Genomic DNA, 115,343 nt, shown 5'->3' with positions numbered 1-115,343 from the left:
TTCGGAAGAATATCTGTTGAAGCTTGAAAGAGAGGCTTTCCTCAAGCTTTGCAGCAACAAGAAGACATCCGAGCGTATTCAGCATATGCTGAAGACAGGGAAGCCGTTGCGCAACTAATTACTAAATTCACTACCCATGTGGGAGGACTAGATATGAAACAAGCCTATATACTGGCAAGCTACCGCACACCAGGTTGCCGAGCCAATAAAGGAAAATTGAAAGACGTACGTCCCGATGACCTTGCCGCCATGGCAATCAAGGGACTTATGGAGCGTACCGACGTGGATCCGCAGAGGATCGAAGATGTCTATCTCGGCTGCGCTTTCCCGGAAGCTGAGCAGGGTATGAATATGGGCCGCGTCGCTGCAATGAAAGCGGGGCTTCCCAAGGAAGTACCAGGCCAGACTATTAACCGCTTCTGCTGCTCCGGTATCCAGACCATTTCCATGGCGGCGGAAAGAGTCATGCTGGGTTTTGCCGACTGCATCATCGCCGGCGGTGCCGAGTCCATGTCGTCCGTTCCCATGGGCGGCAATAAATACAGCGCCAATCCGGGATTGGTTGAGAACTGGCCCGAATCCTTTTCATCCATGGGCATCACCGCTGAACTGGTTGCGGAACAATATAATATCAGCCGTGAGGCAATGGATGAATTTGCCGCAGCCAGCCATGCCAAAGCAGCTGCCGCTATAAATGCAGGCCGTTTCGAGGATGAGATCATTCCTGTTGAGGTCGAAAGAGACACACTGGTTAACGGCAAGATCAAGCGAGATAAGGAGCTGGTCAAGATAGACGATGGTGTCCGTGAAGGAACCACCCCTGATGTTTTGGCCAAACTTCGCTCCGTTTTCAAGCTAGGTGGTCCTGTCACCGCCGGCAACTCCTCCCAGACCACGGATGGCGCTGCCGTTTCAATGGTGGTATCGGAAGATTTTCTCAAAGAGATCGGCAAGGATCCTTTTGCCAGATTCGTCGCTTACGCCGTCAAGGGTGTTGCTCCGGAGGTTATGGGAATAGGCCCGATAGCAGCTATCCCGGCTGTCCTGAAAATGGCCGGTATGCAGCTTGGCGACATTGATCTGATCGAGCTGAATGAAGCCTTTGCCGCTCAGGCCCTGGCGATCATTCAAGAGCTTGGCTTAAATCAGGAAATCATCAATGTCAACGGCGGTGCCATCGCCCTGGGTCATCCTCTGGGATGCACCGGAGCAAAACTGACGGCAACACTGCTGCACGAGATGGGCCGGCGTCAGTCGAAATACGGTCTGGTTTCCATGTGTATCGGCGGCGGCATGGGTGCAGCCGGAATTTACGAGAAACTATGAGTCCATCCCGGCACCTTCAATGACTTTTTACGATATAATTCTAAGAGTACTCAAAGAAAAAAAGATTGTTCGTGGAAACCCTCAGGTCATTCCGGATGTACTTCCTGAATGACCATTCCAGGATTATCATGAGTTGTCTCTACATATAAGGAAGATAAAAATGGCTGAAAAAATTTTGAAAGGCGGCGAATACCTGATAGCCGAAGTTCCCTGCGAGGATGTCTTTACTCCGGAAGAATTCAGTGATGAGCAGAAGCAGATTGGTGAAACCACTGAGCAATTCATCATCAATGAGATTTTCCCCCATATAGACGAGATTGAAAAACAGAACTTCGATCTGGTCATCGAGGGTATGAAAAAGTGCGGCGAACTGGGACTGCTGATGATGGATGCACCGGAGGAGTACGGCGGGTTGGAACTCGACAAGGCCACCTCCATGCTGGTTGGAGAGAAAATTTCCATGGGCGGTTCATTTTCGGTTGCCTTTTCGGCACACTCCGGAATCGGTACCCTGCCTCTGATTTATTATGGAACGCATGAACAGAAGGAAAAGTATCTGGAGAAAATCACTTCCGGTGAATGGTGTGCCGCCTATTGTCTTACCGAACCGGGATCGGGCAGCGACGCTCTGGGGGCGCAGGCCTCGGCGGTTCTTTCCGAGGACGGCAAGCATTATATCCTCAACGGTACCAAACAGTTTATCACCAACGGCGGTTTTGCCGAGCTGTTCACTGTTTTTGCCAAAATCGATAAGGAGCATTTTACCGCCTTTCTGGTGGAGAAAAGTTTCGAGGGTCTGGTGGTGGGAGCTGAAGAAAAGAAACTGGGTATTAAAGGATCCTCGACCACGCAGATCATCCTTGATAACTGCAAGGTCCCCGTGGAGAACCTTCTCGGCGAAGCCGGTAAAGGGCACAAAATTGCTTTCAACGTCCTCAATATAGGACGCTTTAAGCTTGGGGCAGGGGTAACAGGCGCGGCCAAAATGGCGATGGTGGAAGGCATCAAATATGCCAACGAGCGCAAGCAGTTTAATACTCCGATCAGCCAGTTCGGCGCAATTAAAGAGAAAATTGCCAATCTTACTGCTGGCATATATGCATCGGAATCACTGGTTTACCGGCTGGCCGGTCTGCTTGATAACAAAATCGCCACCATTGATAAATCCATCGACAACTATTACGAAGAATACCTTAAAGCCATAGAAGAATATGCTCCGGAATGCGGAATTTCCAAGGTCTTCTGTTCGGAAGTGCTGGCCAAAACAGTCGATGAGGTTGTCCAGATTCACGGTGGTTATGGATATGTCAGCGAGTATCCCGCCGAAAGGTACTATCGCGACGAGCGTATCAACAGGATCTTCGAAGGCACCAATGAGATCAACCGCCTTCTTATCCCGGGAATGATTCTTAGAAAAGCCATGAAGGGCGAGCTGCCTCTGCAGGCTGAAGCGATGAAGGCCTTCGAATCCCTGATGACCCCGAGCTTTGAAGAGATCGAGGACAAGCCTTTCGCCGCGGAAAAAGAACTCCTCAAAAATCTGAAGACTCTTTTCCTCATCCTGGCGGGAGCGGGGGTACAGAAATATATGGACAAGTTGGCCAATGAGCAGGAAATTCTGATGACCGCGGCCGATCTGGCCATTCAGATTTTTGCTCTGGAAAGTGCGGTTCTCCGTGCCGAGAAAAATTATGAGGCAGCCTCCGAGCGCAAAAAAGAGCTCTATCTTGCAGCCGTCAAGGTGTTTGCCTTTGAAGCAGCGGAAATAGCGGGAACGGCCGCACGTAAAGGTGCCTTCTATGTTGAAGAAGGCGATACCCTGACCATGATTCTCTCCGGTGTACGGCGCTTCACCAAATATGATGCCGGCGGTCTCCTTCAGGCCAAGCGGTTGCTTGCCGAGGCTGCATGTGAAGAGGAAAAATATCTCTTTTAGTACCTTACTCCTGAAAAACCGTTATAAAAAAACAAGAAAACGGAAAGTACTTTAACAGACAACCCGTTAAGCATACTGCCAAGGTACTTATCCAGCTCAGCTGGGTTAGTACCTTACTCCGAAAAAACCGGGAGATCTCCCTTGCAGACACAGACACGACCAGTGTCTGTGTCTGCAGTTTCGGGTGTTCGTGCTCCAGAGGAATCAAAGAGCCGAAGAGGCTCTTTTTGTTTCGTATCTAGTTGAGGAAAGCATGGTAATTCAACAGCATACCATCAATACTCCCTATATGGTAGGCCCTGTTCACTGTTATACGGCGGAAAGAGGCAGTGAACTGATCCTCTTCGATACCGGCCCGCCTACCGCGGCAAGCAGGAGATATCTTGCCGAGAATATAGATTTGAGCAGGCTCAAGTATATCTTCATGACCCATTGTCATATCGATCATTACGGTTTGGCGAGTTGGCTTGAAAAGGAAACCGGGGCCCGGATTTTCATTCCCTATCGAGATGGCCTGAAGATGGTTGCCCATGAAGAGAGGCTGCACGATATGTATGTCGTCCTCCAAAATCTCGGCTTCAGCGGCGATTATCTTGATGAATTGCACCGTAGCCTCGCCGACGGCAGGATCTTTCCGGACTTTCCTAAGAAATTCAGCATCGTCGAAGATGAAATGCCGCGGCATCTGGATATCTTTTTTCAGGGATGTCCGGGCCACTCCCAGAGCGATATTGTCTACTATACCGAAGACGGCACCGAAGACAGCGCCGAAGACAACGCCGACCATGCCGAAAATTGGGCGGTAACCGGGGATGTGCTGCTCAGGGGAGTTTTTCAGTCACCGCTTCTCGATGCCGACCTGGAGACCGGGGAGCGCTTCAAAAATTATGAAGCCTACTGCGCAACCCTTCTTAAACTGGCAAAGCTCAGGGGGAAACAAATCTGTCCCGGGCATCGCAATAATATCGATAGTGTCGATGATTCCCTTCTCTTTTATGTTTCCAAGATGCTGGGCCGGGTACGGCAGCTGGGAGAGTATGGCCGCCATGCCAATGTGGCTGAAGTCATCGAACGGCTCTTTGCCGACTCCGTCAAGGAGCCGTTTCATGTCTACCTCAAGGCCTCGGAAATCATCTTTATGCAGGATTTCCTGCACCATCCGGAACTGCTGAAAAAATCACTTGTGGAGATCAACCTTTTTCATCAGGTCGAACCATTGTATACCACCGCTGTATCAGGTCAGGGAGTATAAAACATGATTGATCCTTTATTCCAGCCAATTACCATCGGTTCTCTGCTCGTAAAAAACCGTATATTCATGCCTGCCATGCATATGAACATGTGCCACAATTCCATGGTGACCGAGCAGCTGCTCGAGTTCTACCGGAAAAGGGCCGAGGGCGGAGCAGGGTTGATAAGCGTGGGATATGCCACTGTCGATCGACTCTCCGGGAACAGGGGCAATATCGGCGCCCATGACGACAGCTTTCTTCCTGGCCTTCAAGAACTTGCGGCGGTAATTCATTCGGGCGGAGCCGCAGCTGCCGTGCAACTCAATCATGCCGGGCGCTACAACCACTCGTTTTTTCTAGGCGGCCAAAAGCCGGTGGCTCCCAGTGCCATAGCCTCACGATTGACCCGGGAAACCCCGCGGGAGATGGAAGCGGAAGATATTGCCGCCGTGCAGCAGAGTTTTGCCGACGCTGCTCAGCGAGTAGTCAATGCGGGCTTTGATATGGTGGAGATCCTGGCGGGCACTGGCTACCTAATTAGTGAGTTTCTCTCTCCCCTTACCAATAAGCGGCATGATCAGTATGGTGGCTCTCTCGAGAACCGTTTGCGCTTCGGGCTTGAAATAATCCGTTCAGTGCGCTCACAGATTGGTGATTTTCCGCTGCTGGTCCGCATTAACGGCAATGATTTTATGGAAGGCGGTTCGAGCAGGGATGAGTTGCAGTACTTTGGTGTGAAGCTTGCCGAGGCAGGCGTGGATGCTCTCTGCATCAACGTGGGCTGGCATGAGGCACAAATTCCCCAGATCGTCACCAAGGTTCCCCGGGGCGTCTTTGCCTATATGGCGCGGGAGATGAAAAAACAGGTGGCTGTCCCGGTGATTGCCAGCCATCGAATCAACGATCCGCAGACCGGGCGCAGACTAATCGCCGAAGGGTACTGTGATCTGGTGGCCATGGGCAGAGCCCTGATTGCCGATGCCGAACTGCCCAATAAGGCACGGAAGGGAGAGGAGCGGAAAATTCTCCACTGCGTTGCCTGCGGCCAGGGATGCTTCGACAATCTCATCAAGATGAAGGCGGTCGAGTGCCTCTGTAATCCCCTGGCGGGACATGAGCAGGACTTGAATTTTACCACAACAGCGCTGCCGCGAAAGGTGATGGTGGTCGGCGGCGGTCCCGGAGGTATTAATGCAGCTCTGGCTGCTGCAGCCAAGGGTCACGAGGTGACGCTGTATGAAAAAGACATGCAGCTGGGCGGTCAACTTCGTCTTGCCGGTGCCTCTCCGGGAAGGCGGGAATTTCTGGTGCTCGCTGATGATTTGACGGCAAAACTTGCCGATTCCACGGTCAGGGTCATCCTCAATACCGAAGTTGACGGGGCCCTACTGCTGGAGGAAAAGCCTCATACCGTCATTGTGGCCAGTGGCGGCACCCCAATTTTCCCGGTAATTGAAGGCGCCGACATGGATCACGTGGTCCAGGCGTGGGACGTTCTCAAAAAGAAGTGGGTACCGGGTGAAAATATCGTCATTATTGGCGGGGGTGCGGTAGGTGTCGAGACCGCGCTCATGGTGGCGGAACAGGGCACTCTCTCCGGGGAGGAATTGAAATTTCTGCTCGTCAACGGTGCCGAGTCCCTCAATGCCATGATGGAACTCGCCCTGCAGGGCAGCAAAAAGGTGACGCTCATCGAGCTTCAGGACAAGCTCGGCAATAATTTCGGCAGATCCACCAGGTGGTCAATGCTCCAGGACGTGCAGCGCTTCGGGGTCAACACCAGAGTGGAGTCCCGGGTCATCCGCATCGAAAAGGATGGAGTCCTCATTGAAAAGGGCGGCAAGGAGGAAATGATCCCGGCCGATACCGTCATTCTGGCGGTTGGCACCCTCCCCGACAATTCCTTGCAGAAGGCCGCCAAAGAGTTGAACATCTTCTGCACAGTGATAGGCGATGCCTCAAAACCGGCAACCGTACTCGAGGCAACGCATCATGGATTCAGGGCAGGTCTGGAAATCGTATAATGGGGGCAACACTTCTTTCTTTTCTCATGGCAAGGGCCGGGAAATCGGCTTTCTGGCTCTATGTCCTGAATATACTGCTGTCCCGAACCATTCCTTTTAACAGTCCGCATAAATTCCGTGTTATCGAAATTGATGCGGAAAAAATCAGCACGTTTGCCCCTTATCGCCGAAGCAATTTTAATCATATAAAGGGAATTCATGCCTGTGCGATTGCCACTGCAGCGGAATTTTCAGCAGGATTCCTGCTGCTCACCAACCTGGACCCGGTACAGTATCGCCTCATCATGTCGAAACTGGATGCAGAGTATTTCTACCAGGCTAAAAAGGATATTATTGCCTCGGCGCAGTTGAGTGAAGAGCGGTTGCACAAGGAAGTATTACTGCCCCTGGCAGACCGTGAGGCGACAACCATTGAGATGAAAACGGTGGTGCGGGATGTCATGGAGAATACAGTGGCCGAGGTGAGAACGACATGGCAGGTAAAGCGCTGGAACAGGGTGCGTACCAAGATATGACAGGGCCGACTGAGAGGTTTCGCTGATGGCGGGATTCAGAAGGCGTAACCAATTTGAATTTAAAACCTTATTACCTCTAAGCCTCAGCTCAAGGTAGGGACTGCTCTTTTCATGGGTCTCTGCAGCCCGGACGGCTGCAGCGAAGCCCCCATGGACGGGTTTAAGGCGTCCCGATGAAAAGAGCAGTCCCGGCCTGGGCCAGGAGATGCTGAGTTTCAAGGGTAATCATATTTAAAAATATACAGGGGAGATTAATCAAAGTGATACTCTTTAACCCGTCGAAATACCAGCGAGACCATGCTGATGCACTCTCGCGTGAATTGGTGGAGAAAACCATCCAATTCTTTGAGAACAAAGGGTTGCAGAAAATAAAGGAAGATGATCAGTCCATGATCTGGTATGAGGATTTTCTGCAGTTTATTAAGAAAGAAAAGATATTTGCCACCCTGCTTACTCCACAGGAATATGGGGATGGTACCACCCGATGGGATATGTGGCGCCTCAGTGAATATAACGAAGTGCTGGCCTTTTACGGCCTCTGTTACTGGTATGCCTGGCAGGTGACTATTCTGGGCCTGGGCCCTATCTGGATGGGGGACAACGAGGAAATCAAGAAGAAGACCGCGCAAATGCTGCGGGACGGCGGAGTTTTTGCCTTCGGCCTTTCCGAAAAGGAGCATGGCGCCGACCTCTACTCCAGCGAAATGAAGCTCTATCCCCAGGAAGACGGCAGCTATCTGGCCCGAGGCTCTAAATATTACATCGGCAACGGTAACTGCGCCGCCCTGGTATCGACCTTTGCTAAAATAGACGGCAGCGATGAGTATGTCTTCTTTGCGGTTCGTTCCGATCACCCGCAGTATGAATGCGTGAAAAAGATTGATACATCCGGGGTGCGCCAGGCCTATGTCTCCGAATATGCCCTGCATGACTATCCTATCACCGAGGCGGATATTCTCTCCCGGGGAAAACTCGCCTGGAACTCGTCTTTGAATACCGTCAATATCGGCAAATATGAACTGGGCTGTGCCTCCATCGGCATCGCTACGCACGCCTTTTATGAGGCACTCAATCATGCGGCATCAAGAGAGCTTTATCATCGCAAAGTTACGGATTTTCCTCATGTCAAAAAGCTTTTCACCGAATCCTATGCCCGCCTGGCGGCAATGAAGCTGTTTGCCCATCGTGCCGCTGATTATCTGCGCGCTGCTTCCGATCAGGATCGGAGATATCTGCTTTTTAACCCGATTGTCAAAATGAAGGTTACCGGCCAGGGCGAAAAGGTTGTCGGTCTTCTCCATGAGGTTATAGCCGCCAAGGGCTACGAGCAGGACACCTATTTCGAAATGGCCATTCGTGATATCGGCATGCTGCCCAAGCTCGAAGGTACCGAGCACGTTAATATGGCGCTGATCATCAAATTTGTGCGCAACTACTTTTTTGAGCCGCTCGACTATCCTGAGATTCCCGTGAAAAAAGAAGAGGGTGATGATTCCTATCTCTTTCATCAGTATACCGGCGGGTTGGCCGATGTCCGCTTTCCCGATTACCGGCTTGCCTATCGTGGCGTGAGCTCGGCCAATATAGATATCTTCAAAGAGCAGGTTGAACTCTTCCGTTCCTTGCTGATCAGCGCGCCGCCCTCAAAGGAGCAGAGCGCCAATATCGATTATATGCTGGCCGCAGGCGAACTTTTTACCCTGATAGTCTACGCGCAGCTTATCCTTGAGCATAAAGATGAGTATGGAGTGGATGATGACCTGCTGGAGCAGATATTCAGCTTCCTGATCCGTGACTTTTCCAACTCTGCTTTGCAGATGGTGCTGGGATATGATAACAGTGATGAGCAGGAAGAAATTTTCAAAAAAATGATCATCAAGCCGAAGAGGGATCAGGACGCTTTCAACCGGGTTTTTCAGGAACAGGTACTTTCCCTGAAGGATGCCTATCGCATGAATATGTAGAGAAGGAGGTAACTATTCAGCAGCACACCATCTGTCCACGAATCAAGGCGTCCAGCATACCTAATGTATAGCTAACCACCCTGCTTATGGACATATGGCTCACCCGGAGTCGGAGTTAGTTTATGCCCGTCAGGGTGCTTACCTCTAACCCAGCTGAGCTGGATAAGTACCTTGGCAGTAGACTCAACCTGCTGGTTTTTAAGGCACAGTTTCCGTTTTCTTGTTTTCTTTGGCAGTTTTTCAGGATTAGGGTACTAAACAGTTACAGACACGTAGTTGGCCAAATAAAGCGGATCAACCTGAATAGTTACAGAAGGAGAAGCAATGGGACATCATGGCGCCAAAAAAAATCTGGTTCCGCTCATCGACAGATTAAACCGCTACCCTATCGGCCTTTTCGATAACGAAAAACTGCGGCAGATCCTCACCCATCTTTTTTCGGAAGACGAAGCCTATGTCGCCTCGCGCTTTCCCCTGCAGGAATCGACCATCAACGAGCTGAAGCGGGCCACGGCAATGGATGAGGACAAACTCCTGAGTATTCTGGACGGTATGGCCGACAAGGGACTGGTGATGGATCTGCAGTACGGCAAGACCACTTATTATCTGCTTATGCCGGGCTTGATCGGGTTTTTCGAATTTACCTTCATGAAGCAGCGCGCCGATCTTCCGGTGGTTGAACTTGCCAGGCTGATGACCGAATATCTCTATGACGATAAGGGCCAGGCCCAGGAGTTTTTCGGCAGCACGACCCAGCTGACCAGATCTCTGCCCTATGAAGAGCATATTCCGGTTTCATCGGTAGTCACCACCTATGAGAGTGCCAGAGAAATAATCAAACAGTCGAGTTTCGGCGCCGTCGGACAATGCTACTGCAGACATAAAAAAGAGCATCTGGGCGAGAGCTGTGACAGGAATGCACCGACTCAAGGGATCTGCATCTCCCTGGGCACAGCCGCCAAATTCATGACCCGGAGGGGCTTTGCAGAAAAAAGAAGCAAGGAGCAGCTGCTCAAGGTTCTGGATACCGCACGAGAGTACAACCTCACCCATATAACCGACAACATCCGCCATAAGCCTTCCTTCATCTGCAACTGCTGTTCCTGCTGCTGCGAGCTGTTGGGAGGTGTGCTGCAGGGCTACACCAACGGTATAGCCAAGGCAAATTATACCCTTGCCGTCAATCCTGAAACCTGTCTCGGCTGTGGTCTCTGCGTATCGACCTGCAACGTCAAGGCCCTGGGGCTGACTCCGCTGGTCAAGGAGGAAAAACGCCGGCTCATTATAGATGAGGACATCTGTCTCGGGTGCGGGGCCTGCATTTCCGCCTGTAAAACCGGATCCATCTCCCTTACTCCTTGCACGCGCCCGCCGATTCCGGAAAAGAAAAAGGATCTTTTCGTCAAGATCCTTAAAGAGAAGAAGCGCTTCACCCCTTTTCTGCTCAGTGGTATAAAAACCAAGGTGTTGCGCGGCCTGGGCATCAAATAATTTAACCGGCTCCCCTGAGATATGGTAGAAGAGAAAAAAGTTCCAATGGACATGCCCCACACCTCGGTCAGGATTCCCTGCGATCAGCTCGAACCCGATATTCTGCTGGCTCTGGTGGAAGAATTTATCACCCGGGAGGGCACCGATTATGGCGAATGGGAGGTGCCGCTGGAGAAAATGATCGGGGAGGTAGTAGATCAACTGAAGACTGGCAAGGCTGTCATCATCTATGATCAAATCAGCCAGACCTGTAATATCCTCTCTAAAAATGTCTTAAAGAAATGAGCTGATTTTATTCGCTCCCCCTCCCTGCATCTGGTGCTTATTTCATTACAAAGAACCCAGGAGCCTTCATACCAGGAATGGGCGACGCTCTCCGCCACATTATCGCGAAAATAAGGGGAGTTATGGTTGTCGATGGGTTTGGTGGTGTCGAGGTCACCATCCATAATGGTACCTCCGGGAAAATCGAAGGCGGTGGCTTCCCGATTCAATATCATTTCCGGGACGGCCAGGTAGTTGGTGATGCCCTTACCATATGGCAGCCAATCCTTATATAAGGCTGCGATGGCTATGACATCGGGTACATATACCTGGTGGACGAAGGCCCGCACTTCCTCCACCAGTTGTCTGACCCAGTAGAGTCGTTCGACATTGAGAGCCGCTTCGCTGTCAGGGTTGATGGCAGCGGCGATCCCGCCCACCAGCAAATTCTGTATATGCGGATTCTTGCCGGAAATAATGCCTAAGCCTCTGTGGCCTTGCGCTGGTAATCCAGGGCTTCCAGGTAGTGGGACACCGCCATCAGGTTGGCCTCCGGTGGCAGCTTCATGGCCGCGTGGCCCCAGTAGGCGTTGGCAAAAGGCCCAAGTTGTCCGCTGTCGACCACAGCCCGGATCTTCGCCTGAACGGTTCTGAATCTGCCGGCGCTGTTGCCGGGCCAGTCGGAAATGCTCTGTGCCAGCTGCACGGTCCTGTTGATGTCAGCGGAGAGGGCCGAGACTACATCCACCCAGTCGAGTGCCGAGAGCACATAAAAATGCACAATATGATCATGCAGGGCATGAATCGATATAACCAGGTTGCGGATGTACTGGGCGTTCATGGGAACCTCGAGGCCCAGGGCATTTTCCACGCATCTGACGGAGGCAATGGAGTGGACGGTGGTGCATACCCCGCAGATGCGCTGAGTGAACAGCCAGGCATCGCGCGGATCACGGCCCTGGAGAATGGTTTCGATGCCCCTGAACATCTGGCCGGAGGACCAGGCTTTGGTGATTTCTCCGTTTTCCACTTCTGCATCTATTCGTAAATGACCTTCGATCCTGGTGAGAGGATCAACCACTATTCGCTGTGCCATGCCTCCTCCCTTGCCTTTATTCCTCGTCAGAATCTTTTTTGCTGCTGATAAGCTTTTTGCCTATACCCACCGCGGCATGGATACCAATTGCCGCAGCTGTGATGCCGAGAACCTTGAAGCCGGCTTCGGTTGCTCCGGTGACGGTGCCTTTTCCGGCCAAAGGCAGCTGTATTCCCGGCAGACGCTCATAGAAGGGTGACATGTTATCCCAGAAATCCGGTTCGGAGCAGCCCACACACCCATGACCTATGCCCACAGGCCAGGTGCCCACATTGTTCCAGCGTACAGCCGGGCAGTTGTTGTAGGTAGCCGGACCCTTGCAACCTACTTTATAGAGGCAGTAGCCCAGCTTATGTCCATTATCGCCGTACTGCTCCACGAACCGTCCCTCATCAAAGTGGGCCCGACGCTCGCAGAAGTCATGGATTTTGCGGTGGCATGCCGAAATGACAATGTTTCCAATGGAAGTTGTTCCTTGCACTTGAGTTTCTATTCATTGATGCTCAATGTCCTATTATGAGAAAGCGGAGAAGTAAAGGAGTAAAGGTGGTGGCCGATTCATCATAAGTTTAACCCAGCGGAGCTGGACTCTTTACAGTACCCCTTGAGGAGTATAAGCACCTTTAGATAGATTCTTTTCTCGCAAAAAACTAGATAGAAATCTGTAACATACTAATCACAGGAGGAATTATGAGAATGACATCCCCCCTTTTCTGCATACTCTTTTTCCTAATGACCGGCTGCTCGGCTGTGCAGGTGAGTCAGGATTATGATGCAGGAGTCGATTTCATGGATTTCCGGACCTATGACTGGAGATCGGAGGTGGCACCGGAAGGAGAGAAACTCATGGAGAGAAATCCTTTGCTGCATAAACGATTTTATCGGGCCATCGATCGTGTGCTGCAGCAGAAGGGTTACGTGCAAAGCGATAGGCCGGATTTTCTTGTAGGTTATGATTTTTCAGTTACAACCAGGCTGGAGTCCGATCCCTTCAGAACCCGTTTTGGTTTCGGGGTGGGTTCATATTATCGCTATGGCGGAATCGGCATTAATGCCGCTCCCGATATTCATCAGTACGACCTGGGGATGCTGGTGATAAACTTCTATTCCACCAATCCTGTGACCTTGGTATGGCGCGGCAAGGGTTCTGAAAGGATCCCCAGTCATTCAACGCCGGAAAATCTCACCGACATGGTGAACAGCATGGTGGAGGCGATTCTGAACCAGTTTCCACCCGGTATCGGCGAAGGCGGCTGGGGCTCCTTTTAGGAAGAGCCGGGGCACTGAGCTCGGGTTCGCATTCCTATGTCCCGATCGAGGCGCTTTGTTCATATCTGTCTTCGATGACAAGAGCTGCACGGATCAGGAAAGTGACGACAGACAGGCCGAGACAGAATATACCGACTGTAACCGCCAGTTCAATCCAGGACGGCAGGTAATCGACGACCTCACCAAGGGGCGAGGGGATGAGACCCGGGACTATCAGACCGATTCCCTTCTCCATCCAGATGGCGATGAAAAGAAGAGCGGCGGCGGGCAGAAGGACCTTGGGATTATTTTTACCGGGGTTGAAGGCAAGTACCAGGGTGGCGATGATATTCATACCGATGGAGGTCCATATCCAGGGGACAAGTGCACTGTGGCCGTCAAGTCCGAAAAAAAGATAGACTGCCGAAATTGAATGATGGGTCTGGAAGTAGAACTCTTTAAAAACCTCGGAGAAGAGCATGATCAGGTTGATTATCGCCGAGACCACAATGATCAAACGCAGCTTGTTGAACACCTTTTTGTCGATCTTGTATTCGGTGAGGTTATGGATGACGGCAAGGGTCAAAGTAATCAGTGCAGGTCCGGCTGCGAACGCTGAAGCCAGGAATCTGGGGCCCAGCAGCGGATTGTTCCAGAAGGGACGGGCCGGCAGTCCCTGGTAAAGGAATGCCGTTACCATATGAATTGAGAAGGCCCAGAAGATGGCCAGGAAGACAAAGGGACGGTATTTTCTCTCATCGGCCTTCCTGCCGTGATAATGGTTGTAGAGAATATACAGGGGTACCAGAGCATTGAGCAGCAGGTAGCCGTTGAGCACCAGGACATCCCAGGCCAGGATCGATGAGGGAAAATTGAAGATGCCGATGACCGGGATAAGATGCCAGGCCTGCAGCGGCCCTCCAAGATCCACAAGAATGAAGGTGAGGCACATCACCAGTGCGCCGACGGCAACACCTTCACCGATAATCACCACTCGGTGGAAATCGGGGTCATGAAACACGTACGCGGGTAGTATCAGCATGACCGCCGCGGCCGCCACTCCTACCAGGAAGGTGAAGTTGGAGATATAAAACCCCCAGCTGACGATGTCATTCATGCCGGTAACCGTAAGCCCTTCACGGGCCTGGATTGAATAGGCATATATTCCCAGAGCCATTCCGGCAACCAGGATGAGGCGGTATATCTGCATTCCGGCGCCGCCTTGGACGTTCCATTTGATGACGTCGAAAAGAAAGGCGCGAAAACCTGTGCGGGGGCTTGATTCCATGGGGGATCCTCAAATAGTTAATCGATGATAATCTCGTAAAAAGTTGCCACGAAGCTCTTAAATTGCTAGATAAAAAGTTCGATATACCAGGCGCAGTGTTTTTAGCAGGTCTTCGACAATACAGGTAGTATGTCGAAGGCCTGCTAAAAACCTGCAACGCGGGAGATCGGGCTTTTTACGACGTCAATCGATGAAATACCAGAACTTGGGGTCTGTCCCCAACTCCTCGCGCATTCTGAAAACCTTTTTGTTCTTGAGCACGAAACGAATTTCGCTGTCGGGATCCAGCAAATTGCCGAATACCCTGGCCCCGGTGGGACAGGCCTCGACGCAGGCGGGAAGTCTCCCCTCCCTGCTGCGCTGGATACAGAAGGTGCATTTTTCCATCTTGCCCTTAGGCCGAACCCTGTTGCCCAGGTAATGCTGCCTGGGATTGATCTCATCTTCCGGGATATCGGGTTTGCCCCAGTTGAATCTTCGGCCGTAGTAAGGACAGGCGGCCTGGCAGTAGCGGCAGCCGATACACCAGTCATAATCGACTACTACAATGCCGTCAGGCTCGCGCCAGGTGGCCTTGGTAGGGCATGCCTTGGTACATGGGGCATTCTCGCAGTGGAAACACTGGGTGGCCATGTAAAATTTGTTTTCCACTGGAACTTCGTGATAATATTTGCCGTCTCCGGTACTGGGATCGAGCTGACCAGGTTCCATTTCAAAAACACGGATATATTGGGTGTTGGCCTTGCGGTCGAGATTGTTTTCCTTGATACAGGCGGTAACACATTCCATGAAGCCCTCACAGCGGGTGACATTGAAGGCATAACCGAAGAGTACCTTCTCCCGGGGAGGGGTGGTGTCTATCCTGACTTCACGATCATTCTGCAGTTTGGCCAGCCGTTCCAGTCTGGCCACAGTCTCTTCTTTTTCAGCAGCGGTCATCAGGCGGTAATTTTTTTTGAAGAATTCCTGCCATTTCAGCTTCAACGTTTCACTGGAGGCTTCACTGACATCGGGAAGGCAGCCGGTAACGAGCGAGGCGCTGCCTGCTGCCGCGGCGATAGAGAGTCCTTTGAGGAAATTTCTCCGGCTGCCCTTGGTTTTATCGTTGTTGTCCTGTGTCATTTATTTCACCTGGGATTAGAGACCATGTTTGCCTGATTCTCGGACAACCTCTAGGGCTGTGATGGGGAATATGTTGCCGGGAATCGTTTTTCAAAACGCGGAGAGTGCGGATCATGACAGGTGGTGCAGTTGAAAATCACCCGCTCGCCGTTCCAGTTGCTTACCCTCTTGCCGTGAGCTCCCCCTAGCCAGTCGCTTTTCTGCCGGAAATGACACTGCCCGCAAAGCTGATAACTATGGTCAAGATCGATGGCGTTGCCTTCCCTGTCTTCCAGCAGATTTTTTTGTTCCCGGGAATGGCAGTCGAGACAGCTGAGAGCACCGGACTGGCCATGGTTCAGGACTATGTCTCCATGGGTTAGCCGGGCGCTGTCCTGAGCCTTGACCTCGGTGTCGGTATGGCAAGCGCTGCAGGGGGAGCGATCTAATTTCCCTTTTCTCGCCAGGACGCGGAAAGTGCCGCCCTGATAACGCTCCCGTGACAGGACCGTCTCCTCAAAAATGGGGAAAGCGGATTCTACCGAACTGTCTTTATAAGGGGATTGGGCCTGTTCAATCACCCTCATTACCGAGTTTTGAGAAGATGCCAGGGAAATCCGCGGCTCACAAATGATGCCGGTGCAGACTGACAGTGCGGGGAACAAAAGCAATACCTTGAAAAAGAAGTGATGAAGGAAGTTGTCACTTTTCATAATATATCCTGTAAGTGTAATTCCAGTCCGGATATTTCAAGATTCTCCTGATCTGAGAAATTTCATGAAATGTAGGGGCTAGGGCTGCTCATTCCTGGTAAACACCTTCACCGGTTCGCTTTGCACGAGCGGTACGTGACACTGCCTGCAGTTTCCTCTGGCGGCATGATCCACCCTGATTTCAACAACCGCTGCTGGTCCGGTATGGCAGCTGATGCAGTTCTCACGAAGTTGCAGGGTGTGCGGGATCAGCGGCGGAGATCCACCCATGGCGGAGACCCCGAGCCGCGGTGTTGGTATGGATTCCCAGTCATGTTCGACAAAGACTGTCTGCTCTTCGGGCAGCACAACATGGCATTGCCGGCATGATTCTTCCTGAGGATGGGGAGTGACCGGAATAAAGGCATTGTGCTCGGGACTGAAGCCCCCCTTTTCGTGGCAGGAAAGACAATCGGGGGCGGATTCGCTGAAAGATGCTTCAACGGGGTGGGGAATTCGCGGCGGCGCCCCGGGATATTGCCGCAGACTGTAATATTTCCTAAGGTTACGATTTCCCGAGTCGGCAGACATATAGCTCTCGGGCGTACTGTCGTATTTTTGAAAGACCTGCTGTCCCCGGGAATCGAAATTCATGTCTTTTGTAAACCCCGCAGCGGAAGAGAGCAGGACAATCCCAGCTCCCAGAAAAACAGTTGCAGAACAGCACAGCCATTGTTTGTTGATTCTCGGTTGCGTTTTCATCATGCTTTCTCCACTTTGACGGCGCACTTTTTATAATCAGGTTGTTTGGAAATGGGGCAGAATGCGTCAAGCGTCACTTCGTTGATCAGGTATTTTTCATCGAAAAAGGGCACGAAGACCTGACCGCGCGGCGGCATCCCCCGCCCCCGGATCGATGCAGGCATGACAATGGACCCGCGCCGTGAAGAAATTTTGACCTTCTCACCATCTACCAGGCCGAGCTGGGCGGCATCTTCAGGGTTGATTTCCACATAGGAAGAAGGAACGGCGTTGTGCAGAACCGGTACCCGCCTGGTCATCGAGCCGGTGTGCCAGTGTTCGAGAACACGTCCGGTGTTGAGCCAGAAGGAATATTCACTATCCGGTGATTCCGCAGCCGGTTCATAGGGACGGGCCCATATCCAGGCACGGTTATCCTTCTTGCCGTAAAAGTGAAAATCATCGCCCGAGGTACAGGCCGGGTCGTATTGCGGATTGTAGCGCCAGCGGGTTTCCCTGCCGTCGACGAAAGGCCATTGCACACCGGAGCGTTGCCGCAGTACGGAATAAGGCGCCATTTCGTGTTTGGGACCGGCATGAAACAATCGATATTCTTCCCATATTTTTTCGATATAATTATCCCGGGACCAGGGAAACTGCTTTTCATAGCCCAGCCTTCTCGCCACCTCGATGATCTGCCAGGTGTCTGACATCGCTTCGCCGGGCGGGTCGACGATCTGTTCGAAGTGCTGGGTACGGCGTTCGGAATTGCCGAACATGCCTTCCTGTTCAATCCACATGGCGGCCGGCAGGATGACATCGGCGATATCCGTTGTCGGAGTAGGATAAACATCGGAGACGACAATAAAGCGGCCATCCTTTTGAGCCCCCTCTCGATACCGCTTTAAATTGGGCATGGTCACCATCGGATTGGTCACCTGGATCCAGATAAAGCGGATATCGCCGCGGTCCAGAGCACGAAACATTTCGACGGTATGATAGGTAGGTTTGGGATCAATAGAGCCGGGGGCAAGTTCCCAGATCTCTTCCGCCATTGCCCGGTCCTGTTCATTGGCGACCACTCCATGGGGGAGTTTGTGGGTCAGGGTGCCGACCTCGCGCACTGTGCCGCAGGCGCTGGGCTGGCCGGTCAGGGAAAAGGGGCTGTTGCCGGGAGTGGAAATTTTGCCAACCAGCAGATGAATATTGTAGACCAGATTATTGATCCAGGTGCCCCGTGTATGCTGATTCATGCCCATACACCAGAAAGAGGTGACTTTTTTGGCGGGATCGCCGTAGAGAGCGGCGAGGTATTTTATATCTCTTGCCGGCACGCCTGAGATCCGCTCCACTTTTTCCGGAGTATAGTCTTCCAGGAAAAGGGTATACTCTTCGAAAGATATGGATTCGGCTTTATCCGTGAACTGGAAATGGTCTTCGGTGCCATAGCCGATAGAGGTTTTCCCTTTGTGGAAGGATACGTGTTTGTCGATGAAGTCCCGGTTGACCCAGTTATTTTTGATTATCTCATGGCAGATGGCGTTGGCCACAGCCAGGTCGGTCTGCGGTTTGAAGAGTATCGAACGATCAGAGGCCTGGCTGCTGCGCGTTGTCCGGGTGGCAAAATCTATGATTGTCACATTTTTCCTGCGCTTGCGGTTGGCAAGCATTCTGGAAAAAAGCACCGGATGCATTTCCGCCATGTTATTGCCCCAGGTGACAAAGACATCGGCGTGATCTATGTCTTCGTAACATCCCATGGGTTCATCCAGACCAAAGCTGGTCATAAACCCGGTTACAGCGCTGGACATGCACAATCTGGCGTTTGCCTCGACATTGTTGGTACCGATGCAGCCCTTGAACAATTTGGAGGCCACATAGCCATCCGGTATGGTCCACTGGCCCGAACCGTAGATGGCCACCGCATCTTTGCCATGGTCGCGTATGGTTTCTTTCGCCTTTTCGGCGATAAGATCGAGGGCTTCTTCTATGGGTACCTCGATCATTTCGTTGTTGCGGCGCACTTTGGCCATGGTGATCCTGTCGTTGCCGTAGAGGGCCTGGATGGAATGGTAGCCTTTTACACAGCACAACCCCTTGTTGACACTACAGTTGGGATCGCCTTTTACGGCAACCGCCCGGCCCTCGGAGACACCGACGAGTACACCGCAGCCGGTACCGCAAAAACGGCAAGGAGATTTTTTCCATGAAAGAATGCCGGGTGCTCCCTGCTGACGAGTCCAGTCGGCAAAGGAAATACCGGGGAAAAGTGATCCTGCCGTGGTAATGGCACTGGCGGCTGCGGCATATTTAATAAATGATCTTCTATCGAGTTTCATGGTCATCTCCAGGTTTATCGTTATAAGGAACATCGCCGTGGCCAAAGGTCATACTGAGGGATTGCAGGGAGTCAAGATTTTGCAGGCTCCTTTGCAGTGCCTTTTCCTCCTCATCATTTCGGGTATCAGTGACCAGAACGACCACCTCCCTGTTCTGAGCGGGAATAACTTCACAGCGGCAAAGTGCCTGCAGGTCCTTGCGAAGCTGCTGCAGTGCGCCTTTTCTGGGTATCGCCAGATATCCGAAAATCGGCATTGGGTCTCCTTTTCTGTAATGAATCTGAGTTCTTGTGGAAAAGAGGTGGGATTATCACCCTCAATCCGCCGCAGAAAGAAAAAAAATTGCACAGGTTAACAGCGGCAGTTTTCAGGAAGCATTGAGCTTTGCCGCTTCTATATGACTAGTCTACAACAAATACAAAAAATTATCTGATAGTTCACATTGTGGCATAGCTGTTCCCGGCCTTCATTGACTTAGGTCAAAAAGACGAAGTTTAATCCAATCCTGGCTTTACTGAGCGGCGGTTTTTCAGGAGTAAAGCCTGATAACTTCCACTGAAATCGCAACTCGACCCGACATCGGGAAGACATGCCTCTGAATTTACAAGATGTAACCAGCTGTCTACTGACAATAAAAATTTCCATTGATAGAGTAGGAAGCATAAACGGCAGGTAAAAAAGTCATTCAGCAGAAGAGGTAAAATGTGAAGGTTAATGCGGAGAGAAAATTTAAGGAGCGGTGTTTTCGAAGCAATGAGGGAGGATATAATGTATGTTACATGATCTCAATGGTGATTGTACTGTTTCTCTTTTTTTTACTGCCTTTGCCGGCAATGGCTGAGAGACAGAGGATTGTGCTTGATTTTACCGACAGTCATATGCAGAGCCGCAGGGGAGAGCAGGCAGCCATTTTCCTAAAAAAAGAGTTGATCCGGCAATATCCGGGGATCAATGTGAGTGACCTGCTTTTGCATAAGGTTATTCTGACTGGCACATCTGAAAAGGGTAAAGGGCTGGCGCAGCTTCGTGTGGGACCGAACAGCAGTGGAGTATATCAGGTTGGCCGCCAAATGGAATTGGCCAATCCCTTCAGGCAGAGCTGGGGCCCATGGCAGCTTTTGCTCAATGGTGATGTTAAGATTCGTAAGGTCGTTTTAGAAGTGGAAAACCGCAGCAGGTCGGGAAAATTATTTTGACATACCGTAAGGGAAAGAAAAAAGAAAACTGAAGAAAGTTTTGCGGAATACCGGAAAACCGTTTCTTGACAGTTAAACCGAAGAGGTTAGAATTAGACTGATATTCAATTGGTACGATTTTTTTTGGAATGCATAAAGGCATTCATACGAAGGTTATTAACAAACGATGGAGGAATACATGAGGATAATTGCACTTACACTGGCTGGTCTTATGGCCTTGATTATGACATCCTGCGCCAATCTGGATATGAACAAGGGACAGCAGGGGGCCGTGGGAGGCTCTGCCGGTGGAGCCTTGCTCGGCCAGGCCATCGGCAGAAGTACCGAAGCAACACTGATAGGCGCTGCAGTCGGTGGTTTGGTTGGATATATTGTCGGTAATGAAATGGACAAATTCGACAGAAAAGAACTCAACCATGCTTACGAGTTTGCTCCTTCGGGACAAACCACTTCCTGGCAGAATCCGGACAGCGGCAATGTTTATCAGGTTACTCCTCAGCCGGCATATACAACCCAGAGCGCTCCGCAAAGGCCTTGCAGACAGGCGGAAATATTAGCCACAATTGATGGCAAAACTGAAAAGACCTACACCACCGCGTGCAGGAATGCCCAGGGGCAGTGGGAACTGCAGAATAGGTAAAATTCGTTCTAGTTCTAATCCCGCTCAGCCGGATAGATGGGCAAGGCATTGCGCAGGATACTGTGATGCCTTGCCTTCTCACATTCAGTCATTGGCATCCGTTTTATGACTGTCCTCCAACTCCTTGTAAAGGGCGAGTATTCCTGATCGAGTAACCTTCTTGATCCCGAGAGGACGAAGGAGTTCTATCAGCGAGCTTACTTTGTCTTCCGTACCGGTTACTTCAACGATATAGGAATCGGCCCCCGCATTGACAATTTTTGCATTGAAAATGTCAACCAGCTGGATCAGTTCCGTTCTGTTCTTGGGTGTTATTCCGACACTTATAAGCGCCATTTCCCTCTTTACGGCCTTTTCGTCCTCGGTCATGTCGCGGAGTTTGATGACATCGATCAGGCGGTTCAGTTGACCCTTGATTTCTATGAATTGATCAGGTGATGATTTGGTTTTTATGGTAATTCTTGAAATTTTAGGATCATGAGTAGGAGCACCGCAGATGCTCTCCATATTGTACCCCCTGCCTGAGAACAATCCGGTTATTCTGGAGGTTACACTCGGTTTATTTTCTACAAGCATCGTTAGTATGTAGGACTGTTCTTCCGTCATAATTTTTACCTCAATCACGATTGACACAAAAAGATTTTGTCGGTTATTTCAGTAAAACAGTTGCGCTATGAATCAGATAGGACACTGTTCTCTGCTATGGGAAGATCATCCGGAACGAAATTATCATAAGATATGAACTTCCTGGAAGGCAATTCTAAAACAAAAATTGTGCTGTCGCAAGTTTTTGAATAAATTGGAAGAAAAGATTGAGGCGCCTGTCACCTTTACTTTACCGAACGCAAGCGGTGTGTGTCTTTTATTTTTTTCCATAGCTCTTTGATGATAACCATGGCGGGATCCTCATATTTGTCGTAACGGTTGCCTAAAAATGACGAACATGAAGAAAGCAGTTCATGATTTCCACTGTAGAGTCCGAATTCTTCTCGAATAGTTTTCGCCAGAGCCAGATAGACGGAAGCTTCCAACTCCTTCTCGGAAAGAGAGGCGAGGATGACTTTATCTCTGAACAGTAAATCACGATAAAGAATTTCTACGACCTCTTCTACACTGCGGGGGATGTTGACGGTCTGTATATCGTTTAGCGGTTGGAACATCATAATATATCGCAAACTCCATTATTGCCAAAAATAAAATAAATGATGGTGGTACGGCGAATCGCCGTTTCTACGACTCAAATACATTGCACATCTTTTCCTCCGGTATGTGTAAAACCGGCAAGACACCACCTCTGTTATTATTTTTTACTATAATACATCTACATGCCCTGTCATCAAGGGACTGGCGATGGTTTAGGGGCATACTTCTTTCATCTTCATGATAGTACTTTGCATTGGAGTAAATGGAAAAAATCATCCTTGCGTCTCCTGGAAAAAGGATGTAATCACCTGTGTGAGCAATTTCCACAGAGATACTGTTAAGAGACATCAATTTCAAATGAAAAAATATCGTTATTTGCCAGAATATAAGATCGTCGTTTTTCTGGGATGGTTCATTCGTCTGCTGCCGCGTAAGATGGTGCTTCTCCTCGGAGAAAGGATCGGAGATCTAATCTTCTATTGCATTCCCGTCCGTAAAAAAATCACCTTGAATCAAGTTAAGCGCGCCTTTCCGGATAAAAGCAACCGGGAGGTTGCCGCCATTGCCAGAGATACCTATAGAAATCTGGGGATGAACAGCCTTGAATATCTCTGCTTACCAGGTCTGTCGAAAAAATCCTTACTGGAAATAGTGAAGTTTAAGAACGAGGGAGTAATGCAGCGGGCCTTTTCCAAAGGGAAGGGTGTTATTCTGGTCGGCGGTCATTTTGGAAACTGGGAGTATATGGGCGCAGCAATCAGCGCCAGTGGCTATCCGCTCACCTATGTGGTTGCCGGCATAGCCAATCCCCATATAGACAGAATGGTGAACAAATACAGGATGGGGGTTGGAATCAGCATTTTGCCGAAGGGTATGTCGGTACGCCTGATGTTGAAGACGTTGCGAAAAAATGAAGCGATGGCCATGCTGATGGACCAGGATGCCGGCAGAAACGGAACCTTTGTCAGTTTTTTCAATCAACCCTGTTCTACTCCTAAAGGTCCCGCCCTCTTCGCTCTGAAGACAGGCGCCGCCATGATTCTCGTCTCATCGATTCGTCAGCGCGATGGCTCTCTGCAGGTAATTTTCGAAGAAGTCGAGCTTGACTACGGCCAGGGTGCCACGCCTGAGAACATTCATGAGATCATGCAGCGCTGCACCGCCGGATTGGAATCCTATGTGAGAGATTACCCGGGACACTGGCTCTGGATGCACCGTCGCTGGAAAACTCACCCTTCGATTGTCGAAAAAAAAGTAGTCGAAAAAAACTGAAGCCGTTGGTAATCCGGAGAGGTTCAGTTATGTCGGAGCCTCAGGAGAGAAAAGAGCAAGGCAAGCTGATTGCTTTTTTTCTACTGACGGCTGAGAAGATCCATAATACGAACTCTGTAATCAACGATATCGCTTCTCAGTGATGAGAGGTTTGCTATCTTCGCATCAACCTTTGATATATGCAAATCAAGAATTTCGATCAATTTGGGAGTTATGGTGTGAAAATTCTGTTGGTTGATATCGTAGTTTTCCGCTAATTCCTGCATTTCCTTCAGAGAAATACCCAACTCCTTCAGTTTGAGGATGAATTTGAGTCGCAGGATATCGTCCTGGGTATATGTCCTGGTTCCACCGCCGAGACGTTCTGATTCACCCATCAGCCCGATCTCTTCATAATAGCGTATTGTTCTGGTGGTAATACCTAATTCTTTCGCCAATTTTCCGATCTGGACGGACTTTTCTTGTTTGTTGTCGTTCATTATCTGTACCGATGTGTGCGGCTGTGTTATAAATATCAATGCTGATATTGGAAAGGGATGTGTTGAGTCCCCTTGATACTTGACCTTTACGTAACCTTTAAGATAAACTAGCACTAGTCTTTGGCAACTGTCAACAAAAATCAAAAAAATCGGTAACTCTGCAGCAATAACCACTTGTTGATAATGAGGCCGTCGTGGCTGAAGTTCCCGTTGCGCTCGTCTTCCAGTGAAAATTTCAGAAGAGCGCATTAACCGGTGCAGACAGAGGGGTTGTTTTAAAATTAGTATTTGTCTGGAGACTTACACCTTTAAATTTGTCAGTGGGGCAGGGCAGGATACAGGTTATTTTGTTGGTGTTTACTCTTGACCTTTACGTAAAGAAACTGTATAAGGTTTTTCAAAGGGCTTCAGGGATTTTGGTGAAATAAAGTTTAAGAAAAGAGGGCGCATGAAATTCGAGCTGACCGAGGAACAAAACCTGATTCGTGAGATGGTGCGGAGCTTTGCCGAGGATGAGATAGCTCCTTCGGCTGCTTTGCGTGATGAAGAAGAACGTTTTGACAGGGCTCTGATGTTTGGCAGGCTTGCCGAGCTCGGACTTACCGGCATTGTTTTTCCTGAGGAATACGGCGGTGCCGCTTCGGATTACATCAGCTATGCCATAGCCGTTGAAGAACTCTCGCGGGTATGCGCTTCAACCGGAGTGACGCTTTCGGCGCATCTGTCGCTCTGTGCCAATCCCATTTATCTCTTTGGCAGCGAAGAGCAAAAGCAAAAATTTCTCATACCTTTGGCAGAGGGCAGAGCCATGGGTGCTTTCGGTCTGACCGAACCGGCAGCCGGATCCGATGCCGGCGGCACCAAGACAACTGCGGTCAGAGACGGCAATGACTGGATACTGAACGGCACCAAGATATTCATCACCAATGGCGGTGAGGCGGACACCTATGTGGTCCTTGCCCGAACAGACCGAGAAGCCAAAAAACATCGCGGCATCAGCGCATTCATCATTGAAAAGGGTGCAGAAGGATTTTCTTTCGGTAAAAAAGAGAAAAAGATGGGCATTCGTTCATCTCCCACCCTCGAACTCATTTTCGAAAATTGCCGGGTGACTCAGGCCGATATGCTGGGCGAAGAGGGTCAGGGTTTTACTGTTGCCATGAAAACTCTGGATGGCGGACGGGTTGGAATTGCCGCCCAGGCCCTCGGCATCGCTCAGGGGGCCATGGACGCGGCGGTCGTCTACTGCCGGGAACGCAAACAGTTCGATAAGCCGATTACCGCTTTTCAGGGAGTGCTGTTCCAGCTCGCCGATATGGCGACTCAAATTCAGGCTGCCAGGTATATGGTATATAATGCGGCATATCGGGCCAGTAATGGACTGCCCTATTCACAGGATTCGGCCATGGCCAAGCTTTTTGCCGCCGAGACGGCGATGAAGGTCACCACGCAGAGCGTGCAGCTGCTTGGCGGTTATGGCTACACCCGTGATTTTCCCGTGGAGAGAATGATGCGGGATGCTAAAATCACGGAAATATATGAAGGCACAAGCGAGATACAGCGTCTGGTAATCGGCAGCGCACTGACCCGCTAGTGTCTGTCCATAAATGGCACTTTTGCCCTAACTCGTCGTTGCTCGCAGAATTTAATCCATGGAATATCAAACATATGCCTGTGGTTAAATTCATCGAGCGCCTAGATTTAGAACAAAATTGCTCATTCCTGGACAGACACCCGCTAATAGTATGAGATAATCAATGGAGCACGAGATGGAGTTTACCCGAGAGATATATTGGAATGTTGGGCATGGATTTTTGACACTTGGGCCGATGTATTTGCTTGCCCTTGCCGCAATTGGCATGCTTGTTTACGGATTCCTCCAGCGCATCAAAGTGTATCGGCAGGGCCATACACTGCAGCGCACCGATCATCCTGCCGACAGAGTGATCGATGCAGTGAAAACAGCACTTCTGCAGACCAAGGTTACCCGGGTCAAGCTGCCCGGATTATTCCATGGTTTGTTCTTTTGGGGTTTTTTCCTGCTCTTCATCGGCACTACGCTTATCGTTATCCAGGCTGACTTTACAGATTTATTCTTTGGGGTGAAATTTCTCAAGGGCAACTTTTATAAGCTCTTTTCCATTACCCTCGATATCGCCGGCCTGGTTGCCATTGTAATGCTTGCTGCTCTGGCCGTTCGCCGGTACATCTTTCCGCCGAAGGATCTGGTAATCAAAAAGGATGATGCGCTGATGCATGGCCTGATGCTGGTCATTCTCATAACGGGCTTTGTCATCGAGGGAGCCAGGATCGCCGTAACCGAACTCGGTACTCCCCTGGCCCCATGGTCTCCGGTAGGACTCATGGTGGCAAGGGCTCTTGCACCGCTGGGTGAAGAGGGATTACGCTCTCTGCACCGCTATCTCTGGTGGTTCCATCTGCTGCTGGTCATGGGTTTTATCGTGTCCATACCATTCACCAAATTCCGCCATATTTTCACGACAAGCATCAATCGGTTTTTTGCCGTCAGGGGCCCTGGAAAACTTTCCACTCTGGATCTCGAAGATGAAGAAGCCGAGAGCTTTGGCGTCGTCAATCTCGAGGATTATACCTGGAAGGATATCTTCGATGCCGATGCCTGCACAATCTGTATGCGGTGTCAGGACCGCTGCCCTGCTTGGAACACGGATAAGCCGCTATCGCCCATGAAGATTGTGAACCAGATAGGGGAAATGGCCTTCAATGAAGATCAAAGCAAGGAAGCGGTGGTGGAGACCTTCAGCAGAGATGCCATCTGGGCCTGCACAACCTGCAGGGCCTGCCAGGATATCTGCCCTGCCTCCATTGAACATATCCGTAAGATCATCGACGTGCGCCGCAGCCTGGTCCTGATGGAAGGCGAGTTTCCCGGCGAGGAGGTCATGGCCGCCATGGAGCATACCGAAGTGAATGGTAATCCTCTCGGTCTCGGCTATGCATCCCGGGGGGATTGGGCCGAAGATCTTGATGTGAGGGTAATGGCAGAAAACAGCGATGTCGATATCCTCTATTTTGTCGGCTGCTACGGCTCCTTCGATAAACGCAATATCAAAATCGCCAAAAGTTTCATCACACTCTGTAACAAAGCCGGAGTGAAGGTTGGAATCCTGGGCAAGGAAGAAAAATGCTGCGGCGAGCCGATGCGTAAAATGGGCAATGAATATCTCTATCAGACCATGGCCCAGGAAAACATCGAGACCATCAAGGGCTATGGCGTCAAGAAAATCGTCACAACCTGTCCCCACTGTTTCGATACTCTCGCTAAAGATTATATCGATCTGGGATTCGCTGATTTCGAGGTGGTCTCTTACACCGTTTTCCTGGAGGAGCTGATAAAGGAAGGCAAGCTCAGGATTAACAGTGCCGATCTCTCCTGCACCTATCATGATTCCTGCTATCTGGGCAGACATAATAATATTTATGATGCACCGCGAAACCTCATTGCCGCGGCCGGCGGGAAAATTTCTGAAATGGATAAAAGTCGCGATCAGTCCTTCTGCTGCAGTGCGGGAGGTGGACGGATCCTGGCGGAGGAGAACATCGGAGAGCGCATTAACATTAAACGGGTCCGCATGGCGGCGGAAACCGGTGCCGATGTGCTTATCTCCAACTGTCCCTTTTGCCTGACCATGTTTGAGGACGGCATCAAGGGAGCAGAGCTTGAGGGAAGTATGCAGCCCAAAGATATAGCCGAAATTCTGGTAGAAAGGGTCGAGAATTAGAGACACTGAAGATACAAGACACTGAACAGACATTATAAGAAAGATACCGTGGAATACCTGGTGAAAACGTGAACAGGAGGAAAATATGAAAATCCTAGTATGCATCAAGCAGGTGCCGGACATGGAGTCCAAATTCAAAGTGAATAGCGAGGCAAACTGGTACGACAGCAGTGATCTGGCCTGGCGCATGAATGAATATGATGAATATGCGGTCGAACAGGCGGTCCAGCTCAAGGAACAGGTGGGAGATGCCGATGTGACCGTTCTCTGTATCGGGCCGGCACGAGTGAAAGAGACGATGAAAAAGGCGCTTGCCATGGGTTGTGATCGCGGAGCGCATATAGAAGATGATGCCTCTTACGCTAAAGATCCCATGGAAATAGCAGCTGTTATAGCGGAATTTGCCCGGGAGAAGGGTTTCGACATTATCTTTACAGGTATGCAGTCACAGGACAGGGCCAGTGGTCAGGTAGGTGTGCTGGTGGGGGAAATGCTTGATTTACCCTGCATTACCACGATAATTGATTTTGCCTATGATGGTGGAGAAATACAGGTCAAACGCGAACTTGAAGGCGGGATGAAAGCCAATATTAAGACGACAACTCCCGCGCTTGTCACCTGCCAGCTGGGTCTGAACACTCCGCGTTATCCGACATTGCCGAATATAATGAAGGCCAAGAAAAAGGAACTGCTCTCAACGCCCATAGGGGAACTCCTCAAAGTGGAGGGTGTACAGGAAACAGATTCGGTGTATTTTCCCGAGAAGAAAGGCGGAGGCCTGGTGCTGGAGGGAGACGTTGCTGATCTCGTCGATCAGTTGATCAAGATTCTCAAAGAGAAAACCGGTGTATTGTCATAGGGGGAGAGCATGAAAGTATTATTAGTTGGAGAATGTAGAGAAGGGAAAGTACTTGGCAGTACCAATGAACTGATTGCTTTCGCCGACAAGACCGGCGGAGACAGTGTGATGTTTCTGGTCGGTAATGAATCCGAGCTTCCCGGTTTCGGCGGGAAGCTGTATCTGGCCGATGCCGCTGTTCACGGCGAATATAATCCCACTATTCATAAGGAACTGCTCCTCCAGGTGGTGGAGAAAGAGCAGCCCGATATTGTTGCTTTCAGCCATTCTTCCTATGGATGGGATCTGGCGCCCAGACTTGCCTATGCGATGAAAGCAGCCCAGGTTTCCGAAGTTGTCGATATCGTCGATTCGCTGCCGGTGGTTCCCGTCTGTAATGCCAAATTGAGAAGAAAGGTAAAGGTAAACACCGCCAGGGCGGTTTATACCCTCCAGGCCGGTGCTTTTTCGGTGTCCGAGGAACCAACAGGTTCGCCAGAGCTTGAAAAGATCAGCGTTGATGCCACCGGGAAAATCGTTTTTGAAGGATATGAAGCAGCCGAAAAGGGCGGTGTCGATTTAACCAAGGCCGAGATTATCGTCAGCGCCGGACGCGGTATCGGAAAGCCTGAAAATGTGTCAATGGTAGCCGCTCTTGCCGAGGCTCTGAAAGGTGAATATGGTGCCAGCCGGCCCGTTGTCGATTCGGAGTGGGTGGAGCATAATCGTCAGGTGGGCACAACCGGTCAGACGGTATCGCCCAAGCTCTACGTTGCCTGCGGTATTTCCGGTGCGATTCAGCATCTTGCCGGCATGAAAAAATCCGAATTCGTGGTGGCGATCAATACCGACAAGGACGCCCCCATTGGTGAAGTCGCCGATGTCCTGGTGGTGGCTGATCTCAAACAATTCCTTCCGGCTTTGACGGAGAGGGTCAAAACTCTCTAGCCTGAATCCAACTCTTTTCCCAGGGCACCCGGAGTATTTTTTTATTGCGGGTGTCCGGAAAGAACTCCTCTGCTCTTAATCCATATTCCGCAGGATCAATTTTCTTACCAATGGAGGGCTCAATGCCGGAAAAAATATTTACGGAATTATCCCAGATATTCAAGCCGCAGACAATCAAATCGGAAATCACCTATTATTTCTCGCTGGGTGATATGAAAAAAACAGTACGGCTTACACCTGATAGTTGCTTGGTTGAAGATGGAAAAACAGTCGAAAACGCAGATTGTGTCTGTAAGACCAGTCCGGAATTTTTCCTGAAAATCTGGGATGAGGGTTACCGGCCGGGTTTGAAGGATTTTATGTCCGGAACTATTAAATCGAACAATCCCAATGAACTGAAGACATTTTTAGCGGCCTTCGGCAGGGAATCCTGAGGTAGGCAGTCGCTTCCCGGGAGCGCTGCAATGGATTTGGCGGCTGTAATGTGTGATGGTGCCGTCCTGAATCGCCATCTCTATAGCACTTCCTGGCCCTTGTATGCAGATTTGAAATTACTTAAAGAGAAGGATAGCCTATGAAATATTTGACGGAAATTAAGGTGAGAGGATATCATGCCGATTTTTACGGGCATGTGAATAATGCAAGGTATCTTGAATTTTTTGAGGAAGACCGTTGGGCAAGACTTGAAGATGTTATAGATTTGCGTGAGTTTGCAGCAAAAGGGTATATTTTTCTGGTGGTAAATATAAACGTCAATTACCGCCGGGCTGTCGCCGTTGGAGAAACAGTGTTGGTAACCACGGGACTGGAGAAAATCAGTAATAAAAGTGTTGCCTTAAAGCAGGAAATTGTATTTAAAGAAAGCAAAGAGGTTGCAGCAGATGCAATTGTTACCTTTGTCATACGCGATGCCACCGGTAAAGCAGCGGTCATGGAAGGAGATTTGCTCGAGGATATAAAGAAACTGGCAGGATCTGAATAGGCAATAGTTTCAGGTGCTATGTCAGCGCTGGAGGTAAAATGCCGGTTGATGAAATAGGAAATGTGCCTAATTGGCGCTCTGAGTGTCGAATGATCAGTTGTTTTGATAAATGATATGCAATTCGTTTAAAGTTGACTTGCACGTAAAAGTAATGTAAGTAATTGTATTAAGGATTCCAGGCCGGCATGAATGCGTTTTTTTTTTGATTAATGCATTGAGGAGCATGTCGGAGGTGGATTTTCGCGGTCTGTTTATATTTATATGCAGATTATCTGATCATCAAGATTATGGGAGAGAAGAATGAAGAAGACAATTTCTGTTGTGGCCCTAGCCTCGATTCTGGCAGCAGGTACAGCATATGCTTCCGGATACCGTATACCCGAGCAGTCTGCAGATTCGACGGCGAAAGCCGGCGCTAATATTGCCGGCGCTCTGGGAGCTGATGCTGCTTTTTTCAACCCGGCAAATATGTCCTGGATGGATAATGAAGGCTGGATGGTTGAAGGTGATTTGAGCTACATCTACCTAAGTGAGATTGAATATGAGGACAATCGTTCAGCATTCCTCGATGATGAGTCCAAGGACGAAAATTTCCTTCTGCCCACTTTTTTTGCGGTATCTCCAGATTATAATGGTTTTCATTTCGGATTTTCTCTAACGGTACCCTATGGACTGGCGAAACGCTGGCAGGATGGTTACGGCAGCACTTTTGCTGAAAAATTCGACCTGAAGGTCTTCGATATCAATCCATCGTTGTCTTACAGGTTTAACGACTGGATCTCATTTGCCGCCGGTGCACGTATTCTCTATAGCGAGGCTACCGTTATGAGCAATGGAGCTGTCGCTATGGGACCTTTCGGGCCGATCACCGCCAGTCGCTACATGGACGGTGATGCACTCGATTACGGCTGGAATGCGGCTCTTTCCGTCAAACCTACCGTAGAATCGAATATTTCCGTCACCTACCGATCAAAAGTTGATTTGGATTTTGATGGCGACGTTCTTCTCAATACCAACGCATTCTTTTATCCTGGAGCATCTGTAGTAACAGATGGTGAGGTCACCATACCCGCTCCGGCCACTCTTGCTGTCTCCGGGTCCTATGATTTCGGCACTGTAAAAGTGGAATTTGCTGTTGATAGAACATTCTGGTCAGATTACGAGGATTTGGACTTTGCTTATGATACCCAAATCATACATCCCGTCCTTTTTAATGCGTTCGACGCCCCGAAAATAAAAAACTGGGATGATGTCAATGCCTACCGTCTTGGTATCGACTACCGCCTAAATCCGGATGTTACCATTATGGCCGGTTTCGCCTATGATGAGAATCCGGTGCCCAATGATACTATAGGATTCGACCTGCCGGATTCCGATGCCTATATCGTCTCCCTGGGTGCACGATATAAATTATCCGAAAATAGCCAGATCGCCGGTGCCATCCTTTATGATTACAAAGAGTCAAGGGATGTGAGAAACGAAAATGTGAATGGCGAATTTACCAATGCTTCCGCTGTCTTCGTAACACTGGGATACTCGTATACGTTTTAAATAACAGTTCCTGAATTGCAAACCCGCCTTATTTGATTATTCTTACTGAATACTCTGCAGGGCATTACACCGCACCATGAACATCACAGAAAGCCCCGTAGACCGCAAGGTTCCGGGGCTTTTTCTATTCATGCCCAAGCTATATAGTCACCTCTGAGGTGCGAATCAAATTGGATGATCTCATAGAAATGCGGAGATCCAGCTTGGATCGCCGCCGTATTGAAAGCAAAGTTCTATCAACAAATTAAACAGGAGAAAGAATATGGGCAAAACTCCTCTTGCTGGAAAAGTAGCAATCGTGACCGGTGGTTCCAGGGGTATCGGCAGTGCCATTGTTCGGAAACTCTCTACAATGGGGGCCGCCATTGTTTTCAACTATCTTCAGGATAAAAAAAGTGCCGATCTGCTTGTCCTGGAAATTGAAGAAATGGGTGGGACGGCGACGGCACTTTGCGCTGATATGGCCAAAGCTGGAGATATCTCATCTTTGTTTGAAACGACCATCTCAAACTATGGTCGGCTGGATATCCTCATCAATAATGCAGGTATTGCCATTTATAAGAAAATCGAGGATTTTTCCGAAGAGGAAATCGATAGAATATTTGATATCAACATTAAAGGCGTGCTTCTCTGCTGTCAGCAGGCGGCACGGCAAATGGCAGACAACGGCTCCATTATCAACATCGGCTCGACGGTAACCAGAATGATGCTGCCTACCTATAGCGCTTATGCCGCGTCGAAGGGAGCCGTTGAGCAAATCACCAAGGTTCTGGCCAAGGAACTCGGTGAACGCGGGATTCGGGTGAACACACTTGCTCCTGGTCCTGTCGATACCGATCTCTTCAGGAGAGGTAAATCCGAGGAAACAATTAAACAGCTGGCCTCTTTCGCTGCTTTTGGCAGGATCGGCACAGTGGAGGACATTGCCGATATGGTGTCGCTTCTGGTTGATGAGCGCGCAAGATGGGTAACGGGACAGAATATCCCGGTAAACGGAGGAGTTGCCGCCTGAGTCTGGTGATTTGAGCATCTCGCAGATTGAGTGAAGTTCCTGCAGGCTGTCGAGGAGGTTTCAACACCCTACGGGCTCGTTGCTATCTGCAGAGAGCCGCATGTAACGCTCTCTGTGCCGGAGCAAACTGGTCTCTTTCCACAATAAACTGCATATTCGTCTGCCGTGTCGTTTGGGAAACAGCCAGGATGTTGATACCATCCCTTGCCAGGGAATGGGCTGCTTTGGCCATTATACCGGGTTGCCCGATATTTGACCCGATGGCGCAGACAATGGCAACCTTCTTGGTATATACTTCCTCGAAATGCTGATCCAGTTCGGCAATCAGATTTGCTGAACAATCCTTTTCCTCGATAATAAAATCGATGGTATTGGCATTAGTCATCTTGGAAATATAGGAAACCCGGTGATTGATGAAAACATGCATAATCCTGAGATCAAAGCCCACCTCACCGACCATCCTGGTATCATGTATTTCCAGGCAGAGCACGTGGTTTGAGCCGGTAACGATTTCAACCTTTGATTCCGGGGCGATATAATCCCTGGTAATCAATGTTCCGGGATGGCCGGGATCGAAAGCGTTTTTCACTCTGATAGGAATACTCTTTATCTCCAAGGGCTTGGATGCCTTGGGATGAATGGCCTCCATGCCGACATCGGCGAGCTGGTCGGCAACATCATAATTGGTATTACATACCGGTCCGGTATTTTCCTCTCCCATAATCAGCGGATCCCCTGAGCAGAGATGATATTCCTTGTGAATAATGGCTTCGCTGGCGCCAAGCAGGACCGCCACTTTGGAAAAGGTCACCTCTGAATAACCGCGGTCGAATTCCCGCATGATCCCTTCCGTGCCTTTGGTGTAACCGGTGGCAAAGCATATGGTGGAAAAGGGATCTATGTTTGAAAAACTGTTTTTGATCCGCTCATCGATAGTAAGCTGGCGGCTGTCATCCCAGCCGCTCAGGTCGACATAGGTGGTGTTATATCCTTTGTTTTTGAGGATATCGGCAGAATTAAAGGCACTATGCATTTCACCCAGAGAAGCAAGAAGCTCCCGCGCCGCCAGAAGAAGCTCTTCTCTGGTGACATAGCCCGAAGCGAGAACATTATCCATGCTTCGCAGAATATTGATTGCCTGGTCGATGCGGTCACCGATGAAATTGTTTGCCTCCTCGAGATTGAGTCCCGCCTCGACAAAGGACTCATTTATTTTGAACAGCCGTTCCCGCAGGGCAAGCATCTTCAAGGGGTAATTTTCCTGATTCTGGAACAATCGGTAGATTCCAGGCTGTCCTGTCTTTTTGTGCTCCAGGAGATCATTGGTAATATCAGCGTAGGCCGAAACAACATAAATACGGCCATAGATGTTTTCAGGTCGATACAGAATGACATTCTCGATTATTTCCGGAAAGCGGGACATTGAAGAGCCGCCGATTTTTTCCACAGAGAGCTTATGACTGTTCATAATTACCTTTGTGACGCCGAATTGCAGGACTTGGATATGTCCTTTTCCTTTTTGTCGATTTCGACGACCGTGACGTTAGTGGCTAAGGAAACATTGCCACAGCGTGTTCTGTACAACATCTCCATTTCATCAAAAGCGTAGTCAAGCTTTTCACTCTCATCAAGATTTTCAATATAATCAGGAATAATATCTTTCATGATGTAGTAATCCTCAGAATGTTAATATGTAAAAATAGCGTATAGAAAAACTAAAGTGTATCAGGTGTAAATGCAACAGAATTATGACCTGAAGGCATGTTGCCCGGCAGCAATTGAAATCCTGATACTGCTTTGAGCACTGAACTTAACCAATTGTAGATCTGCTGTGAAAATCACCGGCACAATGAAACGAATGAACCTCTTTACAGTTCCCGGGCAGGGGTGTAAGTAGCTTTAGGAATCGGGCTTTTTTCGACCACCTTTTTTATAAGAAAATAATCTGCGAGCAGGGTGTTTTTCCTTGCCGCCTGGGTACAGTCTAATCAGAAATTAGAAAATATACCTGTGGCTCCCTCGTCCAGGCAGTATCTTGAAGAAAGAGCAGGATGGATAATCGGAAGGATAAATATTTCAGACGTAATGTCACCAGTGTTGCCGCTGTTGAATTTTTCTGGGGGTTGGGCTTTCCCATCGTTCTCGAGTCGACATTTCTGCAACTTTTCTTGAAAAATCTCGGTGCCTCGAGCCTTGCTATCGGTATGGTTCCTTCGATCTTTATCGTAGGAATTTCCTTTTTCCCTCCGTTTGCCGGTTATCTTTCTCGCAATGCGCGGCTAAAGAAAAGGATTGTGCTGTTGCTGCACCTGATATCCGGACTCTCTATCTTCCTCTTTGGGTGGACCCTGTTGTTGGTCAGGGAGCAGTCTATTCTGCCGCTGTTTTTCCTGTCTTATATTATCTTTTCTTTATGCATGGGATTGACCATCCCCGTGTGGCTCAACTATCTGGTCCGTATTTTTTCTGAGAAGAAAGCCGTCTCCGGGATCGGTTATATGATGCTTTTTCAAAATATCGGCAAAATACTTTGTAGTTTCCTGATACTCAATGTGGTGGAAAAATATGCATTTTCCATCCCATCCTGCAGCGCAGTTTTTATTGTCACCGGATTGGTTTTTATCATCGGCTCCTTCGGCTTCGCCTTTACTAAAGAGCTGGTCGATATCGAAGATCCAGGGGTTGATGGACGGAACTTTTTTGGTCATACCAGGTCCTCGCTCGTCGAAATACTCGGCAACAAACGTTTTCTCATTTTCTTGATAGCGGATTTGGATTTTTATGTGATTATCACCATTCTTTCTTTTTACGCCAACTATGCCAATCAATATTTCGGAGTGAGCCAGGCACTGGCCGCCGGGGCATTTGTCGGCTGCATTTATGCCGGTTCGGTCACCGTCAATATCTTCCTCGGCGCCTTGAACTATCTGACCCTGAAGGAAAAGTTCATTCTCTCCAAGTGCCTCTCATTTTTTACGGTGATTATGTTGATAATAATTCCCGGAAACTGGAGTTTTTTCCTTATCAGCTATCTTTTAGGATGTGTCCGTGCCATTCGTAATATGGTCTATGCGCCTTCAGTGAAGCTTTTATCCGGCAAAGCGGATGCGACTCCGTATTTTGCCCTGGCTCCGCTTTTGACCCTGCCGATAGGCGTCGGCTATCCATTACTATTTGGCAAGATGCTGGATATTCTAAGTTTTATGGGGGAAGGTTCCTACCGCTTTCTTTTCGCTGTATCCATAATATTTCTGGCAATCACTTTTGTCTTTACGCTGCTGACGAGATATCGTCAGTAGCTGCGGAGGAGCAATAGTGCTTCATTTATCCAGCTCATTGGTGGATATTTTTGAGGCGGAAGTGGCTGTTTGATTGGGGATTAAAGCATGTAGATTTGTATTTCACCGGCAATCATTTCTTCTCTGTCTTGCCATCGGGACACTTGTCGCATCTTTTCCCTTTTTTAAGAAATTTCTCACAGCACTTCTTTTTTGATTTTTTTTTGCCGGGCTTCTTCTCTTTTGCCATACTTTTTCCTGAAATTTCAGCAGGTATGAACAGTCAATAATTAACCATGTGGATTCCAGTATCCATCTCGGCTACTTCAATGACTTTTTATGACACCCATAGGCGCTGAAATAGTAATAATCATTGTCAGAGGAATTGGGTAAAAAAGAATCTTACTGTTGCCGCTTTTTTCTGATCTCTCTGAGAAGATCAGACAGTATGATTCGTTGATGCGAATCAAGTCCGGCTGTTTCGCAATAACGCTGGTTAAGTTCCGCCAGACGATAATTGAAACGGTCCATAAACAAGATTTCCTCCTCGGAAAAGCGGAAATTATCCTGAAAATTTACAGGACAGGCCGAAACTTCAATGGAACTCTCCTCGTCCTTCAGATAACCGATCGGGATACCTTGGGTGCGGCAGAGTATGGGGCGCGCCTCATAGGTTGAACAGCAATCCTGCTGCAGAAAAACACAGCGCTGCGGGGGGGTGATAGTATCAATGACAGGACCCTTCATGCGACTGACCAGGACGGCAGCCTCCAGCGGAAAGACGCTGAACTCGATACAACATCCAAAACAGCCCTTCCGGCATTGAAGAATATTTTTCGGTAGAGCCTCGCAGATCCGCGTTATTTCAAGCTCGATGTCCGCTACCAGTTTGCGGTATTCGTGCAGAAGCTGCTTTTCAGGCGGCGGTAGCATATCAGGGCTAGAACTTGTCGGTGTTGAATGCATTTTGTGCATTGACTTGTAGTCTGGGGATATCATTCCGTCTACGTATTATTTCCTGGCATCGGGAGGATCGAAGGGCATAATCACATGGACCTCGCCGCTGGAAATAACCGCCAGTTCAGCATGAGGATAGCGCCTCCGGAAGACATTGAGCATCGCCTGATTATCCTCCATAACCGTGGCCGTAAAGCCGATGAAGTGGTTTTCTCTGGCGATCTGTTCCAGGAACCCCAGCATATGGCTCGCTATTCCCTGGCCATGGTAATCATCGTGCACGACAAAGGCAACTTCAGCGTAACCATCCTGGTCCCGGGAATAAGAGCCAATGGCTATTACCTCGGAGTGGCCTGAGTTCTGAACCCTGCCGATGAGCGACATGGTATCGTGATAATCCACCTCGGCGCATTGCTGTTGGGCAATTTCATGTGAGAAAAGACGCATTTTATAGAAAAAGCGGCGATAAATCGTCTCCTCTTTAAGGGAGTAAAAAAAATTTCGGTATTCGAATTCGTCAGCGGGATAAAGGGGGCGAATAAATATGGTCCGGCCATCTTGCAAATCAAAGCGCCAGTCGTACTTTTGCAGATAGATGAGATCCTCCTGCAGAGGAGGGAGTTGATCGGCGAAGATATAGTGATGTTTTTTAGCCTCGTTTATCAATTGAGCGCGAAATTTTGGATGGGCGATCTGGGCCAGTTCCATGACCCTCTGATAAATACCCTTGCCCTGCAGTTCGGCATAACCGTATTCGGTAACCACAAAATTGACATCGCCCCGGGTTGTGGCCACTCCTGCTCCCTCCGACAGATGAGAAACAATTCGGGAAACCTCTCCATTTTTCGCGGTTGAAGGCATTGCCACAATGGAGAAACCACCCTTAGACATGGCCGCTCCTCTTAAGAAGTCGACCTGGTCACCGATACCGCTGTAAAAGCGATATCCCAGAGAGTCCGAACAGACCTGGCCGGTAAGATCGACCTCCAGCGCTGAGCTTATCGAGACAAGATTGTCGTTACGGGCAATTACCAGCGGATCGCTGACGAATTCCGAGGAGCGGAAATCGAAGAAAGGGTTGTCGTCAATGAAGCGGTACAATTTGTCGCTGCCCATACAGAGAGAGGCGACTACCCGGCGGGGCAGCAGGGTCTTGAGCCTGTTGGTGACGACTCTTTGTTGAAAAAGAGGCAGCATGGCGTCGGTAATGAGCTGGGTATGAATACCAAGGTCTTTTTTTTCCATGAGGTGGCGCAGAATGGCATTGGGAAGCATGCCGAAACCTACCTGCAGGGTGTCTCCGTCGCGAATGAGTTGGGAGATAAAGTGGCCGATACGGCTGGTGACGTGGTCGTCGCGTAATTCGACATCATAATTTACCAGCGTTTCCTCATGCGGAACAAAATAATCGATATTGTCCACATGCACCAAACTGTCACCCCAGGTCCGGGGCATGCCCGGATTAACCTGAGCGATCACCAGCCGGGAATTCTCCACGGCGGAACGGGTAATATCCACGGAGACCCCCAGGCTGCAGTAGCCGAAATGATCGGGGGGACTGACCTGGATCATAGCCACGTCCAGACCGATGCGGCGGCTGGCAAATAATTGGGGAATCTGGGAAAGATACATGGGAAGATAATCTATTTTCCCTTCGAAAGCGGCCTTGCGCATGGGCTCGCTTATAAAAAACAGTTTCAGGGAAAAACGTTTCGAAAAGGCCGGATCATCTACATATTGCGCCAGGGTATGGGAGAACATCTGGTAGATCATGACGTCCTGGATAGCGCTATTCGCCACCATGGCGTGGATAAGGTGCTGCGGTTCGCCGCAGCCTGTTCCCAGGAAGACACGGCAGCCGTTGTTTATAGCTGCTACCGCCTCCGCGGTGGTGACAATTTTTTCTCCAGGCAGTTCCTGCTGCCATTTCGGCAATGTCATAAGCTTTCCTCTTGAAGGTGCTGGTTCGGTTCAGCCCGATTGGCCCAACCTGTCATTCAAGTACGTTCAGCTTATTCGTTTTTGACTCCTTCTTCCATATATTTTAACTTGCTATCCTAAGTCATCGAGACGGCCTTACCTGGTCATCACAGCCTGACGGCATCGGACAATATCAGATCTTCTGTGTCCTACCTTAGAGGTACTCGAAATCCAGCTTACCGTTCCGGCAACGGCCTGATCGGATTAGCGGCTAGTTGCGCAATTTATTTTTTAATATTTTTCCTACATTGGTTTTGGGCAGATCTTCACGAAATTCAACTATAGTCGGCAGCTTATAGACGGCCAAACGTTCTTTGCAAAAGGCAATGATCTCCTCTTCGGTTGCTGAGTAGCCTTCTTTCAGCACTACGAAGACCTTAACCTGTTCTCCCCTGGAGGGATGGGGAACCCCTATAGCTGTAGCTTCCTGGATTTTGGGATTTTCGAAGAGCACCTCTTCGATGTCCCGAGGGTAAATATTGAAACCCCCGGAAATAATCATGTCTTTTTTGCGGTCCATGATGAAAAAATAGCCGTCCTCGTCCATCTTGGCGATATCGCCGGTATGCAGCCAGCCATCGCGAAGAGTCTGGGCGGTTTCCGCAGGATTATTCCAGTAGCCCTGCATCACCTGAGGTCCCTTAACCAGTAACTCACCTAATTCTCCCTGAGGTACTTCCGTAATTCCATCTACTAAATCGACGATTCGGCAATCGGTATCGGGGATAGGTACGCCGATACTGCCGACCTTCCGACGAGTGAGGGGATTGACATGAGTAACGGGGCACGATTCGGTAAGGCCATATCCTTCGACAATAACTGCCGCGGTCTTTTTTTCGAAATCCCGGATTACTTCAGCCGGCAATGGAGCGCTGCCCGAGAAACAGCCTTCGATGCAGGTCATGTCAACCTGATCGATTTTGGGGTGATTCAGCAGGCCGATAAACATGGTTGGGACCATCATGGCGAAATTTGGTCGAAACTTGACGATGGCCTCCATAAGCTGGTCGGGTTGAGGTTTGGGAACAAGAATATTAGACCACCCCAGTAACACGCATAGATTCATTGAAGTCGACAAACCAAAGACATGAAAGAATGGCAGGGCGCCGAGCATTACCCCCGATGGGTCATTAAAACGTGGAAACCATGAGCAAATCTGCTGGGCCTGCTTGCTGAGATTGCCATGGCTCAGCATCACTCCCTTTGATACTCCCGTGGTGCCGCCGGTATATTGATACATGGCAATATCATCAAGGGATAATGACGGCTGAGGTGGTGACGGTTTGCTCCTGGCCAGTAAATCCTTCCAGCGATACACATCCTCCGCGCTTTTCACTTTGGCGGCCAGTTTTTTCTTTTTGGCTACCAGGGGAAACAGCAGATTCTTTGGAAATGGCAGGTAGTCGCCGATGGAAGTGACGACGATCTGACGAATATCCGTCTTTGGCCTCAGATCGATCATACGGTTTGCCAACAGGTCCAGAGTGATCAGGATTTTTGCTCCTGAATCGTTCAATTGGTGCTCCAGCTCGCGATCGGTATAGAGTGGATTGTTCATTACCACGATGCCGCCTATTTTCAGTATTGCAAAATAGGCAGCGACGCAGGGAATGACATTAGGGAGCAGAATGGCGACGCAATCACCCTTTTTAATGCCGAAATTCGCCAGACAGGTGGCGAAACGATCGACCATGTCCATCAGTTCACCATAGGTAATGGTGTATCCCTGAAAGATAAGTGCGGATCTCTCTCCATAGCGGGATGCGGCCTGCTCAAGGAAATCAACCATTGTCAGTTCCTCATACACGAGCGATCTTGGAACCCCTTTCTGGTAATGGTTCAACCAGATTTTGGAATCAGACGGTGTAATTGAGCTCATATCAACCTCCTTGGATAGAGAGATAGTCTGTCGATCAAGACAGTTTTTCTGGATGCGGGCCAAATATTGCAATACTGATAGCCTGAAGATTTACGTAAACACCGATTTTTCGAGTTTACCTTCCTATAATACGGACAAAGTCAGGCGTGTTTTATTCCTTTTACGTTAAGGTAAAATTAAAAAATAATTTGTACCACAAAATTCTTCAAATTAACAGAGGATTCTTCAGCCGATTGATGGTTTAGCATAAATGGAATCGGGTTTTTGTGCTGCGGTAATCATATGGTGCAGCGTCCTTGCACATTGTCAAAAAACCTCCAGAATGAAACGCCGCTTCAAGCCTTCTTCACGGAAAGCGCCCAATTCCTAACGAACGGTTACTAGTCACAATTATCTATTGACATCATGTCTATAGATAAATAATATATAGCCATTATTGAACCAGAAGGAGATGTTTTTATGAGACAACAGGGAAAAGGTCGGGGGAGAGGAAGAGGCAGGAGAAGACGAATAATGGGCTTTTTGCAGCCGTGTATTCTTGTGCAGCTGTGTCGGCTGGATTGTCATGGCTATGAGCTTCTCAAGGGATTGGAGGCCTTTATCGATAATGCCCAAGAATATGACCCGAGTGTCCTTTATCGGCTTATGCGGGACATGGAGGAAAATAACTATGTCAGATCATATGAAGGTGCCGAGAGTCGCGGCCCCAAGCGTAAAATGTACAGCATCACCACGGAGGGAAAAAGGATACTGGAACTCTGGGTTGAAGATTTACAGCGAACCGGCAGGGAAATAGACAATCTCGTACATATTTATCAGGAAAATAAGGCACTTCCTGATTGAGCGTGCTTTTATCCATTGAAGATCTGGAGCTGTCTGCGTTGCAGGTTAAGGCTCAAGTCAATAAACAGCAGGAGAGGGAAAAACCAGAATATAGCAGGATCATCGGAAAAAATCCGCTGGTAAAGAACAATCATGCAATTCCTCATGAAGGAAAAGGAGGGCAATATGCCGAATTTCAATGGAACAGGACCACAGGGACAGGGACCGACCGGCAGGAGATTGGGAAACTGCAATGCCAATGCACAGCCAGGAAACCTCGAGGATAATTCTCCATTTACCAATGCGGGTCAACGGATGGCAGGGACTTTCGGCCGTGGGCAAGGTCGCGGCCGCGGTCTAGTCAATGGTTTCGGCCAGGGAGGCCAAAGGAGAAATGGCCGAAGATAAAATTATTCATAGCCTATTTGATTTGTAAAACTCTCCTCCGCAGGACAGAAAAGACTTTCTGGTTATTCTGTCCTGCGGACTATCATCTGTTTCTGAAGGACAAAATCTACGATATAATTACCTGTTTTTGGAAAAAAGGCAGACGCACAAGCAGATTGGTAACTATTCAGCAAAGAGCCAAAAACCAGCAGTTGAGCCTGAACTGTAACTGCCCAGCAACGCTCCAGGTATAGCAGACTCCGGATGTGCGCAGGCAAGCATCCCAGCGGGTATAAACTCCGACTCCGAGCAGTCTGGGAAACTATAATGTGTCTATCTTTATCGGGCTGATCGCTTGCAGATGGGCTGCAGTTGAATAGTTTACTCAGATCGTAAAATAAAATGTGGAGCCAATGCCGGGTTCGCTGTATGCCCAGACTCTGCCTCCGGGTTTGGCGATAACACGTTTTACTACTGCGAGTCCGATGCCTATTCCCGGGAAATCGGCTTCGGAGTGCAGCCGTTGAAATGCCATGAAAAGCCTTTCCCCGTGCTTCATGTCAAAACCCGCGCCATTATCGCGTATGAAGAAAACATTCTCTCCAGTATCGATAGTTCCGCCTATTTCGATCTGGGGATCAGGTGTTTTCGAAGTAAACTTCCAGGCATTTCTGATAAGGTTGGTAAGCGCTATGCTGAAGAGATTCAGGTCGGCGCTAACCCGCATATTTTCAGCGATCACAATCTCAACTTTTCTCTGTGGCTCTTCCCGCTGGATCTCCGTTACGATCTCCCAGGCCAGATGGTCAAGGCGGATTTCCTTCTTGGATAATTCGTGCCGGGACACTTTTGACAACGTCAGAATATCTTCGATGAGTGCCGACATCTTTTCTACTCCGGCAACAATACGATTGAGATAGGCAAGGGCGGAAGCGTCTAGCCGGTCTGCATGCTTTTCCGAGAGTATGGTAGAAAATCCAGCAATGGCGCGAAGGGGAGCCCGCAGGTCATGGGAAACCGAATAGGAAAAGAACTCCAGTTCCCTGGCCCTTTCCTCGGCAATTTTACGGGCATGCTCAAGCTGTTCTTCCACCTCCCGCAGACGGACTACCGCAACACTTTTCTCGCCGATAATTGCATCTATCTCATGATTACGCAAAGCTTCTACGAGTGAATTCGCTTCGGCAAGCTGCCGCTGCAACTCTTCATAGGTAGGTTTTCGCTCATCCATTGTTTTTCATCCCGGCGTTAAGGTATTTCAGAACAATATCGCGGTCGTGCAGGCTTCCGTAAAAAACGGATTTTGCCTTGGGATTTTCGGTCATCACGATGAGTGTGGGGGTTACGACAATTCGTTCCTGCAGTGCTTTTGCAAAATCTTTGTAAACATCAACAACCTCTATTTCACAGTGTTCCTGCATTTTGCCGGAACAAATTTCCTTGAGATTATTGAGAGCCAGATGGGAGTTTGGTTCGTCTCCGGCCACATAAAGTGTCAGGTGAATACAGTTGGGAATTTCCTGCGGAGAAGCCATGTTATTCCTCCTCTCCGGGGTGACTGTCGGTCAGCGCGCGGTTTTGATCCAGGTTCTTTTCATCCCTGCCTGTTCGTAACATTTTACGTTTCTTTCTCGCTTCCTCAGAGATCGCAATCTCGGTTTCGATAGCATTCAGTTCGACAGCCACTTCCTCTATCTCAGATTCGGATGCGGAAATATCCAATTGAAGGTCAGCGCGCAACCGCTTAATTTGCTGTTGCTTGGCTGTTATGGACCGCTCGCGCTTCCGGGCTTCAAGCTCTTCGCGATATTCCTCTTCCAGCCGGGCAACACCGGTCAGCATTCCACCCTTTCCAGTATAGATATCTTCAAAATGAATGCCGTCTGTCGTTATGGTGAATTCGCGATATTGATTGGAATGTCCCGAGCCCCGGGCTTTAAGGACCATCAATGTTCGATTTACTTCCCCGCCCACCTGGACATAATCGAGAAAAATCATAGAATCGATAATCGAAGAAAAACCTATGCCGTAAATTTCATGGGCTTGCTGGAAACCGGTGATCTGGTTGGTGAGAAGAGTGGTTATTCCTCTTTGGCGGCAGTAATTGAGAATGCGCAGCAGATAGGAAAAGCCCGCCTTTTGCGAACCCATGCGCCGGCATGCTGAAATGGCATCGATTATCAGATGCTGGGGCTGGTGTTCATCGATCGCCTTTATGTTATAATGCAGATGTTCCTCAGAACCGGCGGCTTCCGGCATAAAAGCTGTGATTTTAAGATGATTGCTTTTCAGGGCGGGCTCCAGGTCGAGGCCCGAGCTGCTCATCAGGGAAACCATGTTGTCGGCCGATTCTTCGAAATTGACATAGAGAACCCGTTCACTTCTGGCACTGGCCGCCGCCGCGAACATGCATGCCAAGGTGGTTTTGCCTGTACCGCTGGCTCCGGCAAGGGCTATGGAAGATCCCCTGCGGTAGCCTCCTCCCAGCATTGAATCCAACACCGGCAAGCCGGTGGAGATATGTTGGCCGACTTTCTCATAATGCAATGCAGTTTCCGCCTGTGGAATGAGAATAAGACCATCTTCGGCTATTGTATAAGGGTGCGTGCCGCTGCTGAAATTCGAACCTCGATATTTTACTACACTCAATAAACGCTGGCGATCGTCATTGAGGGGAATAAGGCTGATCACGCAATCCGTCAGGAACTCCAAAAACGGATAATCCGGAATGCCGTTTGAAAGTTTGGCGGTAATAATCGCGGTATGGTTGTGATCGCCAAGCCAGTCGTGCAGTTGGTAAATCTGGTTACGCTCCCGTGAGGGATCATTGAGCAGATGCAGCAGGATATCAATGGCATCGATAACGATGCGTTTGGCGTTCAGTGTCCTGACAGCTCCTTCGAGCAGAGCGAAAAGGCCTGAAAAGTCAAAGCCTCCCGAGTAGACGGCCGTGGGATCGGGCAGGGCATCAAGGATGATGAGCTTTCCCTCTTTTTCAAGTTGATCCAGATCCCAACCAAGCGCCCGGGCATTCTGTTTGATAGCGTCGGCCCGTTCTTCAAATGATACCAAAATTCCAGGTTCCCCGTTTTTTGCCCCTGATATCAGGAATTGGAGACCGAGGATGGTCTTGCCGGTTCCGGTACCACCTTGGAGAAGTGTGGTGCGCTCCTTTGGAAATCCGCCCTTGAGAACCGCATCCAGACCGGTTGAGCCTGAAGATGATTTTGGTAAATCGTTCGTCATAAAAGCCTCTTTCGGAAGTTGCATTGTTTCGGGGCAGATCTTCTATGCGTCCCGGACAATACTATTATGAAGTCAGGCCGCGCACATCTGGCCTTTCAATAAGTATTCTTCTATGGGGATCTCTTTGGATTTGTAGGGATAGCTTTTCAAGGTTTTACTCATGTATTTTATGCTCACCCTTTCATGCACATGGATACTCTATATGGATACTCTCAGTATACAGCGTCAGAAAATCCCCTTACCCTTCAATGTTGCTTTCAGAAAATACTATAAGCTGAAGGATTCCTCAACACACTTGTTTGTAATGAATGCTGTATCCAGTATCCTGTCCTCTTTATCCTGGATCAGCAGTGTATCAATTGAATGTTTTGCAGAAAAAATGTGTATTCTGAGAAGAGCAGCTTCGCCTGAAGATCCTCTTATGGCTCAGTAAGGTTGACGGAGCTTAAGATTGGGTTCAGATGAAAATAACTATATGTTATTTTTTTATAGAGGGCAAATCCTGCCGGTTTTTGATTCACGGGTATAATGTGGGTGGATGAGGTGTACCAGCCGGCAGAAAAAAATGGAAAAAACAGAGGAAATGAGATAAATATTCCTATGACGATGGGAGAAAAGGGAATGTTATGGATAATTCAAACAGGGGCTTCTCGGGATGGGTGAAAATTATATCGGTCGTAACCAGGAGGCGGCATCCTGCCGCCGATTAATAGACAGGCGATGACTGATATGATCAGAGACTGGTTTCGGCGTCATTTTTCCGACCCCCAGGTTGTAATCCTTGCGGGACTCCTGCTCTCCGGGCTTGTTGCCTTCCTTTTTGCCGGTCAGCACCTGGCGCCGGTTATCGCCAGTGTAATAATCGCTTACCTGCTGGAGGGTATCGTCCAGTTCCTGCGTCGGCTCGGAGTACCACGGATGCTGGCGGTACTTATTGTCTTTTCCGTCTTTTTTCTGGCTCTTTTGGCCCTGTTGCTGGGGCTTCTTCCTCTTCTCATGCGCCAGGCTACTCAACTGCTACAGGAGGTGCCGGCGATGCTCAGTGAAGGGCAGCGCCTCATCCTGACCCTTCCGGAGCATTATCCATCAATCTTCAGTGAGGCGGAAATAGAAACCATACTGAACCAGATCAGGCGGGAAGCCGGCGGCTTTACCGATACCATGCTGCGCCAGACGCTGTCTTCGGTTATCGGAGTCATCACTCTGGTGGTGTATATCGTGCTGATGCCCCTGCTGGTCTTTTTCTTTCTCAAGGACAAAGAAGTGATCCTGGTCTGGGCGCGTCATCACCTGCCCCGGGAGCGCGGCCTTGCCGCCCGTGTCTGGCAGGAGGCCGACGCCCAGCTGGGCAACTTCATTCGCGGCAAGTTCTGGGAAATCCTGCTGGTCTGGGTGGCCTCTTACGTCACCTTCGTGTTCATGGGGCTAAACTTTGCGGTGCTGCTGGGATTTCTTGTAGGAATATCTGTCTTGGTGCCGTATGTCGGTGCCGCGATCATGACCTTCCCGGTGGCCATGGTTGCCTATTTTCAGTTCGGCTGGGGAGGAGACCTGGCCTGGATCATTGTCGCCTACGGCATCATCCAGATTCTCGACGGTAACGTCCTGGTGCCGATCCTGTTTTCCGAAGTTGTCAACCTGCACCCGATTGCGATCATTGTCGCGGTCCTGTTCTTTGGCGGCATCTGGGGATTCTGGGGGGTATTCTTTGCCATCCCCCTGGCCATTCTTTTCCAGGCGGTGTTGAAGGCCTGGCCGAGACGAAACGATATCGAAGTTATTGAAGCTCATTCGGGGCATGAAGAAAACTGAATCTGAAAAGCAGGTCTAATATCCCGATTGAGTCATTCTCACGGCTTCCCGTACCATCTGGGAGCTGTACCCCCACTCATTGTCATACCAGCTCATGACCTTCAGTAAATCACCGTCTACTACCTGGGTCATAGTTGAATCGAAGATGGAGGCGCGCGAGTCTCTAATAATATCGGAGGAGACTAGGGGATCTTCGGCTACCCCGAGAATTCCCCGGTAACGTTCACTTTGGGCTTCTTCCCTGAATATGGCGTTGATTTCCTCCGGAGTGGTATCACGTTTGGTGACAAAGACGAGATCGGCAATTGAACCGACGGGAACCGGCCCCCGTACGGCGACACCGTCAAATTTGCCGCTGTACTGGGGCAGGGATTTTACCGTCGCCTTGGCTGCTCCGGTAGAGGTCGGTACGAAATTGATAGCCCCTGCCCTGCCTCGCCTCCATTTCGTTCTTGGCCCGTCTACTATTGTCTGGCTGGAGGTATAGGCATGGATGGTGGTCATCGTCGCTTTCCGGATGCCGATCCTTCTCCCGATAATTTCTACGACCGGGGCAATGCAGTTGGTAGTGCAGCTTGCACATGAAATCAGCGAAGGGTTGCCCTCCGGCGTGTTGACGCCGTGGACCACAGATTCCACTTCACCTGTTTTTTCCGGGGCTGAGAGGATTACCCGTTTTGCTCCGGCTTGCAGGTGCTTTTCCATGCCCTCCTTTTTCCGGAATATGCCGGTACATTCGAAAACGAGGTCTACTTCAAGTTTCTTCCAGGGGAGCTGAACGGGATCTTTTTCGTTATAGATGGGATATTCCTTTTCCGCGATGACAATCTTTCCCTCTCCGGCCTCCACCGCTTTCTCGAAACGGCCGTAGACCGAATCGTATTTGAGCAGATAAGCGAGATTGTCCGGGGGAAGCAGGTCGTTCAGGGCAACCAGTTCAAGTTCCGGGGTATCCAGGATGATTTTCAGAGTGGCTCTGCCGATTCTTCCTAATCCATTAATGGCGACTTTAGACATATTTTTCTCCTTGGTGGAAATCTCATCTGAAGCTTGATCGGTACTTTTTTGCTCTCCCTTTGCGTCATTACCTTTACCTCATGATACTTGTCATTAGCTCTTTGCAAGAAATTCTCCAATTTGACTTGCCGCACTCACCGAAATGGCATGATATGGGGCATATTGTTTGATATTCCAAGTCATTAAAATGATCGCAACTTCCCAAAAAAAATGATCTTTGGCGTCGTACACATGCCATGTCTCTTGTTTACCGTGCCCTTCTTATCAGGACTCGGTCCCGTTTGTCGGGACATGCTATAAAGGAGAGTGGTTTTATTTCAAGAAGAGAATAAACGGTGGGGAGCTTAGTATAAAACAACCCTTTGATGAGGGCAGTCTGATGAGCGCCACAGAAAAAATCCTGTCTTGACGCTCAGGTGATGAGGGAAGTATCAGTGCCCAACTGCGGCGTTAGAAAAATTTGGAAATATAAAGAAAAATTCTGTTTTTGGCGAACCGTGACGACTCTCTTGTCTTTCTGCGTTGTTGCTCACCTGTGAAAAGTCTGGCCGACAGCTGGATTATTTTTCCCACAAGCAGAAACTGACCAATCAGCAAGAGGTAGAAAAAAAGATAGATATAATCGCTCAATTTCAGCTGGAAATCAAAATCTGAAGCGATATATCTGGCTTCGCGGAACCAGCAGGAGTTTGCCGAGAAGCCTGAACTTAGTCGATTGATGTTCTAGGCATTTCTCCCTCACAGCATTGATAACAAGAGCCGCAACCGTTTCTCCCCAAAACCAGTCGGCGAGGCTGCGGCTGTCGGTAGGCTGGCCCGGCTGGGCCGAGACAGCCTCGAAATAATAAGCTTTGATGTCTTCGCAGGCCATGCGCAGGCTGTCTGGTAAGGAGGGATCTTCAGGTGTCCGTGGCGTTTCCTCGATAAACCCGGAGAGCAGCTCAGCTGCAGCTTCCAAAAGGAGCCCGGAAGCTCCGAAGGTAGTGCGGTCCTGTTTTTTGCAGGCGATATCGTACCAGGGACGCAACTGTTCTATCTCGGCAAGAAAACGTGCTGGCAGTTCACTGGTTGAGGCGGCTTTTGGCCCGGACTGAAAACTCACAGGGCAGGCAACCTGCATATGATCCGCCTGGGTGTCCGGTGCATCCATGGCAAAATCCTCGAGCACCGGGCCGGAGGGCGCATTGAACAATCTCAGGGCGTGCTGTATCACGGTGCGCTGGAACGGTGGATCGTTGGGAGCTCCCAGTGGACGGCCCAGATCGAAAGAAACCCATAACGCCCTCTGAGGCCTGATGATTTCGGTGTGTTCCCGAATCAGGCTTATCTGGGTGGTGGCAATGCCTTCATCTTCGATATAATGTGCAAGCCCGCCCACGGCGCGCGTGCAGTTCGGTCAGACGGGAACCAGGAGAACAGCATTGACGCCATCTTTTTTCATGATCTTTGCCAGATTCCTGACGGCGTTTTCCATTTTTTCGGGTTCTGTCGCTCCCATGAAGGAATAATGATACCCGGCGACTGCGCCAATGAATCCCTCATCAACCAGTTCCCTCAGTCTGTCCAGGGGGAAGACCATGTTTATGTCCATCTGGAAACCGGTACGGTCAAAATTGGTCGAAACATGGCTCATGACCAGGTCTTTCGCCGGTGTATCAGAGGAAATCAAGCGGTAATCAGCTTCTCCAAGGCCAAAAGGCCGGTCGTCACGCCGGTGGAGCCCGGCGGTAGAGACCAGTGCGATTTTCATTTGCTCTAGCGGAGGTGGTGCTGCAAATGGAGTTGAATCAAATTTCGGACAGGGCAGACCCAATAGATGGGATCGCTCTTCTTCAGAATAGCTGCTCAAACGTGTCATTGGAATTCCCCTCGAACGTAGATTGGAAAGGATATGATACCATCCACAGATAATCCGTTGCCGTCCGGATGTACAAGTAAAAAATGGAAAAAACCTCAGGAAAAGTTAAATAACTACAGCCAAAGAAATCATTTGTCAGTGAAAATGAAGGAAAAAATTGGTAATACCTGAATCTACTGCTAAGGCATAACGGCGTTGCCTGGTTTACCCAGGCACCATAAAGGATTAATCAATGCAACAGATAGCCTTCACAGACATAGAGGACATTGCTGTTGGACATGAGCAGAATCTGGAAGCCGGCACCGGCTGCAGTGTAATCATCTGCGAAAAAGGGGCGGCTGGAATCGATGTACGCGGCGGCGCTCCCGGTACCCGGGAAAGCGACCTGCTCGACCCCGTCAACCTGGTGGACAGAATACACGCCGTTGTTTTGGCGGGAGGCAGCGCCTTTGGCCTTGATGCGGCTGCCGGAGTGATGCAGTACCTGGAAGAGAGAAATGTCGGCTTTGACGTCCAGGTAACCACGGTTCCCATTGTCTGCGGTGCTGTTTTGTTCGATCTGGCCATCGGCGATCATAAGATACGACCCGATAAGAAAATGGGTTATAATGCCTGTCAAAATGCCGCTGCTGGGGGAATTTGGGCAGAGGCTAACGTCGGTGCGGGGACAGGAGCGACGGTGGGTAAGATTCTGGGCATGGACCGCGCCATGAAGAGCGGCCTGGGTTGCCACGCCATCCAGGTGGGCGATTTAAAGATCGGCGCCCTGGTTGCAGTCAACTGTCTCGGCGATGTTATTGATCCGCAAACCGGTAAATGGCTGGCCGGTCTGTTAAACGAGGATCAGACAGTGCTCGCCGACACGGAAGAGGTTATGGTGCAGTCCTCGCCAGGGGAAAAACCTCTTTGCCGGTAATACCACCATCGGCGTTATTGCCACCAATGCCATACTCAACAAATCTCAGGCCACCAAACTGGCGGCCATGGCCCAGAACGGCTATGCCAGAACCATGCGGCCGGCCCATTCAATGTTCGATGGGGACACAATTTTTACCATGGCGACCGGACATGTCGAGGCCGATCTGAGCGTCCTCGGCCTGCTCTCGGCAAGGATCATGGAAAGAGCCGTCATTGCAGCCGTGCAAAAGAGCAGTTCTCTTTTCGGACTTAAATGCTCGGCTGATATGATGGTCTGAATAGCCACATGATAGACTGATATGTTCTAATCTGCGCCAACTCCAAGGTGGCGGAAAGTTCCCTTCAGACCAACTGGGAGAGCGGACGGACTGCCTGACTTGTTTCAGGCTCAGGGAGTATCCGCTTTGATAAGCAAGGGAATATGAGCATGGTACAGCTCACAGGTGTTTATGTCGAATTAACTCATACGTGGCTCCATCATGAAGCTGGAGAACATTGTGATGAATGGCACGGGCTTCAGCGGCAAAATCGGCGTCAGGTCCGTATCGCTGTGAGAAATGGGTTAACAACAGCACTCCGGCTTTGGCTTTGCGGGCCAGTTCCGCAGCTTGTGATGCGGTTAGATGGTTATATGCTGCGGCCTTGTCTTCATCTTCCCGGAGAAATGTCGACTCGGTTACCAGCATATCTACATCTTTGGCTAAGTCGAGGGCGGCATCGCACATGGCGGTATCCATGATAAAAGCAAAGGATTGACCTCTGCGAACCACACTGACGTCCTCAAGGTGTATCACCTTGCCATTATGGATGATTGAGCCCTTTTCTTTGAGTTCACCTGCCGTTGGCCCGGAGATCTCCAGTTCTTCCAATCTTTCCCTGATCATATTGACACTGTTTCTTTCTTCAATCTTATAGCCGAAAGTTTCCATACCGTGCTTTAACCGTTGTGCCGTTATGATCAGGGTATCGTCGGAAAATATGATGCCTTCCTGATAAATTGGATGTGGTTCAACGAAAGCCGCTTTGTAATAACTTGCCACTTCTTGAATATGTTGAAAATACCTTTTGCCGGAAGCGGGGAAGTAAATCTGCACAGGATGGGGAACCCGGTCCAGAGAAAGCCGCTGAAGCACGCTCGAAAGCCCCAGGCAATGGTCGCCATGAAAATGGGTGATGAAAATTTTCGTAATTTCGGTAGCGGAGATGCCTGAAAAAATCATCTGCCTCTGCGTCCCTTCACCCGGATCGAAAAGAAATCCATCCTTATCCCATTTCAGAAACGAAGCGTGCTGATTACGATTTGTGGTGGGTACCTGGCTTGCCGTCCCGAGAGCTGTGAACCTGCGTGTTGACATTGGAAGAGTCGGCTGAGAAAAGGTTGAAGTTAGCAACAACATAAGATGAGTTGCGCATAAACCCAACAAAAAAAGAGAGACCGAGTCGAGTCTGCAATCTGCTTAAACGGGAAGGAGATTGTCCCAAAATGTCAGGTCAACCTTAAAAAAGTATACCCATGCCTGGGCATTGACAAGTTGGCTGTCCTGCTTACAATATCATATAATTATCGAGACGTTAAAAATTTAGTTTTTTGATGTTTCCGTAATTTTCACATCACTCAGCATCGCTATATATTCTTGTGGGGTCTATTACCGCTAGATCGAAAAAGGTCTAGCCAGTTTTGGGGACCAGTGGAATTCTCATCTATGAAAAAGGACGAACATCTGTTCCGGAGTTCCTGCTTTTTCCCAATCAAAAAGACGTTAAGACAAAAAAACTGTAAACCAGGATATTGGTGCCAAGCATTGAAATTATTGTTTCGTGGGTTTGTTGGCAACGTGTCAGATGTATTTTGGTAGTTAAGATCATGTGCATTGATAAGCATTGAATGCTCAAGTGTTGGTTTTTAACGGTCGTGGTTTTTTGTTTTTATCGAAGGTTGACCATTAAGGAGAGGAGGGTCTCGTTGAGGGCTAAGGGGGGATTTCAATATCAACAGGCTCGGAAAAGAAACAGTAGAGCAAAAGATTCCGGTACGAATTAGAATTCGGTTCTCATCGGCTTAAAAAACGCGAATTTCTCACCAGACAACATTAAACACATTGAAAAAGATGAGGGTAACATGAAAAAAAAGATTATATTTTTAACGGCCATTGTCTTATGCATCTGCTCACCGGCACTTGCCATAGACTTCCCCGGTGGAGGTCTCAATTTCTCCAAATCATCCACCGCCTATTCATCCCAGTATTTTGATAAAATTTTACAGGCTTATGGCCTCCAATTGGAAAGCCATGCTGGGATTCCTGCCACTTATGCCACAGTAGTGGACGGTAAAGCAGCATTTAATGCAACCTCTACGGCATATACACCAGTTCAGTATCATTCAATTCTTACGGCTTATGGCCTTGAGCTTACCCCTGAAAGTGTACAACAGAGACTGCAGGGCAGTTCCTATGCTGCAGTTGCCGGCGACAGGATAGTTTTTGGCGATACACCAACTGCGTATGGTAGTGAGTGGGAAAATATCATCGGCGCATATAGCCTCGCTGCACAGCCTGAACCTGAACCTGAACCTGTAGTTACGCAGCAACCGGCAGTTCCAGGGGATGATGATGGTGATGGCGTTCCTAATCATCAGGATGCCTGTCCCGGCACTCCGGAATATGCAGCTGTAGATGAGCGAGGCTGCTGGGTCCTTGCTTCTGCCGGCCTGCTGTTCGATTTTGACAAAGCGGTCATTAAACCGGAATATTATTCTCTTCTCGAGAGCACCAAAATGGTGTTTGATAATAATCCCGAAATGAGAGTACAGGTTGAAGGTCATACCGATAGTGTCGGATCGGCGGAATACAATCAGAATCTGTCGCAAGAGCGTGCTCAAGCAGTTGTTGATTATCTTTCCGAGAATGCAGGTGTTGAACGGGAGCGGCTGCAAGCTGTTGGTTATGGAGAGAGCCGACCAGCCTATTCGAATGAAACAAAAGAGGGTCAGGCTAAAAACAGAAGGGTGGAATTCACGCCTATACAGTAACACGGCCAAATTAAACTGAGATTTGGGGAAAAATACTGCCTGAAAGTGGCTATTTTTCCCCAAACTCCTCTGGAAATCCCCCTACCTCTCGTCGTTTGATTATTGAAGATCAAAAATGATAGGCGACGCCCAGGGTGAAATTGAAATATTCAATTCCATCAAGATCGCCGGTTCCCATCGTATAGTTACCTTCAATACCCAGCGATACCTCCCGGCTCACAAATACATCTGCCCCTAATCCCACTTTCCATGCGAAATCAGAGTCATCGAAAGATTCGGCATAAGCATACTGATCGATGCGTACCTCGGAATCAAGATCAGCGTTCATTATCCCTCCTCCAACTACCACTGACAGCTTTACATTCTCATGGTTGAGCGGAAAATATCCCTTCATCACAAACATGAACGTGGTCACTTCTAAACTGGCATCTCCGCTAACATTCATGCCTGCAACCTGAAAATCGTTCAAACTGTCTTCAAATTCATCCAAGTAGTCGAGGTTGAGTTCAAGATCAAACAACGGGTGCAACTTGTAGCCAAACTTGAGGTTTGCCCCCCACGAATTATCATAATCTCCACCATCAAAATTCTCTACAGCATAAGAACCACCCGCCCCAATATAGAATCTTTCGGGATTTTGTGCGTAAGCTGAAGCTGAAAAGAAAATTACCAACACTACTGCAGTAAAAACCAAATGCTTTCTCATGCTTTCCCCTCTCTCTGATAAAATTAGATAGAACCTTTGCGTGCCAATTGTGCATTAACTGCACAATATTGTTAATAGTTGAACTACATACAAGCTGCAAAAATCAGTTAAGGATATCTGAAGGTGGATTTTTTAGCAAGAAATTCCTATCACCTGGAAACAGTAACTGCTTTGCAGAGTAGGGCGAAAGTGCTATTTGCTAACAGTACTATTTAGATCATTATTGAAGCTCACGCCGGATGTAATAAAATTTGATAACTGATAATCTCCATTTCCAGGTCGAGTTCTTGTCTACAACCTCAAAGTGGTGCACCGTTAACTCTTGAGAGGTGAATGTTTTTGCGAACGGTTCCAAGCATCACCGCAATTTTTTGAGGTAGCTTTTTTTTACCGGGAAGGGAAACTCGAAGAAGGACGAACCAGCTTTAAAGTTAAAATGGGGTATTTAGATATTGCAACCCGTTTTTGAAGATAAATGCTTCAGAAAAATTGAAAAGAAAAGAAGTGTACCTCTTCCGTGGCAAAGAGGGGAATCTTAGGTCACCAACTCACATTATCTAAAAAAAAAGGACTTATGGCAATTAAGCCATAAGTCCTTGAAATGTCTTGGTAGCGGGGGAAGGATTTGAACCTCCGACCTTCGGGTTATGAGCCCGACGAGCTACCGAACTGCTCCACCCCGCGTTGCGAGGAAAAATATACAACGATGTCCTTTGAATGTCAATGGCTATTGTTGAGGTAGATTCATTTTTATAAGACCGTGCAGTTTTGCGGAGATTTCCTCCGGAAGCTGGACAAGCCTGCCTTCCCGGTTGACGGCGGCATGAATGGTATAGCCTTTTACCAAGAGCTTGGGTTGTCCTAGTTCGGGGTCATCGCGGGTGATGCGGTAGTGAAAGCGGCAGGATACCTTTTTCAGCGTATCGATCGCTGTTTCGATGGTGAGAAGATCATCGTAAAAGGCGGGGGCCTTGAAGCGTGAGAAGCATTCGGTGACCGGAAGAAGAATTCCCAGCTTCTCGATGTCCCGATAGCTGCAGACCCAGTCGCGCATCATCTCAGTACGGCCGATTTCAAAGTATCTGAGATAATTGGCATTGTAGACGACTCCGGCGGCATCGGTGTCGCCATAAAGTACTCGGCACCGGCTTCTATGGACCGGCTCCTTCATTTTGAGTTGCATGGCTGCTGGAGAAGTGTATTGATCAGTTCGTGGCCGTTTTCAAGCAGCCGGATATTTTTAGATTGTGCCGATCTTTCCGAGAACGACAACCCGCAGCCGTTTTCGGTATGGCGGGAATCGTAGAGCAGAGTAGGTACCGGATCAATGGTGTGGGTGCGCAGGGCGATCGGGGTGTAGTGATCGGTGGTGACACTCACACGAAAGTCCACTCCTTTGTGGTGCAGCGCCTCGATGATATAGCCCACAATTTTGCTGTCAAAATCCTCAATGGCCTGGAGCTTGTTCTTGATCGAACCCTGATGACCCGATTCATCGGGCGCCTCCAGATGAACGAAAACAAAATCCTGGCTTTGTAGGGCCTCAAGAGCCGCTTCGGCTTTACCCCGATAGTTGGTGTCGAGAAAGCCGGTCGCTCCGGGAACATCGATGATCCGCAGTCCCGCGTTGACCCCGATGCCTTTGAGCAGATCAACGGCGGAGATCATGCTGCCCTGGATATTGAAGCGCTCTCTGAAGGTGGGCATCTGCGGCATTTTTCCCTCACCCCAAAGCCAAATGGAGTTGGCGGGCAGCTGTGAGTTGGCGAGTCGTTTCCTGTTGACCGGGTGCTGCGCCAGCACTTTTTCAGCTTTTGACAGAAGATCTGCCCAGCTATGGTGTCTGAGGTAATTGTTACGGAACCGGAAAATATTCTGTTCGATATAATCATGTGGCGGAACCGTCGCCAGTCCGGGCAGATCTCCCCTGAAGGTGAGCAGGTGACGATAGCTGACTCCGGCAAAAAAATGAAAGAGATCGCCGCCGCATTCTTCCTCCAGGGCGGCTATCAGCTCGCCGGCCTCCGCGGTGCTGATATGGCCGCCGGTAAAATCGACCATGTCGATCACTTTCTCCGACTCGAATGCCAGAGTAACCAGGTTGCAGCGAAAGGCAGTTTCGTCCGGGGCCAGCGCAATTCCCATGCTGGCGGCTTCCAGGGGCGCTCTGCCGGTGTAATATTTTGCGGGATCGTAGCCCATCAGAGAGAGATTGGCAACATCGCTGCCCGGAGCATAACCCTCGGGGATAGTCTTAGTGCGGAACAGTTCACCTTTCCGGCAGATTTCATCCATCGCCGGTGTTGCGGCGGCTTCCAGGGGAGTTGCATTGCCCAGTTCAGCAAGGGGGAAGTCCCCCATGCCGTCGCCAACCAGAATCAGATATTTCATTTGCCTCTCCGCGCTATCAATGGCCGTTTTTGTCTTCTATCAGACCCCTGATCGTCACTGTCGGGTCTGTAATAACATCGAGAGCATTGATTTCGGCGATGGCCTTTTGCACTTCGCTTTCCCTGGCCATGTGCGACCTGAATACGATAAAGACCGGATTGCCCTTGCCGCGGCTTTTCTGGATCATCGATTTGATCGAAATGCCATGTCGGCCGAATACACCGGTGATCTTGGAAAGAACTCCAGGCTGGTCGACCGCTGTGATGCGGAAGTAATAAGGGCACTCCAACTCGCCCATGGGGGTGATATCGGGAGTGGAGATATTTTCCGGAAGATAGGAGAGCGAGGGCACCCGGTTGACGGATCCTGCAATGATGTTTCTGCCGATATCGATGACGTCGGCGGCAACGGCACTGCCGGTGGGCATCATTCCGGCTCCTTGTCCGTAGAGGAGGACATCTCCGACTATATCACCGGTGAATTGGATGGCATTGAAGGCACCGTGGATATTAGCCAGCATATGAGACTCCGGCACCATGGTGGGATGCACCCGTGCCTCCATATGACTGCCGTGGTTGTGGCTGATGGCCAGCAGCTTGATGCGGTAGCCGAATTCCCTGGCAAACTCGATATCGATGGGATGGATATTACTGATGCCTTCCGTGGTGACATGGTCGAGGTGAACGTGTTTGCCGTAGGCTATGGTCATCAGGATAGCAAGCTTATGGGCGGTATCGATGCCTTCGATATCATAAGTTGGATCGGCCTCGGCGAAGCCTTTCTGCTGGGCGTCCCTGAGAACGTCTGCGAAGGCGTAGCCGTGCTCCGTCATTTGAGTAAGAATATAGTTGGCGGTACCGTTCATTATTCCCCTGATTGAGAGAATGGTGTTGGCGATCAGTCCTTCCTTGAGTGATTTGATCACCGGCATTCCCCCACCGACACTGGCCTCGAAGCCGACCTCGACATCGTTGGCGGCTGCTGCTGAAAAAATTTCGCGGCCGTGGGTGGAAAGCAGCGCCTTGTTGGCGGAAACTACATGCTTGCCCTTGGCGATAGCCTTGAGGAGAAACGATTTGGCGGGTTCGATGCCGCCGATCAGCTCGACGACGATATCTATCTGTGGATCTTCAAAGATATCATTGGCATCCTTTGAGAAAACGGTTTCCTGAAATTCCTGCGGCAATGTATCATGATTAATATCAGCCACCCTGGAGAGGAGAACCGTAGCTCCGCTACGCTGTTCAATCAGATCTTTCTGCTGCAGCAGCGTTCGGGCGAGTCCCTGTCCTACGGTGCCGAAACCTATGAGGCCTACCTGTATCTCTCTCATAACCTTTCTATCCATTCTACCCATTGTGTGGGAACATTGTGAAAATTGTAGCAGCTCAGGCTCCCGAACCGGACCAGCGGTCCTGGGTAAACAACCTGATGCAGATGCGCCAGCCTACCCGCTTTACGGCTTAATGTCAAAAAAATACAAAAGATAATTTACTGGCCTGTAAGGATAAAGTAGTATATAGTTTCCTCCTGCCTGGCAGGAAAGCGCAGAAAGTAATCGCTAAAGCCACTGTGAAAAAGAGCCGATGATTCCGGTTGAGAGGATAGCCTGAGAAGAGAGAAAGAGAGTCCTCTTGAGCCGCAATCGGGTGTCGGAGTGCTTGATTATGTTTTTTTGTGTATCTCCCTCCGCTGGAGAAGAATATAAGGTTTCTCCGCCGTCAGATGATTTTTCATTGCCGGTGGTATTAGTACCTTACACCTGAGAGTCTATCATAAAAAACAAGGAAGCGGAAAGTGCATTAAAGACCAATAGCTTAAATATACCACCAAGGCGCTTATCCAGCTCAGCTGGGTTAGCTATCTTATAGCTGTTTTTCGTATTTTAACTTCAAAGGAGAAAGTAATGGGTAAAAATATCCTGGTTTTTGGACCAAATGGAAGCGGTAAAGGGACGCAGGGAGCGATTATATCAAAAAAATACGATATCCCTCATATTGAGTCCGGTGCGATTTTCAGAGAGCATATCAGCGGCGGCACAGAACTTGGCAAAAAGGCTAAAGAATATATTGACCGTGGTGATCTGGTGCCCGATGATATTACCATTCCCATGATGGTAGCCAGACTGCAGAAAGATGACTGTAAAAACGGCTGGATTCTCGACGGATTTCCCCGTTCCAAGGATCAGGCGGTTACCCTTGCCGAGACTCTTAAAAAAGAAGATTTGGCTCTTGATTATGTTATTGAGATCAGGCTCGAACGTGAGGTGGCTAAAGAACGCATCATGGGACGCCGGCTCTGTGTCAATGACAACAACCACCCCAACCATATCGCCTTTGATGCCATCAAGCCCGTGGAAAAAGACGGCAAACTTGTCTGTCGCGTCTGCGGCGGCGAACTGAAGACCCGTCCCGACGATCAGGATGAGGAAGCCATCAACAAGCGACATAATATTTATTATGACGAAGAAACCGGCACCATGGCAGCAGTCAATTACTTTAAGAATGCCGACGGGCCAAAGGTCATCTCTGTCGACGGCTCTGCTTCCATCAAGGAAGTGACCGACTCCATCATGAGCGAGCTGTAATTGAACTAACTGTTGTTGTCCTGTTAAGTATCCGAAAAAAGGGTATTTCTCTTGCACTGAAAGGGGAGTACCCTTTTTTTTTGCCTTTTATGCCAGGATATCTTAATATGTCGCACAATAGTGCAAAAATGAGAGCGGGCCAGAACAGGTTGGAGAAATCATCTGTTCTGGCCTCTTCTGTTAAAGAGGGCGAAACGGAGATCCTGTGTCATGCAGGAATATATATTCGCCATGAGATGAATTTAAAGAAATCAGGCACAGTGGTTGTCATGAGATGGTTATGGACGAGAAAAAAGGAAACGGCAGGATCGGCAAGGTTTACCTGGTAGGAGCCGGACCGGGTGATCCCGGCCTAATTACGGTGAGGGGCAAATATCTGCTGGAAAAGGCCGAGGTCGTCGTCTATGATTATCTGGCCAGCCGCAAACTGCTTAAGCATGTCTCTAAAGATGCCATTCTTATTTATGCCGGTAAAAAAGGTGGAGCCAAGCATACCCATACCCAGGACGAGATAAATCAGATGCTGGTGGATCATGCGCTGGCGGGAAAAATCGTGGTTCGGCTCAAGGGTGGTGATCCTTTTATTTTCGGAAGAGGTGGAGAGGAGCTGGAAAGGCTCTTTGCCGCCAATGTCCCTTTCGAGGTGGTTCCGGGAGTAACTTCGGCGACCGCTGCGGCTACCTATGCCGGTATCCCCATCACACATCGAAACTACACGGCCTCCGTTGCCTTTCTCACCGGTCATGAAGATCCCACCAAAAAGGATTCCAATGTCGACTGGAGCAAACTGGCCACCGGAGCCGGAACAATTGTCGTCTATATGGGAATTAAAAATCTGCCCATAATCGTGGAAAACCTGGTCAAGCATGGCCGCGACCCCAAGACGCCTGTGGCCGTGGTTCGCTGGGCTTCAACCCCCGAACAGAGAACCGTGGTCGGTACACTGGGCACTATAAAGGATGTGGTGGCGGAAGCCGGCATTAAACCACCTTCCCTCATAATTGTCGGTGAAGTCGTTACTCTGCGGGAAACCATAGACTGGTTTGAGAAACGGCCGCTCTTCGGTAAAAAGATAGTGGTCACCAGAACGCGGGATCAGGCCAGCAGGCTGATCGCCGACCTTGAAGAAAACGGTGCCGACTGCTTTGAGTGTGCAACCATTGATATTCAGCCGGTTGATTCGTACGATATCCTCGATACCGAACTGGAGCGGATTGAGGAATATCACTGGATTCTGTTCTCCTCTCTCAACGGTGTGACCTATTTCTTTGATCGTTTATTTAAAAGGGGGATGGATGCCAGGGACCTGAAGGGACCGGGTATTGCGGCCGTCGGCAGGAGCACCGCCGATCTGCTGCACAGCTATGGCGTCAATGCCGATCTCATTCCTCCGGTTTTTACCAGCGAAGGGCTGGCCGATAGTCTGCTGGACCAGGGAGTTGAAGGCAGAAACATTCTCATCCCCCGGGCAGAGAAGGGCAGGGAGGTTCTGCCTGAGACCCTGCGCGGCGCTGGAGCACAGGTTACCATTGCCCCGGTGTACAAGAACGTGCTGCCCGAAGATCGTAAAAAAGAGCTGCGCGCCGAACTTGAGACGGGGAAGGTCGATATGGTGACTTTTACCAGCTCTTCCACCGTCAGGAATTTTCTGACCATGCTGGGTGCCGGCAGTGAGGGCGAGCTCAAGGAGTTGCTCAAAGACGTAAAGATCACCGCCATCGGCCCCATCACCGCAAAGACGATCACGGATAATGGTTTGACCGTTAACCTGCAGCCGGAGGAACATACCATTGAAGAGATGGTAAAGACCATCGTTTCATACTATACTGAATTAAGGGCACAGCAGAAGTAAGAAAAATACCGTCAAAATATATCCGGAGAATGAATATGGTCGACGCCTATTTATTTAAGGAAGAAGACGAAACAACTGCTGATATTGACACCGTCGGACAGGACGAGCAGGAAGATGAGCCGGAGAAGGCGCTGTTCTGCAAGTTCTGCGGTCATCTTATCACCCATGCGGACCATGCCGTCGAGATGAATGACAGCCACCGACACGCGTTTTTCAACCCGGCCGGCGTAATTTTCGAGATTCGCTGCTTTAGCAGCGCTGCAGGCTGCACTGTCCAGGGAGAATCATTCTCCGAATTTACCTGGTTTGCCGGGTATATCTGGACATTGGCTTTTTGCTCCATGTGTGCGAATCATATGGGCTGGTATTTCAGCTCCGGCGATCTCGGTTTTTACGGCTTGATCGAAAAACATCTGGTCTCTTAAGCCGGCCGGTGCTATCCCTCCCGGATCAGATCGATCAGATCGTCCGAACTCATCTTGGCGCTGATATCGCTGCCTTCCAGCAGGCTTCCGGCCAGATCGCGCTTTTCCTGGTGGAGCTTGACTATTTTTTCCTCGATGGAATTTTTGCACACCAGTCTATAGATGGTGACCGGGCGGGTCTGCCCGATGCGGTGAGCCCTGTCCGAAGCCTGGTCTTCGATGGCCGGGTTCCACCAGGGATCCATATGAATGACATAATCTGCTGCCGTCAGGTTGAGCCCCAAACCTCCCGCTTTCAGACTGATGAGGAAGAGATCTCCCTGGCCGGACTGGAAATCATCGACCCGCGTTTTTCTGTCTTTGGAAGGAGTGGAACCATCCAGGTATTGATAGGAGATGCCCTGACTGTCGAGATACTCGCGGATGATTTTCAGATGCCCGATGAACTGACTGAAGACCAGCGCCTTGTGTCGACCGCCGATCAGCTCTTCCACAACCGAGGAAAAGATTTGCAGTTTCGAGCTTTGTATAGAGGTATCGGGACTTATAAGCCGCGGATTGCAGCAGGCCTGCCGCAGTTTCATGATCTCCGTGAGGATCTGGAGGTGGCGGCCTTTCTTGTCCTTGTTGCTCTCCAGAATATCAAGGGCATTCTGGCGCAGGGCCTCGTAAAAATGTGCCTCTTCGTCGCTCATCTCTACCTGGAGGGTCACATCCGTTCTGGGCGGCAGTTCTTCAAGCACCTGCGATTTGATACGCCGCAGAATAAAAGGCCGGATAAGCTTCTTCAGTTTGATTTTGGCATCCCGATCCTGGAACCGTTCGATCGGAATGGCGTATTTTTCATTGAAGTTGCCGATGGAGCCAAGGAGGCCTGGATTGATAAAATTAAAGAGATTCCAGAGTTCGCCCAGATGATTTTCAATGGGCGTCCCCGTGGTGATAAGCTTGAATTTAGCGCGCAGTGACATCGCCGCCTTTGATCTTTTGGTGGCGGCATTTTTGATGGCCTGCGCCTCATCGAGAATAACTGTCTGCCATTCCACCCGGGAGAGAAGCTCGGATTCCTGCTGCAGCAGGGTATAGGTGGTGATGAGCATATCGAAGCCCCCTAGCTTTTTAATGGCCTTTGACCGGTTCTTGGCGGGCAGCGTTACCATGTTCAAGGTGGGGGTGAAGCGATTTACTTCGCTTTGCCAGTTGGTTGAAACGGAGGTCGGCGCTACCACCAGCGTGGGTCCTTTGGCGGCATTTTTGAGGATGATGGCCAGCGACTGCAGGGTCTTGCCAAGGCCCATGTCATCGGCAAGACAGCCGCCGACGCCTAAAAAAGCCAATCTGGCAAGCCAGTTGAAGCCTTCCACCTGATAGTCGCGAAGCTCGGCCTGAAGTGTCGATGGCAGCTTCGGCACAAAGGACTGGGCATCGCTGATGCGGTCGAGCTGCAGGTGCCATCCCGCATCGGCTGTTGTCGAGGCCTGTTTAGCCAGATCTTCAAGGGGCAGGGCGGCAAGCGGATGCACCAGAATCTCATTGCCGGACTGATCGTCGGAATCTTCTCCATAGGTATTGAGATCCTCAAGCCGCTTTTTGAACTCCTGGGTCAGGGCGAGAAACTGGCCATCCCCCAGTTGAATGAATCTCCCGGAGGACTGCTTCACTTTCAGGAGCAGCTCTTTGAGATCAATCACCTTGTCCCGGTCCAGGGTAAGGTGGCCGCTCATGCTGAACCAGTTTTGCCGGTTCGTTCTGATCTTGAGATTCATGTTCTTAAAGGACGCCTGGTGAGTGACGCTCAGCTTTTCTCCTTCAGGCCATTCAATCACAACTCTATCGCTGATGGCCTGCAGCTCGATGAGCGCCTGGAGGCAGTCGTCCGGGTCATGCAGATGCCACTCGCGGTCGTTTTCCTGTTCCATATCGGTTGCCAGATCAAGAATGGGGCAGAGCTCTTCGACATCCCGGGCTTTTTCTTCTTCGAGTGCCAGATTTCTTCTGGTTTGCAACCGTTTTCCCTTTACCTCGGCCATAAGATTTTCAACACCCTGACCAGGTTTGAGGTAATGCCCTCCCTCGGAGAAGGGCTTGACGAACATGTCGAGCCGAAAACCCCTGCCGTAGGGCAGTAGATGCATATAGATGGTGGGGTCGGCTTCCACCAGAGTTATATTGGCTTTGCTGCGCGATGACTGATCCACGGCGATTGCCGAATGGACAGTCATGAACGAGCTGATGTTGCCGATGGCGGTGAGGACATGGTCGCTGGCTTCCTTGGGAACAACCAGACCGTCCTTGCCGGTAATCTGCGCTATTCTCCGGTGATTTTCCTTAATGGCAATAATTTTGAAACGGGTCGGGGTTTCCTGAAAGACGGTAATGTCGCCATCCGTTATCGATTGGGCGAAACGGATATGGAGCTGGTCCCCGATCTCTTCTACCAACAGCTCCGGTTCACCGGCGGCAAATTCAACAGGGGTGGTCGGCGATTTACTGAGAAAGAGCAGGGGATGACCGACCAGATTCGTCAGCACCTTGTCCATATCGAAGGCAAAGGAGGTGCTGTGGGTTTCCTGATTATATGTTTTAGTAATGGCTCTGCATACCTTTCTGTCCTGGATTGAAAGATAGGGAAGTTTATCGGATTCGTGGAGTCTGGCCAGGGAAAGTGGCTTGCCTTTGCTCCATTCTCCGGTTGGACTGAGTTTCTGTTCCCTGGGGCTGATGCTGATCTTGCCGTTCTTGTAGTTGACCATCCAGACCAGACGAATATCTTGAGGCAGCTCAGTGTCCTGGTTTTCGACGGTGGCATGAATGAGTGCCTGAAGGCTGCGTTTCCAGGGCTCTTCCGGTTCCAGGATCGAAATCAGAGATATAATCGAGTTTTTTGCCCGGAGTTCTTCTATGATTTCCCTAAAATCGGATTTCTCGTGGCTGATCTTCTCTAGAATCTCGGCGAAGGCCAGGGCCATGAAATCGTAGCCGTTTTCTCTCGCTCTGGCGAGCATCATCTTTATTTTTTTCTCCAGATGTGACTGGAGTGATCTGTTCAGCCAATATTGGGAAAGGCCGGCAAAAAGCAGGGTGAGGCTGTGATGTTTTCCTTCTTTTTTCAGGTTGAGCAGTTCCTGCGGCACGCTGATGTTCTGCTGGGCGCTTATAACAGTAGCCAGATAATGGTAAGCTGCGATTTCGGCGCCGTGGGAAAAGTTGGTCATGGCGATGCTTATCTGGTCGGCAACCTTGCCCTGCTCATTGCCGGCGCCGTACTGAAGAAGGGCAAGGATATGAAAAATTCCTGCCGGGCCAAAGAAGGCGACATTGTCGTCACTGCTGAAGGATTTCAGGAAATCAATATCGGCTTCATAGGCGTGGATGGAGGATTCCAGTTCCCCCTGAAGAAAGAGTATAGTGCCTTTTGCCCCGGTACCGGAAAAGGCATCTTCATCTGAGCTGACCAGCTGTGTTGCAGCATTGAGATCACCCCGGAAGAGTAGCTGATTGAACAACAGTCTTTTAAAAGGAAGACGTTCATCGCTGCTGAAGCCTGAAAAACCTTCTTCGTTTTGCAGAAAGGCGAGGAGTTCGGGATAGGAGATCAGGTTTGCCTGGGCATGGCGCAGGACGCTGTCGAGCAGATAAAACTGAAAAGAAACGGGTAGTGAACGAAACCATTCAGATGAAAAAGGCTGAGTTGTGACCTGTACCGCAGGTGGCATGCTGGGGGCCATTTCGGTGCACTGCTGCTCAAGAAATTCGTTCGCTTCCTCAATCAGCTCGAACTGCTGCGTATAGATACCTATGCGCATCTCCCGTATGGCGCGCCAGCAACGGGTAGACCATTTACCGTAATAATAGGAAACAGGCGCTTCTTCACGTATTACTTCGGCAAAAAGAGAAAATGTCCCCTCTTTTACGGCAATCTTGCATAAAATTTCGACTATCTCGGTTGCGCATTGCTGATTTTTGTTTACCAGTCCTAACTTCTGAAATTTGGAGAAATAATGGTTGAGATTGGCTACCGTAGGGCTGTTTCCACGGGGGCCACGCAACTCCAGTTTCTTCATGCAGTTAACAATGAGTGTGGTGTGGGCCGGTTCATAGAGTACGGAGAGAAATTGAAGAAACGTCTGCTCAAAGGAGCTGAGTTTGGCATATTTTCGGAGCAGGTCGGCGTCAGTGGTCATAAAATAAATAGAGGATAAATGGTTATATGTTCCGTGTGCTTTCTTCAGAAAAGCATGGGCGCGAACATTGTACTATATCATGTCTTGAAGGGAATTGAATAAAAAAGTTCAGAATTTTTTAGTTCCTTTCCCCGATTGATGCTTGAGGACATTGTTAGAATAGAATTTTGGCTTGAACTGGGAAACTGTTTGAAAAAAAATACTTTACAGGATGGCAACAGCATAATAATCATAGTTGACAGCAATGAGTACCATCAGAGAAATACAAGGTATGCAGTTTTTCAGATAGAGCCAGAAATATTATGACCGTAACAGGATACCTCCTCCTCGAGGAAAGCGCGGCAGACATCACCGCTGTTGATATCGAACGTCGCACTATCGAGCGTTATGCCGCAACCATTGGCGTGCGCCTTGACCATCTTCGAATCGAACAGGGAACATCTATAAGGCGTCCTTTTGCTGAACGAACTCAGGGGCGGAAGATCCTGGCGGAGATTGAAAAGGGAGATAGTATTGTCGCCGGTAAGGCCGAATGGGTTCTAAGTTCGGCCAGGGAAGGTCTGCACCTGATAAATATGCTACAGGAGAGGAAAGTGGCCTTGTATTGCGCAGATCTGGAAGAAAATATAACTCTGCCCGTGGAACGAAAACTTGTGGTTTACGAGGGAGGAGCCGATCTTGTCAAACGACTGCTTATCTCACTAGCGGCCTGTGAAAGCAGTTCGCATGGTGATTCCATAAGGGCAGCGAAGCGACAGATGAAAAAGGAAGGAAAGTACCTCGGGGGGCCTGTTCCCTTTGGTTGGCATGTTAAAGCAGGATTTCTGGTGCAGGATCGTGAGCAGCAGAAAGTCATACGTGAAATCCGTAAATTACGGGCCGACAGGTGGTCTTACCGGGATATAGCACAAAAGCTCACCCATCTTTTCGGTCTGCAGCTGTCCCACGAAGGTATTCGCAAGATCCTGCTCTATAACGACAACAACAAATGACGGATTAAAAAAAAAGCTCGACCTACGTGGCTGTAGATCGAGCTTTCTTGCAGGCGGAGTTTATGCCCGTCAGGGTGCTTACCTCTGAATAGTTACGGTATCACAAGAAATTGAAATAGAAAATTACAGGCTGGTGTGTGTCCTGATATCTGCGTCTTCCTGCTGGTTCGCCAGCCATCCCGAAAACACCTGCTGTTGCTTCCGCTGAATGATGGCATCCCGGTATTGCCTCTCTTCTTCTTCACTGAGTTCGCCTGCAGGAATTTTTCTGTCAGCAAGTGAGTAGACATAGAATGCGCCGTCCCCCTCCCCCCGCACTGGTTCTTCAGGGAAGGGGCTGCCGGCTGAAAGTTCGAATGCGCTGTCAATTATGTTTCGCGGCAATGTCCCCCGTGAGTTGCCTTTTTTCAGATAGTCAGATTCTTTCACAGTCAAATCTTCAGCCTGCGCAGCCTCTTCAATTGTCCCTGCCTCCCTTGCCTTTTGCAGGAGAGCCTGCGCCTTCTCTTGCGCTGTTATCTGTGCTTTATGATCTTTAAAATCCGCTACCACCTGCTCCCTGACGGTATCTAGTTCAGGTACCTGCGGAGGCTTGACCCCTTCTGCGAAGAGGATGGCATACCCTTGTGATGTCTCGATCAAGGAGCTTAACTCCTGCTCATTGAGAGAGAAGGCAGTGCTGAGGAAATTGGGATCATTAATAATGTCGTGCGGCGGATTGCTTCTGGTGAAAAATTCCGTCTCCTTGAGACTCACTTGCGGATTCGTCTCAAGGTAGGCCCCAAGGCTTCCAGCGGCTATGATGTTCTCATACGCTTCATTGGCAACTCTGAAGGCAAGTGGTTTTGCCTGTTGGGTTCGCAGTTCACTGTAAATAGCATCTTTTACCTCAGCCAACGGTTTGGTGGTCGGCGGTATGATCTCCTCGACTTTGATTATGTGATATCCGAATGTGGTTTTGACTACATCACTTATGCCGCCTTCTTCGAGAGCGAACGCCGCTTCCTCGAAAGGCTTTACCATCTGGCCGCGCGAAAAGAGTCCAAGATCACCTCCCTGACCGCTGGAGGGCCCTTCAGAATGCTTTTCGGCAAGCTCAGCAAAATCATGACCCTGCCTTGCCATAGCCACTATTTCCTCAGCCTTCTTTTTCTGGCGCTCATGGACTTCTGCGGGGCTGTTCTCGTCAGCCTTTAACAGGATATGCCTGGCCCGGCGCTGCTCCTCCTCGGAAAAGGTTGAGATATTGTCCTGGTAATACTGCTCAACGGCATCGTCATCGATGGTGATTTTTTCGGCCACCTCATTATAACTAAAATCAAGATATCTGAGCTTGACCTGCGGCTCCGTTCTGTAGTTGTCCTGAACATTTGCATACCACGCTTCGAGTTCCTTCTCATCTACTTTGACCGTGCCGCTATACTCCTGTGGTTGCAAGGCAACATACTGTATTGCCACTTCAGTATTATCAAGCCTGTAAAGATCCTTGATCTCATTCTCAGTGGCGGTTGTGGCAAAATCAGCAATATCAAGGCGAGTCTTCTGGGCCAGCATATCGAGTTGAACTGTCTCCTCGAAGGTTGTGGGAGTGAACCCATTGGCTGCCAGTAACGCTGTATACCTTTCCAGGCTGAACCTGCCATTTTCCTGGAACTGGACCATGTTTTTTATGGTCTCCTGAACTTCCTGCCGACTGACATATATACCCATTTCCGCGGCCCCCTGTCTAAGCAGAGCTTCCTGAATGAGCTGATTGACTACCTGGCTTTTGATATCAAAGCTCTCCAGCAGCTCTTGAGGTATGTTGCCGCCAAACTGATTCTTAATATTCTCATAGGTGCGGTCGTAGGTATTCTGGTAGTCCTGGAAAGAAATTTCCTCGCCATTGACAACAATCGCCGCTTCCCTGCTGTTCATCATGTTGGTGCCGACTCCCCAGAAGATAAAGACCAGGGCGATGACAACTACAATGGCTTGAATGAAAATGGATTGCGCTTTATTTCGAAGAATTTGCAGCATAAAAATACTCTGAATGAATTTTATGGATTGCGAAACTGAAGTAAATGTGTTTCATATGTGCATATGCAAGTTTTGTGAATCATACCCAGCAATATTGCAGTTACAGAGTTTGGATTTACTCTTTATGATTGCCATGTGCAAGGAAAAATCGAAAAACATTAAAACCTGGAGAGCGTATTGCGCAATGTTTGGTGGGTTTTGGTGGAGTCGGTATGTATATTACATAATAGGAAGATTTTTTGGACGAGTGCTTTATTTAACACTTCTTTTAAAAAAGATGTTTGTAATTTTGTCACATCCGAATAAAATATACTACTTGCGGAATAATTTTATTTGTAAATTATTGCTGTTAAAATAGGTGAGTAGCTTGTAAGTAGGAAATGATTCGTCATTCACTTGACAAACGATTCACCCTATAGTAATAAGCCTAGTTAGTTTTTATTTTAATATAATTTTAAAAACGGTGAAAGCCATATAGAATAAATTTTAAAGGAGGTTGTAAAATGCCAACATTAGAACACAAAGGATCAAGTTTCACAGTAGATGAAGATGGTTTCCTGCTCAAAGGAATGGATGAATTCAATGAAGATTGGGTTGATTACGTCAAAGGCGTGGAAGGTATCTCCGAGCTCACCGAAGAGCATCAGAAGGTGATCGACGCTCTGCAGGAATACTACAAGAAGAACGGCATCGCTCCTATGGTTCGTATTCTTTCCAAAACCACCGGCTTCCCGCTGAAGAGAATCTATGAGCTGTTCCCCTCGGGACCAGGAAAGGGAGCCTGTAAAATGGCTGGTCTTCCTAAGCCTACCGGTTGTGTATAATCAGCTGGGATTCGTTTCTGCTGTATAGTTTAACAGGGAGCACCTTTGTTGTTTAAAGGCGGCTCCCTTTTTTTTGTGTCTTACAGATCGCTTTCTTATTGTTTTGCTGGAAAACAATCTGTCTATCGGGTCCTTACCCAGATCTCCTGGTTTTCACTCAGAAGCGTTCTGGTGCTTTTCAAGGAACTGCCGTACCAGCTTCTCCTCAATTTCTGCAACTCTTCGTCTATAATCTTTTTTACCTATCCGTGCTCCACGTATCCCTCCGCGAAGATTAATCTCCGCCAGGTAAAGCTGTCCATCCGGTTGAACCATGATATCCAGATGGCCATAGGGAAAGCCGGCACGATTCATGATTTCACTGCAGAAGCGTCGGACCACCGGGGACAGGATACAGGATTGCGACTCCCCCCCGCAGTGCATGTTGTTGCGGAAGCTGTAAGGATTACACCTGGTGTAAGCCTCAATATACTCATCGAGGATTACAACTCTCATGTCGCTGCATTCGGGAAGGTATGGCTGTAAAACGAAGGGATAGCTGAGAATATTATGAGCTGCCTGGTTGTAAATATCCTCAATCGAATTGTACAGCAGGATGCCGATACCGGCATTTTTTCTTTCCTGTTTGAGGATGACCTTGCCGATATTGTTTCTATGGTAGTCGTTGGAGGTTTCCAGCAGCTGGTGTGTATCATAGATGACAGTAGTATGAGGAATCATCCACTGCGCCAGGATTTTGGCCTGAAAAGCCTTTGATCTTCCAGCCAGCTGTGAAGTGGCGGAAGGAATCATGTGGACCTGTCGCGCTGTCAGGTCAAGAAGCAGGTGCTCTTCTCCGGGTTTCAAAGGAATTCTGCCTTTGATCACATCTCCCTTGCCCAAACTTTGGTAGCAGGCGAGGAGTTCTGCTTTTCCTGAGACTACACGGGACATACAGCTTAAAATACCATTTCACGGAATCGTTCATGAAAGGCGTCAAGATTTTCACCGCAGCTGCCGCAGAATAGCTTGACGTTGCCTAAAATTTCCGAATTCTGGTCATTGGCGGTGAAGCTGCCGTCCTCGTTTTGGCCATAGTAAGTAGTGATCAGGGCATCTTCGGCCACTTCAAAAAAATCTTTATCATTGTGGCAAAACGGGCAGGTGAGAAGATTAACTATTTGGGTTTCTTTGGATGCCATGACGAAAAAAGAATGATCTCAAGGGTGAATGTTACTTTATACTCGCAGCTTTGTCCTGCGGGAGCTTCTGTGTCATCTCGGTCTGCTCGGTTTTGGCGGGTTTTCCAGTGGTATGCAGGTCCTTGATTGCGGCTTTAATTTCACCATCGATACTGGCTCCGGGTTCTACGGTCAAACTGCCGGCTGTGATTTTGCCATGGATTGAAGATCCTTTCTTGGCTGTGAGCAGTTTTGTTTCAATGTTGCCTGTAAAGGTACCCTGGCAGATAAACGAGGAAACCTTGATATCGCCGTGTACTTTACCGTCTTTGCTGAGAACCAGATGTTCTCCGTTGATGTTGCCGTTGATTTCGCCGTCGATTCTGGTCTTTCCCTTGAAGGAAATCTCTCCGGTGATGGTCATACTGCTGTCAATAATGGATGAAATGGCTTCACCTTCAACTTTTTCCATCTCTTTTTCCATGTCTTCTTTCTTGCTGCCAAACATATTTACTTCTCCATGGGGCTATTGAATTTGCATTTCAGGTCTGCAACCTTCATGAATTTCGCTGGATTGACAGGTCTGCCTTTGAGGTTGATCTCATAATGCAGATGCGATCCGGTTGAGCGGCCGGAATTTCCTACAAGTCCGATAGTCTGACCGCGAGTGACATAATCCCCTTTTTTGACATGGTAATTGTCGAGATGGCCAAAACACGTGGTATAGCCGTTACCATGATCGATCCTGACATATTTCCCGTAGCCACCGTTAACCCCTGCATAAACAACCTTACCGTCTGCCGTGGCGATGACCGGATCACCAGTTTTTCCGCGAAAGTCTATGCCCTCATGAAAGGCATTTTTGCTGTTCAGGGGGTCCTTTCTCTTGCCGAACCAGGAAGAAACGGAGCCGATGACCGGCGTTCCTAAAGGCAGGGCTTGAATGGTCTTGAGGTAGTGATCGGTGCGGTAAATCAGTTCATCGTAAACCGCATTTTCCGCGGCAATGAAGGGACCGCCGCTGTTATCCTGTTTTTCCTGATCTTTCGGTGTCACCTTTATGCCGATGTCGCTGATGATAGTCTCTATAAACTCACTGCGGTTGTTCAGCTCAGTGACGGCGGTGGAGAGAAGCCGATCTTTTTCTTCTTTGAAGGACATCGCCTGTTGCAGGTTTTTCCTCTCCAGTTCCGCGATTTTCCTGTTGTTTTCCAGCTCCAGCTTGGAAATTAACAGATTGTTCTTGGTTTTAAGGTCTTCAATCATTACTTTATTTTGGGCAATCACTTCGGCGAGCTTATTCTCCAACCGGGAATTGGCTCCCTTTGTATTGTGTATTTTTTCCTTGAAAAGGGCCATCCTTTTTACCAGAATCTTGTTATAGGCGAAAACACCTGTGGTAAAAAAACCGGTAAAAAGCAAGGCGCATGCAGTACAAAAAGTGACAATGGCGGAAATTATCAGCTTTTTCTTCGAAATTTGAAAGGAGAAGGGACTGCGTTGATCGCCGGCAATAATAAAGTGGAATTGTTCATTCATTGCAGTTTGTCTGAATAGATTGTATAAAAACCTGTCTGCAGTTGTCTGCCTGGGACATAGGCAGAAGCATGGGCAGAAGAAACGAACTCGGGGATCTCTTCACGCAACAGTTCGATTTATAATCGTAAGCATTTCAAAAATCAACTCAAAAAGGGCTGCTGCACTTTCAGGAAGCGGGCTTGTTATGTGTCGACGAAGTCTGTCTCGACTGGAAAAAATACCAGCATGTGTGCTGCTTATTCCCGGCACATCCTTATGTTGTATACCTGCACTCATAAATATTCCAAAAAGCTGCAACGCTATTTAAACATATGTCAAATCTTCTTACCTGCCGCTCGCTGTCCAAATCCTTTGGGGCCCAAACACTCTTTCAGGGAATTGATCTTGTTGTCAACAGTGGAGAGAGAATCGGGCTCATCGGACCCAATGGTTCCGGAAAATCCACATTGTTGAAAATACTCAGCGGTCTTGAAGAGCCCGATGAGGGTGTCATTCTCAAAAGTAAACACCTTCTGGTCGGCTACCTGGCCCAGGCTGATATCTTTGATGAGGAGCAGAGTGTTTTCGATAATCTCTGTCAGTCTCTTTCGGCTAGCGGGATGGATGAGACGGAAATACAGAACAGGGTCCAGGCGATATTGAGTAGAACGGAATTTATCGATGATACTCAGGCGGTAAAGCTGCTTTCCGGAGGATGGAGGAAGAGACTGGCCATTTGCCGCGTTCTCCTGGCGTCTCCTCAGGTCGTAGTCCTTGACGAGCCGACCAACCATCTCGATATTGAGGGAATTCTCTGGCTGGAAAAAATAATCGGCGGAGGGCTGGTCAATGGCCCTGAGGCCTTTGTGATCGTCAGTCATGACCGGCAATTTCTCGAAAACTGTGCTACGCGCATGGTCGAGCTTTCTGCAGTGTATCCTCAAGGCTCCTTTCAGGTGGATGGCAATTACAGCTCTTTTCTTGAAAAGAGGGAACTCTTTCTCGAGCAGCAGCTCGATGCGGAGGAACGTCTCAGCAATAAGATGCGGAGAGAGACGGAATGGTTGAGCCGGGGGCCTAAGGCTAGAGCCACCAAAGCCCGTTATCGGATAGAGGAGGCAGGCCGCCTGCAGGACGAGCTTGCCCTGGTTAGAGACAGAAATCGTTCGACTTCCAATGTGCGTATAGATTTCGGAGGAACAGGCCGAAAAACCAAAAAGTTGCTGGAGGCAACGCGCCTGAGCAAATCTTTTGGCAACCGGGTTCTTTTTGAAAATCTCGATATTCTCCTGTCTCCCGGTAGCCGGTTGGGTTTGCTGGGGCGTAACGGTTGTGGAAAATCCACGCTTATGGAGGCGCTCGCCGCGGCCGGCAACCAAAAGGATGTCAAACTTGACAGCGGAGAAATAAAAGTTGCCGAGAAAGTGAAAATTGTGACGTTTGAGCAGAATAGAGAATCACTTGATCCCGGGATTTCGTTGCGTCGAGCCCTGGCGCCTCAAGGGGATTCCGTGGTTTTTCGGGAAAGATCGGTGCATGTGGTCTCCTGGGCCAAGCGTTTCCTCTTCAGACCCGATCAACTGGAAACCCCGGTGGGAGAACTCTCCGGCGGCGAACAGGCCCGTATTCTCATAGCCTCGCTGATGCTGCAGCCCGCTGATATTCTCCTTCTTGATGAGCCGACCAATGATCTCGATATCGGCTCACTCGATGTGCTTGAGGAGAGTCTGATGGATTTCCCCGGCGCTCTTGTTCTGGTAACCCATGATCGTTATCTGCTTGATCGCGTCTGCGGCAGTGTAATCGGCTTTGACGGAGAGGGTGGTACCGCCTATTTTGCCGATTATCAGCAGTGGCTCACCTATCTGCAGGAGCAGCAAGTGGGAAAACAGCAGGAGTCTGCGCTAAAACCGGAGAAAGAGAAACCTCGGCAGGAGCGGCGCAAGGCTGGAAAACTATCCTATCTCGACCAGAGGGAATTTGAGCGGATGGAGGGAAAAATAGAGGAGAAAGAAGGGCGGCAGAAGCAACTGCAGGAGAAAATAAATTCACCTAAGGTTGCCGCTGATCCGCAAAAATTGCAGGGATACTGGCAGGAGTTGGAGAAGGTCGAGGAAGAAATAGAGAAGATGTACACCCGCTGGAGTGAACTGGAAGAGAAGAAGTTGTCTTCGTAAACATATCAAGACAGCATGGTACCGGTTCGTCAATTTCAGCTCGGTGTAAAGGTATAGTTGTTTTTGCCGATTCGCTTGGTGTAGTACATGGCATCATCCGCCTTTTTCATAAGAACCCTGCTTTCTTCACCATCCTGCGGATAAACTGCTATGCCGATACTGGCTCCGATGGTAATCTCATTTCCACCAATTATAATGGGCTCGGATACCTTCTGTACTATTTTCCCGGCCACCTTGGCCGCGGCCAGACGGTGCGGCACCTCGGTCTGTATTACCAGAAATTCATCTCCGCCGATACGGGCGACTGTATCAGCCTGACGCAGGCTTTCCTCCAGTCTGTCCGCAACCTCCTGCAGTACCTGGTCGCCGATGTCGTGACCATGGGAATCATTGACATCTTTAAAGCCGTCGAGGTCGATGAACATGACGGCAGTCATCCATCCCTTTCGCCTGGAGAGGGTGACGGCGCTGTGCAGTCTCTCTCTGGCAAGGCGCAGGTTGGGCAGTCCGGTCAAGGGATCGTGGTTGGCCAGATTGCTCACCTTTTCAAGTGCCTCTTCAAGCTGCCGTCCGGTATTTTTCAAGCTGGTAATGTCGTAGAAAGTGAGGAGCCTGCCATTGTCTGGAAGGACGGCGCACTGGTATTGCAGAACTTTTCCATTGCGTAATTTGAGCTCTATCGGAGCGATATTGCCGCGGCGTATGGCCTTGATGCGCTTGTGGATATACTCATCTGCGTTTTCGGGAGGGATATCATATATGCCTGAGAGATTATTGTATTCCATCAGCTCTCTGAATGTAGGTCGCCTGTCGGTAAACTCCTTCGGCATTCCCCATAGTTCACGGTAAGCCTGGTTGACGATACGGATTCTCAAATCGGCATCGAGAAGAAGGATGCCGTAATCAATAGTATTGATGACGGCATTGAATTCGTTGAGTGTTTTTGCCAGGGTTTCCTCTGTTGCCTTCTGCTCGGTGATATCCTGGAGAATACCGATAATAAAAAGACCTTCCACTCCCTCGATAGCCACCAGATTCAGGAGAACCCTGCGTTTGCAGACCGTCATCGGAGTTTCATAGCTTGAACTGAAGATCTCATTTTTTTTGAAATCGGCATTTTTTACTTTTGCAATCCAGTCGATCACTTTCTGTTTTTCAGGTCCTTCAATGTGGTCGGTGAACTTTGTCGAGAGTATTCTGAGTAACCCTCTGCGGAGAAGTTTTTGTGTCGCCGTATTGGCCTGCACAATCATGCCGTTGCAGTCCATCTCAACGACCGCTTCGGCGACGCTGTTGAAAATGGCATGGTAGTGTTTTCGGGCGAGTAGTAGTTCTTTAGTTATTTCGCGTGGATAGAGGCTGTCGCCGCCGATGGTTGTTTGGCTGCGCCTGATGCCCTTGCGGTACTGATCTATAACATGAAAAATATGATCCTTGAGATTGGCCTCGGGACCTTTGGCTATGTAGACATCGGCATCGAGCTCAAGAATCTGCCGGTTGTCCTCCAGTGAGGTCGAGGAATGAACAGCAATAAAAATTTCCTTGAGTTTTCTATCCTTGCGGATAATGGTGCACAGCTGATCCCCGCTTATCTTGGGCATGATGATATCGGTGAAGATGATGTCCGGAGTTTCTTTATCGATCTTGACCAGGGCCTCGAGGCCGTTGGACGCTGTGGTCACCGAGCAGTCCATCGTTTCAAGATGATAGCAGATGAGCTTGAGGATGGTCGGATTATTCTCAACGACAAGAACTTTGCACACTTTTCTTCACCTGATAGTAAAAATCAAAAAACGGAGTAAGACTAACCCAGCTGAGCTGGATAAGAACCTTTAGAAAGATAATTTTCTTGCAAAAAAAACAAGAAAACAATCTGTAAGGTACTAATTTTTGCCGATGAGCTTGAGGAAATCCTCTTCGCTGATAATTGCTTTGCCTGCCTGTTCAGCCTGTTGCAACTTCGAGCCGGGACTGCTGCCGGCTACCACATGGGTTAATTTTTTGCTCACCGAAGTGGAGACCTCGCCGCCGTTTTCTTTGACTCGTTTTTTGGCTTCGCTTCGTGAAAGCATTTCCAGACTTCCGGTAAAGAGAAAGCTTTTGCCGGAAAGGAGTCCAGCTACCGGTCTTTGAGGAGCGGTGGGGGAGACACCAACCGCCTCCAGGCGCTTGAGAATGTCCCGGGTCCTGGAGTCGGCGAAATATGCGGACAGGCTTTGTGCCGTGCGCAGGCCGATGCCCTCGATCTGGAGGAGCTCTTCAGTACTCGCCTCTGTCAGCGCACCCAAGGTTCGAAAGCGCTGCTCCAGCAGAGTGGCGGTTGTTTCCCCGATAAATCGAATACCGAGGGCGGCCAGCAGCTTGCTGAACGGCGGAGTTTTTTTGGCGGAAATCGCCTCAAGAACTTTTGCGGCCGATTTTTCCCCCCAGCCCGGCAAGGCAGCCAATTTGTCTTGATCAAGAAGGAAAATGTCGGGAATATCCTCGATAATCTTCTCGTTGACGAGCTGTTCGATATATTTTTTTCCCAGGCCTTCGATATCAAGCCCGGCTTTGGAACTGAAGTGAATAAGTGCCCTGAGTTTTTGTGCGGCACACATGGTATTCGGACACCTGGTCACCACTTCATTCTCATGTTTTACAAGGGAATGAGAGCAAACAGGGCAGATGGATGGCGCTGTGACGGGTTTTTCCGTGCCCGTTCTTTTCTCGGTGATCGGTTTGACAACTTCAGGGATGACGTCGCCTGCCCGCTGGATCAGTACCGTGTCGCCGAGGCGCAGATCCTTGCGTTCGAGCTCTTCCTGGTTATGGAGCGTGGCTCTGCCGACAAGGGCGCCGCCGACATTAACGGGCTCAAGTATGGCAACAGGAGTCAGGGCTCCCGTTCGGCCGACCTGGAAGACGACATCGAGCAGTTTTGTCGTTGCCTGGGTTGCCGGAAACTTGCAGGCGATGGCCCAGCGTGGTGCTCTGGCCTTGAAGCCGAGGCGCTCCTGAAGGGAAAAACTGTCGACCTTGACCACAACCCCGTCTATCTCATAAGGAAGATTATGACGAACGGCGAGAAGATCATCATAGGCGGCAACAACATCTTCTATGTTTTTGCACAACCTGGTCATATCGTTGACGGGCAGACCGCGTTCTTTGAGAAAATCAAAGAGCATGGCGTATTGTCCCTCTATTTCAAGTCCCTCGGCCGTTGAAATGCCGAAGGCAAAAAAGCGAAGCGGACGACCGGCTGTAATGCGGGGATCCAGCTGCCTCAGTGAACCGGCTGCGGCATTGCGAGGATTGGCAAAGAGCTGTTCACCGTTTTTTTCCCGGAGTTGATTGAGCCGGCGAAATCCCTCTTTGTCCATAAAAACCTCGCCGCGGACTTCAAGCAGTCTGGGGTAGGGTGCTCTCAATCTCAACGGAATGGCGGAAATGGTGCGCACCTGTGCGCTGACATCTTCTCCTGTTCTGCCGTCTCCGCGGGTAAGGGCCCGTATGAGAGTGCCTTCTCTGTAAATAAGCTCTATGGCGAGGCCGTCGAGTTTCGGCTCAGCAACGTAATGTGGAGTTGATGAGCTGTTAAGGTAGCGCATCAGCCTGCTCTCAAAGTCAATCAGGTCCTCATCGGAAAAGGCATTCTCCAGGCTCAGCATGGGGATACGATGGGCGACCTGATTAAACTTGTCAAGCGGCATGCCGCCGATACGCCGACTGGGAGAGTCGGGTGTGACCAGTTCCGGGTATTCTTTTTCTATCTGCAGAAGATTATGGAAAAGCTGGTCATACTCACTGTCCGAGATCGTTGGATTGTCAAGGACATGATAATTATAGGCGTGCTCCCCGAGCTGTTTTTTCAGCTCATTGAGGAGCATCTCGGCATCGGCAGGGTAGTTAGAGCTCATCAAGGAGTTTTCCTGATTTGGCAATGTTTTCGCGGACAACTTCATCAATGAAGATGAGGATGCTTTCGGGAGGCTTGTTGGCCGCCTTGGCTATGACATCGGTGACGCCCCGGCAGATTTCGGCTTTCTGTTCACGGCTGAGCTCTCCGGCGACTCTGATGTTGACATAGGGCATGATGTTCTCCTCGTGGTTGAGTGTAAAAGATGATGATCCGCCTGCGGATCTTTCTTTCATCCTTGAATAATAAAAACAGAATGACTAGTTTGTCGAGTCTAAATATATCAATCTCTCTATTACCTATAGTTAGCTCGATCGGAGAAATTATGAAAATAGTAGTAACCGGCGGTGCAGGTTATATCGGCAGTCATACCTGTCTCGAACTCCTTGAGGCCGGCCATCAGGTGGTTGTGATCGACAACCTGGTCAACTCCAGCAGGGAATCGTTGAGAAGGGTCGAGGAATTGACCGGCAGGCCAGTTGAGTTTCATGAGGTTGATCTGCTCGACATGGAAGGGCTGGAAAAGGTGTTCAACTCCGCTTCACCGATAGATGGAGTCATCCACTTTGCCGGGTTGAAAGCTGTGGGGGAATCCGTGGCAAAGCCTCTGCTTTATTACAACAATAACATCAAAGCTACGCTCAATCTCTGTGATGTTATGGTTCGTCATGACGTTAAGAGCATTATTTTCAGTTCGTCGGCGACGGTGTATGGCGATCCCGCCACCGTGCCGATAACTGAAGATTTTCCGCTATCCTGCACCAACCCCTACGGCAGGACCAAATTAATGAGTGAGGAGATATTGACTGATCTCAGCATGGCCCTCGATGGCTGGGATGTCATTCTTTTGCGCTATTTCAATCCGGTCGGGGCGCACCATAGTGGCCGCATCGGTGAAGATCCGGACGGCATTCCCAATAATCTGATGCCGTATGTCTCGCAGGTTGCCGTAGGCAAACTTAGGGAGCTCTCGGTTTTCGGGAACGATTACCCCACCAGGGACGGCACCGGCGTGCGTGATTACATTCACGTGGTCGATCTGGCTCTTGGGCATGTCAAGGCGCTGCAGAAGATGAATAGCGGCAGCGGTGTTTCTATCTACAATCTCGGAACGGGGAAGGGGTACAGTGTTCTCGAGATTGCTCACGCCTTCGAGAAGGTTTGCGGCAAGGCCATTCCTTATAGGATAGCCAAGAGACGACCCGGGGATATCGCCACCTGTTATGCCGATCCGGCCAAGGCTCTGAAAGAACTGGGCTGGCGGGCTGAAAGAGGTCTTGAGGAAATGTGCGAGTCCACCTGGAACTGGCAGAAAAATAACCCCGAAGGCTATTGAAAAAAAGACACCGGGTTTCGATTATCCCGAAGTGCGGTAGCAGCGGAAGCCCGTGGCGATATCAAATATGAAGGTAAGCTACTGTTCGCAGGGCCTTCTTTTGAGATCTGATTTCTTTGTTAAATATTGTTTTTGTGTTGAAAATATCGGCTCTGTGTGCGAATTGTGCTTGAATAAAAGGTTCTGTTGTGATACCAATCAATCTCAAAAAGATTGAGAGGCATAGTTTGCACAATGGCACAAGAGAGTTGCTCGAAGGTTATATTCGGGTGCGGCAACCTGATAATGGGGGATGATGGCTTTGGACCGGCTGTAATCGACGAACTCAATTCGAGATATGCATTACCGGATTCGGTTGCGGCAATCGATGCGGGTACCAATGTCAGGGAATATCTTTTTGATTATCTTCTGAGTTCCGAGGGGCGTCCGGATACCCTGATTATTCTGGATGCCGTTGATTTCCGGGACAGGAAACCTGGTGATGTCTTTCTCATTGAATCTTCGTCAATTCCTGCGCAGAAGATCCACGATTTCTCACTCCATCAGTTCCCCACCGTTAATCTACTCTCTGAACTCGAAGAACATACCGGCATGCGGATTATCATTCTGGCGGCCCAGGTTGAATACATTCCAGATGAAATTCAACCGGGACTGTCACCGAGTATGAAGAAAGCCGTTTTTGCCGCCTGTGATAAAATATTGCAGATTCTGTCTGTTAACAGTGAAATGAGGTGATCCTGCATGATGTACGAATTTAAAGTCAGTGAAATGGCCGAAGAATTTGGTGTGCATCGAAATACCATAAGAAACTGGATAAACGCCGGTACCCTGGAAGCCAAAGAAGGACCCGGCAGAAAGTATCTTATGAAGTTTGATGATTACCAGGAATTATGTGAGAAATTCGGCCGCAAGCCCCTTGTTCGACCTAATAGTCATGTAGATCTCGAAACCGTCAAATCACTGGAGGAGAAAAACTCGGAACTTCCGGTAATCGAACTCGGCGGTCCCATGAAAAAATTCTATGACGATCCCAAGTGGGCAGATGGCTGTCTGACTTGCGGAACCTGTGCCAGCGCCTGTCCTATTGCAGGAGTCGATGGCCTGGATCCGCGCAAGATCGTACGCATGACCTTTCTCGGCATGGAAGAAGATCTTCTAGCCACGGACTGGCCATGGAAATGCACCATGTGTGCCAAATGCGAGAACGTCTGCCCGGCCAATATTGAAATTATGCAGCTTATCCGCAAGATCCGCTCCCTTCGTCCCAGGGATCTGGTCCCCGGTCCGATTCATAAAGGGGTTATTACCTGTCTTGAACGCGGCAATAATCTGGGAATTCCCAAGGAAGACTTTATCTCGCTGCTGGAAGGACTGGGGGAGGAGCTTGCCGAGGAATCCTGCCCCGGTTTTGCCACACCCATCGATGCCCACGGTGCCAGAATCCTGGTCCAGGTGAATTCGAAGGAGCCCTTTGCCGAACCGGATGACCTGAAATGGTGGTGGAAAATCTATCATGCCGCCGGTGAATCATGGACGATATCCTCGGAGAACTGGGAAGGACTCAACTGGGGATATTTTTCAGGTGACGATGAGTCGATGAAAACTGTGGTCGGCAGGATCGTCGATAATATGCGAAGGCTCAACTGTGAGGTTCTGTTGCTTCCGGAATCAGGTCATTCCTATTATGCTACCCGCTACGGGCTTAACAGATGGTATCCCGACGCCTTGAAAGAATTCAAGATCTGTACGCTCTTCGACCTGCTCCTCAAGTATATCCATGAAGGCCGGATCCAGATCGATCAGAGCAGGCATCCACAGAAAACCGTTTACCACGATCCCTGTAATTATGGCCGTAAATCCCTCAAGGCCTTCGGCCAGGAATATTTCGAAGAGGGCCGGGAGATAGTCCGCGCCTGCTGCCCCGATATGGTTGAAATGGAACCAAATCGGCAGACCAACTACTGCTGCGGAGCCGGTGGCGGGGCCTGGGCCATGCCCTTTTCCGCGGAAAGAATCTATTACGGCCGCATGAAGGCTCGGCAGATAACCGAATCGGAAGCGGAACTTGTCGTCGCCTCCTGTCACGGCTGCAGAGATCAACTCAAGAAATCCCTGGTTCAGGAATATAATCTCAATGTTGAAGTCAAGTATCTCTGGGAGCTTGTAGCCGATTCGCTGATTTTGCCGGATGCGCCATGAGATGGACAAACGTGTATGTCGACGAAAAGGAAGCGGTTCTGATCAATGCAGGAAATATGGAAAGAGGAGAGAGCTCATGTTGAGTGAACCGATGAAGGTCGGATCGGTCCTGATAGTCGGTGGCGGGGTCACGGGAATGCAGGCTGCACTGGATCTTGCCGATTCCGGCTATTATGTCTACCTGATCGAAAGAACAGGTGCCATCGGCGGCGCCATGTCACAACTGGACAAAACATTTCCCACCAATGACTGCTCGATGTGCATCCTTGCCCCCAAAATGGTGGAATGCGGCAGACATCTCAATATTAAAATATTGACGCTCAGCGAGGTTACCAGGATAACCGGGACCGCCGGTAACTTCCGGGTAACAGTCAATGAGCGCCCCCGTTTCGTTGATCCCGGAAAGTGCATCGCCTGCGGTATATGTGCCGCGCAATGCCCGAAAACCGTGGATAATGAATACGATGCCTCGACCGGTAAACGTAAGGCCGTTTATGTAAAATACGCGCAGGCTGTGCCGCTGAAATACCAGATCGACCCCGATGCCTGCCTGCGCCTGCAAAAACCAGGTTCCTGCGGGATCTGTGAGCAGGTCTGCGTCGCCGGGGCCATCAACTTCGATGATTCCGGTAAGGTACATGAGCTGTCGGTGGGAGCCCTGATCCTGGCTCCGGGATTCGAAGCCTTTGATCCGGCTCCGGCAGGGGTATGGGGATATGGCAAATTCCCTAATGTCATCACCTCATTGCAGCTCGAGCGCTATCTTTCCGCGACCGGTCCGACGCAAGGACATCTACTCAGACCCTCCGACGGCAAGCCGGTCCGCAAAATCGCCTTTCTTCAATGCGTCGGTTCACGGGATGAGAACAGATGCGGTAACGGTTACTGCTCCTCGGTCTGCTGCATGTATGCCATAAAGGAGGCGGTTATCGCCAAACAGCATTTCCCCGGGATGTCGGCGGCTATCTATTATATGGATATGCGGACCCATGGCAAGGATTTCGACACCTATATGGAAAAGGCCAAAACCGAAGATAACGTCCGCTTTGTGCGCTGCCGGGTGCATGGAGTCGAGCCTTCTTCCAAAAACGGAGACCTGCGCCTGCACTACATAAATGAAGAGGGCCGACAGATGGAAGAACTCTTTGATATGGTAGTGCTCTCCGTCGGCCTCAGAACTCCCCGGCATGTAAGGAAGCTTGCTGAAATAGCAGGTATTCAGCTTTCCGCCAGCAACTTTGCCTCCACCTCGGATTTTGCCCCGGTAACCACCTCGAAAGAGGGAATTTTTACCTGCGGCGCCTTTTCAGGACCCAAGGAGATTCCGCAATGCGTCGTCGAAGGCTCCGCTGCCGCCGCCGCTGTGGCCGGCAATCTTGCCCCGGTGCGTGGCGAGATGAGAACGATAAGAAGCTACTCCGAAGAGCGTAGCGTCGCCGGCGAAGAGGCCCGGATTGGGGTTTTTGTCTGTCATTGCGGCTCCAATATATCCGATATTGTCGATGTGGCCGAACTGGAGCAATATGCCTCCGGCCTGCCCGGCGTGGTCCATGTGGAGAGAAATCTTTTTTCCTGTTCCCAGGAAACCCAGGAGATTCTGACCAGTTCCATCAGGGAGAAGGGTTTGAACAGGGTGGTTATTGCCGCATGTACGCCGCGGACCCATGAGCCGCTTTTCCGGGAGACCCTGAAAAGCGCCGGTCTTAATGAATATCTGTTGGAAATGGCAAACATCAGGAACCAGAATTCATGGGTTCACGACAGCCGGTTCGCTACCCTGAAGGCTAAGGATCTGGTGCGCATGGCGGTAGCCAAGGTGATCCATGCTGCGGCACTGCAGCCAGTTGCCGTGCCGATAATCCAGAAGGGACTGGTGGTGGGCGGCGGCATAGCCGGCATGACCGCCGCACTCAATCTGGCCAATCAGGGCTTTGAGGTAGACCTGGTGGAAAAATCAGATCGCCTGGGCGGCAATGCCCTCAATCTCAAACACACTTTTTCCGGTGTACATATTCCCATGCAGGTGGCAAAGCTGATTGACAGGGTCAATATGCATGAAAAGATCAATCTGCACACCGAAACGGAAGTGAGCAAGGCCGAAGGATTCGTCGGCAACTTCAAAACCACTTTGAAATCACCAGGGCGGAAGGCCAAAACAGTTGAACACGGCATTGGCATAATGGCTACCGGCGCCCATATCTTCCGACCGACTGAATATGGATATAAACAAATCCGCTGCGTGGTTACCGCAATCGAGTTTGAAAAACTGCACGAACTCAAGGAAAAGCATGTCAAGCGGGGCAAGTCTTTTGTCTTCATACAGTGTGTCGGTTCCCGGGAAAAAGGACGCATGTACTGCTCCAAGGTATGCTGCACCCACTCGGTGCAGTCCGCCATCGAGTTGAAGCGCGAAGATCCTACCAGGAACGTCTACATCCTCTACCGGGATATGCGCACCTACGGCGAGCGCGAGTATCTTTTCAAGAAGGCCCGCGAAATGGGGGTTGTCTTCATCAATTACGAATTGCATGGCAAACCCCAGGTGGAGGAGACTGGCCGGCAGATACTGGTGAATGTCTGGGATCACGTCCTCCACCGTCCGGTGCGGATAAAAGCGGATATGGTCATCCTGGCCACTGCCATCGTCGCTGATATGGAGATCAACAGGCTGGCACAGCACTACAGGATACCTCTGGACAGCAACGGGTTTTTCCAGGAAGCTCATGCCAAGCTGCGTCCGGTGGATTTCACCACGGAAGGTATTTTTACAGCGGGTCTGGCCCAGTACCCGAAGCCTGTCGATGAGTCGATTTCCCAGGCACTCGCGGCCTCGGCACGGGCGACTACTCTGCTCTCCAGGAAGGAGATTTATCTCGATGCCCTCAAGGCTGTCGTCAATGAGCATACCTGCGACGGCTGTGCTCTATGCATCGACGTTTGCCCCTATCATGCCATAGAATTGATCGAGATCGATCAGGGTGAAGGTGCCCAGCCCAGGAAACTGGTGCGTATAAACAATGCCAAGTGCAAAGGCTGCGGCCTATGCCAGGGCACCTGTCCGATGAGGGGAATCGATGTAGCCGGTTTCACCATGGAGCAGCTCGGCAGTCAAATTAAAGCGGCCCTGCTATGATAATAGCGAGCAAGAAAAAGGGAGAGGAGTGCAAGAGATGAATCAGGAACCGAAAATCATAGCCTTCTGCTGCAACTGGTGCTCCTATGCGGCAGCTGATCTAGCTGGGTCGTCCAGGCTGAAATATCCGCACAATATCAGGATCATCAGGGTCATGTGTTCTGGTATGGTTCATCCGGAGCTGGTTCTTGAAGCTCTCTCCAAGGGGGCCGGCGGTGTTGTCATACTTGGCTGTCATCTGGGAGAATGCCACTATATAGACGGAAATTACAAGGCCCTGGCCCGCTCCGATATGATTGCCGACCTGCTCGAAGATTTTGGTTTTGAGCAGGAGCGTTTTTCCATATCCTGGATATCCTCCGCCGAGCCCGAGAAATTTGTTGAAGTCGTTACCGAGATGACGGAAAGGGTGAAGCAGCTGGATTCAGCGGGTGTTCAGGAAACAGATTGACTAAGGAAGTGTAGACATGGCTTTACGAGTTTCCCTGGAGTGGCTGGGATCCTGTTCGGGGTGTGAAATTTCCTTTTTGAATATGGGCGAAGAGCTGATATCCCTATTGACCGAACATATCGATATTGTCCATGCTCCTCTGCTGATGGACCATAAATATCTCGGACAGACGGGCGACGCTGAAAAACTCTCACTTCCCGAAGCCGATGTCGGTTTCGTCTCCGGAGGAGCAGGTAACACCGAACACCTGGACATCCTCGAGGAAATGCGCAGGAAATGCAAGGTGCTGGTCGCCATAGGAACCTGCGCCACTCACGGCGGCATTCCGGCGTTGATGAACGGCCAGGACCGCCGCCGAAGCTGGCAGGAGATTTTCCAGACGGTAACCACCGATCCCGGCAGTGCGGTACCCGATATCGAAGTTCCGGGACCGCTGGACAGGGTATACGGCTGTGATGAAAAAACAACCATAGATTTGCTGCTGCCCGGCTGCCCTCCAAATCCTTCTCTGATCCGGGAGGTCATTATGGCGCAGGTGGAGGAGCGGGAGATGGTTCTTCCGCAAAGGAGCGTCTGCGAAACCTGCCCGGCGAAAAGAGAGGGAAAAGGTGAAGTGGCCAAGGTCAGGCGTTTTCTGGTCAATGCCCGGTATAAAAGTGATGAAGAGCTGGAGACCATGCGTTGCCTGCTGGAGCAGGGATTTATGTGCCTCGGTCCGGTGACTCTTGCCGGATGCGCCGGCACGGGAGCCCCAAGATGCATACATGCCCGGGTTCCCTGCCGGGGCTGCTATGGCCCGGTGCGCAGGGGCGGCAATCAGATGCTCGATATGATGAACGCCATGGCAAGCAACGGAATACAGTATAAAACAGTAGTCGATCGCCGCTCCATTCTGAGATTTTCAGGAGCGCATGGCAGGCTTCGGCCACTGAAAAAAAGGGAGTAGAATGGGAACTGTCGTTAATATTTCACCGGTTACCCGTATCGAAGGGCATGCCAGAATAGCAATTCATCTCGATGATTCAGGCAATGTCGAGAATGCCTATCTGCACATTCAGTCATTGCGTGGATTCGAAAAGTTTATCGAAGGAAGACCGGCGGAAGAGATCCCACGAATAGTCAACCGGGTCTGCGGCATATGTCCCTGGATGCATCACCTGGCCTCGGTAAAGGCCGTCGACGCTGCTTTCGGGATAACTCCTGCGCCTGCAGGACATCGGCTGCGTGAAATCTGCCAGGTGCTCGCTCATATTCACGATAAAATTCTTCATTTCTTTTTCCTTGCCGCGCCTGATTTTGTTCTTGGACCCGATTCGGATTATTCGGTGAGAAATGTCATGGGCATCGTCAAGGCCAATCCCGAGCTTGCCCGCCGGGTGGTCAAAATGAGGCAGCTTGCCCAGATGATGCTTGAGCGTTTTGCCGGTAAGGCCATTCATCCCGTTGCCGGGGTTGTGGGAGGATTTTCCAAGCCGATGCTGGAATCGGAACGGCTGGAAATGCTAGCAGATACCCGCACCCTGTTGGATTTTGCCTGCTACGGCATTGGTTATGCCAAAAAAAATGTCTTTTCAAAGTATGAGGATGTCATCGGCCAACTCGGAAATATCACTACAGGCTTTCTGGCCACTGTGGACCGGAATGACGGCGCTCTGCGGTTGTATGACGGACAGCAGAGATTGATGAGGGCGGATGGTACCTGGACCGATTTTGAAGCCGAAGACTACACCGCCTATATCGGTGAGCATGTGGAGCCCTGGGGATATTCGAAAATGCCCTATGCAAAATCATGGAACGAAGGCTTTTCCCTGGATCTTGCCAATCCCAAAGGGATTTATCGCGCCAACACCCTGGCGCGCATTAATGTCTGCGAGAGAATCTCGACTCCCCTGGCTCAAGCGGAGCTCGAGCAATTTCGCGAAAAATTCGGCAGAATGGCGCAGCAGACCCTGCTCTATCATTATGCCCGTCTCATCGAGATGGTCTACGCCTGTGAACGGACCATAGAACTGCTTGAACAGCCCGGGGTGACAGATACTGATATCAGGGCAAAGGCCGAGCCGCGTGCCGGCCGGGGCGTGGGAATCGTCGAGGCGCCGCGGGGCACACTCATTCATGATTACACAACCGATGATGCCGGGTGCATAAAAAGCGCCAATCTCATTGTCGGCACCACCCACAATATCGGCCCGATGAACATGAGCGTGAAGCAGGCTGCTGCGGCTTTAATTAAAAACGGCAACTATTCACAGGGGCTGCTTAACAAGGTGGAGATGGCGGTCAGGGCCTACGACCCGTGAATGTCTTGTGCTACCCACCGCCTGGATGGCGGTGTTCCTGTATCCTTGACTATTATAGACGCCCAGGGAAAAAAACTGGATACCCTGACCAATTGAACCTAAGTATTCTCTGCTTTCTTCTTTGAGTAGAAGGATGGGTCAATCACTTTAAAAGAGGCTTTTTATGACAACCAAATCAGCTAAATTGCAGAGACGAAAGGTGCGGGCTGAAAATCCAACCGGAGCCTGCGGCTATATAGATCATATGACCATCGATGAATTGCGGGAGCGTGCGGTAGGCGAAGAATTCGACGCCACCTGCCCGAGCTGTGGCATGTTTCACTTGACCCGGGCCGAAATCGATCAGCTCAATAGTGAAAAATTTACCGAATCGCAGGATTTCGCCAAACTTCGCGATGAAGCGGAAGAATCTCCCTGATCTGATATAGAGAGAATTATATCGCTAAAGTAATCATGGTAATGGATGAGCAGCCGGTCAGAAGGCTTTTTACCATACTGGTAAATTCGGCTCAAGCTAGGTCGGTGCCTTTCTTCTGCTTTTCAAGCTACCGAATCAAATCCAACTCACTTAGGGACTTAAGAGGGGTGCTGCAAAGAGCTCAGGATAGCTGGGTTAGACGTAGTCCGCCAGTCCGGTAAAGATAAGGAGCAGGCCGCCTATCTCAAAAAGATTGCCCAAAACGCTGGGATTGCGTTTTCTATGACGGATCTTCTGGAAGATAAAATCCTTTCTCTCTTTGTAGGTCACTGATTTCTGTAATGGATGATTAATCCACTCTCCGATCCCGATCAATGTAATGCCCAAGGCTATCTGCCGTAATCCACTGAAAATTTTCTCATCCTGAGCGTTGAAGAATGTATAGAAAAGCAATGCTAATCCTGCGGTAAGCAGGAAGATGAAAAAATAATGACTCATGGAAATATGGGATTTTTTAGCAGCCATATGTGATGATTTTGTACGAAGTTGCCACCATGCCAGATGGCTGGAAAAAGCTGGATATACTAGCAGCGATGTAAATCCAGCCTTCTCGAAGTCGGAGTTTATGCCCGTTCCGGTGCTTATCGCGACTCCAACATATGTGACACATTCACTATATTTTTGAATGCCGGGATTGAAAATAGTCTATCTTCTCTCCGACAAAAAGTAAACTCTCCCTCGTTCCTCTGTTGCAGCTGTCGGAATGAGAAATCATCCCTCTCTGGTTCCTTATCGTCCGGTTCTCATAGATTCTTTATATAAATATCTGATTATGTATATAAAAAACCAATTGGACGACTTCTGTTGCCGTCGTTATTATACCTGCTGAAATGGCAATGAAATGATAATGACGTCAGTTGAGCACCGAGGTATTCTCCATGTCAAAAATATACCAGCTAATGGAGTGGCCCAGCAGGTGGCTGCTGGCCCTCGTCTTTCTCTACGCCGGAATACCCAAACTTTTAAGCATTGATGAATTTGCCGGAATTATTGGAGCTTACGGTCTACTGCCCGAAGTCATGCTGGTGCCGGCTGCATTCACTATAGCCTTCCTCGAAATTGTTGCTGCTGCAGGTCTTCTTCTGCGCAAAAACTCGGCTTTGGTGTTGACCACGGTATTGATGGGACTCTTTATCGGTGTATTGTCCTATGCCATCTGGTTGGGGCTGGATATCGACTGCGGTTGTTTTGGGAAAAATGACCCCGAGTACAGGGCCTTTTCAGGATTGAAAATGGCGCTTCTCAGAGATCTGTTTTTATTGCCGCCTCTTGTGTTTCTTTATCGGCGGGCCGTTCAATAAAAAATATATATTCAGCGCCGCTGCTGAACAGTTGCGGTTCAAGGTAAACTGCGGTTTTTAACTCTTTGCAGAACAGGTACAAAATTTAAAGAAAGGAGAACAGAGTGAGAAGAGTAAAAAGAGTATCAAGTGCGACCGCCATGTGTATATGTTTGGCGGCATTTGTTTTAAGCGGATTTTCTTTTGGGACCAATAAATTCAAGGAAGAGCTGAAGAAAGAGGAGGCAGCGGTCAAGCTGCTGCGAGAGGTCGAGCGAGGAGACTATCAAATCGTAACGACAGAGGAGCTGCAGCAGATCCTCAACAGTAAAGAGGATGTTCTTCTTATCGATACAATGCCCTATGAGGCCAGTTACAAAAAAGGCCATATCCCTTCGGCAGAGCAGTTTCTCTTCCCCATTGCCGAGATGGAGCAGTGGAGTACTGAGGAGACCGATAACAAGACTTCTGAAGACTTCGAACGACTTCTGGGCCCGGATCGGGATAAAAAAATTATAATTTATTGCGGTTTTGTGAAATGTACTCGCAGCCACAATGGCGCCCTGTGGGCAAGAAAACTCGGCTACACCAATGTTTATAGGCACCCGGGCGGCATCTACGCCTGGAAGGGGGCAGGTTTTAAAATTAATGAAGTTCCGTAAATATTCTGCTACCGGCCAGACGGCCCAGGTAGTTGTCTGGCTGGTAAATAATCTCCATCTCTCTCTCAGCAGTAGTTCCCGGTTGCCGTTCCCGATTTATGTATTTTTTCCATCATTTTGTCCAGACTGCGGAATATATTTTTTGTAATATATATTTTTCACCTTCATACATTTTTAACAAAATATATGATATAGTGTTGGTAAATCAAACACCTTAATCTTCTGGGATAAGCTGTATGTTTTACTGGAAATGAGGTTTTTGATTGACAGCAATCGTGATTTACGAAGTATCCAAAAGTGCTTGACTACCGCATTCAGCATTCTGCATTTCCGATGTATCTTATCAGTGTTTTTTAAAGCTATTCATTATTATGGATAAAGGGTAGGAGAACATTAGAAACCATCTAAGAGAGGAGAGCAATTTCCATGAAATCGAAAATACTGCTGCAATTCACACTCGTTTGTTTGGTCGCAGTTTTCTCTGCGCATTCAGCATTTGCCCTGAGCCAACTGGGTCAGAATCCCTTTTCCTCCCCTATTGAGTCGGTGGAGGAAATGAAGAATATGTTGTTTGATAACAGGGATGATGTGCAGGAGGGATTAACAAAGGCAGGCTATCCGGAGTTGTATGAGCCGATGATGGCACAACTGGCGGATGCGGAAGTAGAAACGGTACAGTACCAGCCCGGGCAAACTTTCCCATGGATGTTTTACCGCAAGGACGGGCAGGGAAGTGTACGAATAGATAAGGACGTCGTCTGGGAAGGTGATGAGCCTTTTCGCAGCTGGGATTTTTCCGTCGATCACAATGGTCAACGTCATGCCTTTACAGTTCCGCCGGTTTGCGGAAATCTGACTTTAGTCGGCATCGGTCCTGTTCCTGCCGCTGCACAACCAGCTCCTGCCCCCGTTGTGCCGAGTGAAGAACCGGTTACCGTCGTTCCCGAGGAAGAACCGCAGGTAGCGGCGAGCCGTTTTCCTTTCCTGGTGGATGCAGGCTATCTTTATCAACTGGATCCCGGGCACTACTTCCTGGCGCGGATTGGTATGGAATTTCCGATAACCGAGCAATTTTCAGTTATTCCCATGATTGGCGGCGCGCTGCAGTATTCCGGTGAAGATGGAGACGATGCCTTCCTGGTCGATGTTTTTGCCAATTATTCTCTAAATCGTTTATATTTCAGTCTGGGGCTTGGGGGCTGGATAAGTGGAGGAGACAGCGATCTCGACTCAGAGGATGACGATCTCGATCTTATCGTCAATATCGGCTCCCGGATTTTCGGTGAACCCGACGGCTTTAACACATCCATATTTTTTGAAGCCCGTTCCGGTATTGATGAACTCGATGAATTCGACCTCTATGGCCGGGTTGGTGCCGGACTGCGATTCCGCTTCTAAAATACATCACATTGCAAGCAATAAAAAAGCCCGCTCTTCATTGAAGGCGGGTTTTTTTATTGACGGCGCCGGCGGTAGAAAGCGGCACCTCCATGCAGCGCGTGTTATTCCGGGCTGCGCCTGATTTCACAGGAATTGAGCAGGTCCTGAAGTTTGTTGACGTCATCGAGCTTGCCGAAGACGGTAATGACGTCGCCGGACTGCAGTCTGGTATGGCCTCGAGGGATAATAATTTTTCCACCGCGCCTGACCGATACCAGATTGACGGTCTGCGGCAGGGGAAGATCCATTACCAGAGCGCGGTTGCAATTATCTTCTTCCTTGAGGACAAATTCCACAAAACCGTTTTCTTTGAGGCTGCGCAGGGAAAGTTGCCCTTCCACAATCTGGCCGCGCTGTTTTCTGACAATGCCGACATCATAGGCCCGCAGAATGTCACTCCTGCTGATAACACCCAGCAGAGTGCCCGAGCCGTCCCTGTCGATAACGGGCAGGCGTGCCAGATCCCGCGGTGCCATTTTCTGGATGGCAACCCAGATAGGTTCATCGGGGAATACCGTGATCGGATTTTCGATGGAGACATCTTTGACAGTCATCCCTCTCGGTGAAAAGCCCTCCTGGGACTGGAGTTTGTGGATATCCTGGAGGGTGACGATTCCATGAAGTTTATAATAGTCCTTCATTACCGGAAAGCCGAGAATATTGCTGCTCTGAAAGAGGGCCATCAGTTCCGGGAGCGGCTTGTCCATATGAATGGTGACCGGCTTGACTTTCATTACCTCACTGACACTGACCCCCTGCATGATATCCATGTCGCGGCCTTCGGAGAATCTGATGCCTCTTTTGGAAAGCTTGAGGGTGTATATTGATTCGGGATGGAGCCACTGGGCAAAATAGCAGGCAGTCACTCCCGCCACCATCAGAGGCAGGATTATCAGATAATCGTTGCTCATCTCGAAAACAATGAGCATTGCCGTCAGGGGTGCCCGGGCGGTTGCCGAGAAAACAGCGGCCATACCCACCAGGGCATAGGCGCCCGGAGGACCTGAAATGCCGGGAAACCAGAGTGCAAAAAGCTGTCCCATGGCGCCGCCGAACATGGCGCCTATAAACAGCGATGGTGCGAAAACACCGCCGGAGTTGCCCGAGCCCAGAGTGAAGGAAGTGGCCAGCGGTTTGAGAAAAACGAGGAGCAGCAGAATCCACAATCCGCCTCCTCCCTGCAAAGCCGTTCCGATAAACTCAAAACCTGACCCATACATATGCGGCAAAGCCTGCAGAACGGGATTATCCGATTGAGAAACCGATTCAGGTACGGCGATGCCGGGAATAAACATGTAGCTCAAGCCGATTAAGCCGAGGCCAAAGGCGCCTACGGCAGGTTTGAAAACCTGGGGGAAATCCCAGCCGTCAAAAACTCTCTCGGAGAAGTCGAGCATGCGAATGAACATGATACCCACCAGGGCCGCAAGAAGCCCCAAAGCAAGGTAAAGCAGGATGGACAGCGGCGAGATCATGGTATATATGGGAACTTCGAAGGCCGGCCGTGTACCGAGAAAAACCCTGCTGACGATGGACGAGGAAACAGCGGCGATGACCACGTTGCCGAATGCCCGGACCTGCAAACCCGAGAGGAGCACCTCGATCGCAAAGATTACTCCGGCAATAGGGGCATTAAAAGTTGCGGCTATACCGGCAGCTGCTCCGCAGGCCACCATATTGCGGATGCGTTCATCGGATAAGTTGAGGATCTGTCCCAGACTGGAGCCCAGAGCGGAGCCTACCTGAACAATCGGGCCCTCCCGGCCTGCTGAACCGCCGGTGCCGATGCAGAGGGCGGAGGCCACGATTTTGGCCGCGGCTACCCGGGCGCGTATTCGGCCGCCATGAAGGATGAGGGCCTGCATGACCTCGGGAACCCCGTGTCCTTTTGCCTCTTGGGCCATCAGGATAAGAGGACCCACCAGAAGTCCGCCGATGACTGGAATGATCAGATATGTCCAGAACCCCAAGGCCGGGAATAAGTGGGGAAGAAAGGCATAACAGAAGTATTGAATGGCATGAATGAGTTTAATGAAAAAAACTGCGGCCAGGCCAGTTGTTGCACCGATGGCAATAGCGAGAATTATAAGGGTAATTCCCTGGGGAGGCGCGGTTTTGTCGAGAAAGCGACTGAAGGGATTTTGTCTGGGACTCATGATAAAAAAATCTTACAGGTTGTTTTCTTGTTTTTTTACCAGAAAACAATCTGTCTAAAGGTTCTTCCAGCTCAGTTGGGCTAGATAGTTTCTATGCGGAAAATTTTCTTTTTATTCCTTCCTGAAAACATAGGCATGCGGCATACATACACCTTTTTAGGAGAATATCACAATGATAATCTCCTAAAAAGATGCCGCGATGTCAGATGGCAGGATAAAAAGTTCGATATACGAGACGCGAAATACAGGTAATATGTCGAGGGTCTGCCGAAAACGCGGCAAGCGCGGGAGATCGGAATTTCTCGAAGTCGGAGTTTATGGCCCGTACGGGGTGCTTATCGCAACGCCATCACATTTAACAAGGTTGATTTTAGTATCAGCATAATACATTCATAACTGAGGTCACCATAAAATCCGCTTTCCTGCAAAATTATTGGACAAAGTCCGCCATTATCATGGTCAACGGTGAATAGAAGGAGATTATCAGCAGATCAATTAGCAGAATAATGAGAAAGGGCAGGACTGCTCTGCTGATCGATGTCAGTCGATCACCGGAGATAGATGATGAGACGATCAGACAGATGCCCATGGGCGGAGTCAGCATGCCGATGGCGAGATTAGTTACCACAATGACGCCAAGCTGGATCATATCGATGCCCAGCATCGGCTGCATCGCTGCTATCATCGGAACCAGAAGGATAAGTGCTGCGGTTGTTTCCATAAATGTTCCGGCCAGCAGAAGTATCAGGTTGATGATCAGCAGCAGCAAAATCCTGTTGTCGGTGATGTGAAAAAGCCGCTCGGCCAGTTGTGCCGGAATCTCTTCAATGGCGGCAATCCAGCCGAAAACAGAGGCTGCGGCGATAATAAACATGACAACAGAAGCGGTGATGGCTCCTTCCGTAAAGAGACGGGGCAGCTCACCCCAGCCTATTTCCCGATAGATGAACAGGCTGAGAATAAGACCATAGAAAACAGCGATGGCGGCGGATTCGGTGGCGGTAAAAATACCGCTGAGAATGCCGCCGAGGATGATCAGCGGAGCGCCCAGAGGCAGCAGGCCCCTTTTCAGGGAGTGCAGGAGTCCGGACATGGAGAAGGCTGACTGCAGGCCATAGCCGTTTCGAACCGAGATCAGCGTGGAAACCAGGATAAGGCTGCAGCCGATGAGAATGCCGGGAAGAATTCCCGCCGCAAATAGCCTGCCGATAGAGGCGCCGGTAAGATAGCCGAAGATGATCATGGGAATCGAAGGCGGGATGACAACACCGATTGACCCGCCCGATGCCTGAACCGCGGCGGCAAACTCCGAGCGGTAACCTGATTTTTTCATGGCCGGAATGAGAATGGCGCCTACGGCTGCGGCATCCGCTGCGGCAGATCCGGAAATACCGGCAAAGAACATGGCCGAAACTATGGCAACGGCCGCCATCCCTCCCGGCAGCCAGCCCACCAGGGAGCTGGCCAGGTCGATAAGCCGCTGACTGACTCCGCCGGCGGCCATGATCACTCCGGCAAACATAAAAAGAGGTACCGCCAGCAAATGAAAGGAATCCGTACCGCCGAAGAGCTTCTGGATAACTATCATTAAAGAAAAATCACCCTGAATAAGGAGGGCTGTTACGGAGGCCATACCGATGGCTATGGCAATGGGCGTATTGATCAGGAAGAGAAACAGCATGCCGATGAGCAGTATCTCAGTGGTCATGGTCATTCTCCGCAATCTCCGCGACAAGGAAAACCAGACAATGCAGCAGGAAGAAAATGCCGCTCAGAGGTATGACACTGAAGATGATCCATTTGGGAATGGCCAGGGCGGGGCTTATCTGGCTGCGGATAAAGTGGGCAAAGGCGCTGCCCTGATAGATCATCACGACAAAAAAGCCCAGTGAAACCAAGTGGACGGCTATTTTGCAGGTCTTTTTGAGCGTACCCTTGAGACGCATGGTGATAATATCGATCCCCGGATGAACCCTGCGGTAATAGGCGCAGCTCGCCCCCAGGAATGTCAGCCAGACCAAGAGATAACGGGCCATCTCTTCAGACCAGAAAAGTGAAGCGTTGAGCACATAACGGCTGAACACCTGGGCCACAACGATACAGGTCATGGTGATCCCCATTGCAGCAAGCGTCCGCTCGACCCAGGTGTTGCAGAGAGTGCTGAGGCGCTCCAGAAATCGTATCATCGGCAGATGGTCAGCGGGTGGCTTCAAGAACCTTGAGCAGCATCTCCTTAACCTGCGGCTGCTGATACAATTCTATTTCCTTGAGATCGGCAATCGCCTCCCGTAATGAAACGGTATCGGGATTTTCCTCGACAATGAAGCCATTCTTCTTGAGAAGCTGCAAGCGCCTGGCATTGTTGCTTCTGTTCTCCCGGCGCTGAAAGAGGGCGGCGTCATACATGGCCTTCTGTAAAAAATTTTGCTTCTCGGCTGAGAGAGTCTGCCACCATGTCAATGAGGCCACGTCAATATGAGGTGAGTAGACATGACGGGTCAGGGTCATATACCGCTGCACCTCATAGAATTTATAGACCTCCATTACCCACAGGGGATTTTCCTGACCGTCTATTACTCCCTGTTCCAGTTCCGTGTATATGGGCCACGGCATCGGCGTCGGGTTGGCTCCGAGAGCCTGCCAGATGGCGCGGTGCAAGGCCGAATCCATGACGCGTATCTTCAGACCTTTAATGTCCGCCGGGCCCCTTACCGGTCGTTTGTCGTTAGTCAGATTCCGGAACCCGTTTTCAGAAAAACAGAGGCCCTTGAAACCGGAGGATTCAAGGCTGTCGAGAATCTGCCGGCCCAGAGGTCCATCAAGGACGGCGTCTGCCTGGTCATGGTCTTTAAACAGAAAAGGATAGTTGATCACTCTGACAATGGGATCGAAGGTATCAAATGGACCAGCGGTTACAATACCCATCTGGATAGTACCCATCTGAATCTGCTGAAGGATTTCGGTCTCGGTGCCGATTGAACTTGAATGATAGATCTTTACCTCTATCTCTCCCCGTGACTGCGCTTCAACCGTCTCCTTGAATTTTTCAGCGACAATGTTCTGGGCCGAACCGGGTTTGGTCACCACTCCGAGTTTTATGGTCATGGTGTGAGAAGTACCGGCGGAAAATAGGGTACAGGACAGTAAAACCAGAAATAAAAGATGTCGTTTCATGGTGTTGTTCCTCTTTACCGGAGGTTGGCGGAAATGCTTGCGCTTGTGTAGGATTCCTTGGCGATTCCTAGCAAAGCTCTGTAAAAAGGTCAAGCATTGATGGTGGCACGGGAGTAATAAGCGGGGTGCATTTCTCGTTCAGCTAAGTGCCCGTCAAGAAATAAATGTAATGATTATCTCCTGACAGACCCTGAATACAGAGGAGGAAAAGGAAGAAGATGTGCGATGTAGTCATCATGATTTTGTTCCCGGAGAAAATGAGGGTATAATGGATAATGTCTTTTTTACATTCCTCCCGGACGGACATTATTTAACCATCCCGGAGGTTCTAGGTGTCTCAAATGTAGTATGAGCGGGTGATAATGAATACAAATCTTTTCAGGATGGATATGAAAAAAACAGGATTGAACAGGGCGGTTTCCACCTACAGACTTCTCTCTGAGAATATTCAACAGGTAATCAGGGGTAAGGACAGCATGATAAAAATGATGCTGGCCGCTTTTTTCTCCGGTGGACATGTTCTGCTGGAGGATGTACCTGGTACCGGGAAGACAGTACTGGCTAAGGCCCTTGCCGGCTCGATCGGTACTGATTTCAAGAGGGTCCAGTTTACCCCGGACCTGCTGCCTGCAGATATCATCGGCGTCTCGATTTATAATCATCATCAGAACTCCTTTACCTTTCACCGCGGTCCCGTATTCACCAATATTCTCCTTGCCGATGAAATAAACAGGGCCAGCCCGAGGACCCAATCCGCGCTTTTAGAGGCCATGGGAGAAAAGCAGGTTTCCGTTGAGGGGCGACGACTTGATCTCAGCAATCCATTCTTCGTTATCGCTACCGAGAACCCCATAGAATCCCACGGCACATATCCACTGCCTGAATCCCAGCTGGACAGGTTTATGATTAAGCTCTCGCCAGGTTATCTCGGCCGGGACGAAGAGGTGACGGTGATATCCGACCAGCTTACCGAACATCCTCTGGATTTGCTCGAAAGGATTACCGGCGAGGAGGAAATTTTCGAGGTTATGGAGGCGTTGCCGGCGGTGAGGATTTCGGAGGAACTGCGCTATTACATTGTTGATCTCGTAGGGGCCACAAGAAAAAATGAGAACGTTGTTATGGGGGCAAGCGTACGGGCCTCTCTGGCCCTGATGAAAATTGCCCAGGCGCTGGCCCTTTTTGACGGGAGGGAGTTTGTTGTTCCTGAAGACATCCTGGAAGCGACTGAACCGGTCCTCAGCCACCGCCTGCAGATCCAGACCCAGGCGAAATTCTCCGGCGTTTCGATTCAGGATGTGGTCCAGGAAGTTATGAAAAGTGTGGAGATACCAAGATGAACCGGAGGCTGCATAGGCTCTATAGCAAGACTGAGCGGTTAAAGAGATGGTTCTCATCCAGGTTTACCACGCTGGGAAAAAGCTTTTTTTTTCTTCTCGGTATCGGGCTTTTTTTCGGGATAAATGTACAGCGGACCATGATTTATCAGATATTCACGCTGAGTGTAAGTGTTCTGCTCTTGTCCTATCTGCTGACCCTGCGCTATTCCAGCGGACTGCGCCTCAGGCGATCACTGCCCCTTACCTGTATTGCCGGAAGAGAGTTCAGATATACAGTTGAAGTTGAAAACCGGGGCGGCAGAAAGGAGAAAGGCCTATTCTTTCGAGAATCGGTGCGACTGCATTTACCGGACTGGCATGAGTTCGCCACCTCCAGGGAGGATGGTGAAGAAAAACGCAATATCTTCGACAGAAAAATGGGGTATTATCGCTGGCTCTGGCTGGTGAACAAGGGGAAATCCGTTGATCTTGCCGATCATCTGTTGCCGGAAGTCGCACCGGACCAAAAAAAGAGAATCACGGCCTCCCTGCTACCCCGGAGAAGAGGCTATCTCCATCTGGATGGCGTCATTCTGAGACGGCTTGATCCTTTCGGTCTGTGCCGGCGGGATGTTCATTTGGGAGAAGCCTTCAGCCTGCTGGTCCTGCCGAAAATATACAAGGTTCCCAGGCTCTTTCCTGCAGGTTCACGAAAATATCATCGCGGCGGCATGACCGCAGCCCATGATCGGGGGGATTCCAATGAATTTGTATCCCTGCGTGAATATACTCCCGGAGATCCTGTTAAGTATATAGACTGGAAGTCGACTGCACGTATCGGCAAGACCATCGTCAAACAATACCTTGATGAATATTTTCCGGGATATGGACTGGTCCTCGATAACTTCACCAGGGAAGGCTACAGCGGCATATTTGAAGAGGCCGTTTCTCTTGCCGCATCCATTGTGCTGCCGCAGGATGGTGCTGATCAGGCGCTTGATTATCTGTTCGTCGAGAATGAATGTATCACCTGCAGCAGCGGCAGAGACCCCGGAAATCACCAGCGCATTCTGGAAATTCTTGCTACCGCGGCTCCCTGTAAGGACAAGTCTTTTGCCGATCTGGCGTTTCTGGTACGGAGCAGGGCAACCCAGCTCTCCGGTGTGATAGTCATTCTCATCGATTTTGATGATGAACGGCGGGAGCTTATCCGTTATCTGCACTCCCATGCCATTCCGACAAAGGCAGTGCTGCTGGTCAACCACCTGAAGACATTTGAAGAGAACCAGGGAAATATCCCGCTGGATGTCCCCTTGAAGATAATCGAGGCCGCATATGTCGAGGAGCAGATTGCCCTGATATGACTATTCCGCCGCTTCTTATAGGTAGCGCCCTGCTTTTCTGGGGTTTTCAAAGCGAAAAAGCTGTAATCGGAATTTTACTCTTCCTGGTTATGGAAGGCAGCAACCTGGAAAAGAGACGATACCGTTTAGAAGAAGAAGACTTTGTCAAAATTTCAGATCTGACATCACTGCTTTTTCTCGGTGCGGTAATACTGGTGATCCTGAACTCCGAAACCTTGAGCTTTCTCAGGATTACCGGAGGCTGGCTGCCTCTCATCCTTTCTCCGTTGATGGCGGCGCAACTCTATTCAACCAGTGATACGATCACCATAGGCACCCGCCTGGGCAGGAAGAAAAAAGGGTATGCTCATAAGCCAATAGATTTTCGTTTCTATTATACCGCAGTATGCCTCTTTGCCGCCGCCACCGGCAACAGCCGTTCCCTCTGGTTTTATGTTATCCTGGCCGGCATTATCGCAGTGCTGCTTTTTGCCAATCGCAGCAAATCCTATTCAATCCCATTTTTTGTGACATTGCTCGGTCTCTCGCTCGGGCTCGGTCTTTTTGCCGGCGTGGCCATGGAGAAAGGCCATGGCTATGTAGTGCACAACTCTTTCCGTTTTCTCTATAGATATTATCGTGAACAGCACGCCGATCCATACAGGACACATGTCAATTTTGGCGATACTGGACGGCAGAAGCTCTCCGGCAAGATTCTCATGCGTGTCGATTCAGAGTCGACGCCGCCGTACCTGTTTCGGGAAGCGGTCTATGCCGTTTATCAAAATGGCGACTGGTTTGGTAATCAGGGTGGATATGAATTTTTGATGCCGGAGGATAATGAGCAGTGGCCACTTCTCGAGAATCCTGAAACCGAAGGAGAATCACTGACGGTTGAGCTGAGCCTGCCCAGGGAAAAGGGGCTGCTCTCCGCTCCCGCCGGGGCCTATCGGCTGGCCAGTACTACAATTTTTGAACTGGAACGGCATAAAAACGGCTCACTGAGAATAATCGACGGCGCCAAGGTTGCCATTTATCGGATCGACCATCATCCTGCAGTGGCGCCGACGGATATTCCGCAGCAGAAAAACCTGGTGGTACCGCAAGAAGAGCAGTATGCCCTGGAGCAGGTCAGAGAGCAACTTGCTTTGACAGAGCCATCACCTCAGGCTCAAATTGATGCGGTCAGGGGATTTTTTGCCGAGGGTTTCAGCTATTCTCTCAACCTGTTGGGCAAGGGGCAGCAGGCAACGCCGCTCGGCAATTTCCTGCTCCTGCAAAAACGCGGTTTCTGTGAATACTATGCCACCGCCACGACCTTGCTGCTCCGTTCCCTGGGGATTCCCAGCCGTTACGCCACCGGTTATGCCGTTTCTGAAAAATCCTTACTGGAGGGCAAATATATCGTCCGGAGCAGGCATGCCCATGCCTGGGCGGAAGCCTATGTCGATGATCGTTGGATTGCGGTGGATACCACTCCGGCACAGTGGTTTGCCATGGATGCGGAGCGGGCTTCGGTTTTTGAAGGCTTCAAAGATATCTTGAGTTTTATTCTTCACAAATACAGGGTATTTCAAACCGGCAGCGGCAGGGATTTAACGCTGCCTCTCTCCACTATAGTTGTACTCCTTACCGGTTTTCTGATCCTTCGAATCTACCGGCGGATAAAGCTTAATCGCGCAGAAAAGTATATTACCGGGCAGTCGCGAAGATTTACCCGAATTATCACGCCGTTTACCCCCATAATCGACAATCTGGCCGCATCCGGAGTTGAAAGGCTGAAGAATGAATCCTTTATCTGCTGGGCGGTCCGCTCCCGATTATGGGCGGCGGTTGACCTGCACGAGTTCGAATATCTCTACAGTCTGCACCTCCGGCTACGCTTTGATCCAGAGGAGAGCAGCGCGGAAATTGAGGATGATCTCCGACGTGGAGCTGAGAAATATCTGAGGAATCTGCATGAAATGACCGGGGATGCATCATCGACAAGAGATTCTGGGAAAATTTGTATAGCGGCGGGAACCTTGCCGTACAGGGTCTTTATGAAAATTTCCACCACGGTGAAAAAATAATGAGCGCCCTTCGGTCAATCTGGTAACATACTTTCAGAAATCTGGAACCAGCCGTTATTATTTCTGAGGAGGATCAATTGACAATGATGCCGTCACGATTTGATGGTCTGGAACGGGAACTTGCCGCGGCGGATTTGGGCGGGATTGCCCTGAACGCCGGCCCCAGCCTTACCTACTTTACCGGACTTGATTTCCATCTGATGGAGCGGCCTGTGGTCTTCATCTATGTTATCGGCAAGATGCCTGTTTTTATTCTGCCTCGGTTGGAAGCCGCTAAAGTCGCGGAAATGGGCAAGATAAAAATCTATTTTTATGACGAGGATCCGAAACAGTGGCCGAAAATCTTTGCGGAGGCTCTGGCCGGCAGTGGTGCGGCCGGGGGAACTCTAGGCGTGGAGCCTCTGCAGTTGCGGGTGCTGGAATATACCCTGCTTAAACAGGCCGTGGAGAATATCCGGCTGGTCGATGGTTCGCAGGTAACTGCATCGCTGCGGAGCACAAAGGATAACGCAGAGATCGTGCTGATGCAGCGAGCTGTCGATATTGCCCAGGACGCCCTGAGGGCCGTTCTTCCCCAGATACGACTGGGCATGAAGGAAGAGGAAGTGGCCGGCGAACTGATAGTGCAGCTTTTTCGGCATGGCTCGGACGCTGTGCTTCCCTTTTCCCCTATTGTCTCAAGTGGACCCAATGGGGCCAATCCCCATGCCCGGCCTTCGCAGAGAAAATTATGCGAGGGTGATCTTCTGGTCATCGACTGGGGGGCGGGTTATCGCGGTTACGTTTCCGATCTGACACGAACCTTTGCTGTGGGAGAAATTGATGAGGAAAGTGCGCGAATTCATGATATCGTGCAGCAGGCCAATAGCGCCGGCAGGGCGGCGGGAAGAATCGGCGTTGCCTGCAGTGAGGTGGACAGGGCCGCCAGAGAGGTAATCGAGGAGGCCGGATATGGGCAGTTTTTTACCCATCGCACCGGTCACGGCATCGGCATGCAGTGTCATGAGGAGCCCTACATGCGTGCGGGCAATGACCGGATTCTGCGCGGGGGAATGACCTATACCGTCGAACCCGGCATTTATCTCTCCGGGAAGAACGGGGTGCGTATAGAGGATGACGTGCTCATAACTGCTGAAGGCGCAGTTTCCCTGAGCACATTGCCGCGCAGGATTACCCGGGTAGGTTGACGCGCTCCGGTCAACCATGGTAGAAAAACCGACCACCTACGGGATTAGCGAAAAAATGGCGGCAAAGAGACAAAGATCACGAGTTACTGTTGATCTCAAGAAAAACAGACTGATTGTGATGCTTGTCGGAACAATTCGGAAAGCCGATCTGGAAAGCATTTACACTGATATCCGTTTTTGTGTCGGGGATCTTCAGCGAGAATTCGATGTCATTACCGATATGAGAAACAGCAGGATCGGCTACCTCACCGGGATCGCTACATTTTTGAAGATACAGAATTTTCTGCAGGAAAAAGAGGTGGGGCGCATTGTTCGCATTACCGGACAATCAAAGACTTTCCTGCAGCAGATACAGCGCCTGACTCCGACCAAAAGCGGATACAATCCGGTATATATGCAGAGTATGGAAGAGGCGGAAGAATTTCTGTCAAAAATATAAAATAAACGAAAATAGAAACAGGTAAGTTATGGCCCTTACTCTGATAGAGGGAAATGAAGCTGTTGCGCATGCTGCGCTGCATTCGGGCTGCACCTTCTTTGCGGGATATCCGATAACTCCGGCGACATCGATTCTTGCCAAAATGCTGGAACTCCTGCCCCCGCGGGGAGGAGTCTGTCTGCAGGGTGAAGACGAAATAGGTTCAATCGGTTTTTGTCTTGGTGCTTCCATGGCCGGAAGAAAAACCATGACTGCAACCTCCGGACCCGGAATCAGTTTGTACAGTGAGCAGATTTCCTTTGCGGTGGGCAGCGAAATTCCCCTGGTGATTGTCAATGTCCAGCGTCTCGGGCCCTCCACCGGTTCGGCGACCAAGGGTGCTGATGGAGATATACACTTCATGCGCTGGGGCAACAGCGGCGGTCTGCCGGTAATTGTGCTGGCACCTGTCGATGTTGCCGATTGCTACACTCTCACTATCCAGGCCTTCAATCTGGCGGAAAAATATCGCTGTCCGGTTTTTCTGGCCTCCAATAAGGAAATCGGCCTGACCAGGGAGAGTATAGATCTTGATCGCCTTGAGGTTCCTGAACTTATCGAGAGAAAAATGTTCAGCGGTGATGCTGAAAACTATCTGCCGTTTCAAGTGGAGCAAGGAGACGGTGTCCCTGATTTTCTCCCCATTGGAGAGAGCACTCTGGTGAGGCAGACCTCCTCGACCCACGGCAAGGAAGGATACATTACCACGGACGCCACAGAGATAGGGGCGCAGCGACAGCGCATGAAAGACAAGCTGGAAAAACATGTTGGTGAATATTCTTTCTTTGATTTTTTCAGGACGGAGGGCTCCGATACCCTTGTTATCGCCTATGGTGTCACTGCCCGTGCCGCCAGACAGGCCATCGCCGAAGCGAAAGGAAAGAATGCTTCCCTGCTGATACTGAAGACTCTCTGGCCTGTACCTGAGGAACTGATTGCCCGGAAGGCCGAAGGATATAGCAGCATTGTTGTGCTGGAGATGAATCTTGGTCAATATGTCCATGAGATAGAAAGGGTTCTTAAGGACAAAGAAGTGCTATTTTACGGACACATGGACGGTACTCTTATTACTCCGGCTCAGATTCGGGAGGTCATTGCAGATGTCTAGTTTACTCAATACCGCCAGGCCTCCTGTTTTTTGTCCGGGCTGCTCTCATGATAGAATTGTACGAGCTCTTGACCAGGCGCTGGAAGTGATGGGAATAGCCGGAAACCAGGTTGTTCTGGTGAGTGATATCGGCTGCTCCGGTCTTTTCGACGTCTTTTTTCATACCCATGCCTTTCATGGCCTTCACGGCCGAGCCCTGACCTACGCCCTGGGATTGAAAATGGCACGGCCTGAGCTGCATGTTATCGTGACCATGGGAGACGGCGGCATGGGTATAGGCGGCGCCCATATTCTCAGCGCCTGCCGCAGAAATGCCGACCTCACCCTGCTGGTCCTCAACAATTTTAACTTCGGCATGACCGGGGGCCAGTACTCGTCAACCACCCCGGTCGAGGCGACGACCTCATCCCGTTTTCTCAACCAGCTCGAACAACCGCTGGATATCTGCTGGGTGGCCGAGGCTGCCGGTGCGCCTTTTGTTATGCGGTGCTCCGGTCTGGAGAAGGAGCTGGTCGGCAATATGGTCAAGGCTCTTGAATATAAGGGTTTTTCGGTGATGGACATCTGGGGGATCTGCCCCGGAAGGTATACCAGAAAAAACAGCATTAGCCCAAAGAATATACAGGAAAAAATTGCCGCCATGCGTTCGTATACTGGAGTCGTGGCGGAGAATGAACGTGGTGAATATGTAAAGAGCTATCGGGAGGCAGCCGAGGCTCTTCCCCAACCCCAGCCTCTGCTCTCCATAAAAAAGCAGCATACTCCGCCGTCTCTGCAAAAGAGCGAAATTCTCGTCCTGGGAAGTGCCGGGCAGAGGATAGTCACTGCCGGAGAATTACTATGTCTGGCCTCACTCTCGGGAGGATTGCAGGCGACCCAGAAGAACGACTATGATATAACCGTGCTCAAGGGACCTTCCGTCAGTGAGATAATCCTTTGGCCGAAAGAGATCGGCTATACCGGCATTGAAAAGCCCGACATTATACTCGTTATCTCCGATGACGGAGTGAAACGGCGCCGCCAGGCCTTTTCACGGATGGATGAAGGCGGCCTGGTCATCTATGCCGCGGGGGTGACGTTACCAGCCTGTCGTGCGGAGAAGCTGTGTATCGACTTCAGGGAAAAAGGGCTTGCTTCGCATAACTGGGCGCTTGCCGCGCTGGGTGTTCTTGCCCGCCTGAACAGGGTGATAACTTCTGAGATGCTTGAGACGGCCATTCGGAAAAGATTTGCAAAGGCAAATATTGATTCCGCATTGGAGACCCTGCGAAAATAATCTCGCGGTATTTAAAGCACAGGAAGCTCTCGACAGTCAATGCGATTATAGAGAAGAGAGGAACCAGCCAGGTTAGAATGAAAGAAGCGTTTTCAGATGAAGATGTGCCGCCGGGTTATAACTACGCCCTGATCGGCAACATGAATGTCGGCAAGACTTCCATCTTTTCCAGAATTACCGGGAATAAAATCAGGTCGGTAAATATACCAGGATCTACTGTTACCATTCAGAGCTGTCGGCTTCCGGGGGAAAAGGGACGAGTATACGACACCCCCGGTCTTGTTTCTATTTTTTCTGATAATGAGGATGAACGGGCTGCCCGCGAGGTGATTCTTTCAGAGAAAATCGGCGGCGGTATCAACGGTATCATTCTGGTTGCGGATGCCAAGAATCTTAAAAGATCGATAGCGATTGCCCTGCAGTATGGTGAACTCGGTCTGCCGATGCTGCTGAACATCAATATGATGGATGAAGCCGTCTCCCGGGGTATTGAAATAAACACCGAAAGACTCTCTAATATTCTGGGAGTTGAGGTGGTTGGCACGATTGCTCCCGAGGGTATGGGAATACGGGAGCTTGTTTCGCGTCTCGGTGAACTTCGTCCGCTGAGTTTCACTTTTTCCTATCCTGAATCGATTGAACGCTATATCAGGAAGGTGGAAGAGATTCTGGGCAGCAGCAGAATAGCATCACGAGGACTTGCCCTTCTGCTGCTCCACAGAGATTTCGGCGCCGCCAAATATATTGAGGAAAATCATGGTGCCGACGCTGTCTGGAAATGCAGGTGCCTCGTCGATCTCTACTATCAGGAGGAACCGAATCACGCCAGGCACCTGCTGGCCGAATTCTACAATATCCTTGCTGGAAGAATCACCGACGAGGTGCAGCTAACGGAGCCTCCTTCGAGAAGCTCACTGTTGATGCGGTTCGGCGATATGTGCACCTCTTTTTCCACCGGTATTCCCATCGCCGTTCTGGTGTTGGCGGCGATGTATTTTTTTATTGGAGAATTTGGGGCCACCTACCTGGTTGATACTCTCAACTCCAGGGTCTTCGAAGGTATGCTTTTTCCACTGGTTGCACAATTCACCGATAGACTTGAAAGTCCGTTTCTGCGTGATATGATCATGGATCCGGAGTTCGGCATCCTCCCTACCGGGGTGTTCCTGGCGCTGGGACTGGTGCTGCCGGTAATTTTCTGTTTTTATATTTCTTTTGGTATCCTCGAAGATTCCGGATATCTGCCCAGAATCTCGATTCTGCTCGATACCGTTTTTCAGAAGATGGGCTTGAACGGCAAGGGCGTCATCCCCCTGGTGATGGGCTTTTCCTGCGTTACCATGGCATTGCTGACCACACGGGTTCTGAATACTGAAAAAGAAAAGAATATCGCCTCTTTTTTGCTCTATCTCTGTCTGCCCTGTGCGCCGCTGATTGCCGTTATGCTGATTATCCTCAATCAAATGCCGGTGTCCGCGACCATCACTGTTTTTTCCATAATAGCTGCCCAGGTCTTTATCGCAGGATACCTAGCCAATAAGATATTGCCTGGAAGCAGAACGGCTTTGTTTCTGGAGATTCCGCCGATGCGGCTGCCTAAACCGCTGGCGGTTTTGAAGATGGCGGTGGCCAAGACCTACTTTTTCATGCTTGAGGCACTGCCTGTTTTTATCCTGGCGTCTCTGGGGGTCTTTCTGTTCGAGCGGGCGGGAGGGCTGGCTGTGCTGGAAAAGACACTGGGCCCGATTATTAATCACGTTATGGGATTGCCGGAGAAAAGTGTCCAGGTTTTCATCAAGACCATGATCCGTCGGGAAAGTGGAGCCACAGAGCTGGAGCATCTGCGCCCCATTTATACAAATCTTCAGCTCGTGGTGAACCTGCTGGTGATGACCCTAGTGGCGCCCTGTATCAATTCGTTTATCGTTCTTTTCAAGGAACGAGGTATGAAGGCAGGTCTAACCATAAATGTCGTGGTGTTTCTTTATGCGATCCTGCTGGGCAGTGTGGTCAATTATGTCTGTCTGGCAATCGGTATAACCTTTACATAGGGTGGGTGCAGTAAATGTTGCATGAACGGTACGAGGAAATTCTGGAAGCAATCTGGGTTGCCCGAGAGAAAAACAAGGCATCGATTCAGGCTATTAAAGATAACTGTGCCATCCAGTTTACCGAGAAGGAGTTGGACGACCTGGTGCAGAATAAGCTTATTTTACGGAATAACGGGGAAATCCGCTTTACCAGCGAAGGAGAGGGGCTGGCTGAAGCCATCATACGCAGGCATCGTCTGGCCGAGGTACTGGTGACCTCCATTCTCAAAGTCAAAAAAAGCAAGATGGATGAGATTGCCTGCGAGGTGGAGCATTCTCTGCAGGAAGAGGTGGAAGAATCCATTTGTACGCTGCTGGGCCATCCGGAGGTATGTCCGGACGGCAAGCCGATCCCTCCGGGAAAATGTTGCCGCAATCAGGCCACGAAAGTTGTCAATACGGTAACCAGCCTGATCGAACTGGTTCCCGGGGAGCAGGGGCGGATCACCTATATCAAGCCGGGCAGTCACTCCAATCTTCACCAGCTTCTCTCCTTTGGTCTCAATCCTGGAGTGACGGTAACGGTGCACCGGACCTCGCCTGCCTTCTGCATCAAATATGAAAATACCGAACTTGCCCTTGATCCTGAAATCGTCAAGAACATCTTTGTCTGGAAAACATCGTGTCTGATCTAGCCCAGCGGAGCTGAATAAATACTTGTTGATTGTGTAATGTTGGTTAATTGTAATATTTTTTTTACTAAATATTTATAAATGGAGGTATCCATGGAGCTGAAAATATATCAGGTTGATGCCTTTGCTGAAGAAGTTTTCCGGGGAAATCCAGCAGCAGTGTGCCCGCTGCAAAGCTGGCTTGATGACCAGACCCTGCAGGATATTGCCATGGAAAACAATCTGTCGGAGACGGCATTTTTCACAGGCGGCAACGGGGTATACCATCTCAGATGGTTCACCCCTGTAGCAGAAGTCGATCTCTGTGGACATGCAACCCTGGCCAGCGCTTGGGTTCTCTTCAATGAACTTGGTGAAACTGCCTCGCCGATCCAATTTGAAACAAGGAGCGGCCTGCTGCGGGTAAGCAGGCAGGAGGATCTCCTTGTTCTTGACTTCCCACTGCAGCCGCCCGAACCCTGTTCCCCCCCCAGCGGTCTCATCGAATCTCTCGGAGTCGATCCTCTCGAAGTAGCTGCCGCAGATGACTATCTGGTCCTGGTCAAAGATGAAAAAACCGTGCGTGAGCTACAGCCGGATTTCAATTTATTGAAAAAGGTGCCTTTACGTGGTTTGATTGTTACGGCAGCAGGAGAAAAAGCCGATTTTGTTTCCCGCTGGTTCGGCCCGCAGGTTGGAGTAGATGAAGATCCTGTAACCGGTTCGGCCCATACCACTTTGGCGCCATTCTGGTCCAGGAAACTCGGCAAAGAGATGTTCGAGGCAGAGCAGGTCTCCCGGAGAGGTGGCAGGCTCACCTGCAAAATAGAAGGAGATAGGGTTTTCATAACAGGAGCGGCCGTCAAATATATGGATGGTACAATCTATCTATAGCCGCCGCTGTGGATTCAGCACTGCCCAGCGGAGCTGGACTCTTTACAGTACTCCCTTGAGGAGTGTAAGTGCCTTGGCCGTAGGGCCAATTCATGGAATCAACTTAGTTTCCATGTTGCTGTTATTTAGGGCCTTACTCTTGGGAGTAAGGCCCTAAAACCAAACTCCGAAGGTGGCGGCGAAAACATTTAGGCCGTCATTATTGTCGTAGATGCCCGCATTGGAATAATGAAAATAATTGAGGGCTAGTTCGTACTGCTGTGATCCCCCAAATCTCAGACCGGCTGAAAGGATGTCCTCAAACTGAAAATGGCCGCCAAGCTCAGTCCCATCCGGATCCCCGTTCTGCAGCGTGTCTTCGGAAAAATAAGATGCTCCCACTCCAGCTTCAAAAAAGGGTGAAATACCATTGTCATATGGTATGCGCTGCAGGCGGAATAACGGAGTCAGGGAAATGGCCTCGAGTGAATCAGGGAAATTGGCGGTCGAGTAATCGGCATCGCTTTCGAGATATATGAAGCCAAGATCAACATGCATGCCAACATACCAGTTCCCTTCCGTCAGCCACCTCCATTGCGGAGATGCCTTTATCGCACCACGGATGAAGGTGATTTCATCTTTGAAATCATAGCCGCCACTGATGCTTACTCCCTTATCTAAAGCCACGGCAGGCGTTGTCGCACAGGTAAGTGTAAGCAGAGACAAAACAGAAAGTAGTTTTGCTTTCAATATCTTTCTCCTTAGTTATCAATAATAAGCAAATAGAATGAGCACTCAACCCCCGCCCAAAAAACCAGATTGTAAGATACTAAACCAGCGGAGCCGGATAAGTGATCTGTTTCTTTTACCGTTTTCTTTTTATAATTGAGGATATTCAGGAAGATAAATTTGCCAGTAAAGGAAAAGCGCAGTAGCAAAGGATGCTGCCGATATTGCTTCTTTATGATATCAAATCAGTACACGAAAGCAAACCATCGAATCGAAAAAATTATAGAAAGACCCCTTCTTCCATGCAGCCTGCTGCCGTTGGGAATGAAAGATTTATTTCAAGTCAGGCAGCATGACCAGCTGGCTTCATTGATAAACGGCATTAAAAGGATGGCAGCACATGCATATCGGCATTGCAACGGACATTTACGGTAAGCAGGAAGGCCTCGATCGGCTTGCCTTCAGTCTGCGCTCGCAGGGAGCAGAGGTATCCCTTATCTCTCCCTACGAAAATTCGGCTTCTCCAGGATCTGGAGACGAGCAGGAGGTATATGCCGCCTTTGTCGAGCAGTGCGGCCATGCTCATTACAGCAAGAAAATTTTTGAAGTCCTGCACCAGGAGGGCTGTAATGTCGCCATCGGCTTCAGTGCCGGAGCTTCGGCAATGTGGCGGGCGCTTGCGGACTCTTCATTAAAATCGCTTCACCATTTTCTCGGATTCTATCCCACCAGGATACGAAAGTATCTTGATTGTTTTCCGCAGACCCCGACAACCCTGGTTTTTCCGTATTTTGAAGAAGTTGTCAATGTCGATGAGCTGATAAAAGAAATTGCCGTAAGAGGGAATATCTGCTGTCTGAAGGCCCCCTATCTTCATGGTTTTTTTAATCCGTTATCGGTGAACTACAGCGTTGCCGGAAAAAGAGATTTTACGGGAGTGCTCAGCACACCTGAAATCCTCGGTGATCCAGTATGGTGCCGGAAAAGGCTGAGGGCGATCTGTGGAAAGTGAAGAGTAGTGAAGATATGGATGGCGACCTTCAGCGAGGCCGCCATCCGGAGCGCTATTTCTCCTGAAATACTTCGTGCAGGGAGGCGGAAAAATCGGTTGAAACCTTTTCCAGAAAATTTTCCCATTGCAGGCCAAAGCGGTAAAAGGCCATGGAGGCAATTTTCTTACCGAGTATGGCATTACGGTAATTCTGCAGCTCAGGAGAGTTGAGGATATCCATTATGGTATTTTTTCCCTGCTTTTCTACAAGGGTAGGAGGAATATAGCTCAGCATTACCGACCAGACCAGGGCTTCGTCGGAGACGATCTCCTCGATACGTTCATTGAGTCGGTCCTGCAGGGTAAATATCTGTTCACTGCTCTTCTCGGATAAATCGAAAAGCGGAATTTCCGGATGGAGATCGTGAAGCTGCAGGAGCATATTCGTTTCCAATCGCGAGTATCTGGCTACACCCTCCATAATATCACGGATGAGAGCCCAGCGGGTCGCTGTATCCTTGAGAAGAACTTCTTCGTAGTCGTCCTGCAACAGAAACGCGGTAAGGACTTCGGCGATGGAGCTTGAATAAACACCACCCTTGTTGGCGGTGGAATCTTTGATCTGCTTTATTGCCGTATGGTTGGCGATATATCTCCTTGACGCATCGTCAAAAAAGACGTTGGCCCCTTCGACGATAAATTTAAGCTCCTGAAAAATATGAAGGAAATCCTTGATGTTGCTGCTGTTTATGGTGTCTTTAAAACCACCGCAGGGAATGAAGGCCTGGATATTTGCCTGTTCGATAAATCTGCGGTTTTCTCTGTTTGAGAGAAAATGGCGATGGAACATGCCGCCATCCTCGATGAAGCTGCCGTCCGGCAAAGTTATGTTTTTGTCGGAGAGAGCGACCTTGAAGCCGTTGGGTCCCAGCCGGGCATTGTCAAAGACCAGCGAATTGGGCCGTGGACTGGAATTGCGCTGAAAAGCAATTTTCATCAGCTCTTTTTTGTCAAGACCGTCAGGATCGTAAAGAACCGAACCGCCATCTATGATCAGGCAGATATTTCCCTTGTAGCACTGGATTTCGTTGGCGCCCAGATCCCCATCGGGACCACCCGTGATCATCAGGTTGAGCTTTCCTTCCTTGGCCTTGTAGTGCTGGATCAAGGTCCTGAAGGAACCCATTACGCCACTGGTGGTCATGCCGCTGGTTTTGATCTTTCCACCGATTACTTTATGAATTTCTTCCATATTGTCGGTGAGCAGAACCGAGTGTCCGTCAATCTGCAGGTCGACACCCTTCTTGTCCCGATCAAAAAGACCGAAAAGCTCGCCGGATTCCAGCATGCCGTAGGTATCGTGCGGTATCCCTGTACTTTTGCCGGTGGTGATGGTGCGCCAGTAGCTGTAGCCGCGTTCACGGGCACGAATGGCAACCCCGTCCATCAATGGTGCGGTACCTTCGTCGGGGCCAAAAAACACCATCTCCTGTTCGCCGTAATAGTCGACAATGGAGTCATCGAGCAACATCAGGTCCATGATGCCTTCGGTGTAGTCATAGAGGGCCTCGACGGAATATTTGGAGTAGAGAGGATATGGGACAACCACTCCTTTGGAGCCACTCTCGCAAATATCCTTGTGTTTAAGGCGCTGAGCCTTGGGTCCCAGAGCATAGTTGAGCAGAACTGCATTATCCAGCTCGGTCTCATAATTGGCCCTGGAAACACGAATGAGGCGCAGCCCACCTCGGGAAATATCGGCTGCCCTCAGATGAGTACCATTGGAATAATGACCATTGACATAGAAGATTCCGTAGACGAACTGGTTGAAAACCAGAGGATCAAGAATGTCATTGTTGAACCGGAAGGCGTATGAGCGTTTTTCCGGTTTATAGAAGTTTGTTTTCAGCGTACAGCTGACAATCTTGAACATGAACTTGAAAATATCATAGCCGAGGCTGAAGTCCATAAAACGATTGGCTATAATTTTATCAAATTCAAGCCATTTGCTCTGCAGTTCTTCGTCCGTTATCCTGGTAGCGAGACCAGGTTTGAAGCGTTTTTCAAAGAGGACATAGAGATATTGGATCAAATCGATATTCTTTCTGGCGGTATCTTCAATCAGAACCGAGCCGTAAATAGACTTATTGGAACTCTGGAGCCGTTTGGCGAAAGCATCCTGCTGATCCTTGCCGGTGAGGCTGTTGAGGATGTCGCGGTCAGTGATATTTTCGCTTTCCTTGAAAATAAAAAGATGGGTGAAATCAATAGCATTACCGGCAAAGAGCATTTCATGGAAATTGAGCTTTCCCTCAACATAATATGAATTGATGGAGTTTATAGAAAATGAAAGGAAGGCTATCAGGTCTTCGGTGATGGCGGCCTCCTGCTTGCGGGAGAGCTCACCCTGAACATAGAGAGTGCAGATTGATGACTGAACCTCGCCCTTTGCCAGGTATGGTTCCCAGTAACCGCGCAGCAGAATGAGCCCGTGATCGGCCATCAATTTCCTGAGTATGGGAAGCTGAGGCGTTTCGAAATCCGAATTGAACATCAGTCTGCTCTCTCCGGTTTCCGGCAGATTAAAAAACTGGACCAGAGGGATGACCGACTTATCCAGGGCCGCCAGAAATTTTTCATAGCGCCTCCGCGTTGGTTTCGGAGTCACCGCATAATCACCTGCAAGATTAAAGAGAAAACGGGATTCGCTATAATCTTCAGTGGGAAAATCCTTAATGGTTTCGGGGCGGATAATATATGTATAATAATTGCTTTCCGGACTGTAGTAATACTCACGTCGGTGCCCGGAGATCTGGTCCTCGAGTACGCTTTCCATGCTGTCGCGTGTCTCAGCCGTGGCGATGCGCACGCGCTGCATGGTATTGGTTTCTTCCAGATCAAAGTCAACATGCGCCACCCGCCCATACAGGGCGACCCTGCCGTCAACAATCTTGATGCTTGTGGCAATGGAAAAGAGAAGATGTCCCAGAGACTCTTTTCTGATGTTTTCGAAGAAATAATTGGGCAGGCCGAGGTCTTCCAGCAGAATTCCCGCAGCTAAATTAATACAGCCTGCTGTAATCAGTCCCTCTGCAGAGAGATCGATGACGGCTTCATACAGCACCTTGGGGTCAAGACCGACGCTCTGCGCCTTTTCAATAATGTAGCTCCCCGTTGAAGAGGAAGAACCAAGCTGGATTTCCATTGTTTTTCCCTTAATTGGGTAGTTTTAGACTATATTCTTATTAAAGTGATTGTGTCTGTCCAGGAATGTAATCCTGGACAGACACTGATCAGCGCATCGAATATTCGGCACCCATATCCATGCCCAGTTCAAAGGCCTTGGTATTCATGTCGATAAAGCCCGGAGGTACCCGATCCTTGATGGTGGCCAGCAGGGATGCCGGCCTGATCAGACCGGTCAGGCCGATCAGAGCCCCGAGTACGCAGATATTGAAGACAATCGGCTTGCCGATCTGCTCCATGACCTGCTCGTACATCGGCAGCTCGAGCTGCTTGGCGTCGACCTTTTTGGCCTGCTGCACGTAGCGGGAGTCGGTGAGCAGGGTGCCGCCCGGCCTGATGATCGGCGAAAAGGAGTTGTAGGCCTCCTGGGTCAGGCACACCAGAATATTGGGCTGAGTGACCCCGGGGAAATTAATC

Annotated in this window: 97 protein-coding genes, 1 tRNA gene and 2 pseudogenes (1 of these 100 running past the window's edge); 55 read left to right on the top strand and 45 right to left on the bottom strand. The window is 49.8% G+C overall.

The features are described from left to right. The 9 genes from JWG88_RS04555 to JWG88_RS04515 all read left to right on the top strand — a co-directional run. Positions 1 to 118 carry the final stretch of a 3-hydroxyacyl-CoA dehydrogenase/enoyl-CoA hydratase family protein gene (locus JWG88_RS04555; protein WP_205232530.1) on the top strand. It extends 2,273 nt beyond the left edge of the window, so 118 of the gene's 2,391 nt are visible here — the last part of the coding sequence; its start codon lies off the left edge, out of view; its stop codon occupies positions 116 to 118. 35 nt (positions 119 to 153) lie between these two features. Further along, a complete protein-coding gene (locus JWG88_RS04550) occupies positions 154 to 1,326 on the top strand; it encodes a thiolase family protein (protein WP_205232529.1) in 1,173 nt (390 codons plus the stop codon). Positions 1,327 to 1,486: 160 nt separating this feature from the next. Further along, positions 1,487 to 3,262 (top strand): acyl-CoA dehydrogenase FadE, encoded by a 1,776-nt coding sequence (locus JWG88_RS04545; protein WP_205232528.1) that lies wholly within the window; start codon positions 1,487 to 1,489, stop codon positions 3,260 to 3,262. A gap of 253 nt (positions 3,263 to 3,515) precedes the next feature. Continuing rightward, positions 3,516 to 4,514, top strand: a complete 999-nt coding sequence (locus JWG88_RS04540) for an MBL fold metallo-hydrolase (RefSeq protein WP_205232527.1) — start codon at positions 3,516 to 3,518, stop codon at positions 4,512 to 4,514. 3 nt (positions 4,515 to 4,517) lie between these two features. Further along, positions 4,518 to 6,518 (top strand): oxidoreductase, encoded by a 2,001-nt coding sequence (locus tag JWG88_RS04535; RefSeq protein ID WP_205232526.1) that lies wholly within the window; start codon positions 4,518 to 4,520, stop codon positions 6,516 to 6,518. Then, positions 6,518 to 7,033 carry a DUF4442 domain-containing protein gene (locus tag JWG88_RS04530; protein ID WP_205232525.1) on the top strand — a complete coding sequence of 172 codons (516 nt, stop codon included), beginning with the start codon at positions 6,518 to 6,520 and terminating at the stop codon, positions 7,031 to 7,033. Before JWG88_RS04535 ends, JWG88_RS04530 begins: the two co-directional genes overlap by 1 nt. A 260-nt stretch (positions 7,034 to 7,293) precedes the next feature. Continuing rightward, on the top strand, positions 7,294 to 8,997 hold the full coding sequence (locus JWG88_RS04525; protein WP_205232524.1) for an acyl-CoA dehydrogenase family protein: 1,704 nt from the start codon (positions 7,294 to 7,296) through the stop codon (positions 8,995 to 8,997). Positions 8,998 to 9,321: 324 nt separating this feature from the next. Beyond that, positions 9,322 to 10,488: a 4Fe-4S binding protein gene (locus JWG88_RS04520; protein ID WP_205232523.1), complete on the top strand. Its 1,167-nt coding sequence runs from the start codon at positions 9,322 to 9,324 to the stop codon at positions 10,486 to 10,488. Positions 10,489 to 10,509: 21 nt separating this feature from the next. Further along, complete coding sequence (locus tag JWG88_RS04515) at positions 10,510 to 10,773, top strand: YheU family protein (RefSeq protein ID WP_240194285.1); 264 nt, start codon at positions 10,510 to 10,512, stop codon at positions 10,771 to 10,773. 56 nt (positions 10,774 to 10,829) lie between these two features. Here JWG88_RS04515 and JWG88_RS04510 read toward each other — a convergent pair. Then, positions 10,830 to 11,848, bottom strand: a pseudogene (locus JWG88_RS04510) (nickel-dependent hydrogenase large subunit); the annotation flags it as partial. Between the two features lie 16 nt (positions 11,849 to 11,864). Then, positions 11,865 to 12,329: a hypothetical protein gene (locus tag JWG88_RS21860; protein WP_337833104.1), complete on the bottom strand. Its 465-nt coding sequence runs from the start codon at positions 12,327 to 12,329 to the stop codon at positions 11,865 to 11,867. 209 nt (positions 12,330 to 12,538) lie between these two features. On the opposite strand from JWG88_RS21860, the gene JWG88_RS04500 reads away from it, so the two are divergent. Next, positions 12,539 to 13,117, top strand: a complete 579-nt coding sequence (locus tag JWG88_RS04500; protein ID WP_205232522.1) for a DUF4136 domain-containing protein — start codon at positions 12,539 to 12,541, stop codon at positions 13,115 to 13,117. Positions 13,118 to 13,151: 34 nt separating this feature from the next. Here JWG88_RS04500 and dsrP read toward each other — a convergent pair whose 3' ends face one another. From dsrP to JWG88_RS04470, 6 genes are all read right to left on the bottom strand, one after another. Continuing rightward, a complete protein-coding gene (gene dsrP / locus JWG88_RS04495) occupies positions 13,152 to 14,384 on the bottom strand; it encodes a sulfate reduction electron transfer complex DsrMKJOP subunit DsrP (protein WP_205232521.1) in 1,233 nt (410 codons plus the stop codon). Between the two features lie 183 nt (positions 14,385 to 14,567). Beyond that, complete coding sequence (locus tag JWG88_RS04490) at positions 14,568 to 15,506, bottom strand: 4Fe-4S dicluster domain-containing protein (protein ID WP_205232520.1); 939 nt, start codon at positions 15,504 to 15,506, stop codon at positions 14,568 to 14,570. A 50-nt stretch (positions 15,507 to 15,556) separates the two neighbouring features. Continuing rightward, positions 15,557 to 16,198: a hypothetical protein gene (locus JWG88_RS04485; protein WP_205232519.1), complete on the bottom strand. Its 642-nt coding sequence runs from the start codon at positions 16,196 to 16,198 to the stop codon at positions 15,557 to 15,559. 78 nt (positions 16,199 to 16,276) lie between these two features. Next, complete coding sequence (locus JWG88_RS04480) at positions 16,277 to 16,942, bottom strand: hypothetical protein (protein ID WP_205232518.1); 666 nt, start codon at positions 16,940 to 16,942, stop codon at positions 16,277 to 16,279. Continuing rightward, a complete protein-coding gene (locus JWG88_RS04475; RefSeq protein ID WP_205232517.1) occupies positions 16,939 to 19,257 on the bottom strand; it encodes a molybdopterin-dependent oxidoreductase in 2,319 nt (772 codons plus the stop codon). Before JWG88_RS04475 ends, JWG88_RS04480 begins: the two co-directional genes overlap by 4 nt. Continuing rightward, positions 19,244 to 19,513 carry a hypothetical protein gene (locus JWG88_RS04470; protein WP_205232516.1) on the bottom strand — a complete coding sequence of 90 codons (270 nt, stop codon included), beginning with the start codon at positions 19,511 to 19,513 and terminating at the stop codon, positions 19,244 to 19,246. Before JWG88_RS04470 ends, JWG88_RS04475 begins: the two co-directional genes overlap by 14 nt. A 523-nt stretch (positions 19,514 to 20,036) precedes the next feature. On the opposite strand from JWG88_RS04470, the gene JWG88_RS04465 reads away from it, so the two are divergent. Together JWG88_RS04465 and JWG88_RS04460 are read left to right on the top strand one after the other, a co-directional pair. Next, positions 20,037 to 20,453: a hypothetical protein gene (locus JWG88_RS04465; protein WP_205232515.1), complete on the top strand. Its 417-nt coding sequence runs from the start codon at positions 20,037 to 20,039 to the stop codon at positions 20,451 to 20,453. Positions 20,454 to 20,631: 178 nt separating this feature from the next. Beyond that, complete coding sequence (locus JWG88_RS04460) at positions 20,632 to 21,093, top strand: RT0821/Lpp0805 family surface protein (protein ID WP_205232514.1); 462 nt, start codon at positions 20,632 to 20,634, stop codon at positions 21,091 to 21,093. Positions 21,094 to 21,177: 84 nt separating this feature from the next. Here the strand turns inward: JWG88_RS04460 and ilvN are convergent, their stop codons facing one another. Continuing rightward, positions 21,178 to 21,699: an acetolactate synthase small subunit gene (gene ilvN / locus JWG88_RS04455; RefSeq protein WP_205232513.1), complete on the bottom strand. Its 522-nt coding sequence runs from the start codon at positions 21,697 to 21,699 to the stop codon at positions 21,178 to 21,180. A gap of 224 nt (positions 21,700 to 21,923) precedes the next feature. Then, positions 21,924 to 22,256, bottom strand: coding sequence for a hypothetical protein (locus tag JWG88_RS04450; RefSeq protein ID WP_205232512.1), 333 nt, complete (start codon positions 22,254 to 22,256; stop codon positions 21,924 to 21,926). Between the two features lie 337 nt (positions 22,257 to 22,593). On the opposite strand from JWG88_RS04450, the gene JWG88_RS04445 reads away from it, so the two are divergent. Next, positions 22,594 to 23,508: a lysophospholipid acyltransferase family protein gene (locus JWG88_RS04445; protein WP_205232511.1), complete on the top strand. Its 915-nt coding sequence runs from the start codon at positions 22,594 to 22,596 to the stop codon at positions 23,506 to 23,508. A gap of 80 nt (positions 23,509 to 23,588) precedes the next feature. Here the strand turns inward: JWG88_RS04445 and JWG88_RS04440 are convergent, their stop codons facing one another. Further along, positions 23,589 to 23,987, bottom strand: coding sequence for a helix-turn-helix domain-containing protein (locus JWG88_RS04440; protein WP_205232510.1), 399 nt, complete (start codon positions 23,985 to 23,987; stop codon positions 23,589 to 23,591). Positions 23,988 to 24,435: 448 nt separating this feature from the next. Here JWG88_RS04440 and JWG88_RS04435 point away from each other — a divergent pair, with 448 nt between their 5' ends. The 8 genes from JWG88_RS04435 to JWG88_RS04400 all read left to right on the top strand — a co-directional run bounded on the left by JWG88_RS04435 (position 24,436) and on the right by JWG88_RS04400 (position 33,079). Beyond that, complete coding sequence (locus JWG88_RS04435) at positions 24,436 to 25,581, top strand: acyl-CoA dehydrogenase (protein WP_205232509.1); 1,146 nt, start codon at positions 24,436 to 24,438, stop codon at positions 25,579 to 25,581. 175 nt (positions 25,582 to 25,756) lie between these two features. Continuing rightward, on the top strand, positions 25,757 to 27,748 hold the full coding sequence (locus tag JWG88_RS04430) for a heterodisulfide reductase-related iron-sulfur binding cluster (protein ID WP_205233220.1): 1,992 nt from the start codon (positions 25,757 to 25,759) through the stop codon (positions 27,746 to 27,748). Positions 27,749 to 27,833: 85 nt separating this feature from the next. Continuing rightward, positions 27,834 to 28,607, top strand: a complete 774-nt coding sequence (locus JWG88_RS04425) for an electron transfer flavoprotein subunit beta/FixA family protein (protein WP_205232508.1) — start codon at positions 27,834 to 27,836, stop codon at positions 28,605 to 28,607. Positions 28,608 to 28,616: 9 nt separating this feature from the next. Next, on the top strand, positions 28,617 to 29,534 hold the full coding sequence (locus JWG88_RS04420) for an electron transfer flavoprotein subunit alpha/FixB family protein (RefSeq protein WP_205232507.1): 918 nt from the start codon (positions 28,617 to 28,619) through the stop codon (positions 29,532 to 29,534). A 122-nt stretch (positions 29,535 to 29,656) separates the two neighbouring features. After that, positions 29,657 to 29,968 (top strand): hypothetical protein, encoded by a 312-nt coding sequence (locus JWG88_RS04415; RefSeq protein WP_205232506.1) that lies wholly within the window; start codon positions 29,657 to 29,659, stop codon positions 29,966 to 29,968. 140 nt (positions 29,969 to 30,108) lie between these two features. After that, on the top strand, positions 30,109 to 30,516 hold the full coding sequence (locus JWG88_RS04410) for an acyl-CoA thioesterase (protein ID WP_205232505.1): 408 nt from the start codon (positions 30,109 to 30,111) through the stop codon (positions 30,514 to 30,516). A 300-nt stretch (positions 30,517 to 30,816) separates the two neighbouring features. Further along, positions 30,817 to 32,067: an OmpP1/FadL family transporter gene (locus tag JWG88_RS04405; RefSeq protein WP_205232504.1), complete on the top strand. Its 1,251-nt coding sequence runs from the start codon at positions 30,817 to 30,819 to the stop codon at positions 32,065 to 32,067. A gap of 262 nt (positions 32,068 to 32,329) precedes the next feature. Next, a complete protein-coding gene (locus tag JWG88_RS04400; protein WP_205232503.1) occupies positions 32,330 to 33,079 on the top strand; it encodes a glucose 1-dehydrogenase in 750 nt (249 codons plus the stop codon). A gap of 82 nt (positions 33,080 to 33,161) precedes the next feature. Here JWG88_RS04400 and JWG88_RS04395 read toward each other — a convergent pair whose 3' ends face one another. Both JWG88_RS04395 and JWG88_RS04390 read right to left on the bottom strand, forming a co-directional pair. Then, a complete protein-coding gene (locus JWG88_RS04395) occupies positions 33,162 to 34,547 on the bottom strand; it encodes an aspartate kinase (RefSeq protein ID WP_205232502.1) in 1,386 nt (461 codons plus the stop codon). A gap of 2 nt (positions 34,548 to 34,549) precedes the next feature. Beyond that, the gene (locus JWG88_RS04390; RefSeq protein ID WP_205232501.1) at positions 34,550 to 34,744 is read right to left on the bottom strand and encodes a hypothetical protein; all 195 of its coding nucleotides are present in this window, start codon (positions 34,742 to 34,744) and stop codon (positions 34,550 to 34,552) included. A gap of 386 nt (positions 34,745 to 35,130) precedes the next feature. On the opposite strand from JWG88_RS04390, the gene JWG88_RS04385 reads away from it, so the two are divergent. Further along, positions 35,131 to 36,378, top strand: a complete 1,248-nt coding sequence (locus tag JWG88_RS04385) for an MFS transporter (protein WP_205232500.1) — start codon at positions 35,131 to 35,133, stop codon at positions 36,376 to 36,378. 381 nt (positions 36,379 to 36,759) lie between these two features. On the opposite strand, the gene JWG88_RS04380 is transcribed toward JWG88_RS04385, so the two are convergent. From JWG88_RS04380 to JWG88_RS04370, 3 genes are all read right to left on the bottom strand, one after another. Beyond that, a complete protein-coding gene (locus JWG88_RS04380) occupies positions 36,760 to 37,290 on the bottom strand; it encodes a YkgJ family cysteine cluster protein (RefSeq protein ID WP_205232499.1) in 531 nt (176 codons plus the stop codon). A gap of 78 nt (positions 37,291 to 37,368) precedes the next feature. Further along, positions 37,369 to 39,255 (bottom strand): bifunctional acetyl-CoA hydrolase/transferase family protein/GNAT family N-acetyltransferase, encoded by a 1,887-nt coding sequence (locus JWG88_RS04375; protein WP_205232498.1) that lies wholly within the window; start codon positions 39,253 to 39,255, stop codon positions 37,369 to 37,371. A gap of 250 nt (positions 39,256 to 39,505) precedes the next feature. Next, a complete protein-coding gene (locus JWG88_RS04370) occupies positions 39,506 to 41,173 on the bottom strand; it encodes a long-chain-fatty-acid--CoA ligase (protein ID WP_205232497.1) in 1,668 nt (555 codons plus the stop codon). A 459-nt stretch (positions 41,174 to 41,632) separates the two neighbouring features. Here JWG88_RS04370 and JWG88_RS04365 point away from each other — a divergent pair, with 459 nt between their 5' ends. Together JWG88_RS04365 and JWG88_RS04360 are read left to right on the top strand one after the other, a co-directional pair. Beyond that, on the top strand, positions 41,633 to 42,016 hold the full coding sequence (locus tag JWG88_RS04365) for a PadR family transcriptional regulator (RefSeq protein WP_205232496.1): 384 nt from the start codon (positions 41,633 to 41,635) through the stop codon (positions 42,014 to 42,016). A gap of 165 nt (positions 42,017 to 42,181) precedes the next feature. Further along, positions 42,182 to 42,403, top strand: coding sequence for a DUF5320 domain-containing protein (locus tag JWG88_RS04360; protein WP_205232495.1), 222 nt, complete (start codon positions 42,182 to 42,184; stop codon positions 42,401 to 42,403). A gap of 364 nt (positions 42,404 to 42,767) precedes the next feature. Here JWG88_RS04360 and JWG88_RS04355 read toward each other — a convergent pair whose 3' ends face one another. From JWG88_RS04355 to kaiC, 3 genes are read right to left on the bottom strand one after another with little or no spacing between them, the layout of a single operon-like run. Next, positions 42,768 to 43,613 (bottom strand): sensor histidine kinase, encoded by an 846-nt coding sequence (locus JWG88_RS04355; RefSeq protein ID WP_205232494.1) that lies wholly within the window; start codon positions 43,611 to 43,613, stop codon positions 42,768 to 42,770. Beyond that, positions 43,606 to 43,917 (bottom strand): circadian clock KaiB family protein, encoded by a 312-nt coding sequence (locus JWG88_RS04350; protein ID WP_205232493.1) that lies wholly within the window; start codon positions 43,915 to 43,917, stop codon positions 43,606 to 43,608. The genes JWG88_RS04355 and JWG88_RS04350 overlap by 8 nt, the downstream gene beginning before the upstream one ends. Before the next feature lies 1 nt (position 43,918). After that, positions 43,919 to 45,628, bottom strand: coding sequence for a circadian clock protein KaiC (gene kaiC / locus JWG88_RS04345; protein WP_205232492.1), 1,710 nt, complete (start codon positions 45,626 to 45,628; stop codon positions 43,919 to 43,921). A gap of 729 nt (positions 45,629 to 46,357) precedes the next feature. Here kaiC and JWG88_RS04340 point away from each other — a divergent pair. Next, positions 46,358 to 47,440, top strand: a complete 1,083-nt coding sequence (locus tag JWG88_RS04340; RefSeq protein ID WP_240194283.1) for an AI-2E family transporter — start codon at positions 46,358 to 46,360, stop codon at positions 47,438 to 47,440. Positions 47,441 to 47,455: 15 nt separating this feature from the next. Here the strand turns inward: JWG88_RS04340 and gap are convergent, their stop codons facing one another. The 3 genes from gap to JWG88_RS04325 form a co-directional block, all read right to left on the bottom strand. Continuing rightward, a complete protein-coding gene (gap, locus tag JWG88_RS04335) occupies positions 47,456 to 48,457 on the bottom strand; it encodes a type I glyceraldehyde-3-phosphate dehydrogenase (RefSeq protein WP_205232490.1) in 1,002 nt (333 codons plus the stop codon). Positions 48,458 to 49,100: 643 nt separating this feature from the next. Then, the gene (locus tag JWG88_RS04330) at positions 49,101 to 49,835 is read right to left on the bottom strand and encodes a hypothetical protein (protein ID WP_205232489.1); all 735 of its coding nucleotides are present in this window, start codon (positions 49,833 to 49,835) and stop codon (positions 49,101 to 49,103) included. 18 nt (positions 49,836 to 49,853) lie between these two features. Continuing rightward, positions 49,854 to 50,315: a glycine/sarcosine/betaine reductase selenoprotein B family protein gene (locus JWG88_RS04325; RefSeq protein WP_205232488.1), complete on the bottom strand. Its 462-nt coding sequence runs from the start codon at positions 50,313 to 50,315 to the stop codon at positions 49,854 to 49,856. Positions 50,316 to 50,547: 232 nt separating this feature from the next. Between JWG88_RS04325 and JWG88_RS04320 the strand changes: the two are divergent. After that, positions 50,548 to 51,511 (top strand): annotated as a pseudogene (locus JWG88_RS04320) (P1 family peptidase). Between the two features lie 159 nt (positions 51,512 to 51,670). On the opposite strand, the gene JWG88_RS04315 reads toward JWG88_RS04320, so the two are convergent. After that, entirely contained in the window at positions 51,671 to 52,588 is a 918-nt protein-coding gene (locus tag JWG88_RS04315; RefSeq protein ID WP_205232487.1) for an MBL fold metallo-hydrolase, read from the bottom strand. A 764-nt stretch (positions 52,589 to 53,352) separates the two neighbouring features. Between JWG88_RS04315 and JWG88_RS04310 the strand changes: the two genes are divergently transcribed. After that, positions 53,353 to 54,261, top strand: a complete 909-nt coding sequence (locus tag JWG88_RS04310) for an OmpA family protein (RefSeq protein WP_205232486.1) — start codon at positions 53,353 to 53,355, stop codon at positions 54,259 to 54,261. A gap of 109 nt (positions 54,262 to 54,370) precedes the next feature. Here JWG88_RS04310 and JWG88_RS04305 read toward each other — a convergent pair whose 3' ends face one another. The 5 genes from JWG88_RS04305 to JWG88_RS04285 form a co-directional block, all read right to left on the bottom strand. Then, the gene (locus JWG88_RS04305; protein WP_205232485.1) at positions 54,371 to 54,967 is read right to left on the bottom strand and encodes a porin family protein; all 597 of its coding nucleotides are present in this window, start codon (positions 54,965 to 54,967) and stop codon (positions 54,371 to 54,373) included. 607 nt (positions 54,968 to 55,574) lie between these two features. After that, positions 55,575 to 55,651 (bottom strand) — tRNA-Met (locus JWG88_RS04300). A 43-nt stretch (positions 55,652 to 55,694) separates the two neighbouring features. After that, the gene (locus tag JWG88_RS04295) at positions 55,695 to 56,138 is read right to left on the bottom strand and encodes an acyl-CoA thioesterase (RefSeq protein WP_205232484.1); all 444 of its coding nucleotides are present in this window, start codon (positions 56,136 to 56,138) and stop codon (positions 55,695 to 55,697) included. Further along, a complete protein-coding gene (locus tag JWG88_RS04290; protein ID WP_205232483.1) occupies positions 56,135 to 57,358 on the bottom strand; it encodes a cofactor-independent phosphoglycerate mutase in 1,224 nt (407 codons plus the stop codon). Before JWG88_RS04290 ends, JWG88_RS04295 begins: the two co-directional genes overlap by 4 nt. Positions 57,359 to 57,374: 16 nt before the next feature. Then, positions 57,375 to 58,691, bottom strand: coding sequence for a homoserine dehydrogenase (locus JWG88_RS04285; protein ID WP_205232482.1), 1,317 nt, complete (start codon positions 58,689 to 58,691; stop codon positions 57,375 to 57,377). 573 nt (positions 58,692 to 59,264) lie between these two features. Here JWG88_RS04285 and JWG88_RS04280 point away from each other — a divergent pair. From JWG88_RS04280 to JWG88_RS04270, 3 genes are all read left to right on the top strand, one after another. Beyond that, positions 59,265 to 59,945 (top strand): adenylate kinase, encoded by a 681-nt coding sequence (locus JWG88_RS04280; RefSeq protein WP_205232481.1) that lies wholly within the window; start codon positions 59,265 to 59,267, stop codon positions 59,943 to 59,945. A gap of 280 nt (positions 59,946 to 60,225) precedes the next feature. Next, on the top strand, positions 60,226 to 61,797 hold the full coding sequence (cobA, locus tag JWG88_RS04275) for a uroporphyrinogen-III C-methyltransferase (RefSeq protein WP_205232480.1): 1,572 nt from the start codon (positions 60,226 to 60,228) through the stop codon (positions 61,795 to 61,797). Positions 61,798 to 61,832: 35 nt separating this feature from the next. Next, positions 61,833 to 62,222 carry a cereblon family protein gene (locus JWG88_RS04270; RefSeq protein ID WP_205232479.1) on the top strand — a complete coding sequence of 130 codons (390 nt, stop codon included), beginning with the start codon at positions 61,833 to 61,835 and terminating at the stop codon, positions 62,220 to 62,222. An 11-nt stretch (positions 62,223 to 62,233) separates the two neighbouring features. Here JWG88_RS04270 and JWG88_RS04265 read toward each other — a convergent pair whose 3' ends face one another. Continuing rightward, positions 62,234 to 66,406: a DEAD/DEAH box helicase gene (locus JWG88_RS04265; protein ID WP_205232478.1), complete on the bottom strand. Its 4,173-nt coding sequence runs from the start codon at positions 66,404 to 66,406 to the stop codon at positions 62,234 to 62,236. Positions 66,407 to 66,708: 302 nt separating this feature from the next. Here JWG88_RS04265 and JWG88_RS04260 point away from each other — a divergent pair, with 302 nt between their 5' ends. Continuing rightward, positions 66,709 to 67,398: a serine integrase family protein gene (locus JWG88_RS04260; RefSeq protein ID WP_205232477.1), complete on the top strand. Its 690-nt coding sequence runs from the start codon at positions 66,709 to 66,711 to the stop codon at positions 67,396 to 67,398. 123 nt (positions 67,399 to 67,521) lie between these two features. On the opposite strand, the gene JWG88_RS04255 is transcribed toward JWG88_RS04260, so the two are convergent. Further along, a complete protein-coding gene (locus JWG88_RS04255; protein WP_205232476.1) occupies positions 67,522 to 69,417 on the bottom strand; it encodes a SurA N-terminal domain-containing protein in 1,896 nt (631 codons plus the stop codon). A 503-nt stretch (positions 69,418 to 69,920) separates the two neighbouring features. Between JWG88_RS04255 and JWG88_RS04250 the strand changes: the two genes are divergently transcribed. Further along, positions 69,921 to 70,241 carry a TusE/DsrC/DsvC family sulfur relay protein gene (locus JWG88_RS04250; protein ID WP_205232475.1) on the top strand — a complete coding sequence of 107 codons (321 nt, stop codon included), beginning with the start codon at positions 69,921 to 69,923 and terminating at the stop codon, positions 70,239 to 70,241. Positions 70,242 to 70,394: 153 nt separating this feature from the next. Here JWG88_RS04250 and JWG88_RS04245 read toward each other — a convergent pair whose 3' ends face one another. The 4 genes from JWG88_RS04245 to JWG88_RS04230 are packed head-to-tail and all read right to left on the bottom strand — an operon-like array spanning position 70,395 to position 72,940. Beyond that, positions 70,395 to 71,174: an ATP-grasp domain-containing protein gene (locus JWG88_RS04245; RefSeq protein ID WP_205232474.1), complete on the bottom strand. Its 780-nt coding sequence runs from the start codon at positions 71,172 to 71,174 to the stop codon at positions 70,395 to 70,397. Positions 71,175 to 71,179: 5 nt separating this feature from the next. Beyond that, the gene (locus JWG88_RS04240) at positions 71,180 to 71,422 is read right to left on the bottom strand and encodes a hypothetical protein (protein WP_205232473.1); all 243 of its coding nucleotides are present in this window, start codon (positions 71,420 to 71,422) and stop codon (positions 71,180 to 71,182) included. Between the two features lie 31 nt (positions 71,423 to 71,453). Further along, on the bottom strand, positions 71,454 to 71,909 hold the full coding sequence (locus JWG88_RS04235) for a bactofilin family protein (protein ID WP_205232472.1): 456 nt from the start codon (positions 71,907 to 71,909) through the stop codon (positions 71,454 to 71,456). A gap of 2 nt (positions 71,910 to 71,911) precedes the next feature. After that, positions 71,912 to 72,940 carry a M23 family metallopeptidase gene (locus JWG88_RS04230; RefSeq protein ID WP_205232471.1) on the bottom strand — a complete coding sequence of 343 codons (1,029 nt, stop codon included), beginning with the start codon at positions 72,938 to 72,940 and terminating at the stop codon, positions 71,912 to 71,914. Between the two features lie 311 nt (positions 72,941 to 73,251). Here JWG88_RS04230 and JWG88_RS04225 point away from each other — a divergent pair, with 311 nt between their 5' ends. Further along, positions 73,252 to 75,096, top strand: a complete 1,845-nt coding sequence (locus tag JWG88_RS04225) for an ABC-F family ATP-binding cassette domain-containing protein (RefSeq protein WP_205232470.1) — start codon at positions 73,252 to 73,254, stop codon at positions 75,094 to 75,096. Between the two features lie 35 nt (positions 75,097 to 75,131). Here the strand turns inward: JWG88_RS04225 and JWG88_RS22060 are convergent, their stop codons facing one another. The 3 genes from JWG88_RS22060 to JWG88_RS04210 form a co-directional block, all read right to left on the bottom strand. Then, entirely contained in the window at positions 75,132 to 76,859 is a 1,728-nt protein-coding gene (locus JWG88_RS22060; RefSeq protein ID WP_205232469.1) for a diguanylate cyclase domain-containing protein, read from the bottom strand. A 120-nt stretch (positions 76,860 to 76,979) separates the two neighbouring features. Then, positions 76,980 to 78,995: an NAD-dependent DNA ligase LigA gene (gene ligA / locus JWG88_RS04215; protein ID WP_240194282.1), complete on the bottom strand. Its 2,016-nt coding sequence runs from the start codon at positions 78,993 to 78,995 to the stop codon at positions 76,980 to 76,982. Next, on the bottom strand, positions 78,985 to 79,170 hold the full coding sequence (locus JWG88_RS04210; protein WP_205232468.1) for a tautomerase family protein: 186 nt from the start codon (positions 79,168 to 79,170) through the stop codon (positions 78,985 to 78,987). The genes ligA and JWG88_RS04210 overlap by 11 nt, the downstream gene beginning before the upstream one ends. A 149-nt stretch (positions 79,171 to 79,319) precedes the next feature. Between JWG88_RS04210 and galE the strand changes: the two genes are divergently transcribed. From galE to JWG88_RS04170, 8 genes are all read left to right on the top strand, one after another. Further along, the gene (gene galE / locus JWG88_RS04205; protein WP_205232467.1) at positions 79,320 to 80,330 is read left to right on the top strand and encodes a UDP-glucose 4-epimerase GalE; all 1,011 of its coding nucleotides are present in this window, start codon (positions 79,320 to 79,322) and stop codon (positions 80,328 to 80,330) included. Between the two features lie 234 nt (positions 80,331 to 80,564). Then, the gene (locus tag JWG88_RS04200) at positions 80,565 to 81,065 is read left to right on the top strand and encodes a hydrogenase maturation protease (RefSeq protein WP_205232466.1); all 501 of its coding nucleotides are present in this window, start codon (positions 80,565 to 80,567) and stop codon (positions 81,063 to 81,065) included. Between the two features lie 9 nt (positions 81,066 to 81,074). Further along, on the top strand, positions 81,075 to 82,529 hold the full coding sequence (locus tag JWG88_RS04195; RefSeq protein ID WP_306793068.1) for a 4Fe-4S dicluster domain-containing protein: 1,455 nt from the start codon (positions 81,075 to 81,077) through the stop codon (positions 82,527 to 82,529). A gap of 79 nt (positions 82,530 to 82,608) precedes the next feature. Beyond that, on the top strand, positions 82,609 to 85,662 hold the full coding sequence (locus tag JWG88_RS04190) for an FAD-dependent oxidoreductase (protein WP_240194320.1): 3,054 nt from the start codon (positions 82,609 to 82,611) through the stop codon (positions 85,660 to 85,662). Between the two features lie 37 nt (positions 85,663 to 85,699). Then, positions 85,700 to 86,113, top strand: coding sequence for a hydrogenase iron-sulfur subunit (locus JWG88_RS04185; RefSeq protein WP_205232463.1), 414 nt, complete (start codon positions 85,700 to 85,702; stop codon positions 86,111 to 86,113). Positions 86,114 to 86,129: 16 nt separating this feature from the next. Then, positions 86,130 to 87,059 carry an NADH-quinone oxidoreductase subunit B family protein gene (locus JWG88_RS04180; protein ID WP_205232462.1) on the top strand — a complete coding sequence of 310 codons (930 nt, stop codon included), beginning with the start codon at positions 86,130 to 86,132 and terminating at the stop codon, positions 87,057 to 87,059. Position 87,060: 1 nt separating this feature from the next. Then, positions 87,061 to 88,413 carry a Ni/Fe hydrogenase subunit alpha gene (locus JWG88_RS04175; RefSeq protein WP_205232461.1) on the top strand — a complete coding sequence of 451 codons (1,353 nt, stop codon included), beginning with the start codon at positions 87,061 to 87,063 and terminating at the stop codon, positions 88,411 to 88,413. A 163-nt stretch (positions 88,414 to 88,576) separates the two neighbouring features. Continuing rightward, the gene (locus JWG88_RS04170; RefSeq protein ID WP_205232460.1) at positions 88,577 to 88,831 is read left to right on the top strand and encodes a hypothetical protein; all 255 of its coding nucleotides are present in this window, start codon (positions 88,577 to 88,579) and stop codon (positions 88,829 to 88,831) included. A 195-nt stretch (positions 88,832 to 89,026) separates the two neighbouring features. Here JWG88_RS04170 and JWG88_RS04165 read toward each other — a convergent pair whose 3' ends face one another. Next, entirely contained in the window at positions 89,027 to 89,356 is a 330-nt protein-coding gene (locus tag JWG88_RS04165) for a hypothetical protein (protein ID WP_205232459.1), read from the bottom strand. A gap of 413 nt (positions 89,357 to 89,769) precedes the next feature. Here JWG88_RS04165 and JWG88_RS04160 point away from each other — a divergent pair, with 413 nt between their 5' ends. The 3 genes from JWG88_RS04160 (at position 89,770) to JWG88_RS04150 (ending at position 92,231) form a co-directional block, all read left to right on the top strand. Then, positions 89,770 to 90,192 carry a MauE/DoxX family redox-associated membrane protein gene (locus JWG88_RS04160; protein ID WP_205232458.1) on the top strand — a complete coding sequence of 141 codons (423 nt, stop codon included), beginning with the start codon at positions 89,770 to 89,772 and terminating at the stop codon, positions 90,190 to 90,192. 104 nt (positions 90,193 to 90,296) lie between these two features. Beyond that, positions 90,297 to 90,833: a rhodanese-like domain-containing protein gene (locus tag JWG88_RS04155; RefSeq protein ID WP_337833103.1), complete on the top strand. Its 537-nt coding sequence runs from the start codon at positions 90,297 to 90,299 to the stop codon at positions 90,831 to 90,833. A 426-nt stretch (positions 90,834 to 91,259) separates the two neighbouring features. Beyond that, positions 91,260 to 92,231 carry a hypothetical protein gene (locus tag JWG88_RS04150; protein ID WP_205232457.1) on the top strand — a complete coding sequence of 324 codons (972 nt, stop codon included), beginning with the start codon at positions 91,260 to 91,262 and terminating at the stop codon, positions 92,229 to 92,231. A 104-nt stretch (positions 92,232 to 92,335) separates the two neighbouring features. Here the strand turns inward: JWG88_RS04150 and JWG88_RS04145 are convergent, their stop codons facing one another. The 4 genes from JWG88_RS04145 to JWG88_RS04130 form a co-directional block, all read right to left on the bottom strand. Further along, positions 92,336 to 94,429: a chloride channel protein gene (locus tag JWG88_RS04145; RefSeq protein WP_205232456.1), complete on the bottom strand. Its 2,094-nt coding sequence runs from the start codon at positions 94,427 to 94,429 to the stop codon at positions 92,336 to 92,338. A gap of 430 nt (positions 94,430 to 94,859) precedes the next feature. After that, entirely contained in the window at positions 94,860 to 96,137 is a 1,278-nt protein-coding gene (locus tag JWG88_RS04140; protein ID WP_205232455.1) for a TRAP transporter large permease, read from the bottom strand. Beyond that, positions 96,127 to 96,642 carry a TRAP transporter small permease gene (locus JWG88_RS04135; RefSeq protein WP_240194281.1) on the bottom strand — a complete coding sequence of 172 codons (516 nt, stop codon included), beginning with the start codon at positions 96,640 to 96,642 and terminating at the stop codon, positions 96,127 to 96,129. Before JWG88_RS04135 ends, JWG88_RS04140 begins: the two co-directional genes overlap by 11 nt. Continuing rightward, entirely contained in the window at positions 96,626 to 97,603 is a 978-nt protein-coding gene (locus tag JWG88_RS04130) for a TRAP transporter substrate-binding protein (RefSeq protein WP_205232454.1), read from the bottom strand. The genes JWG88_RS04135 and JWG88_RS04130 overlap by 17 nt, the downstream gene beginning before the upstream one ends. Before the next feature lie 362 nt (positions 97,604 to 97,965). Between JWG88_RS04130 and JWG88_RS04125 the strand changes: the two genes are divergently transcribed. From JWG88_RS04125 to JWG88_RS04080, 10 genes are all read left to right on the top strand, one after another. Continuing rightward, complete coding sequence (locus JWG88_RS04125; protein WP_240194280.1) at positions 97,966 to 98,943, top strand: AAA family ATPase; 978 nt, start codon at positions 97,966 to 97,968, stop codon at positions 98,941 to 98,943. Between the two features lie 137 nt (positions 98,944 to 99,080). After that, positions 99,081 to 100,286, top strand: a complete 1,206-nt coding sequence (locus JWG88_RS04120; RefSeq protein ID WP_205232453.1) for a DUF58 domain-containing protein — start codon at positions 99,081 to 99,083, stop codon at positions 100,284 to 100,286. Next, positions 100,283 to 102,337, top strand: a complete 2,055-nt coding sequence (locus tag JWG88_RS04115) for a transglutaminase-like domain-containing protein (protein WP_205232452.1) — start codon at positions 100,283 to 100,285, stop codon at positions 102,335 to 102,337. The genes JWG88_RS04120 and JWG88_RS04115 overlap by 4 nt, the downstream gene beginning before the upstream one ends. An 83-nt stretch (positions 102,338 to 102,420) precedes the next feature. After that, positions 102,421 to 103,524 carry a M24 family metallopeptidase gene (locus JWG88_RS04110; protein ID WP_205232451.1) on the top strand — a complete coding sequence of 368 codons (1,104 nt, stop codon included), beginning with the start codon at positions 102,421 to 102,423 and terminating at the stop codon, positions 103,522 to 103,524. Between the two features lie 16 nt (positions 103,525 to 103,540). Then, positions 103,541 to 103,963, top strand: coding sequence for a hypothetical protein (locus JWG88_RS04105; protein WP_205232450.1), 423 nt, complete (start codon positions 103,541 to 103,543; stop codon positions 103,961 to 103,963). A gap of 28 nt (positions 103,964 to 103,991) precedes the next feature. Beyond that, complete coding sequence (locus JWG88_RS04100; RefSeq protein WP_205232449.1) at positions 103,992 to 105,110, top strand: pyruvate flavodoxin/ferredoxin oxidoreductase; 1,119 nt, start codon at positions 103,992 to 103,994, stop codon at positions 105,108 to 105,110. Continuing rightward, a complete protein-coding gene (locus JWG88_RS04095) occupies positions 105,103 to 106,386 on the top strand; it encodes a thiamine pyrophosphate-dependent enzyme (protein WP_205232448.1) in 1,284 nt (427 codons plus the stop codon). The genes JWG88_RS04100 and JWG88_RS04095 overlap by 8 nt, the downstream gene beginning before the upstream one ends. A 77-nt stretch (positions 106,387 to 106,463) precedes the next feature. Next, the gene (locus JWG88_RS04090) at positions 106,464 to 108,437 is read left to right on the top strand and encodes a ferrous iron transporter B (RefSeq protein WP_205232447.1); all 1,974 of its coding nucleotides are present in this window, start codon (positions 106,464 to 106,466) and stop codon (positions 108,435 to 108,437) included. A gap of 14 nt (positions 108,438 to 108,451) precedes the next feature. Beyond that, entirely contained in the window at positions 108,452 to 109,111 is a 660-nt protein-coding gene (locus JWG88_RS04085) for a metal-dependent transcriptional regulator (protein ID WP_205232446.1), read from the top strand. Positions 109,112 to 109,201: 90 nt separating this feature from the next. Further along, on the top strand, positions 109,202 to 109,981 hold the full coding sequence (locus JWG88_RS04080; protein ID WP_205232445.1) for a PhzF family phenazine biosynthesis protein: 780 nt from the start codon (positions 109,202 to 109,204) through the stop codon (positions 109,979 to 109,981). Positions 109,982 to 110,134: 153 nt separating this feature from the next. Here the strand turns inward: JWG88_RS04080 and JWG88_RS04075 are convergent, their stop codons facing one another. After that, complete coding sequence (locus JWG88_RS04075; RefSeq protein WP_205232444.1) at positions 110,135 to 110,710, bottom strand: acyloxyacyl hydrolase; 576 nt, start codon at positions 110,708 to 110,710, stop codon at positions 110,135 to 110,137. Between the two features lie 379 nt (positions 110,711 to 111,089). Here JWG88_RS04075 and JWG88_RS04070 point away from each other — a divergent pair, with 379 nt between their 5' ends. Further along, positions 111,090 to 111,701: a hypothetical protein gene (locus JWG88_RS04070; protein WP_205232443.1), complete on the top strand. Its 612-nt coding sequence runs from the start codon at positions 111,090 to 111,092 to the stop codon at positions 111,699 to 111,701. A 52-nt stretch (positions 111,702 to 111,753) separates the two neighbouring features. On the opposite strand, the gene JWG88_RS04065 is transcribed toward JWG88_RS04070, so the two are convergent. Together JWG88_RS04065 and JWG88_RS04060 are read right to left on the bottom strand one after the other, a co-directional pair. Beyond that, positions 111,754 to 114,885 carry an NAD-glutamate dehydrogenase domain-containing protein gene (locus tag JWG88_RS04065; protein WP_205232442.1) on the bottom strand — a complete coding sequence of 1,044 codons (3,132 nt, stop codon included), beginning with the start codon at positions 114,883 to 114,885 and terminating at the stop codon, positions 111,754 to 111,756. 88 nt (positions 114,886 to 114,973) lie between these two features. Next, a partial coding sequence (locus tag JWG88_RS04060) for a 2-oxoacid:acceptor oxidoreductase family protein (RefSeq protein WP_205232441.1) occupies positions 114,974 to 115,343 on the bottom strand: 370 nt, incomplete at its 5' end.

The organism is Desulfopila inferna (assembly GCF_016919005.1).
Classification (GTDB): Bacteria; Desulfobacterota; Desulfobulbia; order Desulfobulbales; family Desulfocapsaceae; genus Desulfopila_A; species Desulfopila_A inferna.
This window is presented reverse-complemented; position numbering and strand designations above follow the sequence as displayed.

Coding starts and splice junctions, on each gene's coding strand:
- JWG88_RS04270 (WP_205232479.1), top strand. CDS start 61,833: ATGGTCGACGCCTATTTATTTAAGGAAGAAGACGAAACAACTGCTGAT.
- JWG88_RS04160 (WP_205232458.1), top strand. CDS start 89,770: ATGTCAAAAATATACCAGCTAATGGAGTGGCCCAGCAGGTGGCTGCTG.
- JWG88_RS04250 (WP_205232475.1), top strand. CDS start 69,921: ATGCCAACATTAGAACACAAAGGATCAAGTTTCACAGTAGATGAAGAT.
- gap (WP_205232490.1), bottom strand. CDS start 48,457: ATGTCTAAAGTCGCCATTAATGGATTAGGAAGAATCGGCAGAGCCACT.
- JWG88_RS04240 (WP_205232473.1), bottom strand. CDS start 71,422: ATGGCATCCAAAGAAACCCAAATAGTTAATCTTCTCACCTGCCCGTTT.
- JWG88_RS04500 (WP_205232522.1), top strand. CDS start 12,539: ATGAGAATGACATCCCCCCTTTTCTGCATACTCTTTTTCCTAATGACC.
- JWG88_RS04120 (WP_205232453.1), top strand. CDS start 99,081: ATGATTTATCAGATATTCACGCTGAGTGTAAGTGTTCTGCTCTTGTCC.
- JWG88_RS04105 (WP_205232450.1), top strand. CDS start 103,541: ATGGTAGAAAAACCGACCACCTACGGGATTAGCGAAAAAATGGCGGCA.
- JWG88_RS04225 (WP_205232470.1), top strand. CDS start 73,252: ATGTCAAATCTTCTTACCTGCCGCTCGCTGTCCAAATCCTTTGGGGCC.
- ilvN (WP_205232513.1), bottom strand. CDS start 21,699: ATGACGGAAGAACAGTCCTACATACTAACGATGCTTGTAGAAAATAAA.
- JWG88_RS04325 (WP_205232488.1), bottom strand. CDS start 50,315: ATGACACGTTTGAGCAGCTATTCTGAAGAAGAGCGATCCCATCTATTG.
- JWG88_RS04110 (WP_205232451.1), top strand. CDS start 102,421: ATGATGCCGTCACGATTTGATGGTCTGGAACGGGAACTTGCCGCGGCG.
- JWG88_RS04365 (WP_205232496.1), top strand. CDS start 41,633: ATGAGACAACAGGGAAAAGGTCGGGGGAGAGGAAGAGGCAGGAGAAGA.
- JWG88_RS04550 (WP_205232529.1), top strand. CDS start 154: ATGAAACAAGCCTATATACTGGCAAGCTACCGCACACCAGGTTGCCGA.
- JWG88_RS04235 (WP_205232472.1), bottom strand. CDS start 71,909: ATGTTTGGCAGCAAGAAAGAAGACATGGAAAAAGAGATGGAAAAAGTT.
- JWG88_RS04130 (WP_205232454.1), bottom strand. CDS start 97,603: ATGAAACGACATCTTTTATTTCTGGTTTTACTGTCCTGTACCCTATTT.
- JWG88_RS04410 (WP_205232505.1), top strand. CDS start 30,109: ATGAAATATTTGACGGAAATTAAGGTGAGAGGATATCATGCCGATTTT.
- JWG88_RS04070 (WP_205232443.1), top strand. CDS start 111,090: ATGCATATCGGCATTGCAACGGACATTTACGGTAAGCAGGAAGGCCTC.
- JWG88_RS04230 (WP_205232471.1), bottom strand. CDS start 72,940: ATGAATGAACAATTCCACTTTATTATTGCCGGCGATCAACGCAGTCCC.
- JWG88_RS04425 (WP_205232508.1), top strand. CDS start 27,834: ATGAAAATCCTAGTATGCATCAAGCAGGTGCCGGACATGGAGTCCAAA.
- JWG88_RS04420 (WP_205232507.1), top strand. CDS start 28,617: ATGAAAGTATTATTAGTTGGAGAATGTAGAGAAGGGAAAGTACTTGGC.
- JWG88_RS04085 (WP_205232446.1), top strand. CDS start 108,452: ATGTTGCATGAACGGTACGAGGAAATTCTGGAAGCAATCTGGGTTGCC.
- JWG88_RS04165 (WP_205232459.1), bottom strand. CDS start 89,356: ATGGCTGCTAAAAAATCCCATATTTCCATGAGTCATTATTTTTTCATC.
- JWG88_RS04535 (WP_205232526.1), top strand. CDS start 4,518: ATGATTGATCCTTTATTCCAGCCAATTACCATCGGTTCTCTGCTCGTA.
- JWG88_RS04475 (WP_205232517.1), bottom strand. CDS start 19,257: ATGAAACTCGATAGAAGATCATTTATTAAATATGCCGCAGCCGCCAGT.
- JWG88_RS04350 (WP_205232493.1), bottom strand. CDS start 43,917: ATGGCTTCTCCGCAGGAAATTCCCAACTGTATTCACCTGACACTTTAT.
- JWG88_RS04170 (WP_205232460.1), top strand. CDS start 88,577: ATGACAACCAAATCAGCTAAATTGCAGAGACGAAAGGTGCGGGCTGAA.
- JWG88_RS04260 (WP_205232477.1), top strand. CDS start 66,709: ATGACCGTAACAGGATACCTCCTCCTCGAGGAAAGCGCGGCAGACATC.
- JWG88_RS04280 (WP_205232481.1), top strand. CDS start 59,265: ATGGGTAAAAATATCCTGGTTTTTGGACCAAATGGAAGCGGTAAAGGG.
- JWG88_RS04470 (WP_205232516.1), bottom strand. CDS start 19,513: ATGCCGATTTTCGGATATCTGGCGATACCCAGAAAAGGCGCACTGCAG.
- JWG88_RS04315 (WP_205232487.1), bottom strand. CDS start 52,588: ATGTCAACACGCAGGTTCACAGCTCTCGGGACGGCAAGCCAGGTACCC.
- JWG88_RS04065 (WP_205232442.1), bottom strand. CDS start 114,885: ATGGAAATCCAGCTTGGTTCTTCCTCTTCAACGGGGAGCTACATTATT.
- JWG88_RS04310 (WP_205232486.1), top strand. CDS start 53,353: ATGAAAAAAAAGATTATATTTTTAACGGCCATTGTCTTATGCATCTGC.
- JWG88_RS04395 (WP_205232502.1), bottom strand. CDS start 34,547: ATGAACAGTCATAAGCTCTCTGTGGAAAAAATCGGCGGCTCTTCAATG.
- JWG88_RS04385 (WP_205232500.1), top strand. CDS start 35,131: ATGGATAATCGGAAGGATAAATATTTCAGACGTAATGTCACCAGTGTT.
- JWG88_RS04485 (WP_205232519.1), bottom strand. CDS start 16,198: ATGAAAAGTGACAACTTCCTTCATCACTTCTTTTTCAAGGTATTGCTT.
- galE (WP_205232467.1), top strand. CDS start 79,320: ATGAAAATAGTAGTAACCGGCGGTGCAGGTTATATCGGCAGTCATACC.
- JWG88_RS04175 (WP_205232461.1), top strand. CDS start 87,061: ATGGGAACTGTCGTTAATATTTCACCGGTTACCCGTATCGAAGGGCAT.
- cobA (WP_205232480.1), top strand. CDS start 60,226: ATGGACGAGAAAAAAGGAAACGGCAGGATCGGCAAGGTTTACCTGGTA.
- JWG88_RS04095 (WP_205232448.1), top strand. CDS start 105,103: ATGTCTAGTTTACTCAATACCGCCAGGCCTCCTGTTTTTTGTCCGGGC.
- JWG88_RS04390 (WP_205232501.1), bottom strand. CDS start 34,744: ATGAAAGATATTATTCCTGATTATATTGAAAATCTTGATGAGAGTGAA.
- JWG88_RS04355 (WP_205232494.1), bottom strand. CDS start 43,613: ATGGATGAGCGAAAACCTACCTATGAAGAGTTGCAGCGGCAGCTTGCC.
- JWG88_RS04450 (WP_205232512.1), bottom strand. CDS start 22,256: ATGATGTTCCAACCGCTAAACGATATACAGACCGTCAACATCCCCCGC.
- JWG88_RS04375 (WP_205232498.1), bottom strand. CDS start 39,255: ATGACATTGCCGAAATGGCAGCAGGAACTGCCTGGAGAAAAAATTGTC.
- JWG88_RS04180 (WP_205232462.1), top strand. CDS start 86,130: ATGGCTTTACGAGTTTCCCTGGAGTGGCTGGGATCCTGTTCGGGGTGT.
- JWG88_RS04440 (WP_205232510.1), bottom strand. CDS start 23,987: ATGAACGACAACAAACAAGAAAAGTCCGTCCAGATCGGAAAATTGGCG.
- JWG88_RS04090 (WP_205232447.1), top strand. CDS start 106,464: ATGAAAGAAGCGTTTTCAGATGAAGATGTGCCGCCGGGTTATAACTAC.
- JWG88_RS04290 (WP_205232483.1), bottom strand. CDS start 57,358: ATGAAATATCTGATTCTGGTTGGCGACGGCATGGGGGACTTCCCCCTT.
- JWG88_RS04540 (WP_205232527.1), top strand. CDS start 3,516: ATGGTAATTCAACAGCATACCATCAATACTCCCTATATGGTAGGCCCT.
- JWG88_RS04245 (WP_205232474.1), bottom strand. CDS start 71,174: ATGTCCCGTGTAGTCTCAGGAAAAGCAGAACTCCTCGCCTGCTACCAA.
- JWG88_RS04405 (WP_205232504.1), top strand. CDS start 30,817: ATGAAGAAGACAATTTCTGTTGTGGCCCTAGCCTCGATTCTGGCAGCA.
- JWG88_RS04210 (WP_205232468.1), bottom strand. CDS start 79,170: ATGCCCTATGTCAACATCAGAGTCGCCGGAGAGCTCAGCCGTGAACAG.
- JWG88_RS04185 (WP_205232463.1), top strand. CDS start 85,700: ATGAATCAGGAACCGAAAATCATAGCCTTCTGCTGCAACTGGTGCTCC.
- JWG88_RS04445 (WP_205232511.1), top strand. CDS start 22,594: ATGAAAAAATATCGTTATTTGCCAGAATATAAGATCGTCGTTTTTCTG.
- JWG88_RS04125 (WP_240194280.1), top strand. CDS start 97,966: ATGAATACAAATCTTTTCAGGATGGATATGAAAAAAACAGGATTGAAC.
- JWG88_RS04380 (WP_205232499.1), bottom strand. CDS start 37,290: ATGCTACCGCCGCCTGAAAAGCAGCTTCTGCACGAATACCGCAAACTG.
- JWG88_RS04545 (WP_205232528.1), top strand. CDS start 1,487: ATGGCTGAAAAAATTTTGAAAGGCGGCGAATACCTGATAGCCGAAGTT.
- JWG88_RS04360 (WP_205232495.1), top strand. CDS start 42,182: ATGCCGAATTTCAATGGAACAGGACCACAGGGACAGGGACCGACCGGC.
- JWG88_RS04115 (WP_205232452.1), top strand. CDS start 100,283: ATGACTATTCCGCCGCTTCTTATAGGTAGCGCCCTGCTTTTCTGGGGT.
- JWG88_RS04145 (WP_205232456.1), bottom strand. CDS start 94,429: ATGAGTCCCAGACAAAATCCCTTCAGTCGCTTTCTCGACAAAACCGCG.
- JWG88_RS04480 (WP_205232518.1), bottom strand. CDS start 16,942: ATGATGAAAACGCAACCGAGAATCAACAAACAATGGCTGTGCTGTTCT.
- JWG88_RS04285 (WP_205232482.1), bottom strand. CDS start 58,691: ATGAGAGAGATACAGGTAGGCCTCATAGGTTTCGGCACCGTAGGACAG.
- JWG88_RS04435 (WP_205232509.1), top strand. CDS start 24,436: ATGAAATTCGAGCTGACCGAGGAACAAAACCTGATTCGTGAGATGGTG.
- JWG88_RS04080 (WP_205232445.1), top strand. CDS start 109,202: ATGGAGCTGAAAATATATCAGGTTGATGCCTTTGCTGAAGAAGTTTTC.
- kaiC (WP_205232492.1), bottom strand. CDS start 45,628: ATGACGAACGATTTACCAAAATCATCTTCAGGCTCAACCGGTCTGGAT.
- JWG88_RS04400 (WP_205232503.1), top strand. CDS start 32,330: ATGGGCAAAACTCCTCTTGCTGGAAAAGTAGCAATCGTGACCGGTGGT.
- JWG88_RS04305 (WP_205232485.1), bottom strand. CDS start 54,967: ATGAGAAAGCATTTGGTTTTTACTGCAGTAGTGTTGGTAATTTTCTTT.
- JWG88_RS04465 (WP_205232515.1), top strand. CDS start 20,037: ATGATCTCAATGGTGATTGTACTGTTTCTCTTTTTTTTACTGCCTTTG.
- JWG88_RS04255 (WP_205232476.1), bottom strand. CDS start 69,417: ATGCTGCAAATTCTTCGAAATAAAGCGCAATCCATTTTCATTCAAGCC.
- JWG88_RS04100 (WP_205232449.1), top strand. CDS start 103,992: ATGGCCCTTACTCTGATAGAGGGAAATGAAGCTGTTGCGCATGCTGCG.
- JWG88_RS04295 (WP_205232484.1), bottom strand. CDS start 56,138: ATGAAGGAGCCGGTCCATAGAAGCCGGTGCCGAGTACTTTATGGCGAC.
- ligA (WP_240194282.1), bottom strand. CDS start 78,995: ATGAGCTCTAACTACCCTGCCGATGCCGAGATGCTCCTCAATGAGCTG.
- dsrP (WP_205232521.1), bottom strand. CDS start 14,384: ATGGAATCAAGCCCCCGCACAGGTTTTCGCGCCTTTCTTTTCGACGTC.
- JWG88_RS04265 (WP_205232478.1), bottom strand. CDS start 66,406: ATGACCACTGACGCCGACCTGCTCCGAAAATATGCCAAACTCAGCTCC.
- JWG88_RS04430 (WP_205233220.1), top strand. CDS start 25,757: ATGGAGTTTACCCGAGAGATATATTGGAATGTTGGGCATGGATTTTTG.
- JWG88_RS04530 (WP_205232525.1), top strand. CDS start 6,518: ATGGGGGCAACACTTCTTTCTTTTCTCATGGCAAGGGCCGGGAAATCG.
- JWG88_RS04140 (WP_205232455.1), bottom strand. CDS start 96,137: ATGACCACTGAGATACTGCTCATCGGCATGCTGTTTCTCTTCCTGATC.
- JWG88_RS04200 (WP_205232466.1), top strand. CDS start 80,565: ATGGCACAAGAGAGTTGCTCGAAGGTTATATTCGGGTGCGGCAACCTG.
- JWG88_RS04370 (WP_205232497.1), bottom strand. CDS start 41,173: ATGAGCTCAATTACACCGTCTGATTCCAAAATCTGGTTGAACCATTAC.
- JWG88_RS04490 (WP_205232520.1), bottom strand. CDS start 15,506: ATGACACAGGACAACAACGATAAAACCAAGGGCAGCCGGAGAAATTTC.
- JWG88_RS04520 (WP_205232523.1), top strand. CDS start 9,322: ATGGGACATCATGGCGCCAAAAAAAATCTGGTTCCGCTCATCGACAGA.
- JWG88_RS04340 (WP_240194283.1), top strand. CDS start 46,358: ATGATCAGAGACTGGTTTCGGCGTCATTTTTCCGACCCCCAGGTTGTA.
- JWG88_RS04195 (WP_306793068.1), top strand. CDS start 81,075: ATGTACGAATTTAAAGTCAGTGAAATGGCCGAAGAATTTGGTGTGCAT.
- JWG88_RS04415 (WP_205232506.1), top strand. CDS start 29,657: ATGCCGGAAAAAATATTTACGGAATTATCCCAGATATTCAAGCCGCAG.
- JWG88_RS04150 (WP_205232457.1), top strand. CDS start 91,260: ATGAAATCGAAAATACTGCTGCAATTCACACTCGTTTGTTTGGTCGCA.
- JWG88_RS04460 (WP_205232514.1), top strand. CDS start 20,632: ATGAGGATAATTGCACTTACACTGGCTGGTCTTATGGCCTTGATTATG.
- JWG88_RS04515 (WP_240194285.1), top strand. CDS start 10,510: ATGGTAGAAGAGAAAAAAGTTCCAATGGACATGCCCCACACCTCGGTC.